This window comes from Catellatospora sp. NPDC049111, from assembly GCF_040648615.1.
Lineage (GTDB): Bacteria > Actinomycetota > Actinomycetes > Mycobacteriales > Micromonosporaceae > Catellatospora > Catellatospora aurea.
Genome location: NZ_JBEZEB010000027.1, coordinates 1 through 104,476 on the forward strand (window position 1 = coordinate 1; position 104,476 = coordinate 104,476).

The 104,476-nt window shown below is 72.4% G+C and carries 89 protein-coding genes, 3 pseudogenes and 1 riboswitch; of the genes and pseudogenes, 42 read left to right on the forward strand and 50 right to left on the reverse strand.

Annotated elements, in window-relative coordinates:
- From AB0B66_RS28880 to AB0B66_RS28895, 4 genes and pseudogenes are all read right to left on the reverse strand, one after another.
- Window positions 1-443, reverse strand: a pseudogene (locus AB0B66_RS28880) (ATP-dependent DNA ligase); the annotation flags it as partial.
- Window positions 444-479: 36 nt separating this feature from the next.
- Entirely contained in the window at window positions 480-1,712 is a 1,233-nt protein-coding gene (locus AB0B66_RS28885) for a GNAT family N-acetyltransferase (RefSeq protein WP_360535857.1), read from the reverse strand.
- 66 nt (window positions 1,713-1,778) lie between these two features.
- On the reverse strand, window positions 1,779-2,099 hold the full coding sequence (locus tag AB0B66_RS28890; protein WP_360535859.1) for a DUF6300 family protein: 321 nt from the start codon (window positions 2,097-2,099) through the stop codon (window positions 1,779-1,781).
- Between the two features lie 243 nt (window positions 2,100-2,342).
- A complete protein-coding gene (locus AB0B66_RS28895) occupies window positions 2,343-3,320 on the reverse strand; it encodes a BadF/BadG/BcrA/BcrD ATPase family protein (RefSeq protein ID WP_360535861.1) in 978 nt (325 codons plus the stop codon).
- A 271-nt stretch (window positions 3,321-3,591) separates the two neighbouring features.
- Here AB0B66_RS28895 and AB0B66_RS28900 point away from each other — a divergent pair, with 271 nt between their 5' ends.
- The 4 genes from AB0B66_RS28900 to AB0B66_RS28915 all read left to right on the forward strand — a co-directional run bounded on the left by AB0B66_RS28900 (window position 3,592) and on the right by AB0B66_RS28915 (window position 7,970).
- Window positions 3,592-4,518 (forward strand): MurR/RpiR family transcriptional regulator, encoded by a 927-nt coding sequence (locus AB0B66_RS28900; protein WP_360536024.1) that lies wholly within the window; start codon window positions 3,592-3,594, stop codon window positions 4,516-4,518.
- A 222-nt stretch (window positions 4,519-4,740) separates the two neighbouring features.
- Complete coding sequence (ngcE, locus tag AB0B66_RS28905) at window positions 4,741-6,159, forward strand: N-acetylglucosamine/diacetylchitobiose ABC transporter substrate-binding protein (RefSeq protein WP_360535863.1); 1,419 nt, start codon at window positions 4,741-4,743, stop codon at window positions 6,157-6,159.
- A gap of 26 nt (window positions 6,160-6,185) precedes the next feature.
- A complete protein-coding gene (locus AB0B66_RS28910; RefSeq protein WP_360535865.1) occupies window positions 6,186-7,091 on the forward strand; it encodes a sugar ABC transporter permease in 906 nt (301 codons plus the stop codon).
- Window positions 7,092-7,103: 12 nt separating this feature from the next.
- Window positions 7,104-7,970: a carbohydrate ABC transporter permease gene (locus AB0B66_RS28915; RefSeq protein WP_360535867.1), complete on the forward strand. Its 867-nt coding sequence runs from the start codon at window positions 7,104-7,106 to the stop codon at window positions 7,968-7,970.
- Window positions 7,971-8,082: 112 nt separating this feature from the next.
- Here AB0B66_RS28915 and AB0B66_RS28920 read toward each other — a convergent pair whose 3' ends face one another.
- Window positions 8,083-8,730, reverse strand: a complete 648-nt coding sequence (locus tag AB0B66_RS28920) for a class I SAM-dependent methyltransferase (protein ID WP_360535869.1) — start codon at window positions 8,728-8,730, stop codon at window positions 8,083-8,085.
- Window positions 8,731-9,185: 455 nt separating this feature from the next.
- Here AB0B66_RS28920 and AB0B66_RS28925 point away from each other — a divergent pair, with 455 nt between their 5' ends.
- Window positions 9,186-10,838, forward strand: coding sequence for a bifunctional 3'-5' exonuclease/DNA polymerase (locus AB0B66_RS28925; RefSeq protein ID WP_360535871.1), 1,653 nt, complete (start codon window positions 9,186-9,188; stop codon window positions 10,836-10,838).
- 3 nt (window positions 10,839-10,841) lie between these two features.
- On the opposite strand, the gene AB0B66_RS28930 is transcribed toward AB0B66_RS28925, so the two are convergent.
- The 4 genes from AB0B66_RS28930 to AB0B66_RS28945 all read right to left on the reverse strand — a co-directional run bounded on the left by AB0B66_RS28930 (window position 10,842) and on the right by AB0B66_RS28945 (window position 15,981).
- The gene (locus AB0B66_RS28930) at window positions 10,842-11,654 is read right to left on the reverse strand and encodes a metal-dependent hydrolase (RefSeq protein WP_360535873.1); all 813 of its coding nucleotides are present in this window, start codon (window positions 11,652-11,654) and stop codon (window positions 10,842-10,844) included.
- A gap of 121 nt (window positions 11,655-11,775) precedes the next feature.
- Window positions 11,776-13,539 carry a M91 family zinc metallopeptidase gene (locus AB0B66_RS28935; RefSeq protein ID WP_360535875.1) on the reverse strand — a complete coding sequence of 588 codons (1,764 nt, stop codon included), beginning with the start codon at window positions 13,537-13,539 and terminating at the stop codon, window positions 11,776-11,778.
- Between the two features lie 151 nt (window positions 13,540-13,690).
- Window positions 13,691-14,002 carry a hypothetical protein gene (locus AB0B66_RS28940; RefSeq protein WP_360535877.1) on the reverse strand — a complete coding sequence of 104 codons (312 nt, stop codon included), beginning with the start codon at window positions 14,000-14,002 and terminating at the stop codon, window positions 13,691-13,693.
- Between the two features lie 68 nt (window positions 14,003-14,070).
- Window positions 14,071-15,981, reverse strand: coding sequence for an anthranilate synthase family protein (locus AB0B66_RS28945; RefSeq protein WP_360535879.1), 1,911 nt, complete (start codon window positions 15,979-15,981; stop codon window positions 14,071-14,073).
- Between the two features lie 307 nt (window positions 15,982-16,288).
- Here AB0B66_RS28945 and AB0B66_RS28950 point away from each other — a divergent pair, with 307 nt between their 5' ends.
- On the forward strand, window positions 16,289-17,644 hold the full coding sequence (locus AB0B66_RS28950) for an ATP-binding protein (RefSeq protein WP_360535881.1): 1,356 nt from the start codon (window positions 16,289-16,291) through the stop codon (window positions 17,642-17,644).
- Window positions 17,641-18,069 (forward strand): roadblock/LC7 domain-containing protein, encoded by a 429-nt coding sequence (locus AB0B66_RS28955; RefSeq protein WP_203694514.1) that lies wholly within the window; start codon window positions 17,641-17,643, stop codon window positions 18,067-18,069. The genes AB0B66_RS28950 and AB0B66_RS28955 overlap by 4 nt, the downstream gene beginning before the upstream one ends.
- A 16-nt stretch (window positions 18,070-18,085) precedes the next feature.
- Here AB0B66_RS28955 and AB0B66_RS28960 read toward each other — a convergent pair whose 3' ends face one another.
- Complete coding sequence (locus AB0B66_RS28960; protein ID WP_360535883.1) at window positions 18,086-19,537, reverse strand: protein kinase; 1,452 nt, start codon at window positions 19,535-19,537, stop codon at window positions 18,086-18,088.
- 88 nt (window positions 19,538-19,625) lie between these two features.
- On the opposite strand from AB0B66_RS28960, the gene AB0B66_RS28965 reads away from it, so the two are divergent.
- From AB0B66_RS28965 to AB0B66_RS28975, 3 genes and pseudogenes are all read left to right on the forward strand, one after another.
- Window positions 19,626-20,990, forward strand: coding sequence for a mannosyltransferase family protein (locus tag AB0B66_RS28965; RefSeq protein WP_360535885.1), 1,365 nt, complete (start codon window positions 19,626-19,628; stop codon window positions 20,988-20,990).
- 64 nt (window positions 20,991-21,054) lie between these two features.
- Window positions 21,055-21,702, forward strand: a complete 648-nt coding sequence (locus AB0B66_RS28970; RefSeq protein ID WP_360535887.1) for an HAD family hydrolase — start codon at window positions 21,055-21,057, stop codon at window positions 21,700-21,702.
- Between the two features lie 59 nt (window positions 21,703-21,761).
- Window positions 21,762-21,980: pseudogene (locus AB0B66_RS28975) on the forward strand (alkaline phosphatase family protein); the annotation flags it as partial.
- 11 nt (window positions 21,981-21,991) lie between these two features.
- Here AB0B66_RS28975 and AB0B66_RS28980 read toward each other — a convergent pair.
- A complete protein-coding gene (locus AB0B66_RS28980; protein ID WP_360536029.1) occupies window positions 21,992-23,383 on the reverse strand; it encodes a hypothetical protein in 1,392 nt (463 codons plus the stop codon).
- Window positions 23,384-24,195: 812 nt separating this feature from the next.
- On the opposite strand from AB0B66_RS28980, the gene AB0B66_RS28985 reads away from it, so the two are divergent.
- Window positions 24,196-26,103 (forward strand): multicopper oxidase, encoded by a 1,908-nt coding sequence (locus tag AB0B66_RS28985; protein WP_360535889.1) that lies wholly within the window; start codon window positions 24,196-24,198, stop codon window positions 26,101-26,103.
- A 45-nt stretch (window positions 26,104-26,148) separates the two neighbouring features.
- Here the strand turns inward: AB0B66_RS28985 and corA are convergent, their stop codons facing one another.
- The 4 genes from corA to hrpB all read right to left on the reverse strand — a co-directional run bounded on the left by corA (window position 26,149) and on the right by hrpB (window position 31,500).
- Window positions 26,149-27,261: a magnesium/cobalt transporter CorA gene (gene corA / locus AB0B66_RS28990; RefSeq protein WP_360535891.1), complete on the reverse strand. Its 1,113-nt coding sequence runs from the start codon at window positions 27,259-27,261 to the stop codon at window positions 26,149-26,151.
- Between the two features lie 39 nt (window positions 27,262-27,300).
- Window positions 27,301-27,816: an N-acetyltransferase gene (locus tag AB0B66_RS28995; protein ID WP_360535893.1), complete on the reverse strand. Its 516-nt coding sequence runs from the start codon at window positions 27,814-27,816 to the stop codon at window positions 27,301-27,303.
- Window positions 27,817-27,821: 5 nt separating this feature from the next.
- Window positions 27,822-28,721, reverse strand: a complete 900-nt coding sequence (locus AB0B66_RS29000; RefSeq protein ID WP_360535895.1) for an NAD(+)/NADH kinase — start codon at window positions 28,719-28,721, stop codon at window positions 27,822-27,824.
- Window positions 28,722-28,878: 157 nt separating this feature from the next.
- Window positions 28,879-31,500 carry an ATP-dependent helicase HrpB gene (gene hrpB / locus AB0B66_RS29005; protein ID WP_360535897.1) on the reverse strand — a complete coding sequence of 874 codons (2,622 nt, stop codon included), beginning with the start codon at window positions 31,498-31,500 and terminating at the stop codon, window positions 28,879-28,881.
- A gap of 80 nt (window positions 31,501-31,580) precedes the next feature.
- Here hrpB and AB0B66_RS29010 point away from each other — a divergent pair, with 80 nt between their 5' ends.
- Together AB0B66_RS29010 and AB0B66_RS29015 are read left to right on the forward strand one after the other, a co-directional pair.
- Window positions 31,581-32,060, forward strand: a complete 480-nt coding sequence (locus AB0B66_RS29010) for a SigE family RNA polymerase sigma factor (protein WP_360535899.1) — start codon at window positions 31,581-31,583, stop codon at window positions 32,058-32,060.
- Complete coding sequence (locus AB0B66_RS29015) at window positions 32,050-33,483, forward strand: PQQ-binding-like beta-propeller repeat protein (protein WP_360535901.1); 1,434 nt, start codon at window positions 32,050-32,052, stop codon at window positions 33,481-33,483. Before AB0B66_RS29010 ends, AB0B66_RS29015 begins: the two co-directional genes overlap by 11 nt.
- Before the next feature lie 52 nt (window positions 33,484-33,535).
- Here AB0B66_RS29015 and AB0B66_RS29020 read toward each other — a convergent pair whose 3' ends face one another.
- On the reverse strand, window positions 33,536-34,951 hold the full coding sequence (locus AB0B66_RS29020) for a hypothetical protein (RefSeq protein ID WP_360535903.1): 1,416 nt from the start codon (window positions 34,949-34,951) through the stop codon (window positions 33,536-33,538).
- A 216-nt stretch (window positions 34,952-35,167) separates the two neighbouring features.
- On the opposite strand from AB0B66_RS29020, the gene AB0B66_RS29025 reads away from it, so the two are divergent.
- The 6 genes from AB0B66_RS29025 (at window position 35,168) to AB0B66_RS29050 (ending at window position 40,678) form a co-directional block, all read left to right on the forward strand.
- Complete coding sequence (locus tag AB0B66_RS29025; protein WP_360535905.1) at window positions 35,168-35,806, forward strand: maleylpyruvate isomerase N-terminal domain-containing protein; 639 nt, start codon at window positions 35,168-35,170, stop codon at window positions 35,804-35,806.
- A 23-nt stretch (window positions 35,807-35,829) separates the two neighbouring features.
- Window positions 35,830-36,228, forward strand: coding sequence for a GntR family transcriptional regulator (locus tag AB0B66_RS29030; protein WP_360535907.1), 399 nt, complete (start codon window positions 35,830-35,832; stop codon window positions 36,226-36,228).
- A 69-nt stretch (window positions 36,229-36,297) separates the two neighbouring features.
- The gene (locus AB0B66_RS29035) at window positions 36,298-36,639 is read left to right on the forward strand and encodes a YciI family protein (RefSeq protein WP_360535909.1); all 342 of its coding nucleotides are present in this window, start codon (window positions 36,298-36,300) and stop codon (window positions 36,637-36,639) included.
- A 134-nt stretch (window positions 36,640-36,773) separates the two neighbouring features.
- Entirely contained in the window at window positions 36,774-38,591 is a 1,818-nt protein-coding gene (locus AB0B66_RS29040; protein WP_360535911.1) for a glycoside hydrolase family 15 protein, read from the forward strand.
- Window positions 38,592-38,656: 65 nt separating this feature from the next.
- Window positions 38,657-38,747, forward strand: a riboswitch (ZMP/ZTP riboswitch).
- A 20-nt stretch (window positions 38,748-38,767) separates the two neighbouring features.
- Window positions 38,768-40,210: a glycine hydroxymethyltransferase gene (locus AB0B66_RS29045; protein ID WP_360535913.1), complete on the forward strand. Its 1,443-nt coding sequence runs from the start codon at window positions 38,768-38,770 to the stop codon at window positions 40,208-40,210.
- A gap of 102 nt (window positions 40,211-40,312) precedes the next feature.
- Entirely contained in the window at window positions 40,313-40,678 is a 366-nt protein-coding gene (locus tag AB0B66_RS29050; RefSeq protein ID WP_360535915.1) for a hypothetical protein, read from the forward strand.
- A 66-nt stretch (window positions 40,679-40,744) separates the two neighbouring features.
- Here the strand turns inward: AB0B66_RS29050 and AB0B66_RS29055 are convergent, their stop codons facing one another.
- From AB0B66_RS29055 to AB0B66_RS29065, 3 genes are all read right to left on the reverse strand, one after another.
- Complete coding sequence (locus AB0B66_RS29055; protein ID WP_360535917.1) at window positions 40,745-43,519, reverse strand: PQQ-dependent sugar dehydrogenase; 2,775 nt, start codon at window positions 43,517-43,519, stop codon at window positions 40,745-40,747.
- A 187-nt stretch (window positions 43,520-43,706) separates the two neighbouring features.
- Complete coding sequence (locus AB0B66_RS29060) at window positions 43,707-44,396, reverse strand: hypothetical protein (RefSeq protein ID WP_360535919.1); 690 nt, start codon at window positions 44,394-44,396, stop codon at window positions 43,707-43,709.
- Complete coding sequence (locus AB0B66_RS29065; protein WP_360535921.1) at window positions 44,393-45,007, reverse strand: sigma-70 family RNA polymerase sigma factor; 615 nt, start codon at window positions 45,005-45,007, stop codon at window positions 44,393-44,395. Before AB0B66_RS29065 ends, AB0B66_RS29060 begins: the two co-directional genes overlap by 4 nt.
- Window positions 45,008-45,211: 204 nt before the next feature.
- Between AB0B66_RS29065 and AB0B66_RS29070 the strand changes: the two genes are divergently transcribed.
- Entirely contained in the window at window positions 45,212-45,595 is a 384-nt protein-coding gene (locus tag AB0B66_RS29070) for a hypothetical protein (protein WP_360535923.1), read from the forward strand.
- A 2-nt stretch (window positions 45,596-45,597) separates the two neighbouring features.
- Window positions 45,598-47,730, forward strand: coding sequence for a bifunctional polysaccharide deacetylase/glycosyltransferase family 2 protein (locus AB0B66_RS29075; RefSeq protein WP_360535925.1), 2,133 nt, complete (start codon window positions 45,598-45,600; stop codon window positions 47,728-47,730).
- Between the two features lie 62 nt (window positions 47,731-47,792).
- Here AB0B66_RS29075 and AB0B66_RS29080 read toward each other — a convergent pair whose 3' ends face one another.
- Window positions 47,793-48,110 carry a helix-turn-helix transcriptional regulator gene (locus AB0B66_RS29080; RefSeq protein ID WP_360535927.1) on the reverse strand — a complete coding sequence of 106 codons (318 nt, stop codon included), beginning with the start codon at window positions 48,108-48,110 and terminating at the stop codon, window positions 47,793-47,795.
- A complete protein-coding gene (locus tag AB0B66_RS29085; RefSeq protein WP_360536026.1) occupies window positions 48,107-48,409 on the reverse strand; it encodes a type II toxin-antitoxin system RelE/ParE family toxin in 303 nt (100 codons plus the stop codon). Before AB0B66_RS29085 ends, AB0B66_RS29080 begins: the two co-directional genes overlap by 4 nt.
- Window positions 48,410-48,595: 186 nt before the next feature.
- Here AB0B66_RS29085 and AB0B66_RS29090 point away from each other — a divergent pair, with 186 nt between their 5' ends.
- Window positions 48,596-49,693: a hypothetical protein gene (locus AB0B66_RS29090; protein ID WP_360535929.1), complete on the forward strand. Its 1,098-nt coding sequence runs from the start codon at window positions 48,596-48,598 to the stop codon at window positions 49,691-49,693.
- Window positions 49,694-49,777: 84 nt separating this feature from the next.
- Here the strand turns inward: AB0B66_RS29090 and AB0B66_RS29095 are convergent, their stop codons facing one another.
- Window positions 49,778-50,725 carry a zinc metalloprotease gene (locus tag AB0B66_RS29095; protein WP_360535931.1) on the reverse strand — a complete coding sequence of 316 codons (948 nt, stop codon included), beginning with the start codon at window positions 50,723-50,725 and terminating at the stop codon, window positions 49,778-49,780.
- Window positions 50,726-50,915: 190 nt separating this feature from the next.
- The gene (locus AB0B66_RS29100) at window positions 50,916-51,968 is read right to left on the reverse strand and encodes a DUF6348 family protein (protein ID WP_360535933.1); all 1,053 of its coding nucleotides are present in this window, start codon (window positions 51,966-51,968) and stop codon (window positions 50,916-50,918) included.
- 324 nt (window positions 51,969-52,292) lie between these two features.
- Here AB0B66_RS29100 and ligD point away from each other — a divergent pair, with 324 nt between their 5' ends.
- On the forward strand, window positions 52,293-53,732 hold the full coding sequence (gene ligD / locus AB0B66_RS29105; RefSeq protein WP_360535935.1) for a non-homologous end-joining DNA ligase: 1,440 nt from the start codon (window positions 52,293-52,295) through the stop codon (window positions 53,730-53,732).
- Between the two features lie 90 nt (window positions 53,733-53,822).
- On the opposite strand, the gene AB0B66_RS29110 is transcribed toward ligD, so the two are convergent.
- Window positions 53,823-54,356: an EF-hand domain-containing protein gene (locus tag AB0B66_RS29110; protein WP_191841069.1), complete on the reverse strand. Its 534-nt coding sequence runs from the start codon at window positions 54,354-54,356 to the stop codon at window positions 53,823-53,825.
- Window positions 54,357-54,565: 209 nt separating this feature from the next.
- Here AB0B66_RS29110 and AB0B66_RS29115 point away from each other — a divergent pair, with 209 nt between their 5' ends.
- Entirely contained in the window at window positions 54,566-55,945 is a 1,380-nt protein-coding gene (locus tag AB0B66_RS29115; protein WP_360535938.1) for an NAD(P)/FAD-dependent oxidoreductase, read from the forward strand.
- A 75-nt stretch (window positions 55,946-56,020) separates the two neighbouring features.
- Here AB0B66_RS29115 and AB0B66_RS29120 read toward each other — a convergent pair whose 3' ends face one another.
- From AB0B66_RS29120 to AB0B66_RS29130, 3 genes are all read right to left on the reverse strand, one after another.
- Window positions 56,021-57,469 carry an MFS transporter gene (locus AB0B66_RS29120; RefSeq protein WP_360535940.1) on the reverse strand — a complete coding sequence of 483 codons (1,449 nt, stop codon included), beginning with the start codon at window positions 57,467-57,469 and terminating at the stop codon, window positions 56,021-56,023.
- A gap of 83 nt (window positions 57,470-57,552) precedes the next feature.
- A complete protein-coding gene (locus AB0B66_RS29125) occupies window positions 57,553-58,032 on the reverse strand; it encodes a MarR family winged helix-turn-helix transcriptional regulator (protein WP_360535942.1) in 480 nt (159 codons plus the stop codon).
- A gap of 34 nt (window positions 58,033-58,066) precedes the next feature.
- On the reverse strand, window positions 58,067-58,738 hold the full coding sequence (locus AB0B66_RS29130) for a nucleoside monophosphate kinase (RefSeq protein ID WP_360535944.1): 672 nt from the start codon (window positions 58,736-58,738) through the stop codon (window positions 58,067-58,069).
- Between the two features lie 80 nt (window positions 58,739-58,818).
- Between AB0B66_RS29130 and AB0B66_RS29135 the strand changes: the two genes are divergently transcribed.
- Together AB0B66_RS29135 and AB0B66_RS29140 are read left to right on the forward strand one after the other, a co-directional pair.
- Complete coding sequence (locus AB0B66_RS29135) at window positions 58,819-60,180, forward strand: FAD-binding oxidoreductase (RefSeq protein ID WP_360535946.1); 1,362 nt, start codon at window positions 58,819-58,821, stop codon at window positions 60,178-60,180.
- Between the two features lie 7 nt (window positions 60,181-60,187).
- The gene (locus tag AB0B66_RS29140) at window positions 60,188-61,423 is read left to right on the forward strand and encodes a cyclopropane-fatty-acyl-phospholipid synthase family protein (protein WP_360535948.1); all 1,236 of its coding nucleotides are present in this window, start codon (window positions 60,188-60,190) and stop codon (window positions 61,421-61,423) included.
- Window position 61,424: 1 nt separating this feature from the next.
- On the opposite strand, the gene AB0B66_RS29145 is transcribed toward AB0B66_RS29140, so the two are convergent.
- The 4 genes from AB0B66_RS29145 to AB0B66_RS29160 all read right to left on the reverse strand — a co-directional run bounded on the left by AB0B66_RS29145 (window position 61,425) and on the right by AB0B66_RS29160 (window position 66,625).
- Window positions 61,425-61,889, reverse strand: coding sequence for an ATP-binding protein (locus tag AB0B66_RS29145; RefSeq protein ID WP_360535950.1), 465 nt, complete (start codon window positions 61,887-61,889; stop codon window positions 61,425-61,427).
- 192 nt (window positions 61,890-62,081) lie between these two features.
- Window positions 62,082-63,188, reverse strand: coding sequence for an amidohydrolase family protein (locus tag AB0B66_RS29150; protein WP_360535952.1), 1,107 nt, complete (start codon window positions 63,186-63,188; stop codon window positions 62,082-62,084).
- Window positions 63,176-64,537, reverse strand: a complete 1,362-nt coding sequence (locus tag AB0B66_RS29155; protein WP_360535954.1) for a glutamine synthetase family protein — start codon at window positions 64,535-64,537, stop codon at window positions 63,176-63,178. Before AB0B66_RS29155 ends, AB0B66_RS29150 begins: the two co-directional genes overlap by 13 nt.
- A gap of 153 nt (window positions 64,538-64,690) precedes the next feature.
- Window positions 64,691-66,625 (reverse strand): hypothetical protein, encoded by a 1,935-nt coding sequence (locus tag AB0B66_RS29160; RefSeq protein WP_360535956.1) that lies wholly within the window; start codon window positions 66,623-66,625, stop codon window positions 64,691-64,693.
- Between the two features lie 211 nt (window positions 66,626-66,836).
- Here AB0B66_RS29160 and AB0B66_RS29165 point away from each other — a divergent pair, with 211 nt between their 5' ends.
- The 3 genes from AB0B66_RS29165 to AB0B66_RS29175 all read left to right on the forward strand — a co-directional run bounded on the left by AB0B66_RS29165 (window position 66,837) and on the right by AB0B66_RS29175 (window position 70,655).
- Entirely contained in the window at window positions 66,837-68,915 is a 2,079-nt protein-coding gene (locus AB0B66_RS29165; protein WP_360535958.1) for a PQQ-dependent sugar dehydrogenase, read from the forward strand.
- Between the two features lie 206 nt (window positions 68,916-69,121).
- Entirely contained in the window at window positions 69,122-70,183 is a 1,062-nt protein-coding gene (locus AB0B66_RS29170) for an N-acetylmuramoyl-L-alanine amidase (RefSeq protein WP_360535960.1), read from the forward strand.
- Window positions 70,184-70,253: 70 nt separating this feature from the next.
- Window positions 70,254-70,655: a PPOX class F420-dependent oxidoreductase gene (locus AB0B66_RS29175; protein WP_360535962.1), complete on the forward strand. Its 402-nt coding sequence runs from the start codon at window positions 70,254-70,256 to the stop codon at window positions 70,653-70,655.
- A 4-nt stretch (window positions 70,656-70,659) separates the two neighbouring features.
- Here the strand turns inward: AB0B66_RS29175 and AB0B66_RS29180 are convergent, their stop codons facing one another.
- Window positions 70,660-71,061, reverse strand: a complete 402-nt coding sequence (locus tag AB0B66_RS29180) for an ATP-binding protein (RefSeq protein ID WP_360535964.1) — start codon at window positions 71,059-71,061, stop codon at window positions 70,660-70,662.
- Window positions 71,062-71,165: 104 nt separating this feature from the next.
- Between AB0B66_RS29180 and AB0B66_RS29185 the strand changes: the two genes are divergently transcribed.
- Both AB0B66_RS29185 and AB0B66_RS29190 read left to right on the forward strand, forming a co-directional pair.
- On the forward strand, window positions 71,166-72,164 hold the full coding sequence (locus AB0B66_RS29185; protein ID WP_360535966.1) for a dienelactone hydrolase family protein: 999 nt from the start codon (window positions 71,166-71,168) through the stop codon (window positions 72,162-72,164).
- Complete coding sequence (locus tag AB0B66_RS29190; protein ID WP_360535968.1) at window positions 72,161-72,871, forward strand: 4'-phosphopantetheinyl transferase superfamily protein; 711 nt, start codon at window positions 72,161-72,163, stop codon at window positions 72,869-72,871. The genes AB0B66_RS29185 and AB0B66_RS29190 overlap by 4 nt, the downstream gene beginning before the upstream one ends.
- Here AB0B66_RS29190 and AB0B66_RS29195 read toward each other — a convergent pair.
- The 6 genes from AB0B66_RS29195 to AB0B66_RS29220 all read right to left on the reverse strand — a co-directional run bounded on the left by AB0B66_RS29195 (window position 72,850) and on the right by AB0B66_RS29220 (window position 78,009).
- Window positions 72,850-74,301, reverse strand: coding sequence for an SDR family NAD(P)-dependent oxidoreductase (locus tag AB0B66_RS29195; RefSeq protein WP_360535970.1), 1,452 nt, complete (start codon window positions 74,299-74,301; stop codon window positions 72,850-72,852). The two genes, AB0B66_RS29190 and AB0B66_RS29195, sit on opposite strands and share 22 nt — an antisense overlap.
- A 245-nt stretch (window positions 74,302-74,546) precedes the next feature.
- A complete protein-coding gene (locus AB0B66_RS29200; RefSeq protein ID WP_360535972.1) occupies window positions 74,547-74,771 on the reverse strand; it encodes a ferredoxin in 225 nt (74 codons plus the stop codon).
- Entirely contained in the window at window positions 74,768-75,976 is a 1,209-nt protein-coding gene (locus tag AB0B66_RS29205) for a cytochrome P450 (protein ID WP_360535974.1), read from the reverse strand. Before AB0B66_RS29205 ends, AB0B66_RS29200 begins: the two co-directional genes overlap by 4 nt.
- A 115-nt stretch (window positions 75,977-76,091) precedes the next feature.
- Window positions 76,092-77,225, reverse strand: a complete 1,134-nt coding sequence (locus AB0B66_RS29210; RefSeq protein ID WP_360535976.1) for a serine hydrolase domain-containing protein — start codon at window positions 77,223-77,225, stop codon at window positions 76,092-76,094.
- Window positions 77,222-77,833: a TetR-like C-terminal domain-containing protein gene (locus tag AB0B66_RS29215; protein ID WP_360535978.1), complete on the reverse strand. Its 612-nt coding sequence runs from the start codon at window positions 77,831-77,833 to the stop codon at window positions 77,222-77,224. Before AB0B66_RS29215 ends, AB0B66_RS29210 begins: the two co-directional genes overlap by 4 nt.
- A gap of 41 nt (window positions 77,834-77,874) precedes the next feature.
- Complete coding sequence (locus AB0B66_RS29220; protein ID WP_360535980.1) at window positions 77,875-78,009, reverse strand: hypothetical protein; 135 nt, start codon at window positions 78,007-78,009, stop codon at window positions 77,875-77,877.
- 249 nt (window positions 78,010-78,258) lie between these two features.
- On the opposite strand from AB0B66_RS29220, the gene AB0B66_RS29225 reads away from it, so the two are divergent.
- Window positions 78,259-79,020: a class I SAM-dependent methyltransferase gene (locus AB0B66_RS29225; protein WP_360535982.1), complete on the forward strand. Its 762-nt coding sequence runs from the start codon at window positions 78,259-78,261 to the stop codon at window positions 79,018-79,020.
- A 117-nt stretch (window positions 79,021-79,137) separates the two neighbouring features.
- Here the strand turns inward: AB0B66_RS29225 and AB0B66_RS29230 are convergent, their stop codons facing one another.
- Entirely contained in the window at window positions 79,138-79,707 is a 570-nt protein-coding gene (locus tag AB0B66_RS29230; protein ID WP_360535984.1) for an XRE family transcriptional regulator, read from the reverse strand.
- Window positions 79,708-79,890: 183 nt separating this feature from the next.
- On the opposite strand from AB0B66_RS29230, the gene AB0B66_RS29235 reads away from it, so the two are divergent.
- Window positions 79,891-81,126 (forward strand): benzoate/H(+) symporter BenE family transporter, encoded by a 1,236-nt coding sequence (locus AB0B66_RS29235; RefSeq protein ID WP_360535986.1) that lies wholly within the window; start codon window positions 79,891-79,893, stop codon window positions 81,124-81,126.
- Here AB0B66_RS29235 and AB0B66_RS29240 read toward each other — a convergent pair.
- From AB0B66_RS29240 to AB0B66_RS29250, 3 genes are all read right to left on the reverse strand, one after another.
- Window positions 81,014-81,763, reverse strand: coding sequence for an alpha/beta hydrolase (locus AB0B66_RS29240; protein WP_360536027.1), 750 nt, complete (start codon window positions 81,761-81,763; stop codon window positions 81,014-81,016). The genes AB0B66_RS29235 and AB0B66_RS29240 overlap by 113 nt on opposite strands.
- Window positions 81,764-81,935: 172 nt before the next feature.
- Window positions 81,936-82,619, reverse strand: coding sequence for a hypothetical protein (locus tag AB0B66_RS29245; RefSeq protein WP_360535988.1), 684 nt, complete (start codon window positions 82,617-82,619; stop codon window positions 81,936-81,938).
- Window positions 82,616-83,353, reverse strand: a complete 738-nt coding sequence (locus AB0B66_RS29250; RefSeq protein WP_360535990.1) for an ABC transporter ATP-binding protein — start codon at window positions 83,351-83,353, stop codon at window positions 82,616-82,618. Before AB0B66_RS29250 ends, AB0B66_RS29245 begins: the two co-directional genes overlap by 4 nt.
- A gap of 148 nt (window positions 83,354-83,501) precedes the next feature.
- On the opposite strand from AB0B66_RS29250, the gene AB0B66_RS29255 reads away from it, so the two are divergent.
- Window positions 83,502-84,395, forward strand: a complete 894-nt coding sequence (locus AB0B66_RS29255; RefSeq protein ID WP_360535992.1) for an LLM class F420-dependent oxidoreductase — start codon at window positions 83,502-83,504, stop codon at window positions 84,393-84,395.
- Between the two features lie 4 nt (window positions 84,396-84,399).
- On the opposite strand, the gene AB0B66_RS29260 is transcribed toward AB0B66_RS29255, so the two are convergent.
- Window positions 84,400-85,050: an HAD family phosphatase gene (locus AB0B66_RS29260; protein ID WP_360535994.1), complete on the reverse strand. Its 651-nt coding sequence runs from the start codon at window positions 85,048-85,050 to the stop codon at window positions 84,400-84,402.
- A gap of 138 nt (window positions 85,051-85,188) precedes the next feature.
- On the opposite strand from AB0B66_RS29260, the gene AB0B66_RS29265 reads away from it, so the two are divergent.
- The 3 genes from AB0B66_RS29265 (at window position 85,189) to AB0B66_RS29275 (ending at window position 88,181) form a co-directional block, all read left to right on the forward strand.
- Window positions 85,189-86,343 carry an ABC transporter substrate-binding protein gene (locus AB0B66_RS29265; RefSeq protein ID WP_360535996.1) on the forward strand — a complete coding sequence of 385 codons (1,155 nt, stop codon included), beginning with the start codon at window positions 85,189-85,191 and terminating at the stop codon, window positions 86,341-86,343.
- Between the two features lie 41 nt (window positions 86,344-86,384).
- Window positions 86,385-86,840: a hypothetical protein gene (locus AB0B66_RS29270; protein ID WP_360535998.1), complete on the forward strand. Its 456-nt coding sequence runs from the start codon at window positions 86,385-86,387 to the stop codon at window positions 86,838-86,840.
- A gap of 249 nt (window positions 86,841-87,089) precedes the next feature.
- Window positions 87,090-88,181: a hypothetical protein gene (locus AB0B66_RS29275; protein ID WP_360536000.1), complete on the forward strand. Its 1,092-nt coding sequence runs from the start codon at window positions 87,090-87,092 to the stop codon at window positions 88,179-88,181.
- 47 nt (window positions 88,182-88,228) lie between these two features.
- Here the strand turns inward: AB0B66_RS29275 and AB0B66_RS29280 are convergent, their stop codons facing one another.
- The 6 genes from AB0B66_RS29280 to AB0B66_RS29305 all read right to left on the reverse strand — a co-directional run bounded on the left by AB0B66_RS29280 (window position 88,229) and on the right by AB0B66_RS29305 (window position 96,673).
- The gene (locus AB0B66_RS29280) at window positions 88,229-88,567 is read right to left on the reverse strand and encodes a nuclear transport factor 2 family protein (protein WP_360536002.1); all 339 of its coding nucleotides are present in this window, start codon (window positions 88,565-88,567) and stop codon (window positions 88,229-88,231) included.
- Between the two features lie 126 nt (window positions 88,568-88,693).
- Window positions 88,694-89,818 carry a putative sulfate exporter family transporter gene (locus tag AB0B66_RS29285; protein WP_360536004.1) on the reverse strand — a complete coding sequence of 375 codons (1,125 nt, stop codon included), beginning with the start codon at window positions 89,816-89,818 and terminating at the stop codon, window positions 88,694-88,696.
- Entirely contained in the window at window positions 89,818-89,976 is a 159-nt protein-coding gene (locus tag AB0B66_RS29290; protein ID WP_360536006.1) for a hypothetical protein, read from the reverse strand. The genes AB0B66_RS29285 and AB0B66_RS29290 overlap by 1 nt, the downstream gene beginning before the upstream one ends.
- A gap of 154 nt (window positions 89,977-90,130) precedes the next feature.
- Complete coding sequence (locus AB0B66_RS29295) at window positions 90,131-93,505, reverse strand: family 16 glycoside hydrolase (RefSeq protein WP_360536008.1); 3,375 nt, start codon at window positions 93,503-93,505, stop codon at window positions 90,131-90,133.
- A gap of 158 nt (window positions 93,506-93,663) precedes the next feature.
- Window positions 93,664-94,407 carry an adenosylcobinamide amidohydrolase gene (locus AB0B66_RS29300; RefSeq protein WP_360536010.1) on the reverse strand — a complete coding sequence of 248 codons (744 nt, stop codon included), beginning with the start codon at window positions 94,405-94,407 and terminating at the stop codon, window positions 93,664-93,666.
- 61 nt (window positions 94,408-94,468) lie between these two features.
- Window positions 94,469-96,673, reverse strand: coding sequence for an MMPL family transporter (locus AB0B66_RS29305; protein ID WP_360536012.1), 2,205 nt, complete (start codon window positions 96,671-96,673; stop codon window positions 94,469-94,471).
- A 132-nt stretch (window positions 96,674-96,805) separates the two neighbouring features.
- Here AB0B66_RS29305 and AB0B66_RS29310 point away from each other — a divergent pair, with 132 nt between their 5' ends.
- A complete protein-coding gene (locus AB0B66_RS29310; RefSeq protein WP_360536014.1) occupies window positions 96,806-97,417 on the forward strand; it encodes a Pr6Pr family membrane protein in 612 nt (203 codons plus the stop codon).
- Window positions 97,418-97,519: 102 nt separating this feature from the next.
- Here the strand turns inward: AB0B66_RS29310 and AB0B66_RS29315 are convergent, their stop codons facing one another.
- On the reverse strand, window positions 97,520-99,001 hold the full coding sequence (locus AB0B66_RS29315; protein ID WP_360536016.1) for a LuxR C-terminal-related transcriptional regulator: 1,482 nt from the start codon (window positions 98,999-99,001) through the stop codon (window positions 97,520-97,522).
- 113 nt (window positions 99,002-99,114) lie between these two features.
- Between AB0B66_RS29315 and AB0B66_RS29320 the strand changes: the two genes are divergently transcribed.
- The 4 genes and pseudogenes from AB0B66_RS29320 to AB0B66_RS29335 form a co-directional block, all read left to right on the forward strand.
- A complete protein-coding gene (locus AB0B66_RS29320) occupies window positions 99,115-100,335 on the forward strand; it encodes a thrombospondin type 3 repeat-containing protein (RefSeq protein ID WP_360536018.1) in 1,221 nt (406 codons plus the stop codon).
- A 582-nt stretch (window positions 100,336-100,917) separates the two neighbouring features.
- Window positions 100,918-102,321: a cytochrome ubiquinol oxidase subunit I gene (locus AB0B66_RS29325; protein WP_360536020.1), complete on the forward strand. Its 1,404-nt coding sequence runs from the start codon at window positions 100,918-100,920 to the stop codon at window positions 102,319-102,321.
- 12 nt (window positions 102,322-102,333) lie between these two features.
- Window positions 102,334-103,353: a cytochrome d ubiquinol oxidase subunit II gene (cydB, locus tag AB0B66_RS29330; protein WP_360536022.1), complete on the forward strand. Its 1,020-nt coding sequence runs from the start codon at window positions 102,334-102,336 to the stop codon at window positions 103,351-103,353.
- Between the two features lie 161 nt (window positions 103,354-103,514).
- Window positions 103,515-104,476 (forward strand): annotated as a pseudogene (locus tag AB0B66_RS29335) (M4 family peptidase); the annotation flags it as partial.

Genomic DNA, 104,476 nt, shown 5'->3' on the forward strand with positions numbered 1-104,476 from the left:
GGCACCCCCGCGGCCAGCGCGACGGCGTCGGCCAGCAGGCCCGCCTGCGCGCCCTGGCGCAGCTCGCCGCCGATGAGCGCGGTCAGCAGGCGCTGCTCGTCGGCGGTGGCCGCGCCGAACAGCGCCCCGACCGCCGCGCGCCGCCGGGCCTGCGAACCCTGGCCGCTGATCAGGCCCATCGACTCCAGCGCCGCGTCGACGGCGCGCACGTCGAGGGTCGCCGACTCGGCGGGCGGGGGCAGGTCGCGCAGCCCGGCCCAGCCCACGCCGATCTGCCGCTGCCGCAGCTCACCGCTCAGGTAGGCGGCCCCGGCCGCGATCTCGACCGGGTCGCCGCCCGCGGCCAGCTCCCGCAACGCGGCGGCCAGTAGTTCGACCTTCGCCTTGCGGCCCGAGGTGGCGGTCACGGCGGCCGACGTCGCGGCGATCCCGGCGAACAGCATGCCCCCATCCTTGCAGCCCACCCCGACACGGAGGGGTCAGAAGATCTCCAAGGCGTGGGGGGCGCGGGTCCAGGTGAAGGCCGGGGCGGTGGCGGCGACGCCGCCGGGGCGCAGCTCCTCGACGCGGCCGGCGGCGGCCAGCGAGCCGAGGCTGTTGCCGCCGAGGTAGACGGCGGCCAGGGTGGACGTGTCCAGGCGCAGGTCGGCGGCGTCGGTGGTCGGCTCGCAGGTGGCGTGGTCAGGGCCGCCGCGCAGCCGGAACACGCCGCCGCAGCCGGGCAGCAGCTCGTCGACGACCTCCAGCACCACGTCGACCTCGGCGGCGTACCGGCGGCCGGCCAGTGCGGCGGGCACGTCGAGCAGGCGGGCCCACAGGCCGTCGCCCATGCCCATGCCGAGCCGGCGCACGTCGTTGACGAGGTACTGCAGGGGCTCGTCGATCGCGCCGAGCCACATTCCCACGGTGCGGGTCAGGTCGACGTTGAGCAGGAAGTCCCAGAGCATGGTGTACGCCGCCGGGGTCGCCGCGACCGTCTCCATGACGCCGACCTCGCCGTTCGGCCCGCTGTCGTTCCAGTTGGACCGGAAGCGGTAGAGGGCGTACCCGACCGGGGTGTCGCCGTCGAAGCAGACGACGGCCTGCAGCGGGCCGGCCCCGCCCCGGTGCCAGGCCTGGTCGGCGAGGCGGTAGTCCCACCAGCGGTCGTCGCGGCTCGCGAAGCCGGGACGTGACGGGCGCACCCGCTCGTAGACCTCGGCGACCTGGGCGCGGTGCACGGCGGCGGGTGCGGCCCGCAGGCGCAGCCCGTCCAGGCGGGACTTGTCGAACCGGGAGCCGTCGATGCGCACCTCGCGGCGGTCGATCTCGAACCTGAGGCGGCGGCTGGCCAGGCCGTAGCCGTACCGGCCGTAGATGCCCGCCTCGCTGGCCCAGAGCAGCGCCAGGGCCTCGCCGCGGTCGCGGATCTCGCGGAGCTGGCGGGTGAGCATCGCCGAGGCCAGGCCGCGGCGGCGGTGCGTGCCGGCCACGGCGACGACGGTGACGAACCCGGCCGCCAGCACGCCGCCGGGCACGGTCAGGTCCCGGGTGAACGTGCCGACGTGGCCGACGACCTGGTCGCCGTCCATGGCCAGGACGGACCGGTCGGGCTCGAACAGGGCCCGTTCCTCGGCCCACTCCCGCCCTTGCGTGTCGTTGAGGAAGGCGCGCTGGACCAGTTGGTTGACCTCGTCGTAGTCGCCCTCGACGCCGGTTCGGAATGTCACCATGGGAGGTTCATAACCCGCGGCCGCGTCCGCGGCAACCGTATTCACCGGCGTGGCGTCGCGGGGCGGTCAGCCCGCTCGGCCGGCCCACCAGGCCTCGACGTCGGCGGCCAGTGAGCCGTCCCGGTCGGCCCGCTCGGTGAGCGCCTCCAGCCAGCGTCCGACCAGCTCGGAGACCTGGTGCAGGTCCTCGGGGCGCACCTGCGGGTGCTCGGCGAAGTACGCCAGCAGGCCCTGGGTCTCGGGGCGGCCGGCGTCGCATCGCGGACAGAGCCCGACGGTGCGGGTGCGGCTGGAGCGGGGCAGCGGCACCTGGGCGGTCAGGTACAGCGCCTCGGCGCAGCTGCCGCAGCGGGTGCCGCCGGCGGCCCGGACCTTCACGTCCGTCATCGCGACGCCTCGGGAGCTAACTGGCAGACCTGCACCGGAGCAGGTTACCGGGCGCGGCCGCCCGCGCCCCGCCAGCCCCACGCCGTCCCGCGTCCGCGCCGCCCGCGTACACCCGTCCGGGCTCCGCGCCGCGCCCATGATCGCTCGACTTGCCCGGCACCTGTGCGTATCTTGACGCGCCTTTCGCCCACCTGCCTGGCAAGTCGGACGATCATGCGGCGCGCGGTCCGCCGGGCGGGCCGGTCAGGCGGGGGTGAGCAGGCGGGTGTGCAGGGCGACCGGGTCGGGGGCGGTGGGCAGGGCGGCGAGCCAGGCGGCTGCCGCGGCGGCGTCGCCGGCCGGGCGCAGTGCCGTGTCCGGCCAGCTCACGGCGATCGCGGCGGCCAGTTCGGCGGCGAGCGGGGTGTCGTTGGTGAGCAGGCCGCCGCCGCGGACCAGGACGGTGGTCTCGCCGGGCGCGCGCACCATGGCCACCGTGTCGGCCAGGTGGGCCGCGCCGCGCTGGACGACGTCCACGGCGGCCGGGTCGTCGGCGTCGTAGTATCCCAGCACCATGGGGGCGAGCCGGGCCAGCGCGATCGGGGACTCGGCCACGACGGCCTGGACCAGGTCGGCGGCGGTGTCGCGGCGGCGGGGCGCGATGGTGTCGGTGCCGAGCAGCTCGGTCAGCACACCCGCGGCCAGCGCGCCCAGCGGGCGTTCCTTGTCCAGGTCGCGCAGGGCGCCGCGGACGGCCTCGCGGCCCAGCCAGTAGCCCGAGCCCAGGTCGCCGAGCAGCCAGCCGTGGCCGTCGGCGACATGGTCGAGCCGATGGCCACGGACCCGGGCGGCGATCGCGCCGGTGCCGGCGACGATGACGGTGCCGTCGGGGTCGGGGGTGCCCGCGGCGTACGCCGCCAGCACGTCGCTGACCAGCTGGGGTTCGCAGCGCAGGCCGAGGCCGGTCCACGCCTGGTCGAACGCGGCCCGCAGCGCGGGGGAGGCGCCGAGCTTGGTGTATCCGGCCATGCCGAGCACCGCCCCGGCGACGGACTCGGGCGCGGTGTCGCCGAGCGCGGCGCGGATGGCGCCGGTCAGCTCGGCCAGCGCGGCGGCCCCGTGGGTGGTGGGGTTGCCGCCGCCGGCCCGGCCGAAGCCGAGCCGCTGCCCGTCGGGTGTGGCCAGCACGGCCCTGGTGCTCGTCCCGCCGACGTCGAGCCCTAATACCAGCTTGTCCGACATGTCACCTCTTACCTCGTCCAAACGGTCAACGCTGGTGTGGCCTATGCGGCATTCATGCTCCCCAAAGTGGCCGCCCGGAGCAAGGCCAAGGCAGCATCGCCAGGTAACAGCTTTAAAAAGTTTGCCCGTGGACTTGACAAGAGGGGGTCGTCAGTAAGAACTTTTACCACTAACAGTTAACTTCCTTTCGGTTAACTGTTCGGGACCCGGTCAGTAGGAGAAGTCAGTGGTGGAGCGCGTGGAACCGGTCGCGGCGGCACAGTCCGCCCCGCTGGAGATCCCGCACGCCCGGCTCGGCCTGGACCGGCCGGACAGCGTGCTGGTCCGCGTACGAGCGCAGCTGCCCGAGTTCACCGGGGCCCTGCAGCGCGTCGCCGAGCAGGTGCTGACCGACCCCGCGGGCGCCGCCCGCGCCACCATCGTCGAGCTGGCCGAGCGCTCCGGCACCTCGCCCGCCTCGATCACCCGCTTCTGCCGCGCGCTGGGCTTCGAGGGCTACGCCGATCTGCGCCTTGCCATCGCCGGGGAGACCGGCCGCGCGGCCCGCTCCGCGGGCTGGGCCGAGGACATCGGCCGGGCCATCGAGCCGGGCGACCCGCTGGAGCGCGTACTCGCGCAGATCATGGCGGCCGACACCCAGGCCATGCGCGACACCGCCGCGATGCTCGACCTCGCCGAGGTCGAGCGGGCCGCGGCCGCGATCTCCTCGGCCAACCGCGTCGACATCTACGGCGCGTCCGGCTCGGCCCTGGTCGGCGCCGAGATGCAGTTCTCGCTACACCGCATCGGCATCGCCGCGTGGACCTGGCCGGACGTGCACAACGGCCTGGCCAGCGCCGCGCTGCTGCGCGAGGGCGACGTCGCGCTGGGCATCTCGCACACCGGGCAGACGCGCGAGACCGTGGAGATGCTGGCCGAGGCCGGTTCGCACGGCGCGGTCACCATCGCGCTCACCGGCTTCCCGCGCTCGCCGCTGGCCGAGCTGGCCGACATCGTGCTGCTCACCGCGAGCCAGGCCACCTCGTTCCGCCCGGACGCGCTGTCGGCGCGCCACCCGCAGCTCGTGGTGCTCGACCTGCTCTACATCGCGGTCGCCCAGCGCACCCACGACCGCTCCCACGCCGCGTTCCAGCGCACCGCCCGCGCGGTGGACGCGCACCGTTTCAGCAACGGCCAGAACAAGGAGGGCGAGCTGTGACCGCCCCCGCCTGCGCCGTGCTGCCGCTGACCGTGCTCGACCCGATCGAGCACTGGGCCGACACCACATCGAGCAATGACGCTCGGTGTGGTGCCGCACTGATCCCCGGTGCGGCCGGGTCCGCAGCGGTTGCGGGTTCGCCCGTGACCGCGACTGCTACAGGCACCGCCTCACCACACCCTCGAGTCACTATCTCAGCGACCCGAAACTGAGGAGACAATGATGTCCAACCACACCGACAGCCCGTCGGAGCTGAGCCGTCGCAGCGTGCTGCGCCGGACTGCGGCCGTCGGCCTGCTGGCCACCCCCGCCGCCGGTCTGCTCTCCGCCTGCGTCGGCGGCGGCACCGACGAGCCCAACGCCTCGGCGACCGGCGACAAGAGCGCCGAGAACCCCCTGGGTGTCGCGACCGAGACCCCGGTCGAGGTTGTGATCTTCGATGGCGGTCTGGGCACCAAGTACGCCACGGACGTGCACATCCCGTCGTACAAGGCGAAGTTCCCGAAGTCGGAGGTGAAGTACTCCTCGACGCAGGAGGTCTCCACCACCCTGCAGCCGCGCTTCGCGAGCAACACCCCGCCGGACATGGTCAACAACGCCGGCTCGAAGCTGATGGACCAGGGCAAGCTCGTCGAGGCCGGCCAGGTCGCCGACCTGAGCGACCTGTTCGCCGCCCCGTCGCTGGACATCACCGGCAAGACCGTCGGTGAGACCCTGATCCCGGGCACCATCGAGCAGGGCACCTTCAACGGCAAGCCGTACGTGCTGAACTACGCCTACACCGTGTTCGGCCTGTGGTACTCCGGCAAGCTGTTCAAGGACAACGGCTGGACCGCGCCGACCACCTGGGCCGACTTCACCGCGCTGCTGGAGAAGATGAAGGCCAAGGGCATCACCCCGTACTCGTACGCGGGCGCCAACGCGGCCTACTACCAGTACCTGGTCATCCTCACCACCGCCGCCAAGATCGGTGGCGCGGACGTGCTCAAGGCGATCGACAACCTCGAGCCGAACGCGTGGAAGAACGACGCCGTCAAGCAGGCCGCCACCCTGTGGGGCGAGATCGGCGCCAAGTACGGCAACAAGGCTCACCTGGGCCTGAAGCACACCGAGGTTCAGCTGCAGCAGAACCAGTACAAGGTGGGCTTCTACCCGTCGGGTTCCTGGCTGGAGAACGAGCAGTCCAAGGACACCCCGGCCGGCTTCGACTACCAGGTCGCCGCCATCCCGGCCGCGACCGCGTCGGACAAGCTCCCGGCCACGGGCCTCTACGCCGCCGCGGGCGAGATGTACTTCGTCGCCAGCAAGGGCAAGAACGTCCAGGGTGGCAAGGAGTACCTGCGCCACATGCTGTCCAAGGCCGGCGCGAAGGGCTTCACCGAGCTCACCAAGTCGCTGACCGTCGTCACCGGCGCGGCCGAGGGTCTGACCCTCTCGCCCGGTCTGACCTCGGCCAACGCGGCGCTGACCGCGGCCGGTGCGGCCAACTTCAGCTTCCGCTGGGACGCCTGGTACAAGAACCTGGACGACGAGTGCCGCGCCGCCACCAACGAGCTGATGTTCCAGGGTGGCACCGCCGACAAGTTCTGCGACCGTATGCAGGCTGCGGCTGACAAGACCGAGAAGAAGTTCTCCCGCTAATCCCCCCGAAGCCGGAGTAGTTGATCATGCGGCAAGGTAAATACCCGTTCGTCATCGGGTTCCTGATCGCTCCACTCGCCCTGTACGGCATGTTCGTCCTGCGCCCGATCGCCGCGGCGGTCCAGGTGTCCATGACGAACTGGAGCGGCCTGTCCCCGAATTTCGATTTCGTCGGCCTGGAGAACTTCCAGAAGCTCCTCGACGACGACAAGGTATGGCTGGCGGCGAAGCACCACGTCTTCCTGCTGGTCACCTTGCCGGTGATCACGATCGCCCTCGCCCTGTTCTTCGCGTTCCTGTTGAACATGGGCGGGGGCACCCGCGGCGGCGTCATGACCGGGGTCTGGGGGTCGAGGTTCTACCGGGTGGTGTTCTTCCTCCCCCAGGTCCTGGCCGTGGTCATCGTCGGCGTCATCTTCGGCCGGGTGTACGCCCCGGACGGCAGCGGCATCCTGAACCGATTCCTTGAGCTGTTCGGCGTCGACGCGGTGCAGTTCATGGCCGAGTACGGCCTCTGGTCGATCCTCGGTGTGCTGGTCTGGCAGGCCGTCGGCTTCTACGTGGTGCTGTTCGCCGCGGGCATGTCGAGCATCCCCGCCGAGATCTACGAGGCGGCCGTGATGGACGGCGCCAGCCGGGTCACCATCTTCTTCCGGGTCACCATCCCGCTGCTGATGGAGACCGTGAAGGTCGCCTGGGTGTACCTGGGCATCCTGGCCATGGACGCGTTCGCGCTGGTGATGGTTCTCTCCATCGACGAGGGCGGCCCGGACGGGGCCACCACCGTGCTGCCGGTGCAGATCTACAAGTCGGGCATCCGGGAGTCGGACTACGGCTACGCGTCGGCGCTCGGCGTGGCGCTGGCCGTCTTCACCATCATCTTCGCGGTGCTGTCCCTGCGGGGCGGCAAGCGCAACGCGGTCGAGCACTGAGCGGGGTCTGTCGTGGCAAACAAGTCTGAGAAGCGCTCCAGCGCCGGCGTCCTGAACAAGCTGTCCCACGTCGCGCTGGCCGTCTGGGCGATCCTGATCATCTATCCGCTGATCTTCACGTTCCTGGCCGCGTTCAAGACCAACACCGAGATCTTCATCGGCAACCCGTTCGCGCTGCCGAGCCACTGGGACTTCAACTCGTTCGCCCGCGCCTGGACCGAGGCGAAGGTCGGCACGTACTTCCTGAACAGCCTGATCGTGGTGACCTGCTCGACGTTCGGCACCATGCTGCTGGGTGCGATGGCCGCCTACGTGCTGGCCCGCTACGAGTTCGTCGGCAACCGGATCATCTACTTCCTGTTCGTCGCCGGCCTGGCCTTCCCGGTCTACCTGGCTCTCACTCCGCTCTACATCGTGGTGCAGGAGCTGGGCCTGCTCGGCACGCACACCGGCCTGATCCTGGTGTACATCGCCTACTCGCTGCCGTTCACCGTCTTCTTCCTGGCGGCGTTCTTCAAGACGCTCCCGAACGCGGTCGCCGAAGCGGCGATGATCGACGGCGCCTCGCACACCAAGCTGTTCTTCCGGGTCATGATGCCCATGGCCAAGCCAGGCCTGATCAGCATCACGATCTTCAACATCATCGGCCAGTGGAACCAGTACGTCCTGCCGGTCTCGCTGCTCCCCGGTGGCGCCGAGGGCCAGGAGAAATGGCTGCTCACCCAGGGCATCGCCAACATCTCCACTGCCGCCGGCTACCAGGCCGACTGGCCCGCCCTCTTCGCCGCCCTCTCCATCGCGATCATCCCCATGATCATCGTCTACACCATCTTCCAGCGCCAGATCCAGTCCGGCCTCACCGCCGGCGCTGTGAAGTAACCCCGCCCCACCCCGTTCTCGGCTCCAAGATCGCGACGATCTTGCGCGAGTGGCCCCTGATGCGTCCGTTGTGGGCGTGTCGTGGGGGTCACCGGCGCAAGATCGTCGCTTTTCAGTAGGGGCGGGCGACGGTGCAGTAGGCGTAGAGGTGGGTTTGGGGTTGGGCGTCGACGGTGGGGAGGGCGGGCTCCCAGAGGTCGGTGACGATGTCCTCGACGGTGAAACCGTGGCGGTTGAGGAGATGTTTCAGGTCCTCGCGGGGGTACGCGGTGAGGGGGACTCGGGTGCCTAGGAAGTCCCTCATCAGGTGGTCGGAGTCGCCTTCGACCATGCCGATGGCGAAGTAGCCGGTGTGGTCGAGGACGTGGTGGATGTCCTCCAGGGCCTTGTCTATGTCGGCGCGGGAGAGCATGAGCAGGGAGAAGAAGGCGACGACGGCGTCGAAGCGCTGCTGGGTGGGGTGCAGGCCGTCGAGGTCGAAGAGGTCGCGTTCGACGAAGATCGCCTCGGGGACGGTGTGGCGGGCGAGTTCGAGCATGACCGGGGAGGTGTCGATGCCGACGACGTGGCAGCCGCCGTCGATGAGTTGGCGGGCGGTGGGGGTGCCCGAGCCGCAGCCGACGTCCAGGACGAGCGGGTGTTCGCGGTCGGCGAGGCGGTCGAGCAGCCAGCGGCCCGCGGCTAGCTGGCCGGGGCGGTCCGCGAAGGCTTCGCTGTAGGTCGCGCCGATCCGGTCGAACACGGGCTCCGATGCGGTCATATGTCCTATATATCTGCGCTGAGCCGTGGCCGGGGCCGAATCCCCGGTCCCGGGGGGCTGAGGGCCTTGCCCCGCTACCGCGCTCGCCGAGCCTCCCCGCCTGCCGCGCGTGCACCGCTGCCCCGCCTGCCGCGGTGCCCCGCCTGCCGCGGTGCCCCGCCTGCCGCGGTGCCCCGCCGGCCGCGCTGCCGTGCGTGCCGTGCTGCCGTGCGTGCCGCGCTGCCCGCGCGGCGGATCCACCGGGTTGGGCGTGGGCGGCGACCGGACCAAGATCGCTGTTTGCGGTCATGATCTGCGGTCGAACGCCAGATCATGACCGGAAACAGCGATCTTCACTGTGCGGGCGGGGTCGCGTCGGCGAGGCGGGTTGGGAAGGGCACCTTCCACAACCCATGGCGATGTGAAGGTGCCCTTCCTTCGCTCGGGATGTCGGGTGGGGGCAGCAGAATGGCGGCGTGGCGGTGATCGGGGTGGTGGCGGACGGCAGCGGCGGAGGGCTGCTGCGGTCGCTGGACGCCGCGGGGGAGCCGGTCGGGGCCGTGGAGGTAGTGGGTGATCTGGCCGCGGCTGTCGCGGAGCGGGAGCGGGTGAGCGGGCCGCGGTGGCTGTGGGGGTCCACCGAGCAGGTGTACGGGCCGCTGCTGGCGGCGGGGGTGCGGGTCCGGCGGTGTCATGACGTCGAGCTGGCCGAGACGCTGCTGCTGGGGTACGCGGGGCGGTACGGCGAGCCGCGGTCGGCGGCGGCGGCGTACGCGCGGCTGGTCGGGGCGCCGGTGCCCGCCGATCAGGCGGCCCGTCCGGCCCAGCCGCCGGGGGATCTGCAGGGCACCCTGTTCGGGGACGCGCCCGCCCCGGTGGCCGTGCCGGACGGCGTGGACCCGCTGGACGCGCTGGCGGCGGTGTACCGCGACCAGCTCGCCCGGACCGCGGCCGTCGAGCACCCGGCGCGGATGCGGCTGCTGGTGGCGGCCGAGTCGGCGAGCGCGCTGATCGCGGCCGAGATGGGGCACGTCGGTCTGCCCTGGCAAGCCCGTGCCCATGACGAGATCCTGGTCGGGCTGCTCGGGGAGCCGTCGCCGGTGGGCGGGCCGCCGCGGCGGCTGGCCGAGCTGTCGGGCCGGATCGCCGAGTTGTTGAACGCCCCCGGGCTGCACCCGGACTCGCCGGCCGAGCTGCGCAAGGCGCTGCGCCGGGCCGGGATCGAGGTGCCGAACACCCGGTCCTGGGTGCTGAAGGCGGTCGACCACCCGGTCATCGAGGTGCTGCTGGAATACAAGGAGCTCTACCGGATCTGGACCGCGCACGGCTGGAGCTGGCGGGAGCAGTGGGTGCGGCAGGGGCGTTTCCGGCCCGCGTACGTGCCGGGCGGGGTGGTCACCGGGCGCTGGGCGACCCGGGGCGGGGGAGCGCTGCAGATCCCCAAGGCGGTACGCGGCGCGGCCCGCGCCGAACCCGGCCGGCGGCTGGTCGTCGCCGACGCGGGGCAGCTGGAGCCGCGCATCCTCGCCGCGGTGTCCGGTGACGCCGGACTGGCCCGTGCCGCGGCCGCCGGGGACCTCTACGCCGTGCTGGCCGCCGAGGCGTTCAAGGGCGACCGCGCCGCCGCGAAGCTGGCCCTGCTGGGCGCGATGTACGGGCAGACCGGCGGCGCTGCCGCGCCCGCGATCGCGGCGCTGCGCAGCAGCTACCCGAAGGCCTGGGCGTACGTCGAGGCGGCCGCGCGCACCGGGGAGACCGGCGGCCTGGTGCGCTCCTGGCTGGGCCGCACCTGCCCGCCGTCGTCGCTGGAGTCGTCGTGGGCCGACGAGGGCGCGTCGGGCCGCTCGCGGGGCCGCTTCACCCGCAACTTCGTCATCCAGGCCACCGCCGCGGAGTGGGCCGCGTCGCTGCTGGCCACGCTGCGCGCCCGGCTCTGGGACACCAGCGCCGAGCTGGTCTTCTTCCAGCACGACGAGGTCATCGTGCACTGCCTGGAGGAGGAGGCCGACCTGGTCGTGGCCGCGCTGGAGGCCGGTGCCACAGCGACGGGCGAGCTGCTGTTCGGCAGCTCGCCCGTGCGGTTCCCGCTCACCGTCGCCGTGGTCGATTCCTACGGCGACGCGAAGTGAGGTTCAGATCTCGATGTCGAAGCGCTTGAGCAGCGCGGGGGCGAGCAGGCCGGCACCGGCGACCAGCGAGATGATGGTGAAGACGGTGCGCAGCACGGTGGTCTCCACCTTGCTGCCGGCCTCGATCGCGAAGGTGTCCGGCAGGCCGATCATCCGCCACATGCGCCGCCCGGTCGGGATCGGCCACAGGATCGGCACCCCGGCCCGGGTCACGATGTCGCCCATCAGGTGCACGATGCAGCCGACCCCCACCGCCAGGCCGATCATCGGATACCCGCGGTTCTCGCTGGGCAGGAAGTTGAATGCGAAGTAGGCCGCGGCTCCCGAGGTGATCGTCACGATGACCCAGCCGGCCCGGTCGGCCCACTTGTCGAACAGGCCGCGCAGCGCGAAGCCGAACATGAAGAACAGGATGCCGATCACGGCCCACCGGCCGTACCGGGTGCACAGCCAGATCGAGCCGAAGCCCATCAGCGCCGCGAACGGCAGCGTGTGGGTCAGCGTGCGGTGGCCGTTGTGGCGGTCGGGATCCTTGCTCAACTTGGTGGCCGTGTACACGCCTACCGAGATCTTCTCGATGACCTCGGCGACGAACAGCGAGGCCACGCCGAAGCTGCGGGAGACGGTCGAGCCGCCCTGGCCCTTGGTCACCTTGCCGGACATGTCCAGATCGGGCAGCAGCGCCCCACCCGCGCACACCGCGGCGCCGACGGCGATCGTGGTGGCCGACTGGGGGTAGTCGAAGAACTGCGCGGCCACCCAGGACCCGGCCAGCCACGTGGCCGCGCCGGACAGCGCGTGCTGTGGACCCATCATGATTACTGTTCCTCCCCTGACCACCACAACGTCGCGTTGCGATCAACGCGCGCACACTGTGTCAAACTATGGCGTCCGGATGCAATCGGCTGGACCTCCATAGCAGACGGTGGCGGCGGGGTCACGCAGGGCGGCGCGGCGTGCCGTATGTTTGCCTGCCGGATACGCCCAGCTCATCGCGCAGCGCGTTCTCGGTCAGCGGGTACGGGTGAAACGGGTCCAGCCGTTCGGGTGTTGTCGGATCCCCGTCATCGTCGATCGGCAGGCCGACGGCCGCCCGTTCCCGGTCGGGCACCGGCACCCAGCCCGAGCCGTTCCACATCACGTCGTCGCGCGAACCCGCCCCGGTGCGCTGGTGGCCGGCCAGGTCGTCCCAGACGTGCGCCAGCTCGTGATACAGCACCACGACCGGCGGCGCGTCGCCGGGCAGCCCCTGGAAACCCGGCTCGTATCCGATGACGTGCCGGTCGGTGTCGCCGGGCACGACGCCCGCGAAGCCGTTGGCCGTGCCGAACGGCAGCTCCCTGACCTCCAGGGAGTCCGGCCCGTCGCCGGGCAGCCAGCCGTCGCCGTCGGCCAGGGCCGTGTCCAGCTCGGCCAGCATGCGGCGGCCGGTCGGCGAGGCGCGCAGCAGGTCCAGATCGGATTCGATCCGCTCGGCGAACTCCGGCGAGCCGGTGACCGTGATACCGCCGCCGGGCGTCACTTGCGGCGCGACATGCGAGAACTCGGCGTCGCCCGCCGGGTCGGCCAGGTCACGGTAGGCGCGGTCGACCCCGGCCGCGCCGTCGAGCCGGTCCGCGCCCGCGCCGCCGACCAGCACGTCATCGCCGTCGCCGCCGGTGACCAGGTCGTCGCCGCGCCCGCCGGACAGGTGGTCGCGGCCCGTGCCGCCGCGCAGCGTGTCGTCGCCGCTCAGGCCGTACACGGTGTCGTCGCCGCGCCCGCCGTCGGCGGTGTCGGCTCCCGCCCCGGCGTCGAGGTAGTCCCGGCCGTCGCCGCCCAGCAGCAGGTCGTCGCCGTCCCGGCCGAGCAGGGTGTCCGCGCCGCCCGCGCCGTGCAGCAGGTCCCCGCCGTCGACGAGGTCGTCGCCCGCCCCGGCGAGCACCGTCACCGCCGCCGCGACCGCGGGCTCGACCCGCACCCGGTCGTCTCCGGCACCGGTGCGCAGCACCAGCCGCCCGTCCGGCACCGCGGCCACCGTCACGCCGCCGACCAGCACCAACGGCTGTCCGAAGGCGTCGACGGTGACCAGCACGTCGTCGCCGTTCGCGCCGGTGTTCACCAGTGTCACGCCGTCGGCGCGCACCACGACCGTCTCCGACGGCTCCGGCGTCGGCGGCTCGGCGGCGGGCGGGAACATGGCTGCCAGCCGCTGCCAGCCCGCCGTGGCGGCGGCCAGCGCGGCTTCGGCCTGCCGGGTCGCCGAAGCGAGGTCGCCACGCAGGTCGGCCGCTTCGTCCGCGGCCGCGTGGACCCGTGCCGCGTGCGCCGGTCCCTGCGCGAAGAACAGCATTCGCTCCGCGTCGCCCTGGCAGGGCACCACCGCGGCGACCCGGGCCAGCGACTCGTCCAGGTGCCGCTGCACCGAAGACAGCCGCCCGGCCAGCGCCTCCAGCGCGGCAGCCGACCGCAGGGCCAGGTCGGCCGCGAGCGCGGCGCCCTGAGCCAGGTTCCTGCGGCGATCCTCGAAGGCGGTGGCGTCCGCGCCGCTCCACCCGGCGCTCGCGGCGGTGGTCTCGGCCAGCCCGTCGGCGGTCTGCCCGGCCGTCGCGGCGCAGGACCGCCAGCGCGTCGCGGCGGCCAGCAGCGGCGTCTGGTGCACGGTCAGCGACCACAGCGGCGGCAACGCCATCACCAGGACCGGCGGCGCGTCGGGCTTCACCGGCCACCCCGTCGGACATCCGGACCGGCGGCCGGTTCCGGCGAACCGGGGTGCCGTGCCGACACCGCGAGGCGTGCCTCGAGCCGGTCGCCCGCGCTCGGGTTCCGCGCGTCGGCTCGGCGGGCGCACCGTCCCGGGTGCGGGTGGCGCGTCACCAGATGCCCCTCGGGTGGGCGGGTTCGCGCAGGCGGTCGAGGTTCGCGGCGGACTGCTCCTCGGCGCGCCGGTGGGTGGCCGCGACGAGCAGCAGCCGGTCGGCGTCGGTGAGCAGGCCGTCGGCGAGCGCCGTGAGCGCGTCGGTCGCCGCGCGCACCGCGGCCAGGTGGGCCGTGGCGACGCCGGCATCCATTCCGGATGGACGTTCCGGCGGCGGCGTTTGCGTCCGGTGCAGGGCCGTGGCCAGGGATTCCAGGTCCGCCGCGAGCCGCAGGGTCCGCGCGGGATCACTCGTCAGCTGTGTCACGCCATCGAGAGTGGCAGCGCGTGAGGGGCGGCACAACGCCCCTCACGCGATCTGTGGATAACTCTGCCTCAGGCGACCCCGGCCGGGGTGAAGATGCCGGTCACCAGCTCGGTGAGCAGCTCCGGACCGTGCTCGGTGAGCACCGACTCGGGGTGGAACTGCACCCCGGCGAAGCCCGGCCCGCGCAGCGCGTGCACGAATCCGGTGCCGTCCTCGATGGACAGCTGCAGGTCGCCGTACGCCGTCGGCATGATGGGGGCGGGGGCGACCGCGGTGAAGGTGGAGTAGAAGCCCACCCGGCGGGTCACCCCGAACAGGTCGATGTCGCACGGCAGGCCCTGGTAGGGCACGTCGCGGCGGTGCATCGGCAGGCCGAGGCGGCGGCTGAGCACCTGGTGGCCCAGGCACACGCCGAGCAGCGGCGCGCGGCGGGACAGCCGCTCCTCGACGACCCGGCCCAGCGTCGCCACGCGCGGGTCGCTGTCGTCGGCCGGGTCGCCGGGGCCCGGCCCGGCCACCACGAGGTCGTACGAGCTGAGCCCGCCCAGGGCCGTGGTGGGCTGGACGGTGACCCGCATTCCCAGCGAGCGCAGCACGTGCCCGAGCATGCCGGTGAAGGTGTCCTCCGCGTCGACGATCAGCGCGGTGCGGCCCACCAGCGGCCCGGTCACCGGCTCGGGGGCGCGCTCGGCCAGCCAGAACCGGGACAGCCGCTCGTTGCGGGCCAGCAGCGTGGCGCGTACCGCCGGGTCGGCGGCCAGGTCCTTGATGTCGGCGTCGGAGTGCGCGGCCGGCGCGGTGCGCAGGCCGAGCGCGGTGAGCACGCCGCCCGCCTTGGCGTGGGTCTCGGCGACCTCGCCGTCCGGGGTGGAGTCGCGCACCAGCGTCGCGCCCGCCTTGACGGCGATGGTCCCGTCGGCGGCGATGTCGGCGCAGCGGAACAGGATCGGCGCGTCCAGGGTCTGCCTGCCGTCGGCGTCGCGGCCGAGCAGCGCCAGCACCCCGGCGTAGTAGGCGCGGCCGGTGGTCTCGTAGCGGGCGATGACGCGGGCGGCGTTCTCGATCGGGCTGCCGGTCAGCGTCGGGGCGAACATCGTCTCCCGCAGCACGTCGCGCACGTCCAGGTCGGTGCGGCCGGCCAGCAGGTACTCGGTGTGGGTGAGGTGCGTCATGTGCTTGAGGTAGGGCCCGAGCACCTGGCCGCCTCGCTGGGCGACCACGGCCATCATCTTGAGCTCCTCGTCGAGCACCATGGACAGCTCGTTGATCTCCTTGCGGTCGCTGAGGAAGCCCAGCAGCGTCTCCCGCCCGTCCAGGCCGGGCGCGAGGTCGCGGTGGCGCAGCGTGCCGGAGATCGGGTTCATCATCACCAGGCCGTCGTCGACGCTGACGTGCCGTTCCGGTGACGCGCCGACCAGCGTGCGGCCCTGCTCACCGGGGATGTGCACCAGGAACGACCAGTACACGCCGCGCTCGCCGGAGATCAGGCGGCGCAGCGCGCCCCCGGCGAGCAAGCGCGGGTCGGCGTCGGTGCGGGCGCGGGCGGTGCGGTGGATGACGAAGTTGGACCCGGCGCCGTGGCCGATCTCGTCGCGCAGCACCGCGGCGACCAGTTCCCGGTAGGCGGCGTCGTCGATGTCGAAGCCGAGGTCGGTGACGTCCGGCACGGTGTCCGGCAGCGCGGCGAGGGCCTCGTCGAGCGGGATGCGGTCGTACGACTCGACGGTCAGGCAGGCCAGCGGGGTGCCGTCGTCGATGCGGTCGAAGCCGCGCTCGGCGAGCTGCCGGTAGGGCACCAGGGCGAGGGTGCGGGGTCCGGCCTCGTCGCCGTCCGCGTGCTCGGGCAGGGGGATGTCGGCCAGCCGTGCCACGGTGGACAGCGGACCTCGCAGCACCTCGAGGTGCTCGGAACCTTCGCGTCGGAGCAGCGCGAACGGGCCCGGGTCGGGCGCGCCGAGCAGATCGTGGAGCAGGTTCATCGATGGTCTCCCGGTTCGGGTGGCCGTGCGCCGGGCGACCGATAAAACAAAGGCCGCCTCGTCGAGGCGGCCGCGGTGTGGGTTTGCCTACCCGCGTGTGTCGATGGCCGCCGGTCGGGCGCGCCACCACAGGTTGCGGTTGGAAGTCATGGCGGTAACCGTACCGGCGTCGCGCGCGACTGTCCAGAAGCCTCACCGGGTGGGGTGTCACATTCGCGCTCACCTATCCACTTTTCATTGTGTGACGGGTAACATACCGCGAGTCACCAATGGTGGCAGTGGTTCAGCCGAGGCAGGGGAGGGGCCGGTGGCGGACGACACGCGCGGGCGGCGGGTGGGATCCCGTCTCGCGACCGCCGTCACCCTTCCGCCGATCGCCTTCGCGATGCTGGCCTGCGTGCTGCTGGGCTGGGCCGTCGCCGACGCCCTGGTGCTGCGGGAGTCGGCGGCGCTCGGGATCGACGGGGCCGCGCACGCCGCGCACGTCGCCTGGGTGTGGGTGGCCGTGATCGCGATCAGCTCGGCACTGACGCTGCTGGTGCTGGTCCGCGTCGTCCTCGCCGCGCGCCGGGACCTGCTGGCCGCCGCCGAGGCGCTGCGCCACGACGCGCAGGCCCTGGCCGACGACGTTCCGGCCACCTTCGAGCGGTTGCGGACCGGCGACGGCGAACCCGCCGCCGAGGAGTCGGCCGCGCCTTCGGCCGGCACCGCCTCCGGGATCGAGGAGTTCGCCGCGATCGGCGCAGCGCTGGCGGCGGTCCGCGGCAGCGTCGTCGCGCTCGCGCTGCGGCAGGCCCGCTCCCGGCGTACCGTCAACGGGATCTTCACGAATCTGGCCCGGCGCTCGCAGATCCTGGTGGAGCGGCAGCTGCGCCTGCTCGACGACATGGAGCGCGACGAGCGCGACCCCGACCGGCTGGCGGCCCTGTTCAAGCTGGACCACCTGGCCGCCCGGCTGCGCCGCAACGACGAGAACCTGCTGGTGCTCGCCGGGGCCGAGCCGCGCCGGCGGTGGCGCGAGGGCGTGCCGCTCGCGGCGCTGGTGCTGGCCGCGCTCTCCGAGATCGAGCAGTACGAGCGGGTTCGCGCCGACGTCGACGACTCGCTGCACATCGCCGGGCACGCCGCCGCGGACATCGGCCACCTGCTCGCCGAGCTGCTGGACAACGCCGCGGCCTTCTCCGCCCCGCACACGGCGGTGCGGGTGAGCGCGCACGCCCGGTCGGACGGGGCCCTGGTCGAGATCGTCGACGAGGGCATCGGCCTCAGCGAGCGGGCGCTGGCCGAGGCGAATGCGCTGCTGGCCGTGCCCGCCGAGGTCGACGTGGCGGTCAGCGAGCGGATGGGCCTGGTGGTGGTGAGCCATCTCGCGGCCCGGCACGGGGTGCGGGTGGGCCTGTCGCTGTGCCCGGGTGGCGGCGTGCGTGCGGCCGTCGAGTTGCCGACCGCACTGCTCGCCGAGCCCGCGGCCCCGCCGGAGCCGCCCGCCGCGGCACCGGTGCGCCCGGCCGCCGTGGAGACCCCGCGTGTTCCACAAGGTCGGCGCGAGCCCGACCCGGCGGCCACGGCCGCCACGCTGACCCGGCTGTACGAGGGAGTACGGCGCGGCCAGGCCGGAGACGGCGCGGGGACGCCGTCGGACGACATCAAGGGGGAGCCATGACCACTGCGACGCTCAGCAAACCGGCCCAGGATCTCAACTGGCTGGTGGCCGGATTCGCCGACCGGGTGCCGGGGGCCCGCCACGCCGTCGTGGCGTCCTCGGACGGGCTGGTGGTCGCGGTCTCCGCGGACCTCGACCGGGCCACCGCCGACCAGCTGGCCGCGGTCACCTCCGGGCTGATCGGCATCGCCGGGTGCGTGGCGCAGCTGTCCGACGGCGACGAGGTGCGCCAGACGGTGATCGAGATGGGGCGGGGCTACTACCTCACCATGGCGATCCGGGACGGCTCGGTGCTGGCGGTGGTCGCCGACGGCGACGCGGACCTGGGCGTGGTCGGCTTCGAGATGGCGCGGCTGGCCAAGCAGACCGGGGAGATCCTCACCCCGGCGCTGCGGGCCGAACTGCAGCGCGCGCTGCCCCGCTGAGCCGGGACGGGCCGCCTCAGCTGTTGCGCTTGGCGAGCTCTTCCAGCTCGTCGAGCAGCTTCTGCACCGGCTCGTACGCCTCCTTGGCGTCGTCCTCGGCGTCGGCGGCCCAGCCCTCGACCTTCTTCTGCAGGTTCTCGGCCCGCTTGCGCGCCTCTGCCCAGTCGCCCTGGAGCATCTTCGTGGAGATGTTCTTGAGCCCGTTCGTCAGCTCCGTCCGCTGCTTCGGAGTGATCACCTCGGTGTCGCGCAGCTTCTGCACGGCGTCGTTGAGGTCCGACAGCAGCTGCACCGCCTGGAACGGGCCACCCCGCTCAGGGGTGGGGCTGGGCTTGGGGGCCGCCGTGGTCCGGGCGGGCCGGTTCGGCGACTTGGTCGGGGTGGCGTTGGCGTCGAGCGGTTCGCGCAGTGCCGACATGATCATGAGTACGCCGCTGATCAGGATGATCGCCATCACCAGCATCACGGCGAGCAGAGGTTTGCGGCTGCGCTTGACCCGGACCGGGGGCGTCGGCCGGGCCTTCGGTGCGGCCTGCACCCGGGTCGCCGGGGCGGGCACCCGGGCCGCGCCGGCGATCGCGCCGCCGGTGGGCGCGAGCAGCGTCGGGCTGGGCCCGGCGACGGCGGTCGTCGGGGCGGACGCGGTCGGCACGGACAGGCCGCCCAGGGCGTGGGCCAGGTCGGCGGCCCGCGGGCGGCGCGCGGGGGAGGGGTCCACGGCGGCCGCGATCAGGGCGGTGATCGCCGGCGGCACCCCCGGCAGGGCGGGCAGCGGCCGCGGGCGGGCGTGCTCGGCCTCGAACTGCTCCCAGGACTCGATGCCGTTGCGGCGGCGGCCGGTCACCATCTCGATGAGCAGGACCCCGAGGGCGTACACGTCGGCGGCCGGATCGGCGGCCTTCTGGCGCAGCCGCTCCGGGGCCGCGTACGCGGGGGTGCCGATGACCAGCACGCCGGTCGCGTCGGGCAGGCCGGTCATCGCCGCGATGCCGAAGTCGAGCACCTTCGCGCCGGTCGCGGTGATCATGATGTTGCCCGGCTTGACGTCGCGGTGCACCACGTCCCGGGCGTGCGCGGCGGCCAGCGCCCCGGCGACCTGAGCGCCGATCGTGGCGGCCCGCGCCCAGCCCAGCGGCCCGCGGGCCATCAGCTCGGCCAGCGACTCGCCGGTGAGCAGCTCCATGACCAGGTACGGCTCGACGTGGCCGTCGGGGAAGGTGACCTCGCCGAAGTCGTGCACGGCGGTGATGTGCGGGTGGGTGAGCTGCGCCGCCGAGCGGGCCTCACGCAGCGCTCCGGCGCGCAGGGCCGGGTCGGCGGCGGTCGGGCCGGCGAGCACCTTCACCGCCACCGGGCGGCCCAGCACGAGGTCGTGGGCCTGCCAGACCTCCGCCATGCCGCCGCTGCCGATGCGGCGGTCGAGCAGGTAGCGGTCGTGCAGCTTCAGACCGGGGGTGAAGGCGGACATGGTGGACAACCGTACCGTGTCTCAGCCACCGGTGACACCGAACGCAGGGCACCGTGAGTTCCGTCGCCCGCGACTACTATTCCTGCCTATGTCTGACTCCCCCGGACCTGGGCTCGTCCCGGTGCGCCGCCGCCCCGCGGACGCGCCTGGCGACACGGCTCTCCCCGCCGATGAAGTGACCGATTCGCCCGCTTCGTCGACCGAGGACGGGTCGGACGCGGCTGAGCCGACCCGAGGTCGGGCGGCCTGGCAACGGTGGCGACCCTCGGTGGTCACCGGGTTCACGACCTGGGCCGCCGGGCTGCTGGCGTACTTCCTGGTCACCGCCGTGGCCTGGCTGCCGACCGAGGGGCTGGAGAGCAAGGCCGGGCCGGTCCCGTCGACGTTCGGCCAGCTGCTCCAGTCGTGGAACCACTGGGACACCGTCTGGTACGTGATCATCGCGGACTCCGGGTACGAGGCGGACTCGCGCAGCACCGCGTTCTTCCCGCTGTTTCCGATGGCGATGCGGGCGGCGAACCCGCTGCTGCCAGGCGGCGCGTTCGAGGCGGGCATCATCGTCAGCGCGCTGGCCTGCCTGATCGCGCTGATCCTGGTGCACCGGCTGGCCACCGAGATGATCGGTGCCGAGGACGCCCGGCGCACCACGGTCTACCTGCTCGCGTTTCCGACAGCGTTCTACCTGGTGGCGGCGTACAACGAGTCGCTGTTCGTGGCGCTGGCGCTGGCGTCGCTGTACAACATGCGCCGCGGTCGCTGGTGGTGGGCGGCGATGTTCGCCGGGTATGCCAGCGCCACCCGGATGGCGGGCGTCATGCTCGGCGCGGCGTTCGTCTACGAGTACCTGCGCCAGCGCGGCTTCTCGCTCCGGTCGCAGCGGCGTTACGGGCGGATCCTGCCGTGGCCGGTCGGGTTCCGGCTCGACCGCGACGCCCTGGCCGTGCTGCTGATCCCCGCGGGGCTGGGCGCGTACATGCTCTACTGCCAGTCGACCTTCGGCAACGCGCTGCAGTTCCTGGACGCGCAGAAGGCCTGGTTCCGGGAGGGGTTCACCCCGCCGTGGACCGTCATCGGCGACGTCGTCGCGCTGATCAGCAGCAGCGACTCGATCTACCATCCCGACGCGATCCGCAACATCGTCAACCTGACCACGGCCCTGGCCGTGCTCGTGCTGCTGGTGCTGGCCCTGGTCGGCCCGTGGAAGCTCGGCGCGGACCACGCGTACCTGGTGGTCTTCGCGGCGATCATCATCCTGATGCCGTTGTCGAACCCCATCCACATGCACTACCCGCTCAGCTCGACCTGGCGCTACGCGCTGGAGTGCACGGTGGCGTTCATGGTGCTGGCAAGGATGGGCCGCAACGTGCACTTCGACCGGGTGTACACCACCGTCATGCTCGCCCTGCAGGGCGCAATGGTCATCGTCTTCGTCCAGAACAACTTCGTAGCTTGAGTTGCCCGTGGGACGGGGTTGTGGGGGTGCGGGACGCGGCTGAACCGGGCTGTAAGGTCCAGCCGTGATCGATTCGGTGGATCTTGTCATTTTCGACTGCGACGGCGTGCTGGTGGACTCGGAGACCATCGCCATCCGGGTGGCCTCGCAGATGCTGGGCGAGCTGGGCTGGCCGCTGACCGACGACGAGATCGTGGAGAACTTCGTGGGCCGCTCGGCGGCCTCGATGGTGCCGGTGATCGAGCAGAAGCTGGGCCGGCCGCTGCCGCAGTGGCCGGAGATGTTCGTCGCACGGCAACTCGCCGCGCACGAGGCCGGCCTGGTGCCGGTGCCCGGCATCGTCGAGGCGCTCAACGCCATCACGCTGCCGACCTGCGTGGCCTCCAGCGGGCGGCACGACAAGATGCGCAACACGCTCGGCATCACCGGCCTCTACGAGCGCTTCGAGGGCCGCATCTTCTCGGCCACCGAGGTGGCCAACGGCAAACCCGCACCGGACCTGTTCCTGCATGCCGCCGCGCGCATGGGCGCGGACCCGGCGCGCTGCGTCGTGGTCGAGGACAGCCGCCCCGGCGTACAGGCCGCGCGGGCGGCGGGCATGCGGGTGCTGGCGTACGCCGGGGGAGTGACCCCGGCCGATTGGCTCACCGGTCCGGACACCGTGGTGTTCCACGACATGCGCAAGCTTCCCGACCTGCTCAGGGTCCGGTAGTCGCGCTCACCGTCACCGCACCGCCCGCCCAGGCCGCCGCGCTCAGCCCGAAGGTGCTCGTGGTCGGCATGGACGGGCTGAACTGGGCCAAGGTCGTCGACGCCAACGCGCCGACGCTCGACGCGCTGGCCGCCGGCGGCACGCTCGGCGAGAGCCTGCTCTACTGCAATCCGGTGGCGAACTCGTCCAGCGGGCCCGGCTGGTCCACCATCGCCACCGGCGTCATGCCCGACAAGCACGGCGTCAAGGACAACACCTTCAGTGGCAAGCAGTACGGCACGTACCGTTCCTATGGACTGTGCATGTGTTGTTCATGCGCAGTCGCGTGCTCCGGACGGTGTTGGGCACGCTGGTCGCCCGCTTTCGCGGCGGTGTGCGGCGGCGCGCATCGTGTGCGCGATCCGGGTACACCGGGGCGGGGTCCCTCACACCCTGAGGTACCGGGTCGGGCCTGGGCGTTCCGATGCCCGCGACGATCGCTCTGGTCGTCGCGGGGCGGTGGCGTCCGTCGCCTGATCCGGTGTCCGAGGGCGCGTCTGGCTATCGCGATGGCGGCGCCATCGTGACGGGTCGGTTTGCGGCGGGGCGATGTCATCGGCTTCTGCCAGTGCTGCGCCCCCCATTTCGAGGTGTAGGCCGGGTCGACGGGCACGACCGCCAGCCCCAGGGCTGCGGCCATCGACAGTAGGCGGGCTTTGAGCCGGCCGGTGGGGATTCCGGAGGTCAGTTGCCGGAACCGTTTGCGGCGGCCGTGCTTCTCCCTCGTTTTCTGCTCGGTGAAGTCGAGGTTCTCCACCGCGATCGCGGTCACCCCGGCGCGTTTGGCGTAGTGCAGCAGCCGAGTGATGGCGTGGCGGAGTTGGGCGTCGCGGTGGGCGGCGTCGCCGGACAGGTCGTAGCCGAAGCGGCGCGGGTCACCGACGGGGTTGCCGTGGACGTCCAGGAGCCACGCGGCCAGGTGGTCGTCGTTCATGTCGACCCCGACCATCCCCGCCGCTTGCGCCGCCTCCAGCGGGATCGCCTGGACCGTGGGTTGCTGCCAGGCCGCGGTCAGGTACCAGCGGCCACGGTCGGGGTCGTGGTGGATGCGGTATGCCACGGCGAGATCGGCTACGACGCGGTCGCGCCAGGCCTGCCCGCGGTGGGCGAACCCGACTCGGCTGGTCAGGGTGTAGCGGCCGTGGGCGGTGTTGGCCAAGTGCGCCAGCGGCACCGGCAGCTTGATGCTGACCTGGCCGTCGGGCGTGCCCCGGACCGTCTCGTTGCCGTACCGTTTGCCGGTCTCCCCGTCGGCGGACAGGAACCACCGCGCCGCCTGCCACCGCTGCTGCCACTGGGCCTCGGTGATCCCAGCCTGGTCGAGGTGGTGGCGGGTGTTGGCCAACCGCCGCCCACCGCGCACCACCCGCACCCGACCGTCCTGCCAGTCCCGCATCGCCGCGGCGTGCCGATCCCGAAGCACGCCCAGACGGCGGCGCTTGCCGAACCATTCCGAGCGCGAGCGGTACCCGCCCGGAGCACGCCGGGTGCCGGGCTGGCCGATCGGCTGGGCCAGGCGGTGGGTCAGCATCGCGATCCCGGCCTCCAGGCCACGGATGTGCGCGTCCAGGCTGCGCCGGGACAGTGCCCACTGATCGTGGCTGGCCCGGGTGATCGAACCAGCCCACCGCGACGACGACACAACGGTCAGCGAACGCTTCGCTCAGCCCACCGGCCGGCGTCGTGACCGAGACCGTCACGGCAACGGGCCTTCAGATCCCCCGACGCCAGCCCGCCCAGATGCTGCCCGACCAGCACCAGCACCCGCTCATCGGCCGGAGTCAGGTGTTTGAGCCGGTCACGGACCGACACACCCGAAGGCCCCGCCGCCACGAACGGTGCGGCAACCGCACGCAACACCCGACCCCGCCCACTCAACCCCGACCACCGCCAGCAGCCGACACGGGACCGCCCTGCGCGAACAGCGCCCACAGCTTGCTCGGGCCACAACGACCCGACCGCATCGCTCCAGAGCAGCTATCCACATCAGACATGGTGATGATCCTAGGCTCCGTGTACGACACTTCCGCACGAGGTGAACCCGTGCGGCGATGCCGCCCGGTGGGGTCAACGAGTGGCGCGGCTGGTCATTTGCCGACGAGGAGTTTGGGGCCGCACCCAGTCGAGCCGGAACCGCGCGTAAGCCAGTCAAGCGCTGCCACACCGACGCTCGGGCCAGGGCTGAGACGCCGACCGTCACCGTGCCCGCCTCCGCTACTACAACGCGAGCAACAACTGGTACTGGGTGATCGACGACCTGCGGGTCGGCTGACCGTCGCGGCGTCCCGGTCCGGCGGTGCGGTCGCCGGTCCGGGACGCCGCCGTGCACGTGTCCCCAGGTCGATTGAGTCGTTCCTCCTGGCAGGCGCCGCACGGGGGCGGCGTCTCGCGGGGTGCCCGACGCTCCGCCGCAGTTTCGTGAACGCCGCGCGGGGGCGGCGGAGGGTGTACGACATGGTCGACCGCAGGCGGATTCTTCAGGCGACGGCGGCCGCGGGTGCCGCCACGGTGCTCTCCCAGCGTGCCGGCTGGGCCTGGGCGGTGGGACAGGGCCGGGCGGGCACGCTCGACCCGGCGAAGATCCGCAAGTACGTGACGCCGCTGGCGGTGCCGTCGGTGATGCCGCCGGCACACCGCGAGGAGGGCGGGGTGGCCCGCTACCTGATCGGGGTGCGCCAGTTCCGGCAGCAGATCCTGCCGTCGAACCTGCCGCAGACCACGGTCTGGGGCTACGGCGACGTGTCGAAGCCGCGCAGCTTCCGCAGCCCGTCGGACACCATCGAGGCCCGGGTGGACCGGCCGGTGCGGGTGACCTGGGTCAACGACCTGGTCGACTCCTACGGCGACTTCCGCCCGCACCTGCTGCCGGTGGACCCGACGCTGCACTGGGCGAACCCGCCGGGCGGCGACGCCGGACGCGACACCCGGCCCACGTTCACCTCGACGCCGGGGCCGTACCGGGGGCCGGTGCCGATCGTCACGCACCTGCACGGCGGCCACTCCCACGAGGAGAGCGACGGCTACCCGGAGGCGTGGTACCTGCCGAAGGCGCGCAACATCCCGGCCGGGTACGCGACCGTCGGCACGTTCTACGACGAGTTCGGGGAGGAGTTCGAGCGGCGCTACGGGGCGGCGGCCTGGCAGCCGGGCACGGCGACCTTCCAGTACACCAACGACCAGCGCGCCTCGACCCTGTGGTACCACGACCACACGCTCGGCGTGACCCGCGTCAACGTGTACGCCGGACTCGCGGGCTTCTACCTGCTGCGCGGCGGCAAGGGCGACCTGCCCAAGGGAGTACTGCCCGGCCCGGCGCCGCAGCTCGGCGACAAGCCCGGCACGCGCTACTACGAGATCCCGGTGGTGGTGCAGGACCGCTCGTTCAACGCCGACGGCTCGCTGTTCTACCCGGCCAGCCGCGCGTTCGCCGACGACGCGGGCCCGTACATCCCGCAGGGGCCGTTCCCGCCGATCTGGAACCCGGAGTTCTTCGCCAACACCATCATGGTCAACGGCAACACCTGGCCGGAGCTGGAGGTCGAGCCGCGCCGCTACCGGCTGCGCTTCCTCAACGGCTGCAACGGCCGCGTGCTGATCATGAAGGTGACCACGGACCCGCTCGCGCCGCGCCCGGCCCCGGTCGCCCTGCCGATCTGGCAGATCGGCAACGACGGCGGTTTCCTGCCCAAGCCGGCCAAGCTCCAGCAGCTGCTGATGGGCCCGGCCGAGCGCGCCGACGTCATCCTCGACTTCACCGGCCAGCGTGAGGGCACCGAGTTCTACCTGATCAACGAGGGCCCGGACGAGCCCTACAACGGCACCTTCAACCCGTCCGACCCGGCCACCACCGGCCAGGTCATGCGCTTCACCGTCGGGCGGCTCACCGGCAAGGACCGCAGCACCCCGCCCGAGGACCTCGACCTGCCCTGGATCAAGCCGATCGGCCGGGCCGACAACACCCGGCAGCTGTCGCTGGACGAGGAACTGGGCCACGACCAGTCCATCGAGCTGATGCTCGGCACGGTCGGCCCCGACGGCCACGCGATGCCGATGCACTGGGACCACCCGATCACCGAGGACCCGAAGCTCAACGCCACCGAGATCTGGGAGTTGCACAACTTCAGCCAGGACGCCCACCCGATCCACCTGCACCTGGTGCAGTTCGAGATCCTCGGCCGGGGCGTGGACGGCAAGCAGCCGCCGGAGCCGGGCGAACGCGGCACCAAGGACACCGTGATCGCGCTGCCGGGCGAGATCACCCGGATCAAGGCCACGTTCGACCTGGCCGGCCAGTACGTGTGGCACTGCCACCTGCTGGAGCACGAGGACAACGAGATGATGCGGCCCTACCGGGTCGGCTGAGCGGGTTCCCCGGGGCGGTGCGTGTGCGCGCCGCCCCGGGGCGCGTCACAGCCAGCCGGAGCGGCGGAAGGCGCGGTACATCGCGGACGCGACGACGAACATCAGCGCGAGCACGATCACGTAGCCGTACTTCCAGTGCAGCTCGGGCATGTAGTCGAAGTTCATGCCGTAGATGCCGGCGATCGCGGTCTGCGCGGCGGCGATGGCCGCCCAGGCGGCGATCTTGCGCATGTCGTTGTTCTGGTCGACGGACAGCTGCGCCAGGCGCGCCTGCAGGATCGAGTTGAGCAGGTCGTCATACGCGACGATGCGCTCCACCGTCCGCAGCAGATGGTCGTTGACGTCGCGGAAGTAGCGCCGGATCTCCTTGGGCAGCCCTTCCTTGTCGTCGATCAGCGCCGCCAGCGGGTGCTGCAGCGGGGCGACCGCCCGCTTGAACTCCATCAGCTCCCGTTTGAGCTGGTAGATCTGCGCGGCCCGGTTCTGCGACTGGGGCGCGAAGACGTGGTCCTCCAGTTCGTCGATGTCGTTCTCGAACGCCACCGCGACTTCGAGGTACGAGTCGACCATGCGGTCGGCCACGGCGTGCGCCACCGCCCACGGGCCCTGCGCCATCCGGTCCGGCCGCCGTTCCAGGTCGGCGCGCACCGGTCCGAGCGGCCCCGCGGGACCGTGCCGCACCGTGATCACGTAGCCGTCGCCGATGAACAGCACCACGGAGCCGGTCTCCACCACCTCGCAGGTCTCGGTCAGCGCCGAGTGCTCCACGTACCGGGTGGTGCGCAGCACGAACAGGGTCACGTCGGCGAAGTGCTCGATCTTGGGGCGCTGGCGGCGCGTGGTCGCCGCCTCCACCGCCAGCTCGTCCAGGCCGAACCGTTTGGCGATGGGGGCGAAGTCGGCCTCGCTCGGCTCGTGCAGGCCGAGCCAGAGGAAGGAGCCGGGGGTCTGCCGCACGGTCGCCAGGCCGTCGTCGTAGTCGCACGCACCCGGCCAGCGGCGGCCGTCCACGTACACCGCGCAGTCGATGACGGAGCCGTGCGTCGCGTCGTCATCGTCGGCGGAACCCGCCGGGCCGGTCGGCCGGATCCGGGAGGCGGCCTTGCGCAGCGGCGCGGTCCACGCCCAGGCGACGCCTGCCTGCTGCTCGTCGCTCACGGTCACCTCCGGTCCGGTCCTCGTGGCGATCTTAGTCGGCTACAGCCGGAGGAACGGTTCCGCGTAGGTGAACACTCCCCGCACCGCCGGGTCGTGCCCGGTCAGCGGCCGGGCCTGGAAGTGCGCGCCCCACTCGGCCTCGGGGGCGAGCACGCCGAACTGCTCGGCCTGCCGGAAGCCGAACCGGCCGTAGTAGCCGGGATCGCCGAGCAGCACCACCAGCGGCTCGCCGAGCGCGTCGGCGGCGCCCAGCACCGCGTGCATCAGCGCGCCGCCTACCCCGGATCGCTGGTGGTCGGGCCGCACGCTGAGCGGCCCGAGGCCCAGTGCCGGGGTGTCGCCGACACGGCCCCGGGTGCACACCACGTGCCCGACGACCTCGCCGTCGACTTCGGCGACCAGCGACAGTTGCGCAAGCCAGCCCGCGTCGGCGCGCAACTGGTCGACCAGCCCCGGTTCGGGGGCGGGGTCGGGCGCGTACATCGGCCCGAACGCGGCCTCGGTGACCGAGCGGATGGCGTCGACGTCGGCGGGTGTCTCGCGGCGGATCAGCACGCCGCTCATGGTGCCGTATGCACCGGCGGCGCGCTCGCGGGCCCGTCGACCTCGGCGCTGCCGCGCACCTGGAGTTTGCGCCGGGCCCGCTCGTAGAACGTGGTCAGCCCGAGCCGCACCACCCGGGCGGCGTCGGCGATCGCGGTGATCGCCAGCCGGTCGCCCGGCGTCACGTGTCCGTCGACGCGGCCGTCGACCTCCACCGCGAGCCGGCCGCTGTTCTCCAGCACCTGCAGCGCGAGCGCCTCGTCGGCGGACAGCACCAGCGCGCGGTTGAAGCTGGAGTGCGCGGCGGCGGCTGTCACCAGCACGGCGCGCACGGTGGGGGAGACGATCGGGCCGCCGCTGGAGAAGGCGTACGCCGTCGAGCCGGTGGGCGTGGCCACGATGACGGCGTCGGCGGCATAGCGTACGAACGCGTGCCCCTCCACGGTGATGGCGACCCCGGCCAGGCCGTCGCCGGGGATGCGGCACAGCGCGATGTCGTTGAACGCGGTGACCTCGTGGCCGCCGGGCAGCGTGGTGCGCACCGCGAGCCGCGACTCCACCGAGTAGTGCTGGTTGTCGATCGCGGACAGCGCCGCGGGCAGCCCGTCCACGTCGATCTCGGGCAGGAAGCCGAGCCGGCCGAGGTTGACCCCGAGCACCGGCGTGGTCCGGCCCGCGCTCAGCCGCATGGTGCGCAGCATCGTGCCGTCGCCGCCCAGGCTCACCAGCAGGCTGGAGCGCTCCGCCAGCTCCTGCGGGTCGACGGCGACCGCGCCGCAGAAGATCCGGTCCACCTCGTCGGGCAGCCCGAGCACGGTGACGTCGCGCCGTCGCGCCCAGTCCATGATGGTGTCGATCGCGGGCACGGAGTCACGCTGCGGATGCAGCACCAGACCCACCGTGTGTACGAGGCCCACGCAGCCACTCTACGGTCCAACCCGCTCTCCCCAAGCCACATCGCCGGGCGCCGCCCGCCCCTTGATCACGACGATCTTGCGTGGACTGTTGCCAGCTCGCCCGAGATCTGCGTGTCGTACCCACCGCTCACGCAAGATCCTTGTGATCAAGGAGCGGTCAGCGGTTGCGGGGTTGCAGACGGCGGGTCGGCTCAGCGGTGGTCGGGTCCTCCGGCCACGGGTGGCGTGGGTAGCGGCCGCGCAGCTCCGCGCGGACCTGCGGGTAGCCGTTGCGCCAGAACGAGACCAGGTCGCCGGTCACGGCGGCGGGGCGGCCGGCGGGGGACAGCAGGTGCAGCACGACGGGCACCCGGCCGCCGGCCAGCCGGGGGGTCTGCGTCCAGCCGAACGCCTCCTGCACCTTCACCGCCAGCACCGGAGCGGCCGGGTCGGTGTAGTCGATCCGGATCCGGGATCCGCTGGGCACCTCCAACCGTTCCGGGGCGAGCTGGTCGAGTTGGGCCGCCTGGGCCCAGGGCAGCAGGGTGCGCAGCGCGGCGGCGACGTCGACGCGCTGCAGGTCGTCGCGGCGGCGGGCGGTGTGCAGCGCTCCGCCCAGCCACTGCCCGGCACTGGCCAGCAGGGACTCGTCGTCGACCGCGGGCCAGGGCTCGCCGAGCGCGTGCGCCAGGAACGCCAGCCGCTCGCGTAGCGCGGTCGCCTCGGGGGTCCAGCGCAGCAGCCGCAGACCCTCCCGGCGTAGGCCCTCGGCCAGCGCCTGTGCGACGCGCTCCCGGTCCGGCCGGTCGAGCGGGCGCTCCGCCAGCACGATCGCGCCCAGCCGGGTGACCCGCCGGGCCACCACGTCCCCGTCGGACCAGGCGATCTCCTCACCCGTGACCAGCAGCGGGGCCGCGGCCTGTCGTGCGGTCGCCTCGTCGGTCGCGGCGGCCAGCCGGATCCGGGCCGAGCTGCTGCCCGGTTGCCGGTCCGCGGCGGCCACCGCCAGCCAGGGCACCCCGGTCAGCGGCGAGCCCGGCGGCAGTTCGGCGGCGGTGCCCCCGGCCATCAGGTAGGTCCGGCTGCCCGCGCCCCGGACCCGGGCCACCCGCTCGGGGTAGGCCAATCCGACCACCAGTGCACCGGCCAGGTCATCGGTCAGCCGCCCGGTGCCCGTCCGCTGAGACTCGCCCACCCGGCCCGACTCGGCGGCGCGGCTCGGGGCTCCGGGCCGGCTGGAAACCGCTGCCCGGCTCCGGGCCCCGCTGGACCCGGCGACAGGGTCGGCGAAGCCGCTTTCGCTGCTGTGCAGGCTGCCGGTCAGGCGGCGGACCTCGGTGCGCCAGGCGGCGCTGGCGGCCCCGTCGGCACCGTCGCGCAGTCGCCGCCAGGCCGCGGCCAGGTCGTCGGTGCCGATCGGGGTGTCCGCGCCGAGCAGGGCGACGACCTCGGCGGCGCGGTGCGGGCCGAGTTCGGTGGCGGCGTCGAGCAGCGCGCGGGCCAGGCGCGGGTGCGCGCCGACGCCCGCGATGGCCCGGCCGCGCGCGGTGACGCGGCCGTCACCGTCGAGCGCGCCGAGCGCGGTCAGCGTCTCGCGGGCGACCGTCGCGGCGGCCGCGGGCGGCTGGTCGAGCAGGGCCAGGCCCGCGCCGTCCGCACTGGACCAGCAGGCCAGCTGCAGCACGAACGAGGTCAGGTCGGCCGAGGCGATCTCGGGGTCGGGGTGCTCGGGCAGCCGCTCGTGCTCGGCCTGCGACCAGCACCGGTAGACGACACCGGGGGCTTCACGCCCGGCCCGCCCGGCCCGCTGGTGCGCCGAGGCCCGCGAGGCCCGGACCGTGACCAGCGAACCCAGCCCGCGGCCCAGGTCGGTACGCGGCACCCGGGCCAGGCCCGCGTCGACGACCACGCGTACCCCCGGCACGGTCAGGCTGCTCTCGGCGACCGCGGTCGCCAGCACCACGCGGCGGCGGGGTCCCGGCCGCAGCGCGGCGTCCTGGGTGCCCGCGGCCTGGCGGCCGTGCAGGGTGAGCAGGTCCACCTCGGCGCGCAGGCCGGCCAGCCGCCCGGCGACGCCGTCGATCTCGCCCGCGCCGGGCAGGAACACCAGCAGGTCGCCGTCGGCCCCGCGCAGGGCTTCCCGGATCACGGCCGCGACGTGGTCGAGCAGGCGCGGGTCGACGCGCAGCCCGTAGGGCGCGTCCACCGGGCCGGTCGGCGGACGCCAGCGGACCTCGATCGGGTGTGGCGTGCCCGAGGCGGTCACCACGGGTGTGTCCGAGCCCAGCGCGGTGGCCAGCCGCTCGGCCTGCGCGGTCGCCGAAGCGGCCACCAACCGCAGGTCGGGGCGCAGCGCGGCGCGCACGTCGGCGGTGAAGGCCAGCGCCAGATCGGAGTCGAGTTGGCGCTCGTGCACCTCGTCGAGCAGGATCGCGCCGACCCCGGACAGCTCCGGGTCGTGCTGCAGCCGCTGCACCAGCAGGCCGGTGGTGACGACCTCGACCCTGGTCGCGGCGCTGGTGCGGCTGTCGCCGCGCACGCTGTACCCGACGGGCCCGCCCAGCGGCGTGCCGGTCAGTTCGGCCATCCGGCGGGCGGCGGCGCGGGCGGCGACCCGGCGCGGCTCGGCGACGACCACCCGGCCGGTGACCGCGCCCGCCATCGCCAGCGGCGCGAGTGTCGTCTTGCCCGATCCCGGCGGCGCGACCAGCACCGCCGCGCCGTTCCCGGACAGGGCCGCCAGTAGCGTGGGCAGCGCCTCCCGTACGGGCAGGTCGGTTTCGGCCGCGTCAGACAACACCCGCCCAGTCTGCCGGACGGCCGGGCCGGGAAAGCCCGGCGGTGCCGCAACCTGGCGCGGGCCCGGCCCGTGTTCCAGAGGTGACAGTGTCAGATTTCGAGGCGTTCTACCGCGGCACCGCCCCGCGGCTGATGCGCTTCGCGTACGGCCTCACGGGTGGCCTGGCCGAGGCGCAGGACTTCACCCAGGAGGCGTACGCCCGTGCCTGGCAGCGCTGGGCGTCCCTGCAGCGCTACGACAACCCCGAGGCGTGGCTGCGGCTGGTGGTGACCCGGCTGGCCACCGACTGGTGGCGGCGGCTGACCGTGCGGCGCTCCACCGGCCTGCCCGACCCCCCGAACGTGCCGCCCCCCGACGAGGAGCTGATGACCGTCGTCGCGGCCCTCAAGACGCTGCCCATCGACCAGCGCCGGGTGCTGGCGATGCACTACCTGCTCGACCAGCCCGTGGCGGAGATCGCCGTGGAGCTGTCGGTGCCGGTCAACACCGTCAAGTCCTGGCTCGCCCGCGGGCGGGCCGGGCTCGCCACCGCCCTGGGGGAGCGCAGCCATGTCAACTGAGCTGGAACGCTTCTACGCGAGGCTGGCCGACCGGGTGGACGCGGTGCCGCCACCGGAGCTGTCCGCGGTGCGCGCCCGAGCGGCCCAGCGCCGCCGCCGCTCCTTCGGCGGCCTGCTCGCCGCCGGGGCCGCCGTGGTCGCCGCGCTGTTCGGCGCGCAGGCCGTGCTGGCTCCGGCCGCCACGCCGGTGCGCCCGGTGCTGCCCGCGCTGCCCGCCGCGACGGACTTTCTCCCGTTCGACGGCTCCGCCGCGCCGGTCATCCGCTTCACAGGGCCGGTGCGCTTCGGCATGACCTCGACCGCGGGCGAGCGCTCGTACGCGATGTGGATGGCCGAGGACGGCACCGAGTGGGTCGGCGCGGTCGACCTGACCACGGGCAAGGCGCTGTGGCCCGCGCTGTCGCTGGGCAAGTTCGGCGACACCAACGGCTTCGAGGTGTCCGCCGGGGCGATCCTGCTGCTCACCGAGCAGGGCTTCGACAACCCGCTGATCAAGGACGGCAGTGACACGATCATCGCGGTCGACCCGGCCACCGGGAAGATCATGTGGACGCTGCCGTACTCCTTCAACGACACCGACCGGGTCCTCTACGACGACACGCTCGTGATCACCTGGGTCCAGCGCGGCGTGACCGAGGCGCTCGACCTGCGTACCGGCAAGGCGCGGTGGACGGTCACCGACCGGGTGGCCCAGTCGGGCACCAACGCCATGCGCACCCTGGCCGAGTCTTACGTCGTCGGCGGCCTCACCGCACGGGTGCCCGCGGACCGGCGCGTGGTCCTGCACCTGGCCGACGGGCGGGTGCAGGTGCGTGACGTGGTCAGCGGCAAGGTCGAGCGGGAACTCGCCGCGCCGGTGCTGTCGGCCGGACCGGACCTGCTGCGCCAGGAGACGGTGGTCGACGGGACGCTGTACCAGTTCGCCGGGGCCAAGGTCGGCACGCTGCGACTCGACGGGTCCGCCGCCGCGAGCGAGGCCACCCTCCAGGCGACACTGGCCGGGTCCTGGCCGTCGCCGTGCGCCGCCGGCGGCGTGTTCTGCGCCGTCACCGACGACACCGGTGACAGCGCCAAGCTGACGGCCGTCGACGCGCACTCGGGCGCGACGGTCTGGCAGCGCGACCTCAAAGGCATGGTGCGCGGGGTGCTCCCGTCGGGGGTGGGGCTGCTCGCCATGGGGGAGCCGTCGGCGGTGCTCGCGGTCGACGGAACTCCACTGGCCGAGCTGGGCGGCTCGGCGATGTGGATCGAGTCGGGCAACCTGCTGGTCATCGGCCAGTCGGGAGTCTTCGGCCATCAGCTGGCCACCGGCGACGACGTCGCCCTCGGGCAGCTGAGCGTCACCGGCTACTGCTCGGCGAACGCGACCACGCTGACCTGCCCGACCAAGGACGGGATCGGCGTCTACCGGTACGCCCGCTGATACGGCGCGGCGCCCCCGTCCGGACCGGACGGGGGCGCCGCATCAGGCGTGATCAGGGACGGATGAACGCGATCATCGGCGTGGTGGTCGCGACCTGCAGCATCAGCGCCGCGGCGACCACGGCGAACGGCCACACCCGGGGCGAGCGGGCGCACACCCAGGCCACCGGGATCATCAGGAACACCGCCAGGAAGATCCAGAGCCGGGTGGTCTCGCCGCGGTTGATGCCGACCAGGTCGAGGAAGGCCAGCACGGCCAGCCCGGACAGGGTCAGCGCGGCGATCGGGCGGGCCACGCCGCGGCGCACCGCGTCCCAGGCGGCGTACCCGGTCAGCACGGCCGCCGCGATCCCGGCGCAGAGCGCGAAGTCGCCGAGGTTGCGCACCACCCAGACGTCGTACGGCCGATGCGCGCGCTCGTTGAAGTCGGTGGCGTCGGCCAGCACCTCGGCCAGGTTGACGAACAGGTCGTAGCCGAACAGCAGTTTCGTGCCGAGGTACGCCCCGGCGAAGGCGGCCAGCGTCAGCGATACCAGCTTGAGCAGGGCCACCCAGTCCAGCCGCCGCCGGTGGAGCGCCAGGGCGGCCAGCGCGGCGAAGGTCAGCCCCATCACCAGCGGCAGCGGTTCGAAGAAGAACACCAGGTAGAGCGAGCTGCCCAGCGCCACCGCCCAGGCCCAGTGCGTGTGGCGCAGGTAGCGCGTGAACAGCCACAGCGACAACAGGATCGGCACCGGGGAGACGGCGTTGAGGATGGGCAGGAAGTACAGCCGGCCCGGCACCAGCAGGCACAGGATCAGCGCGAACAGCGCGACGCGGCGGTCGTCGAGCACTTCGCGCACCAGCAGGTACACCAGCAGCGCGGCCAGGCTGGACACCGCGGTGATGGCGATGCCGAGCGCGGCCGGGTTGGTGGTGAGCGTGCCGAGCAGATGGTAGAGCAGCGTCTTGCCGGGCATGTTCGAGCGGGCGTGCTGCGGCAGCGCGTGCACGATCTCCTCGAAGCGCGTCAGGTACTCGTACGCGGTGAAGCGCAGCGACGGCGTGTAGAACGAGTTCGCCCGGTCGCTGGCGACGACCGCGCCCAGCGACACCTCGTCGGCGGCGCGCACGACCAGTTGCAGCGGCACGGCGGCGGCCAGCCACATGCCCACGACCAGCCGCTCCCGGCGCTGTCCGAGCCGGTGGGTCAGCCACAGCAGCGCCAGCACCGCGGCCAGGCCGCCCGCGAACGGCAGCAGCATCTCCCAGGAGAACCAGCCGACGTACCGGTAACGCCAGGCTCCCGCCCGCGAGCCCGCGGGCAGCATTCGCATCGCGGCCAGCACCGCGGCGGCGACGGTCAGCCCCGCCCCGGCGAGCACGGCGATCGCGACCGGGCGCGGCGTCCGGCCCGCGACGGGAACCGGCCCGGGTGCCGGCGCGGCCGGGCGGGTCCGTTCGGCGGTGAGCAGCGAGCCGTCGTGCACGATCGATCCCTTCGGCGGCGGTCAGGTGTCCCGGCCCGGAGCACGCGGGGGTCGGCGGTCCGGGTCAATCATCAAGAACGGTCCTTCCGCGAGCGGGATACGGCGGCGTACGCCCCACGGTCAGTGCGTGCGGCCCGGCGGTCCCGCCGTCCGGTGCGCGGATCGATCGCGGGTTAGGGTGTTCGGCGGAGATGGTCGGCGACCCCGGAGGCATGGATGAGCGCGGTACGCGAGGCATACCTGCGGGCTGCCGCGTCGGCCGCCGCCCTGGTCGGCGACCCCGCCGTCGCGGCGGCCTGGGCGAAGCCGAGCGCGCTGGCGGCCTTCACCGTCGCGGGGCTGGCCGGACACCTCGCCTCGCAGGTGGTGAACGTGCCGCGGGTGCTGGCCGCGCCCGCCCCGGACGGGCCGCCGGTCGCCCTCGCCGACCACTACAGCCGGGTGACCTGGATCGACGCCCCCATCGACGCCGAGACCAACGTGCGGGTCCGCAAGGGCGGCGAGGCGCTCGCCGAGGCCGGTCCGCGCGAGCTGGCGGAGCAGACTGATCGCGCCGTGTCCGAGCTGCGTACGCTGCTCGCCGAGGAGCACGTCGACCGCCTGGTCAGCCCGCCTGCCGGGCCGTGGGCGATGCGGCTGGACGACTTCCTGGTCACCCGGCTGATGGAGATCACCGTGCACTCCGACGACCTGGCGTACAGCGTCGTTGTGCCCACCCCCGACCAGCCGCGCGAGGTGCTCGACCCGGTGCTCGCGCTGCTGAGCGAGCTCGCCGTGCGCCGCCACGGGCAGGCCGCGGTGATCCGCGCGCTGAGCCGCGCCGAGCGCGCCCCGGCGAGCATCACCGCATTCTGACCGCGCGACCGGGAGAGCGTCCGATGCGACTGGAGATCGACACCGACAGTGCCGTGCCGCCGTACGAGCAGGTGCGGGCGGGCATCGCCACGCAGATCGCCGAGGGGACACTGGCCCCGGGTGCGCACCTGCCGACGATCCGGCAGCTCGCCGCGGACATCGGCCTGGCCGTGAACACGGTGGCCCGCGCCTACCGGGAGCTGGAGGCCGCGGGCCTGGTGGTGAGCCGGGTCCGGCACGGCACCACGGTCGCCGAGCGCCGCCCCGACCTGCCGCCCGCCGAGGCGATGGCCCGGCTCGACGAGGCGGCCCGTGCCTACCGCGCCGCGGCCCGGGCGCTAGGGGTCAGCCTGGACGGCGCGATCCAGGCACTGCGCCGGGTCGAGGCGGAACAGCCGGGGCCCGAGCGCACCCGCGCCTGAGCCCGTCTGAGCCCGTCCGCCGCTCAGGCCGCTGCCGGACGGGTCCGGCGGCCGGGCACACTGTGCCGCATGGAACTTGAGTCCTTCGAGCTGGTCATGCTGCGCCGTCCGGCGAACCCGCCCGAGTACGACGACGCGGAGTCCGCGCGCATCCAGGCGGAGCACCTGGCGTACCTGTCCGGGCTGCGCGCGTCGGGCCACGTGGTCACCAACGGCCCGGTGATCGAGCCCGCCGACGAGTCGCTGCGCGGCCTGGTCTTCTTCCGCACCGGCTCCCTGGACGAGGCCCGCCGCCTGGCCGAGCAGGACCCCGCGGTCCGCGCCGGCCGCCTCGTGGCCGACGTGATGACCTGGTGGTGCCCGCCCGGCACGATGGCCGCCCCCGGCAAGACGATCACCCTGCCGTCCTGACTCGTGCAGTTTCCGGGAAACTGCGCGAATCCCGCCGCCCGAACCTGCACTTCCCCGAAACCGCAGCCGGCCCTCCCGGGGCCCGGTGCGGTTGACGGGGGGCGAGTGGGGCATTCCGGTCATATGCTGGCGGTGTGGGGGACGGGGGAACCGACGGCCGCTACCTGGCGATCGCCGATCACGGGTTGATCGGCGACATGCGCAGCGTGGCGCTGGTCGGCATGAACGGGACCATCGACTGGTACTGCTGCCCGCGGTTCGACTCGCCCAGCGTCTTCGGCGCGCTGCTGGACGCCGACCGCGGCGGGCGGTTCGAGCTGGCCGCCGCCGTCCCGGCGCAGACCAAGCAGTTCTACTTCCCGGACACCAACGTCCTGATCACCCGCTTCTACGCCTACGACGGGGTGGGGGAGATCCAGGACTTCATGCCGATCGTCGGCGACCCCACCGAGGCGGACCGGCACCGGCTGATCCGGCGCGTCATCTGCGTACGCGGCAAACTGCCCTTCACGGCGCTGGTCGCGCCCCGTTTCGACTACGGCCGCCGGGTGCACACGCTGCGGCGCGAGGGCGACCGGGTGCTGTTCAGCTGCGACGTGCTGTCGCTGGCCCTGACCAGCAGCGTCGACGTCGCCATCGAGGACGGCGACGCGCGGGCGGAGTTCACCCTCGGCGAGGGCGAGACCGCCGTGTTCGCGCTGGACCGGGTCTCCGACCGGGTGCGGCCCCGGTCGTGCCCGCTGGCGGAGGCGGAGGAGCAGTTCACCGAGACCGTGCGCTACTGGCGGCGGTGGCTGTCGACCTCGCACTACCGGGGCCGGTGGCGGGAGATGGTGAACCGCTCGGTGCTCACCCTGAAGCTGCTGACCTACGCGCCGACGGGGGCGATCGTCGCGGCCGCCACGACGAGCCTGCCGGAGCAGATCGGCGGGGAGCGCAACTGGGACTACCGCTACGTGTGGATCCGCGACGCCGCGTTCTGCCTGTACGGGATGCTGCGGCTCGGCTTCACCGAGGAGGCCGCGGCGTTCATGGACTTCCTGGACCGCCACGTGGCGCTGCGCGGCGACGGACCCGACGGCCCGCTGCAGATCATGTACGGCATCGACGGCCGCACCGAGCTGCCCGAGGAGGAGCTGCCGCACCTGGAGGGATACCGCTGCTCAGGTCCGGTGCGCATCGGCAACAACGCGGTCGGCCAGCTGCAGCTGGACATCTACGGTGCCCTGATCGACTCGATCTACCTGTACGACAAGTGGGCGCACCCGATCTCCAGTGACCGCTGGGAGGAGGTGACCGGGCTGGTCGACTGGGTGTGCGGCAACTGGGACCGGCCCGACGAGGGCATCTGGGAGACCCGCGGCGGCCGCCGGAACTTCCTCTACTCGCGGCTGATGTGCTGGGTGGCCATCGAGCGGGCGATCCGCATGGCCACGCGCCGCGGCCTGCCGGCGGACCTGCCCCACTGGCGGCAGACCCGCGACGACATCTACCACCAGATCATGCGCAAGGGCTTCTCGTCGGACCGGCAGGCGTTCGTGCAGCACGAGGACGCCGAGGTGCTGGACGCGGCGCTGCTGATGATGCCGATGGCGAAGTTCGTCTCGCCGACCGACCCCAAGTGGCTGTCCACCCTGGACGCCCTCGCCGAGGACCTGGTGTCGGACTCCCTGGTCTACCGCTACGACCCCGCGGTCAGCCCCGACGGCCTGCGCGGCGTGGAAGGCACCTTCTCCATGTGCTCCTTCTGGTACGTGGAGGCCCTGTCCCGCGCCGGCCGCCTCGACGAGGCCCGCCTGGCCTTCGAGAAGATGCTCACCTACGCCAACCACGTCGGCCTGTTCGCCGAGCAGATCGGCAAAACGGGAGAGCAACTGGGCAACTTCCCCCAGGCCTTCACCCACCTCTCCCTCATCTCCGCCGCCTACAACCTCGACCGCGCCCTTGGCTGACCGCCCGCCATGTGGGCGGGGACGGTGCGGCGGCAGGCGCGGACCGGGCCGGGTTGTTAGGCTGGGGTCTGGGCCGTGACTGGCGCGCTGGGATGGGTCACCATCGGGGAGCGGCTCCGTCATCGTGACGCTGTGCCGTGCGCCTGGGCCTCTTCCGTAACGTCCAGGAGGTCCGCATGTCTGACGCGTCCCTGTCCAGCGAGTCTCTGGCCTACCGCCACGCGCTGGATGCCATCCGTGCCGTCGAGCCGGCCGTCGCCGCGGCGATCGGCGCGGAGCTGCACGACCAGCGCGAGTCGCTCAAGTTGATCGCCAGTGAGAACTACGCCTCGCCCGCGACGCTGCTGGCCATGGGCAACTGGTTCAGCGACAAGTACGCCGAGGGCACCGTCGGCCGCCGTTTCTACGCCGGCTGCAAGAACGTCGACACGGTCGAGGCGCTGGCCGCCGAGCATGCCCGGGAGCTGTTCGGGGCGCAGCACGCGTACGTGCAGCCGCACTCGGGCATCGACGCCAACCTGGTCGCCTTCTGGGCCGTGCTCGCCCAGCGGGTGGAGAGCCCGGCGCTGGCCAAGGCGCAGGCCCGCCACGTCAACGACCTCAACGAGGCCGACTGGGCGGCGCTGCGCCGCGAGCTGGGCGACCAGCGCATGCTGGGCATGGCCCTGGACGCGGGCGGCCACCTCACGCACGGCTTCCGCCCGAACATCTCCGGCAAGATGTTCGAGCAGCGCAGTTACGGCACCGACCCGGCGACGGGCCTGGTCGACTACGACGCGCTGGCCAAGTCGGCGCGCGAGTTCCGGCCGCTGATCATCGTCGCGGGCTACTCGGCGTACCCGCGACTGGTGAACTTCCGGATCATGCGGGAGATCGCCGACGAGGTCGGCGCGACCCTGATGGTCGACATGGCGCACTTCGCGGGCCTGGTCGCGGGCAAGGTGCTGACCGGCGACTTCGACCCGATCCCGCACGCGCAGATCGTCACCACCACCACGCACAAGTCGCTGCGCGGCCCGCGCGGCGGCATGGTGCTGTGCCAGTCCGAGCTGGCCGAGCAGGTCGACCGCGGCTGCCCGATGGTGCTCGGCGGCCCGCTGCCGCACGTCATGGCGGCCAAGGCGGTCGCGCTGGCCGAGGCCCGCCGCCCGGAGTTCCGCGACTACGCCCAGCGCATCGTCGACAACGCCAACGCGCTGGCCGAGGGTCTGCTGCGGCGCGGCGCGAAGCTGGTCACCGGCGGCACCGACAACCACCTGGTGCTGCTGGACGTGTCGTCGTACGGCATCACCGGCCGCCAGGCCGAGTCGGCGCTGCTCGACTCGAACATCGTCACCAACCGCAACGCGGTGCCGCAGGACCCGAACGGCGCCTGGTACACCTCCGGCATCCGGCTGGGCACCCCCGCGCTGACCACGCGCGGCCTGGGCACGGCCGAGATGGACCAGATCGCCGAGCTGATCCACACCGTGCTGGCGGGCACCACCCAGGGCACCACGAACGGCAAGCCGTCCAAGGCGGCGTACGTGCTGGCCGACGGCGTCGCCGACCGGGTCGCCGGGCAGACCACCGACCTGCTCAAGGGCTTCCCGCTCTACCCGACAATCGACCTGGGCTGATCATCGCGAAAGGCGCGGGGGCGACCCCGCGCCTTTTCCAGGCCCGCCGGGGCGGTTCCTGACGGTCGGGCGGCGCTGGCGCGAGACGTCTACATTGACCCGATGGAGTCAATGATCCTTCTCTTCGTCGTGCTGGCGTGCATCGTCCTGGTCGTGGTCGGCATCGCCGCCGCGGTCATCGCGGCGACGCGCGGCGCGAACCGGGGGCAGGCGACCAAGCGCCGTCCCGGTGGGTACCACGGCCCCGTGCACAGCTCGTCCGGCGACCCGGTGTGGACGGACGAGCACACCTGGCAGCACAACGTCGGCAGCGGCAGCTCGTCGAGCGACTCCGGCAGCGGCTGGTCGGGTGGCGGCTCGGACTCCGGTGGTGGCGGCGGCTGGTCCGGCGGCGGCTCCGATTCGAGCGGCAGCTCGTTCGGCGGTGGCGGCGGCGGCAGCGATTCGTCCAGCAGCAGCAGTTCCTGAGCCGGTACGCGGAAAGGCCCCGTCCCCGCCTCGCGGCGGGAACGGGGCCTTCGTCCTTCGGGAGCGTCAGCGCTTGGCGGGCGCCCCGCCGACCTTGTCGACCGCGATCAGCGAGAACTTGTCGTTGACGTCCGCGCCGACGAAGGTGACGTCACCTGCCTTGTAGTAGCGGCAGATGCCCACGTCGAGCACGACCGGCTTGGTGCCGTGCTCGCAGGCGACCGCCCGGTGCCCCGGGGCGACCTGCAGCGAGCTGATGTTGTCGTTGCCGGCCCCGTCGAGGTCGTCGCGCGACGCCTCGAAGATGCCCAGGCCCAGCGCGGACTTGCCGCCCTTGAAGGCCTGGTCGGCGTACGCGGTGGCGTTCGCGCCCTTGACCGGCTCACCCGAGACGAGCAGCAGCGAGATGTTCTCGTCCAGGTCGGTGCCGGTCAGCGTGTGCTCGCCCGGCGGGAACGACCGGCAGCGGCCCAGGGTGGCCACGCCGGTCCCGGTGCTGCCGTCACCGGCGCAGGCCACGGCCCGGTAGCCGGGCTCCAGGCGCAGCGAGGTGATCGCGTTGTCGCCGACCTCGGCCAGCTCGCCCCGGGTGCCCTCGTACACCCCCGTCTCGAAGCTCTGGCTCTTGCCCTTGGCCTTGGCCTCGGAGAACACGGTCAGCGGCGGCCCGACGACGCCGATCAGCGAGATCTTGTCGTTGAGCGCGCCGACGCTGGCGTGCTCGCCGCTGCCCAGGATGCGGCAGACGCCGAGAGCGCCGCCGGCGGCGGACCGGTCCTTGTCGCAGGCGATCAGCCGGTATCCGGCGCCGACCTTCAGCGAGCTGATCGACGTGTTCTCACCGCCGGTGAGTTCGCCCGCGACCGACTCGTGCATGCCCGCGCCGAGCGGCTGGGCCGTGCCCTTGAGGCCGGTCTCGCCGTAGCCGAGCACGCCCTTGCCCTCGACCGGCCCGCCGAAGACCGCCAGCGACGAGAGCTTGTCGTTGAAGTCGCCGAGCGAGCCGTGCTCGCCAGGCCCGAAGTAGCGGCAGCTGCCCAGATCGGGCGCGGTTGCGGGGCTGTCGCAGGCGACGACCCGGTAGCCGCCGGCCACCCGCAGGGAGCTGGCGGTGTTGTCCTTGACCTTGCCGAACGCGGTGGCGTCGAAGATCCCGGTGCCCAGGCCCTTCGAGTCGCCCTTGAAGCCGCTGTCGGAGTACAGCGTCACCGGCGAGCCGGTGTCCTTGCGCACGTAGCGCACGCGCAGGATCTTCGCGCCGGAGTCGGTGGCGTCGCCGATCTTCGTGTACAGCGTGGTGAAGTAGAGGCCGTCCGGCCCCGGGGCCATGCCGCCGACGCTGGTCTTGCCGCTGCCGGTGTACTCGATCAGGGTCTTCGGGTCGTCGACGGAACCGTCCTCGTTGAACGAGAACTCGACGATCTTCTTGCCGCGCCGCTGCGGGCCGCTGGCGTACGTCGGGCCGCTCAGCGACACGAACGCGTTGTTGTACTTCTCCTGCGGGAACCCAGCCGCGTGGTAGATGCTCGGCTCGGTGAACGTGATGCCGACCGGACCCTGGGTCTCCTTCCAGTTGTAGAGGGCGTTCTTGGTCAGGCCGCTCGCGCCGCCGGTCCAGTGGTAGCGCCCGCCCTTGGTGATCCGGGCGAACCGGTCGTTGACCGAGGGCCCGTTCTCCACGGAGTAGTGCTGGCCGTCGGCCTGCCGCCACGCGCCGCCGAACGGGTTGCGCAGCCCGTACGCCCAGATGTAGTCCTTGGCCTGGAACTTGCCCGTGCCCTTGTAGAACGGGTTGTCGCTGGGCGCGGTGCCGTCCAGGTTCATCCGCAGCACCTTGCCGCGGAACGAGTCCATGTCCTCGGCGGTGTCGGCGATGAAGCCGTCGCCCATGTGCACGTAGAGCTTGCCGTCCGGGCCGATGGTCAGGTTCGAGATCTGGTGCGAGGTCGACTGGGGCTCGTCCGGAGCCTTGAAGATCGTGGTCTTGGTGGCGGCGGTCAGGCCGCCGTCCTCGCTGTGGAAGCGAACGATCTTGGGCAGCAGGTCGCCGTCGTCCTTGTACAGCATCGACACGAACAGGTCGCCGGTCTTCGGCTCGATCACGATGCCGGTCACGCCCATCTCACCGGTGCCCGGGAACTGGGCGCTCGGGTCGAAGTCGAGCAGGTCGTCGGCGTACGTGTGCTTCTTGAAGTCGCCGGTGACGACGCGCACGCGACCGTACAGCTCGGTGACGTAGAACAGCGGCTTGCTCAGATCGCCCGAGTGGTTCGGGACCATGGCGATGTTCACCGGCAGCGCCAGGTCGCCGGTGACCTCCTCGACCACGAAACCGGGCTGGTGGATCTTCCAGTCGCCCGCGCCGGGCAGCGGCTTGCGCTCGACGTCGGTCTTGAACGGCCGGGTGGAGTACGGGCTCCACGCGCCGCTCGCGTCGCGGTGCCGCACCCGAAGCGTGTAGTTCTTGTCCGGGATCAGGTCCTTGCGACCGGTGAACGAGTTCTCGAACACCCCGTCGCCCAGGTGCACGTGCACCCGGCCGGTGCCGCTGGCGCAGGAGTCGAACCAGACCCGCTCGCCGGAGCCGGCGTTGCCGGCCCAGATCTCCCAGTCGGTGCACAGGTGGGCGTCGCCGGCGTCGTTGTTCTGCATCGCCCGCGTCTCCATGTGCACGTCGGCGGCGCTGAGCAGTCGGTTGTCCTTCTCCGGTTCGGTGATGAGCGGTGCCGCGGGACCCGCGGCGCGGGCGGCGACCGGGGCCGGGGCGGCCGCGGTGCCGAACATCAGGACGGCCGACAGCAGCGAAGTGCCGAGCGCGCCTGCTCTCCATCCGTTATTCATGCTGGATATGCCTCCTGAAATGTCAACAAATGCGACAAACCAGGTCAGGCTACCTATAGTGCAGAGTGGTATAAAGCGCACGCGCCGTGCGGGACGTCGATGGACATGCGATGGGACCAGCAGGGGTGCGTCCTGCTGGTCCCACTCAGATAGCGCCGGGCGTCGCCCGGGTGTCACGCGCCCGCCGTCAGCCGGCCTTCGTCTTCTTCGCCGAGGGTGCGGGATGAGCCTTGCTCGGCTTCGGCGAGGGCCCGTTGCCGGGATTGGCGCTGGGGCGGCCCGCGTTCGCCGCGGTCAGCGCGGTGCAGTAGTCCGCCAGATCCTGCCCGGCCGCGGCGGCGACCAGCGGGGCATACGCGGGACTGTCCGTCGCCTTCGGCTTGTCCTTGTCGGCCGTGGCCAGGAACGAGCGGCACAGTCCGTGCACGTTCGCCGGGGCCGACACCGAGGCTGAGGGCAGTGCCGACGGCGAGCCGCTCGGCGTCGGCGAGGCGCCCTGGCCCGGGGTGCCGCCCGGCCAGGAGCCCGATGGCGACGCCGGTGACTGCGGGCCGATCGGGAACGGGTTGGGCAGCACACCCGAGTGGGCCGCGAACGCGACCCCGCCGACCGTCAGCGCGGCGACGATCGCCCCGACCTTGAGCGCGACGGCCCGCCGCAGCGTGCGGCCCTTGCGCGCCACCGGCTGCGGATACGCGGCGCGGAACGCGGCCATGACGGCGGATGCCCCGGCGAGTTCCTCGGGACGGCCGGGCGCGGCGGCACGGGCCAGCAGATCACCGACCGGTCCCTGGTCGGCGACCTGATTGCGGGCACCGTCGAGCAGCCGCTCGCTCGCGCCGGGGTCGAGGCCGCCGGCCGTGGAAAACTCGCTCATGTCACCTCGTTGAGCGTCGGATCCGGGCCGGGCGTCACTGTTCCGCGGCTGTGACGCTCGACACCCAGCACCTCGGCGAGCCGGCGCAGACCGCGGTGCGCGGCCATGCGCACCGCGCCCGCCCGCTTGCCGAGCACGTCGGCGGCGGACTGGGCGTCCAGGCCCATCACCGCCCGCAGCAGCACCGCCTCGGCCTGGTCGGCGGGCAGCGAGGCGATGAGCGACAGCGCGCCGTCGGTCGTCATCAGCTGCTCGGCCGACGCCGCGGTGTCGTCGGCGGCGGGCAGGTCCGCCATCGCCTCGACCGGGAACGGCACCGACGGGCGGCGCTGATGGTGGCGCAGGTGGTCCATGGCCCGGTGCCGGCCCACGGTCGCCGCCCAGCGCCGGAAACCGGCCTCGTCGCCACGGAACGTATGCAGGTCACGCACGATCTGCAGCCAGGTCTCGGAGGCGACGTCCTCGGCGTCCGAGCCGACGAGCATCCGCAGGTAGCGCAGCAGTCCCGGCTGAACCGCCAGGTAGAGCGCGTTGAACGCCGCCTCGTCGCCGTGCCGGGCCGCGTCCACGGCCGCCGTCAGATCGGCGGCATGGGGTCGCAGCTCGGTCACCGGCAGCTCCCCTCCCCACGCGTCCCTGAGCGCTTGATTGTGCACACATCTCCTCCGCCTGTGCGAACCGGCTGCCCCCCGTCCGGAGATACGCGTCACTCGGTGTGACGTTCGGTGGGTGTGCGGCGCTCTACCCGGTGGCGCATGTCGTGCGCGGTGGCAGGCCTCCTCGGGAGGCGACGGGCTAGGTCAGGGCTGTAGGGGATGAGCAGAAGAAAAGGCGCGAACCGGCCGGTTTTCGTGGACCGTACGGGTCGCCGACGGCGCTTGTTCACCGTGCTGGCCGCCGGCGGCGGCGTGGCGCTCACCCTGATGCTGGCCATCGTGGTGGCGGGCTTCTTCGGGGTGGACGGGGCGGGGCTGCCCGGCCTGCCCCAGTTGCTGCCCGACCGGCCCGCGGCCGAGGAGTCGGCCGAACCGGCTCCGGCCGCCTCCACGCCGGAGCCGCTACCGCAGCCCCCCGCGGCATCGTCCCCGTCGCCGACGAAGACCACCGGCAAGCCGAGCACCGCGCCCACCGCCGCGCCGTCCACCCGCGGCAACCGGCCCACCGACCGGCCGCACCCGACCGCGTCGAAGAAGAAGTAGCGATGTCGCGACACGCGAGACGCGGCGTGCCCCGGCGCCGCGAGCCGAAAGCGCACTGGCTGCTGCTGGCGCTGTCCCTGGCGCTCGCCCTGGCCGGGCTGTGCCTCAACGGATACGTCGAGCACGTCGGTGCCGAGGGCAGCGGCCCGCACCAGGTCGCCGACGAGCGCCCCGCCCCCGACGAGGTGGTCGCCGGCGGCCCGGTGCAGCGCCTGGCCGCCGACGGCACGGTGACCACCCGCGCGATGCCGGCCAAGACGATCGCGCTGACCTTCGACGACGGCCCCGACCCGCGCTGGACCCCGGCGATCCTCGACGTGCTGCGCCGCCACGACGCGGCCGGCACCTTCTTCGCCGTCGGCGCGCAGGTCAACCGGCACCCCGACATCGCGCGGCAGATCGTGGACAGCGGCAGCGAGGTCGCCGCGCACACCTTCACCCACATCGATCTGACCGCCGCACCGGCCTGGCAGCGCACCGCCGAGACCACGCTGACCGGCAACGCCATCGCGGCCGCGACCGGCCTGCGCCCGACGCTGATGCGCCCGCCCTACTCGGCGACCCCGGACGCGGTGACCGTGCCCGCGTACGAGGCGATGCGGCAGGCCGCCGACGAGGGATACCTCACCGTGCTGGCCGACCTCGACACGTTGGACTGGAGCCGGCCCGGCGTCGACGCGATCGTCGCCGCGGCCACGCCCGCGGGCGGTGCGGGGGCGATCGTGATGATGCACGACGCCGGCGGCGACCGCTCGCAGACCGTCGCCGCCCTGGAGATCCTCATCCCGAGGCTGCAGGAGCAGGGCTACCGCTTCACCACCGTGTCACAGGCCATGGAGCTGCCGGCCGCCCCCGTCGCGGCCGGCGGGCAGCGGGTGCGCGGGCACGCCCTGCGCTTCGCGCAGTTCGGCGCGGGCTGGCTGGCCGGCGCGATGACCTGGCTCATGCTCGCCGCGGTGGTGCTCGCCGTGCTGCGGCTGATCGTGCAGGTGTGGTGCGCCCGCGTGCACGTGCGCCGGGTGCGCAAGCAGGCCCGCAAGCGCAAGCGGTACGTCGGCGCGGTGTCGGTGATCGTGCCCGCCTACAACGAGTCGGCCAACATCGAGGCGACCGTGCGCTCCCTGATCGGCGGTGACTATCCGAACGTCGAGGTCATCGTCGTCGACGACGGCTCCAGCGACGGCACCGGCGAGCTGGTGCGCCGGCTGCGGCTGCCCAATGTGTACGTCGTGGAGCAGGAGAACGCGGGCAAGCCGACCGCGCTGAACACCGGCGTCATGTTCGCCCGCGGCGACATCCTGGTGATGGTCGACGGCGACACGGTCTTCGAACCCGACGCGATCGGCGAGCTGGTGCAGCCGCTGGCCGATCCGTTCGTCGGCGCGGTCTCCGGCAACACGAAGGTGGCCAACCGCGGCGGGCTGCTGGGCCGCTGGCAGCACCTGGAGTACGTGATCGGCTTCAACCTCGACCGCCGCATGTTCGACGTCCTGCAGTGCATGCCGACCGTGCCCGGGGCGATCGGCGCGTTCCGCCGCGAGGCGGTCGTCGACGTCGGCGGCGTGTCCACGCAGACGCTGGCCGAGGACACCGACTTCACCATGGCGATCATCCGGGCCGGCTGGCGTGTGGTGTACGCGCCCGACGCGATCGCCTGGACCGAGGCCCCCGCCTCGCTGCGCCAGCTGTGGCGGCAGCGCTACCGCTGGTGCTACGGCACCATGCAGGCCATGTGGAAGCACCGCCGGGCGCTGACCGAGCGCGGGGCGTCGGGCCGGCTGGGCCGCCGCGGCCTGTCCTACCTGACGCTGTTCCAGGTGCTGCTGCCGCTGTCCGCGCCGATGGTCGACGTCTACGGCGTGTACGGCGCGATCTTCCTGCCACCGGCGCAGGTGGCGACGGTGTGGCTGGGCTTCACGCTGGTCCAGGTGCTGACCGCGGCTTACGCGCTCAAACTCGACGGGGAACGCTACGGCCCGCTGTGGAGCCTGCCCCTGCAGCAGATCGTGTACCGGCAGCTGATGTACCTCGTGGTCATCCAGTCCACGGTCATGGCGCTGGTCGGCGACCGGCTGCGCTGGCACCGCATGACCCGCACCGGCGCCGCCACCGCCCACGCCCGCACCAACGCCTGACCCGCCCCGGCTGCGGTCCGGCCCCGGCCACCGTGGGCAGGGGCCGGACCGCAAGCCGTCGGTCAGGCGGGCGAGGGGCGGGTCGGGCGGCCGGGGTTGGGCACGAACCGAACGCTCAGTTCGGTGTCGAGCGCCCGCGCGATCCGCTCCAGGACGTTCAGCGTGGGCACGGTTCCGCCCGCCTCGAACCTGGCCACGGCGGACTGTGTCATGCCGGCGGCCTTGGCCAGTTCGGACTGGCTCCAGCCGCGCTGCTCGCGGCGTTCGCGGACCGCCTTGCCCAGTTCGTAGGCCAGCTTCGTCGCCGCGTACTCGTCGGCCGCGCCCGGTTCGGCCATACGCCGGTCACGCAGGGACCGCCAGTCGCTGCTCTCGGTCATCTCGTCACCTCCTCGTCCTCGACGGTGTGGGCTTCGGTGACACAGGCGGCCAGCGCGCGACGCGCCCGTGAGATCTCGCGGTTCTCCCGCCATCGGGTCTTGCGGAACACCGTCAACAGGATGATGCGGCGGCCCGCGGCGATCCAGTAGGTCACACGGACCTGCTGGCCGTCCAGGTGGAACCGCAGTTCCCGCAGCTTGCCGTCCAGTTGTCTCGTGTAGGGCTCGTCGAGCAGGGGTCCCTGATCTCCGAGCAGATCGATGTAGAACGCTGCTCTCGCGAACAGTGCCGTTGGCAGATCTTCGAGCCAGCCGGACTTCCGGTTCCAGCTCCACCGTACCCCAGGTCATAGCATCGATGCTATGTCCATCGCGGATTGATCGCCATTTGTGCGAGCAAGGGAGTGACGCATCGGCATTCCTTGACGCCTTAACGGTGAACCTTGTTTCCGGTTTCTGTTCGGGCACCAACGACGGAGGTCCTCATGAGACGCCTAGCGCTGCTCCTCGCCGTGCTGATCGGGCTGGCGGGCCCGCTGCCGGCGGCGGCCGCGCCCCCACCCGCGCAGTTGGCCGCGGCGGCCACCCCGATCCAGATCTACGGGGCCTGGCACTGCAGCAACGACGCCTGCCTGTGGGCGACGCCGCGGTCCGTGGCCGAGTTCGACAGCCAGAACCATTGGCTGGTCGACCGGGGCGACGGCCGGCCGTCGGTCAACCTGGTCGTGCTCAGCTTCGTGAACCCGCTGAAGCTGCTGAACCAGACCACCGACGCGGCCACGCTCAACGGTGTGCCGCGCGGCATGACACAGGAGATCGTCAACCACTTCACCTCGCGCGGCATCCGGGTGATGTTCTCCATCGGGGGCATCACGTACACCGACGACTGGGACGCCGCGCTCGCCGCGAACGGCGCCCTGCTCGGCCAGCGCGCCGCCGCGGTGGCGACACAGTTCGGGGTCGGCATCGAGATCGACTACGAGCAGAACAGCAGCCCGAACGTCGCCGCGCTGCAGAACTTCATCACGGCGTACCGGGCGGTCCACCCGTACGACGCGAGCGGCGCGAATCCGCGGGCGCGGCTGACCATCGACGTGGCCGCGGGCGACCGCTGGCTGATCGCGCTGAACCAGAAGGCGACGGCCGACTGGCTGCGCACCGACAACCCGGTGCTGGACTGGGCCAACGCGATGGTGCCGGCCCGCCAGCCGTCGGCCTCGACGGCGCAGGCCAACTGGCAGGAGCACATCGACGGCAAGCCGCAGTACAACCCGCCGGTGCCGCCGCTGGCCCCGGCGAAGTTCACCGGCGGTCTCTACATCGCCGAGGGCAGCAAGGTCCGCCCGGAGTGCACCAACTACGCGAACTCGGTGCAGAAGGCCACGGCTCCCTACGTGCAGTCGGTCGCGCCCAACGGCGCGGGCACCACGGCAGGCATGCTGGGCTTCATGTTCTGGGCCGCGGAGAAGCCGTCGACCCGGGGGATCGGCACCGCCCCGCCGAACACCTGCGAGGGCGGCATGGGTGTCGGCGCGACCAGCCTGAACATCCCCGTGCCGATGCTGGCGCTGCGGCAGAGCTGACAGACACCGGGTCCCGGCACCCACCTGTCGCCGGGACCCGGAGATCAGCGGCGGGGCCCGGCGCGCGCCGGGCCCCGCCTGTCGTCACGCGCGGTACGCGTTCCAGGCGTCGAGCATGCGGGTCGCCTGGCCCGCGGTGAACTCGTACATGCAGGAGTCGTCGGTGTAGTCCATGAAGTTGTGGATCGGGTCCAGGCCCGGCTTGCTCTTGCAGGTGTCCAGGTTGGTCGGGCACCCGAAGGCGGCGGTCTTCTCCGCCGGGGTGTCGGCGACCTGGTCGCCCTGGCCGTTACAGCCGCCCTGGAAGGTGTGGTAGAGGTTCAGCCAGTGGCCGATCTCGTGGGTGGCCGTGTCGCCCAGGTTGTACGGGCTGGCGTTGCCGCCGGGCAGCGACTCGGCGAGGATCACCGCGCCGTCGTACGAGGTGATGTTCGACTGGGGGAAGGTGGCCCAGCCGAGCAGGTCCTGGCTGAGCAGGCCGGTGTAGATGTTCAGGGTGCCGTCGCCACCGACGCGCAGCGCCGCCTTCATGGCCTTCTCCGCGTTGGAGTTGTAGACGATCGGGTACCAGGCCGCGTTGGTGACCCGGTTGATCGACTGCAGCTGGAACGCGAAGGCGGTCGCCGCGCCTCCGGTGCCACCGGAGTACGCCTGGTTGAGCACGTTGATCTGGTTGTTGATCATCGAGTCCGGGATGTTGCCGTTGGCCCGGGTGCCGTCCTCGGAGATCACGTGTACGACCACCGGGATGGTGACGGTCGCCGCCGCCGCGGCGGCCGTGCCCGCGCGGGCCTTGCCCTTGGCCGTGAGGGCGGCTTCGAGCGCCTTCTCGTTGGCGATCACCTGCTCGGCGGTGAGTTCGTTGGGGTCTTGCTTGGCGGAACCGCCCGGCTTGGCCTTGGCCGCCGCGGCCGGCTCCACGCACACCGGCGCGGGAGCCGCGGCCACACCGACCGCCGCCCCTCCGGTGAGCGTGGACGCCGCGACGAGCGCGGTCAGTCCGAGTGTGCTGAGGGAGCGCCTCAGGTCCATCGATTCACCTCTCCTGCCCCTGGCGCGGTGGGTTGTCCGCGCCGTTCCCATGCATGTGGGAGGGACGCTAGAGATGATCGATGGAGATCGAAATCATGTGTACGGATGGTGGCCCTGTCACGGGTCGTGTCACGGAGACGCCATGACACTCCGATGGGGACTGACGACCCAGCGTCACGTGCCGCGCGTGTTAGGCGGGCACGAGCATCGCGAAGATGCGGAACGCGGCCATCTGCTGCGGCAGATCGTCGCGCTGCTCGGGGACCGTCGCCATGCCGGCCGGGCAGGGCTCGTTGTCGAGCAGCACCTCGTTGGTGATCAACCGGCCGTTCTGATAGCACAGGAACACCCGAAGCCCGTGTGCCTGCCGGCTGAGCGGCACGGCGTGCAGTGCGGTCAGCACGGCACCGAAGGCGTCACCGGCCGGCGGGATGTCCTGCGCGAAGAAGCTGACCTGCGGGCCGACGCAGACGTCGAACGGGCCGGAAGGGTGTTCGTACCGCTCCCACTCGACCTGGTCGGTATGGGCGGCGCGGTCCACCAGGGCGGCGAGCAGGACGTGCAGGCTGCACTCGGCGAACATCGCCGTGCCGCGATCGATGGACGCCTGCCAGGTGTCCCCGTGCGCGGCGACGCTCTCCACCAGCCGGTCGACGGCGAGCGCGGGGTGCTGCACCGCGAAATCGAGCTGGCCCAGCACCCGGGGTGCGGGGTGGGTGATCAGGCTCGCGCCGAAGCGCAGCTCGCCCGCGTACCAGCCGTGTTCGTCCTGGCCGGTGGCCAGGCCGTGGCCGGCGAGCAGCTCGGCGAATCGCTCGACCGGCGAGGGCACGCCGCCGTCGCCCGGTTCTGCGGGCGGGAGCGGGGCCGCCAGGTGCGTCGCGCTGAAGACGAGGTCTTCGAGCTTCGAATCGTGCATCTGGTTCACGGCGTTGACCTCGGCGCTGCGCAGGCCGATCTGTTCCAGTTCCAGGCGGGTCGGACGCTGGGCGCGGGCGTGGGCCGCCCGGTAGACGGGGTCGCCGTCGAGCGGCCGGCGCGCGTCGCCTTCGACGATGTCCGGGTCGAAGGTGCAGCCCCGCAGCAGGAACCGCCCGTACACGATCGGCAGGTACGTCACCAGGCGCTCGGCCAGCCAGTCGGCCACACCCTGTTCGCGCAGCACGGCGACGATCTGGTCCTCGTCATGGTCGGGGTGGTTGAGGAAGGCGGCGATCCCGGCGGCCACGGCGGCGTCGAACATCACGCGAGGATACAAGCCCGTTTCGGGTACGCGGCCATCCGCGTCGATCATGAACTTATGGCACGGCTCGACGGTGTGTCCCTGCCCCAAGTTCATGATCGACCGTGGCGCATGCGCTGGACGACATGGCGCGGTGACGGGTCACATCTCTTTTGATGTGGTCACCTCAAAAAAGATGTAGCTGCGCACGTGAGCGGTGTCAGCCCGCCCGTGGCGGCGAGTTCACATGCCAACCGGGCCGGCTGGAGTCTTCGGGCCGGAGAATTACCGGCCGCATGGGCAAACCTGGCCCACGCGGCGACGGGGCCGGGGTAGAACTGCACTGTGGCCGACAAGCTCGCGCCGTACCGGGGGAAGCGGTCCGCGGCGCGTACGCCCGAGCCGGTGCCCGCGGCCGGGCCGCTGCCGCGCGGGCACGACGACACCTTCGTCATCCAGGAGCACCACGCCCGCGCGCTGCACTGGGACTTCCGCCTGGAGCACGGCGGCGTGCTCGTCTCCTGGGCCGTCCCCAAGGGCCTGCCCCTGGATCCGAAGGACAACCGCCTGGCCGTCCACACCGAAGATCATCCACTCGAGTACGCGGACTTCGCCGGGCACATCCCCGAGGGCGAGTACGGCGGCGGCGAGGTCGCCATCTGGGACCGGGGCACCTACGACCTGGAGAAGTGGAGTGATCGCGAGGTCAAGGTGGTGCTGCACGGGCACCGCGTGCAGGGGCGCTACGTGCTCATCCGTACCAGGGGCACCCAGTGGTTGATGCACCGCATGGACCCGCCGCCGGCCGACCGGACCGCGCCGCCCGACCTGGTCCGGCCCATGACGGCGACGCTGGGGGAGCTGCCGTCGACGGCGCAGGACGGCCGTTACGGCTACGAGCTGAAGTGGGACGGGGTGCGGGCGGTCGTCTACGTGGAGGGCGGCCGGGTGCGCGCCATGAGCCGCAACGACCTCGACGTCACGGCGGCGTACCCGGAGCTGCGGGCGTTCGGGGAGGCGCTCGGGTCGACGACCGCGGTGTTCGACGGGGAACTGGTGGCTTTCGACAGCTCCGGCCGCATCTCGTTCGGCGCGCTGCAGCCCCGGATGCACGTGCAGGACGCGGCGCGGGTGCGGCGGCTGGCGGCGCGGACGCCGGTCACGTACGTCCTGTTCGACCTGCTGCACCTGGACGGGCGGGACACCACGAAGCTGCCCTACCGGCAGCGGCGCGAGCTGCTGGAGGGCCTGGGCCTGTCGGGGGCGCACTGGGACACGCCGCCGTACACCGAGGGCGGCGGGCCGCGGCTGCTGGAGACCTCGCGCGAGCAGGGTCTGGAGGGCGTCGTCGCGAAACTGCTGGACTCCGCGTACGAGCCGGGGCGGCGGTCACGGGCGTGGATCAAGGTGAAGAACCTGCGTACGCAGGAGGTGGTCGTCGCGGGGTGGCGGCCGGGGCAGGGCAACCGCGCGGACACGATCGGGGCGCTGCTGCTCGGGATTCCGGGGCCGGACGGGTTGCGCTACGTCGGCTCGGTCGGCACCGGTTTCACCCGGCAGATGCTCGACGATCTGCGGCAGCGGCTGTCCAAGCTGGAGCGCAGGACGTCGCCGTTCGCAGCCGGGCCGCCGATCCGTGAGGCGCGCGACGCGCATTGGGCGACGCCGAAGCTGGTCGGCGAGGTCCGCTTCACCGAGTGGACCCGCGACGGCCGGCTGCGCCACCCGGCCTGGCGCGGCCTGCGCCCGGACAAGTCCGCGTCCGATGTGGCGGCCGAGTCCTGACCGGTGGCGGCGTTATCGCCGCAGGTCAGCGACCTGCGACGTTAAGAAGGTGCCCTTCCTCTACGCATAGCGATAAGAAGGTGCCCTTCCTTAGCGGCCGAGGAGGGGGATGTCGAGGAGGCCGGCGTGGTAGTCGCGGACGGCTTGGGCGAGTTCGTCGATGCTGAGTTGGCCGTCGTGGTTCTCGTCGATCTGGTCGAAGGCTTCCTCGGCGTGGGGCTTGGTGACGCCGATGGCCTCGATCCAGCGGCGGAACTCGGCCGGGTTGACCTGGCCGTCGCCGTCGGTGTCGCACAGGTCGAGGGTGGCGCTGATGGTGGGGCGCAGCACGGTGCTGAAACCGGTGTTGCCCATCAGGATGATCTCGGTCTGCGCGATGCGGTCGAACTGCTTGGCCGACAGCGTGTCCTCGGGGGCCAGGCTCGCCTTGGCGGCCAGGTACTCCCACATCGCCAGGTACGAGTCGAGCACGGCCCGGCCGCGCGGGGACTGCTCGTCCTCGCCGAACGCCGCCACGATGCGGCGGCCCTCGGCCTCGAAGTCCGACCGGTCGACGTGGCCGTTGCCGTCGGTGTCCCACAGCCGGAACCGCCGCGCGAGCCGTTCGCTCCGAACGTCCAACATGTGTCGCACCCCCTGCTCTGCCGGCGCGAGCGCCGATCCGGAACCGAAGGCCGTATGGGAACCGGGTGAGCCACGCGGAACCCGAGGCCTGACAGGACACTACCAAGCGCGAGGAACCGGCGGCGCAGCGTTGCGATTTCGTGACAGAGTGTGTTCGGAGCTGGTCGCGGCGGGTTTGCCGAACGCCGTCCCGGGGAATGGAGTCGGCCATGGCCCGGCCTCGCATCGTCATCGTCGGAGCGGGATTTGCGGGCTTCCACGCTGCCCGCAGTCTGTCGCGCAGCTCCCGCGGCCACGCCGACATCACCCTGATCAACCCGGCGGACTACCTGCTCTACGTGCCGCTGCTGCCCGAGGTGATGGCCGGCCTGCTGGAGCCGAGGCGGATCACGGTCTCGCTCGCCGCGACGCTGCGCCACGTGCGGCAGGTGCCCGGCATGGTCACCACCGTCGACCTGGCGAACCGCCGGCTCGCCTACACAGGTCCCGAGGGCGCGCGCAACGCGCTCGACTACGACCGGCTGCTGCTCACCCCGGGCAGCGTCAACCGCCTGCTGCCCATCCCGGGCGTCGGCATGTACGCCCACGGGCTGCGCGGCATGGCCGAGGCGATGTTCCTGCGCGACCACATCACGCTGCAGGTGGAACTCGCCGCGCAGGCCACCGACCCCGAGGAGCGCCGCGCCCGCTGCACCTTCGTCGTGGTCGGCGCGGGCTACACCGGCACCGAGGTCGCCGCGCACGGGCAGCTGTTCACCGACGCGCTGGCCAGGTCGCTGCCCCGGCTGCGGGAACGGCCTCGCTGGCTGCTGCTGGACACCGCCGAGCGGGTGCTGCCCGAGCTGGATCCGCGGCTGTCGCGCACTGCGGCGCGGGTGCTGGCCCGGCGCGGCGTCGACGTGCGCACACGCACCTCGGTGCGCCAGGCCGAGGCCGAGGGTGTGCAGCTCACCGACGACTCGTACGTGCCGACGCGCTCGCTGATCTGGTGCGTCGGCGTACGCCCCGACCCGCTCGTCGACGGCCTCGGGCTGCCGGCGGTGGACGGCCGCCTGATCGTCGACGAGTACCTCGCCGTGCCGGGCCACCCCGAGGTGTTCTCCTGCGGCGACGCCGCCGCCGTGCCCGACCTGACCCGCCCCGGCCGCCACACCCCGATGACCGCCCAGCACGCCGTACGGCAGGGCCGGGTCGCCGCGCACAACATCGCCGCCTCCTGCGGGGTCGGCACCCGCAAGCCGTACCGCCACCACGACCTGGGTTTCCTGGTGGACCTCGGCGGCTGGGACGCGGCCGCGAACCCGTTCGGCGTGCCGCTGTCCGGCCTGCCCGCGATGGCCGTCACCCGCGGCTACCACCTGCTCTCGCTGCCCGGCAACCGCGCCCGGGTGGTCGCCGACTGGCTGCTCGACGCGATCCTGCCCACCCCGTCCGTCCGCCTCGGCCTGGTCCCGCCCCAGACCGCCGAACTGGACATGGCCTGCGAACCGGTCCCCGACCCCGGCCGCCACGCCGCCCAGCCGTCCCCCCAGATCCCCGCCGGCTTCATCCCCGCACACGACGACCGGCACCCACCCCGCCTGTCATAGACGTTGGCCTATCTCATCGAATCCCGTTGCCGGATTTTCGATGAGATAGGCCAACGTTTATGAGATCCGCGCGCGTCAGGCGGTGGCGGGCACCGCGGAGTGGCGCCGGGCTGCTCGGCGAGGCTCACGGAGCATCGTGTACGCGACCAGGAAGGCGGCGGTCATCAGCCCCGCGCCGACGGTGTACGCGAGCCGGTAGCCGCCCGTCAGTGCCTCGGCCTGGCTCGCGCCCCCGGCCAGCGCGTGCCCGGTGTGGCCCGCGGCCAGCGTGGACAGCACCGCCACGCCGACCGCCATGCCGATCTGCTGGGTCGTGTTGAACAGCCCGGAGGCGAGCCCCGCGTCGTCCGGACCCGCCCCGGACATGCCGAGCGTGGTCAGCGCGGGCAGCGCGAGCCCGAACCCGGCGGCCAGCAGCATCGCCGGGAGCAGGTCGGTGACGTACGACGCGTGCACGGGGATGCGGGCCAGCAGCCCGAGCAGCACGATCAGCAGTGCGAGGCCGGTCAGCAGTACGCGGCGCTCGCCGAAGCGGGTGTTGAGCCGGGCCGAGACGCCCAAGGAGACCGCGCCGATGACCAGCGCGGCGGGCAGCATCGCCAGCCCGGTCTCGCCCGCACCGTAGCCGAGCACCTTCTGCAGGTACAGCGCGGTGATGATCTGGAAGGAGAACAGCGCGGCGACCATCAGCATCTGCACCAGGTTCGCCCCGGCGACGCTGCGCGAGCGCAGGACCCGCGGCGGCATCAGCGGCCGCCGCGCGGTGGCCTGCCGGACCGCGAACCCGGCCAGCAGCAGCACCGCGACCGCGCCGGTGGTCAGGGTCGGCGCCGCCATCCAGCCGTGCTCCTCGACCTTGACCACGGTGTAGATGCCGACCATCAGGCCCGAGGTGACCAGCAGCGCTCCGATCACGTCGGCTCCGGCGGCCAGGCCGAGTCCGCGGTCGGCGGGCAGCACCGCGACGGCGACCGCGAGGGCGGCCACGCCGATGGGCAGGTTGATGAAGAAGATCCAGTGCCAGTCGAGGGCGTCGGTGAGCACGCCGCCGAGCACCTGGCCGAGCGAGGCCCCGGCCGCGCCGGTGAAGCTGAACACCGCGATCGCCTTGGCTCGCTCCGCCGGGGCGGGGAACAGGTTGACCAGGATGCCCAGGCCGACGGCCGCGGCCATGGCGCTGCCGCCGCCCTGCAGGAAGCGAGCGGTGATGAGCAGGGCCGGGGTGTCGGCGATGCCCGCGAGCAGCGATGCCGCCGTGAACACGGCGGTGCCGGCCAGGAAGAGGCGTCGGCGGCCGATGAGGTCGCCGAGCCGCCCGGCCAGCAGCAGCAGGCTGCCGAAGGCGATCAGGTACGCGTTGACGACCCAGCTCAGGCCGGCGGGAGTGAACCCCAGGTCCTGCTGGATGGCGGGCATCGCGACGGTGACGATGCTGCCGTCGAGGACGGTCATCAGCAGCCCGGTCGCGATCACCCCCAGGGCGATCCAGCGCGAGCGGGACGGGGCGGACATGGACGTGGACATGCGGTCCTCCTGTGGACGGTGCCGTTAGGAGAGACCGTAGCGGATAGTTTTGTTGCAGACAATCTTTTACGGAACTGGACCGGCTACTGGCGGGCCCGCCGCACCGGTGCGGAGGACTCGGCGGGGGCGGACAGATGCCCCGTGACCAGGCTTTCCAGGGCGCGCAGCAGGGTCTCGCGCTGGGTCGCGGGCAGCGCGGAGAGGGCCTGCTCGTGTACCCGGTCCACGATCTCCTGGCTGCGGGCGGCCACCTTCGCGCCCTCCGGGGTCACCGCGATGATCCGGGCCCGGCGGTCGGTGCTCGACGGGCGGCGCTCGGCCAGGCCCGCCTTCTCCAGCGCGTCGACGGTGACCACCATCGTGGTCTTGTCCATGTCCCCGATCGCGGCGAGCTGGATCTGGGTGCGCTCCTCCTCCAGGGCGTGCACCAGCACGCAGTGCATCCGCGCGGTCAGCCCGATCTCGGCCAGCTCGGCGGCCATCCGGGTGCGCAGCACGTGGCTCGTGTGGTCGAGCAGGAAGGACAGGTCGGGGCTGGTGCGGGTGGGCGCCATCGCGGTCATGCCGCCAGTGTACGCCGAATAGATCCGTAGCAGATTATCTGCGCCGGTCAGCCTGCGGCTTGCGCGCCGGCTGGGGCAGGCCGAGCTGCTCGCGGATGGCCCGCTGCACCGCGCTCTTGGCCGCCGTGGCGTCCACGCTGATCACCAGCTCCTTGCCGCGGAACAGCTCCAGTGCCGGATCGGTCTTGGCGTGGTAGTCGGCCAGCCGGGCGGCCAGCGCCTCCTCGGTGTCGTCGGCGCGGGTGACCAGCTCGCCGCCGCACGCGTCGCAGCGGCCCTCGCGGGCCGGGCGGTGCTCGATGAGGTTGTAGTCCATGCCGCAGTTCGAGCACAGCCGCCGGGCCAGCACGCGGCGGCGCACCTCGCTGTCGGGCAGATCCAGGTGGATCACCGCGTCGACGTCGTAGCTCTCCAGGAAGAACTGGGCCTGGCGGCGGTTGCGGGGGAAGCCGTCGAGAATGAAGCCGTAGTTCCAGTCGTGCAGCGCCAGCCGGTCGCGGACCACGGTCTCGGTGGTGCTGTCGTCGACCAGCTCACCGGCGTTCATCGCCCGGCGGACCTGCGCGCCGAGCTTGGTGTGGTACTGCACGTGCCAGCGGTAGACGTCGCCGACGCTGATGTGCACGAGGTCGAAGTCGGCGGCCAGCTGCTTGGCCTGGGTGCCCTTGCCGCTGCCTTGAACGCCCATGATCACGTACTTGCGCACACCTGAAGTCAATCACGGGCGGGTATCGGAGTTGAGTGATTTATGACGCCCGGCACACCGGGCGGCGGTACGTTGCGAGCGTGGGGCCATCCGTTGAGGACCATGCCGGTGCGGTACGCGCGCTGAAGGCGCAGTACCAGGCCCTGCCCCGCACGGAACCGGTGCGGCTGGCCAAGCGCACGTCCAACCTGTTCCGTTTCGGCCGCCCCGCGGCCGGGCCGGGGCTGGACGTCAGCGCGTTCGACTCGGTGATCTACGTGGACGAGACCGAGCGCACCGCCCAGGTGCAGGGCATGGTCACCTACGAGCGGCTGGTCGACGCCACGCTGCGCTTCGGGCTGATGCCGCTGGTCGTGCCGCAGCTCAAGACCATCACCATTGGCGGGGCGGTGGCGGGGCTGGGCATCGAGTCGTCGTCGTTCCGCAACGGCCTGCCGCACGAGTCGGTGCTGGAGATGGAGATCCTCACCGGCGACGGGCGGGTGGTCACCGCCCGGCCCGACAACGAGCACGCCGAGCTGTTCCGAGCCTTCCCCAACTCGTACGGCACGCTCGGTTACACGCTGCGGCTGACCATCGAACTGGAACCGGTGCAGCCGTACGTGCGGCTGCGGCACCGGCGCTTCGACAACGCCGCGGCCTGCTTCGCCGCCCTCGACGAGCTGTGCACGTCCGGCCGCGACGGCGACGCGCGGGTCGACTTCCTCGACGGCACCGTCTTCCACGGCCGCCAGATGTACCTGACCATCGGCACCTTCACCGACACCGCTCCGTGGACCAGCGACTACACCGGCCAGGAGATCTACTACCGGTCGCCGTCCCGGCGACCCATCGACTACCTGAGCGTCCGCGACTACCTGTGGCGCTGGGACACCGACTGGTTCTGGTGCTCGCGGGCGTTCGGCGCGCAGCATCCGCTGGTACGCCGCGTGTGGCCGCGCCGCTACCGGCGCTCCGATGTCTACCACCGCATGGTCGCGTTCGACCGCCGCCACGGGCTCAGCGCGCGGCTGGACAAGGTGCGCGGCCGCCCGCCGCAGGAGGCGGTGGTGCAGGACGTCGAGGTGCCGGTGCGCCAGGGCCCGGAGTTCCTGGACTTCTTCCTCGACGAGGTCGGCATCACCCCGGTGTGGCTGTGCCCGCTGCGGTTGCGCGATCCCGTGCCGTGGCCGCTGTACCCGCTCAAGCCCGATGACCTGTACGTCAACTTCGGCTTCTGGTCCAGCGTTGCGCGGCGGCCGGGCCAGGCCGCGGACTTCCACAACCGGCTCATCGAGGCGCGCGTCGACGCGCTCGGCGGGCACAAGTCCCTCTACTCCACGGTGCACTACCCCCGCGAGGAGTTCTGGGAGCTCTACAACGGCCCCGCGTACGCGGCGGTGAAGGGCGAGTACGACCCCGACGGTCGGCTGCCAGACCTGTACGACAAGTGCGTTCGGTGAGGTCGAGATGAGCATTGCGAAGGTGGTCCAGGGGCTCGTCACGGGCCCGGTTCCGGTGCGGTTCTCCGCGTTCGACGGCAGCGAGGCGGGCCCGTCCGACGCCGCCGTCGGTTTCGAGGTGCGCAGCGAGCGCGCGCTGTCCTACCTGGTCACCGGCCGCCACGAGCTGGGCCTGGCCCGCGCGTACGTCTCCGGCGACCTGGAGGTGCACGGCGACATGTACGAGGCGCTGGTCGCCGTCAACGGGCTCAAGCTGGACCAGTCCTGGTCCGGGCGGTATCAGGCGCTGCGCGACCTGGGCGGGCTGCGGCTGCTGAACCCGCCGCCCCGGCCGCCGATGGAGGCGCGGCTGCACGGCCGGCGGCACTCCAAGGAGCGCGATCAGGCCGCGATCTCGCACCACTACGACGTGTCGAACCGGTTCTACGAGTGGCTGCTCGGCCCGTCCATGGCGTACACCTGCGCGGTCTTCCCCGACGCGGCCGCGACCCTGGAGCAGGCCCAGTTCGCCAAGCACGACCTGGTCGCGAAGAAGCTCGATCTCCAGCCCGGTATGCGCCTGCTCGATGTGGGCTGCGGCTGGGGCGGCATGGTCATGCACGCCGCCCGCGAGTACGGCGTGAAGGCGCTCGGGGTGACCCTGTCCCGGCGGCAGGCCGAGTGGGCGGCCAAGGCGATCGCCGAGGCGGGCCTGTCCGACCTCGCCGAGGTGCGCCACCTGGACTACCGCGACGTGCCGGTCAACCACTACGACGCGATCAGCTCGATCGGGCTCACCGAGCACATCGGCCGGGCCCAGTTGCCCGGCTACTTCCGGTTCCTGCAGCAGCGGCTGCGCTACGGCGGGCGGCTGCTCAACCACTGCATCACCCGGCCCGACAACCGCGACCCGGGACGCTACCGGCGCACGTTCATCAACCAGTACGTGTTCCCCGACGGCGAGTTGGAAGGCGTCGGGCACCTGATCGGCGTGATGAACGAGAACGGGTTCGAGATCCGCCACGAGGAGAACTTCCGCGAGCACTATGCGCTGACGCTGGCGCAGTGGTCGGCGAACCTCGAGCGGCACTGGGCCGAGGCGGTCGAGGAGATCGGGCAGAGCCGGGCCCGGGTGTGGCGGCTCTACCTGGCGGGCTGCCGGCTCGGCTTCGAGCGCGACCAGGTGCAGCTGCACCAGGTGCTGGGCGTACGCCTCGACCCGAAGGGCGCCGCCGGCATGCCGCTGCGGCCGAGCTGGCCCTGAGTCAGCGCGGCCCGGACGGGGCCCATATCTTCGCGGTGACCGTGGTGCCCAGCGTGCTGGAGTCGATGGTCAGCCGCTCCGAGAAGCACCGGGCGATCCACAGCCCCCGGCCGGAGGTCTGCGTGCCGGTCGGCGGCTGCCAGCCCGCCGTGTAGGGCCGGCTGACCCCCGGGCCGACGTCGCTGACCTGGCAGAACACCCAGCCGGCATAGCGGGACAGCCGCAGTCGGCCGCGCCCGTCGGCGTGCATCACGACGTTGACGACCAGTTCGGTGGCGACCAACTCCAGCGCCCAGCCGACCGGTTCCGGCAGTCGCCACGCCTCGCCCAGCTCGTGGATGCGCTGCCGGATGCCACGCAGGTCGACGCGGCTGAACGGCCCCTCCACGAGCACCTGGTCGTGCGGCGTCATCGGGGTCGGGCCGGTGGCCGTCTCGTGCCCGGCCGCCTCCTCGTGCTCCGGCACGGGCGGGGCGGGAGGGGGCAGCAGGTTCCGCCGGGGCCTACGGTACGGAGCGGTACCAGCGGGGGTGCCGTAGCGCGTTCTGGCGGCGCGGTTCATGTGTCACCTCGATCCGGTGGGTGCGGCTGACCTCTGGCCCATACCCATTCCCTCACGTTTTGATCGTCTACCCGGTGGCCGGTGTGCCGGGCCCGATCAGCCCAGCCGGTAGAGGCGGGCGGCGTTGCCCGCGCCGATCTGCTCGGCGATGCGCCGCGCGTCGGCCGCGCTCGCCGCGCCGTCGTCGACCGCCTCCGCCAGCACCAGCCCGAGGCTGTGCCGCAGCTGCGCGGCGGCGATCAGGTACAGCTCCGGCAGGCCGTACGCGTCGGAAGAGTAGAGCAGCTTGCCGAACGGGGCCAGCTCTAGGAACTCGCCCAGCACCGCCGTGGCCCGCGCGCCCAGGTGCGGCACGGCCAGGCCCAGGTCGGCGTGCACGTGCGGGTACACCTGGGCCAGCCAGCCGGCCTGGCGGTGGTACGGGTAGCAGTGCAGCAGCACCAGCGGCACCCCGTACGGCAGCGTGGCCTCGCAGAACGGCTGCAGCAGCGCGGGGTCGGCGCGGGCCAGCGCCGCGTCCCGGTCGCCGAAGCCGGTGTGCAGCTGGATCGGCAGCCCGGCGTCCACCGCGCTCCACAGCAGGTGCCGCAGTAGCACCGGGTCGGTGAGCCGCCCGCCGTCGCGCAGCCAGCGGGCCGCGGCCGCGGTCACCTCGTGCGGCTCCGGCCGCGCCGGGTCCAGGTCCAGGCCGTGCCGGTACGCCGCGATCGACTTCGTCGCCACCGCCTCCGGCACGGCCTCGTCGAGCGCCACGGCGAACGCGGCCGCGAACCCCGCGGCGTCCGTGCCCAGCGCGACCTGCTCGGCCAGCAGTTCCAGGCGTACCACCGCATGGGTCGGCGCTTCGGCCAGCGTGCCCAGCACGTGGCGGTCCACCAGCCCGCCCGCGACCGGACCGGTGTCCACCAGCAGCGCGGACAGGTTCGCGGCCCGCAGCAGCCGCGTCGCGACCTCGTCCGGCCCGAGCCTGCGCCGCCGCCGCAGGTACTCCTCGACCGGGGCGTGCGTGGGCAGGTCCAGCACCGGCGCGCACCAGCGCCGCAGCGCCAGACCCACCCGGCTGTCCAGGTAGGACGTGCCCGGCGCGGGCGGCTCGTCGGCCTCCGTGCACCACAGCTCGAACGCCGCGTCGGCCAGCGGAGCCACGGTGATCGCGTGGCAGTGCCCGTCGATCAGCGGCAGGTCCGCGGTCAGTAGCGCCATCGCACCGCCGCCACCAGGTCGGACGGGCTGAGCCTGCCGAGCGTGTCGGCCTCGGCGCGGTGCACCGCGCCGAACGCGTCCAGCAGCGGCTCGCCCAGCATCGCGACCAGGCCCGCGTCGGCGCGCAGCCGCTCGGCCGCCAACGCGGGGGAGTCCGGCAGCCGCGGCGGGCGGCGCGCCTCGGCCAGCGTGAACGGGTCCACCCGCACCTCGTCCGGCAGCCGCATCCCGGCCCCGGCCGCGTCGGTGGCCAGCGCGCACACCGCCCCCGCCACCAGGTACGGGTTCGCCGAGGCGTCCACGCACTTGATCTCGGCGTTGGCGGCGGTGTCCCGGCCACCGCTCGCGCCGGTGACGAAACGCAGCGCCGCCTCCCGGTTCTCGTGCCCCCAGCACTGGTAGGCCCCGGCCCAGCGCTGCGGAGCCTGGCGCAGGGCGCTGGCCGGGCTCGGCGCGCCCAGCCCGGCCAGCGCGGGCAGCCGCTGCAGCACCCCGGCCAGCACCGACTCGCCGCGCCGCGTCATCCCGTACGGGCCGTCGCCGCCCGCGAACAGGTTCAGCCCGCCGGCCCAGACCGAGAAGTGCAGGTGCATGCCGTTGCCGACCTGCTCCACCACGGCCACCGGGGCGAACGAGGCACGGAACCCGTGGCGGAACGCCAGCGCCCGGATCGTCTCGCGCACCAGCACCACACGGTCGGCGGCGGTGACCGGGTCCGCGTGCGCGACCGACACCTCCAGCTGCCCAGGGCCGTACTCGGGATGGAACTGCTCCACCGCCACCCCCTGCGCGGCCAGCGCCGCCAGCAGGTCCCGGCCGAAGTCCGCCAGCTCCGCCAGCCGCGCCATGCCGTACGCCGGACCGTCGCCCGCGGGCGTGCCGTCGGGCCGCGCGAGCAGCCACTCGATCTCGAAGGCCATCCGCAGGTGCAGCCCCGCCGCGTGGGCGCGCTCGACCATGCGCTTGGCGAACAGCCGCTGGTCCACCGGGTACGGCTCGCCGTCCTGGGTCCACCGGTCCACCGGGGCCCAGGCCCAGCCGGGCATCGCGCCGAGCACGGTCAGCGCGTCCAGGTCGGGGTGCAGCCGCAGGTCGCCGACCGGGCCGCCGATCAGGTCACCGGCGGTGATCGTGTCGTCGACGCAGAACACGTCGTGCACCGGCGACATGCCCACGCCCCACGCGGCGGCGTGGTCGAGGCGCTCGGTCGGCACCGACTTGACCCGGGTCACCCCGGCGTTGTCGACCCAGGTCAGGGCGACGGCGTGGATGCCCGAGGAGGCCAGCCGGGCGGCGGCGGCCCGTGCGGCGGCGGCGCGCGCGTCGCGGTCCAGCACCGGCTCCCACATGCCTGAATTCTCGCTGCCCGGCCCGGACCCCGCGCCGTGGACGGCCGAAATCGACCGTCCCGTTCGGGCACCGGCAGCCGGTCGGCATGATCGCCGTTTCGGGTCACGAAGTGCGGCTGGACCGCACTTGTCGTCCCGAAACGGCGATCGTCCTCAGCGTCGGCGTGCGGGCGGCCAGTCGAAGCCGAGTGCCTCGGCGGCCTCGGCGCTGCCGCCGGAGAGCCACTCGGGGCGGCGCGGGTCGGTCTCGGCGAGCTGCCGGACCAGCACGTCGGCGACCGCGTCCGGCTCGCCCGGCGGCACGTCGAGGACCGCGACGAACTGCAGCCACGGCTCGTCGTCCAGGGCCGGGCGGCGCGGGTGGAGGTACGACACCTGCACCTGGCCACAGTCGCGCGGCCCGGTCGATATCCAGCCCAGATCGCAGTCCCACCGGCCGAGTAGATCCGGCTCCGCCCGCAGCCGGGCCCGCAGCAGCCGGGCGACGGTCCGGTCGGGCCACTCCCACGAGTGGTCGTTCTCGGCCCGGTGCACCTCGGCGTCGTAGTCGGCGGCCGCGAATCGGAAGACCGGCAGGTCGACGCCGGTCCGGTCGGGGTCGCGCCAGTCGCGCCAGACGACCTCGCCGCCCCGGCGTTCGACGGTGACGTAGAGCGCCCCGCAGCAGCCCTCGGTGCAGTCCGCCTCGGCCAGCCGCACCTCGTGCGGCTCGTCGGCCGCCCGCAGCCGGTGCTCCGGTCCGAGCAGGTATTCCGGCTGCTCCGACGGTCCCTTGTCGAACGCCTCCAGGATGATCGGGCGACCGTCGATGAAGACCCTGGTCTCGACGCCGCCGGTCAGCCCCGGGTCGCCCACGTGCACCCGGATCGCGAAGGTGCTCCGTCCGCTGTCGGGTCGTGTCATCTCGGTCTCCTCAGCAGTGGCCGATCCGGCCGGTAACGGAGTCTGTCGGCAGGCGATACGGGTGGCCAGCGCCCATCGCGCCCGGCGGCTGACCATCGGGTCCGCCGACTGCCCGGCATCCGCCCGTACGGCGGCCCAGGCGGGCTCGTCGAGCAGCCCCTCGAGCGCCGCCCGCATCGCCGTCAGCTCCCCCACGGGCAGGCCGAGCGTGGCAGCCTGGCCCGCGTAAAGGTCGGCGAGCACGGACACGACCATCGCATACCGGTCCAGATCCGGCAGCATTCTCCCGGCCGCACTCGTGAACCCGGCCAACACCGCCCCCGCACCCGCATACCGCCGCAGCTCGGCACTGCCGGCCTCACGCCCCATCAGCACCGTCAACACCCGCCCCACCTGCGCGACGATCTCCCCCGAGCAAAGGAAGGGCACCTTCCCATCGCTATCTGTAGAGGAAGGGCACCTTGCCATCAGTGCATCGACGTTGAGCAGGGCAGGGAGGTCGACGGTTTCGGCGACGGCTCGGGCGTGGACGACGGAGGGTCCGTCGGGGCGTACGCCTTCGCGTAGCAGCCAGGCGAAGGTGGCCGGGTCGGCCAGGGCGCACAGCGCTTCCACGGCTCGGGCGTGGTTCATCGGGTCGGATCGTTCGGCCAGCCAGATCAGGTCGTCGGCGGTGCCGGGGATCTGCCGGAGCACGCGGATCGCCGACTCGCCGAAGTGCCTGCCCAGCAGGCCGAGCAGGCGTACCGGCAGCACGTCGTCCGGACCGGCCGCTCCGGCGAGCAGGATCAGCCCGACCAGGACCTGGCCGCGCTCGGTGCCCGTGCAGGCCAGATGCCGCCCGACCCGGTGCCGCCAGCGTGGGTCGAAGGAGGCGACCGCCTCCAGCAGCGGCCCGTGGCCGCGGGACGGGACGACCACCGACCGCAGCGCCTCGGCCAGCGGGAACCGGGCTCGGGCGGGGGACGGTTCGGCCCGGTAAGCGGAGGTGACCAGGTCGACGATCGCCTGGTTGCTCTCCACGGTCGGTCGCTCGGTGCGGGGCAGCGCGCGGTAGCGGTCCTCGTCCGGATACGGCCGGCCGGCTTGGGGTAGCGGGCCGTCGGGATGGGTGAAATGCAGGAGTTCGGCGTGTTCGAGAATCGTCCGGGGTGCGAGCGCCTCGCGCTCGTCCACCTGGGTCATCGGACCGGGGACAGCTCGATTCCGTGTGTCATGGCGAGCACCCTGCCACACCCGGCGGGCCCCGCGCCAGCCGATTGCGTCGTCTAGGATAAACGGACAAATAGGCCGTAATTTGTAACAATGGGCGTGTAATACCCAACAGCCCCCAAAAGTCTCTGTACCCTCGCCCGAGTTGCGTGAGGTGACGACACGACCCCGGGGGACAGCCCGCATGAACGCTCGCAAGATCGCGCTCGCCGGCGAGTCCATCCTGGTCGCGGTCCTGCTCACCATCATGGGTGTGGTCGCCGCGTGTGAGCACGTCGGCGGCCCCGTGCTGCCCGCCACGTCGGCCCCGCTCGGCCCGGTCATCACCGAGCCCGAGACCGACGGCGCGCTGCTCAGTGGCGCGGACGTGCACATGGAGACCAGCCCCATGCAGGACGTCGACGCCGGCAGCGAGCACGTCTGCACCGACTGGGAGATCTGGACGGCGCAGCCGCACGAGCGCGTCTGGTTCGCCGGCTGCATCGGCGGCGTGCAGAAGACGCACACCCACTTCGGCGACGGCGTCTTCGAGAACTCCTTCGCGCAGCGCCGTGACCTGCCCGGCGACCGCGACTACGAGCTGCGGGTGCGGCACAAGGACAGCAGCGGCAACCCGGCGACGGAGTGGAGCCCGTACACCAGCCGGCCGTTCCGGACCGACAAGGAGCGCAAGCCGCTGCCCGGCGCACCGCAGTGGGTGGTGGCCCAGCCCGGGTACAAGGTGGAGGAGGTGGCGTCGGGGTTCGAGCTGCCGGTGAACATCGCCATGGTGCCCTCGCACGCCGTCGCGCCCGACAAGCCGATGTTCTACGTCACCGAGCTGTACGGCACGATCAAGGTGGTGCGCGGGGACCTGAAGGTCGGGGTGTACGCCAAGAACCTGCTGAACTGGAACCCGTACGCGGACTTCCCCGGCACCGGCGAGATCGGCCTGACCGGGGTGGTCGTCGAGCCGACCACCGGGGACCTGTTCGCCAGCATGCTCTACCAGGCCGGGGCGGAGTACTTCCCCAAGGTCGTGCGCATCCACAGCGAGGACGGCGGTCTGACCGGCAAGACCGTCACCACGATCCTGGACCTGAAGGACGACCCGCTGGTCGCCTCGCACCAGATCTCCAACCTGACCATCGGGCCGGACGGCAAGCTGTACATCCACATCGGCGACGGGTTCGTGCCCAAGAGCGCCCGCGATCTCACCGACGCCCGCGGCAAGGTGCTGCGGGTCAACCTGGACGGCTCCGCGCCCGAGGACAACCCGTTCTACGACCCGGCGGACAAGAGCAAGGTCAAGGATCTGGTCTTCGCGTCGGGCTTCCGCAACCCGTTCGGCGGCGCGTGGCGAGCCGCCGACGGCCAGCACTACTCGGTGGAGAACGGCTCGACCAACAACGACCGGCTGGCCCGGATCGTCAAGGGCGGCGACTACGGCTGGAACTCGAACACGTCCAGCCTGAAGAAGAAGGCGCTCTACAACTGGGCGCCGACGCACGCGCCGGTGGGCATCACCTTCATCCAGAAGGAGGGCAACCAGACCGCCGGCTTCCCGGACACGAAGCTCGGCAACGCGTTCGTATCGGAGAGCGGCCCGACCTACGGCACCGGCCCGCAGCTGCGCGGCAAGCGCATCGTCGAGTTCACGTTCAACCAGGACGGCTCCGTCTCCAAGCCGAAGACCCTGGTCGAATACAACGGGTACGGCAAGACGACGGTCGCCGGGATCGCGGCCGGCCCGGACGGGTTGTACTTCTCCGGGCTCTACCCCGACCAGGGCTACAACCCGATCCTGTCGACCGCGAAGATCTACCGGGTGCGGTACGCGCCGCAGGCGGCCGGGGGCAAGCCGAAGCCGGTCGCCGCGAAGGAGTCCTGCACCGACGGCGACCTGCAGGTGATCGCGCGGGCGTCGAAGACCGACGTCAAGGGCGGCACTCCGATCGGCTTCACCTTGGTGATCAAGAACCTGTCCAAGCACACCTGCAACCGCGACATCGGAGCCGACGCGCAGGAGCTGTTCCTGATGCACGGCACCGACAAGGTCTGGTCCTCGGACCACTGCGGCGCGCCGAAGGGCAAGCAGGTCACCGCGCTGGCCGCGGGCCGCGAGATGGTGTTCACCGTGCAGTGGAACGGCAAGTCGAGCAGCGCCTGCGCGAAGAACCAGGTGCGGGTGGCCACCGGGCCGGTGCCCGCGGCGGGGTCCTACCAGCTGTTCGCCAGGGTCGGCACGGATCGCAGCGTGCCGGTCTCGATCAAGATCAAGTGATCCGCTCGACCCGCTGACCCCTCCCGCGTCCGGCCCGCCGCCGGTGACGACACCCTGCGCCGCTTCGCGGCCGTGTCGTCACCGGCGGTGTCGTGTCCGGTAGGAAAACTACGGAGATCCAAAGAGTTTGGTAGACATCTTTCTTTGATCTATCGAACGTCGTTATAGTCGCGCCGAGCCGACCCCCACCACCCTGAGAGGTGCTCATGCTCGGTAACCCCTCCGTGCGCCGCCGCACCCTGCTGGCCGCCGCGGCCGGTCTCGCGGCCGCCCCGTTCGCGGCGAGCCCCGCCTTCGCCGCCAACCCGAAGGTCTACCTCGATCCCGGACACGGCGGCACCGACCCCGGTGCGGTCGCCAACGGGCTGCAGGAGAAGACGCTCACCCTGAACATCGCCCTGCAGATCCGCAACATCCTGCAGGCCAACTACGCCGTCGACGTGCGGATGTCGCGCACCACCGACGCCACCGTCAGCCTCGCCCAGCGCACCGACGACGCCAACGCCTGGGGCGCGGGCATCTTCGTCAGCGTCCACATCAACTCCGGCGGCGGCACCGGCTTCGAGAGCTACCGCTACCTGACCTCCGACACGGCCACCGTCAACCTGCACAACGCCCTGCACTCGCGGGTGCTCTCGGGCATGCGCACCGCCGGCTCGGTCACCGACCGCGGCCTGAAGACGGCCAACTTCCACGTGCTGCGCGAGTCGAACATGCCCGCGGTGCTCACCGAGAACCTGTTCATCGACACCGTCGCCGACGCCAACCTGCTCAAGAGCGCCGCGTTCCTCACCGCGACCGCGCAGGGCCACGCCAACGGCATCGCGTCGTACCTGGGCCTGACCGCGCCGCCGCCGGCCTTCAGCACCATCGTGGACAACGCCACCGCGGGCCGGTTCACGGCCAGCGCCAACTGGGGCACCTCGACGTTCTCCGGCCAGCGGTACGGCGCCGACTACCGCTTCGCCAACCCGGTGCTGGCCAGCGACTCCGCCTGGTTCAAGGTGAACATCCCGGCCACCGCCAACTACCGGGTCGACGTCTGGCACGCCGCCGACCCCGGCTACAGCAGCTCCGCGCCGCACGTCGTGGTGACCACGGGCGGCAACCAGACCGTCCACCTCGACCAGCGCACCGGCGGCGGCGGGTGGCGCTCGCTGGGCACGTTCAACCTCGCCGCAGGCGACTACAACGCCGTCGGCGTCAGCCGGTGGACGAGCGCGACCGGCTACGTCATCGCCGACGCGGTGCGGGTCACCCGCGTGTAGTCGTGCTCGAAGCTCCGTCCATGCTGTTGGATCGGTGTGGACGGAGCTTCGACGACGGCAGGGGAGTGCGATGGACGGCGGCAGACGGGACCTTTCCAGCGCGGGCCTGCTCTTCCTCGCGGAGCGGCGGCTGGCGACGCTGACCACCCTGCGGCCCGACGGCAGCCCGCACGTCACTCCGGTCGGCTTCACCTACGACCCGGCGACCGGCCTGGCCCGGGTCATCTGCGACGGGGCCAGCCGCAAGGCCGCCAACGCGCGCCGCAACCCGGCCGTGGCGCTGTGCCAGTTCGAGGGCCGGTTCTGGCTGACCCTGCAGGGCGAGGCGACGGTCACCGGCGACCCGGAGCGGGTCGCCGACGCCGTCGACCGGTACACCGCCCGCTACCGCGAACCCCGGGTCAACCCGAACCGCGTCGCGGTCGAGATCGCGGTGACCCGCCTGCTCGGCGACGCCTCGCTGCTGGCCTAGCGGCTCAGCGCAGGCGGCACTCCAGCCAGACCACCTTGCCGGTGCGGCCGGTCACCACTCCCCAGCGGGCCGACAGGCCGTCGACGAGGCCGAGGCCGAAGCCGCCGTCCACCCCCGGCGAGCGCTGCTCCGGTGGTCGCGGGCTGCGGTCGGTCACCTCGATGCGCAGCCCCGCGCCGGTGCGGGCCAGCCGGATCGCGACCGCCCCGCCGCCGTGCAGCACGGCGTTGCTCACCAGCTCGGAGGCGAGGATGAGCGCGTCCCCGTCCGGGTCGCGCAGGTTCCACGCGCCGAGCTGCGTGCTGACGAACTGCCGGGCGAGGATGTTACTGGCCCGGCCGCCCGGCAGCCGGATCGATGCGGCCGTCACGGGCGTCCCGCCCCGGCCGTGCTTCGCTGATTTCACGGTCCACCACCTGGGTCTCGGCTTGGTCTCGGCAGGGATTCGGGGCCGGACGGCATCCGGATGGGCGGCCCTGGGGTCCGGCCCGCGCCGGTAGAGTCGGCGGCGTGCCGGACCGTCGCGCCCCCCTCCGCCTGCTCGCGCTGTGCCTGGTGCTGAGCGTCGCCGCGTGCTCCTCGCCCGCTCCCGCAACGCCCGTGTTCACCCCGCCCAGCGGCACCGCCGCCGCGTCGGGCGCGCCGTCCGCCGCGCCGTCGGCGAGCGCGAGCGTGCGCCCGTCCGCGTCGCCGGGGGTCCGGGCCGCGCCGAAGAGCGCGCTGGCGGTGGGGGTACGCACGCTGAAGTTCACCCGCGGCGACCGCGCCCTGCCCACCACGGTCTGGTATCCGGCGACCGGCAAGGCGGGCGGCTCGCCGCGCAAGGACGCCCCCGTCGCCGCCGGGCGCTTCCCGGTGGTGCTGTTCAGCCACGGCCTGCGCGGGCTGCCGACCTACTACCAGCAGCTCACCACCCGGTTCGCGGCGGCGGGTTTCGTGGTGGCCGCCCCGGCGTACCCGTTCACGAACCACAACGCGGACCCGTTCAAGCAGCTCGACATGGCCAACCAGCCCGCCGACGGGTCCGCTGTGCTCACCGCGCTGCTCAAGCTCGACGCGAAGTCGGGCGACCTGTTCGCCGGGCACCTCGACGGCGGCCACATCGGCGTCGCGGGGCATTCCGCGGGCGGGTACACGTCGGCGGGCATGCTTGCCAACAACCGCGACACGCGGGTGGACGCGGCGATCGTGATCTCGGGCGGGTCGATGGGCGCGTTCAAGGGCGCCCGCACCCCGGTGCTGTGGGTGCACGGTGACGCCGACGCGGTGGTGCGCTACCAGGCCGGGCGGGACGCGTACAACGCGACGTCCTGGCCGCGGGCCTTCCTGACGCTGCTCGGCGGCGACCATGGCACGTTCCTCGGGCCCGGCGCCAAAGGCTTCGATCAGACCATCAAGACCATGACCGACTTCCTGCGCTGGGCGCTGTGGGGCGACGCCGCGGCCAAGGGCCGGTTGTCCGCCGACGGCACCCGCGCCGGCGTGGCCAAGTTCGAGGCGAGACTGTGAACCTTCCGGGTGAGTGTCGGGTCTACTGGGCGGACCCGGCCGACGAGCAGCCCTGGCACCAGGGTCTGCTGAGCGAGGGGGAGCGCGCCCGGCGCGAGTCGCTGCGCCGGCCCGAGGACCGCGCCCGGCAGACGGTGGCCGCGGCGCTGCTGCGCCTGCTGGTCGGCCGGCACCTGGGCGAGAGACCCGCTGCGGTACGCGTCGAGCGCGCGTGCACCACCTGCGCGGTCCCGCACGGCCGGCCCACCGTGCCGGGCGGGCCGGACGTGTCGGTGTCGCACTCGGGCGACCGCATCGCCGTCACGCTGAGCCTGGCCGGGCCGGTCGGCGTCGACGTGGAGCAGGCCCAGCCGCAGCGCGACATCCTCGGCGTGGCCCGGCTGGCGCTGTCCGAGGCCGAGCTGGCCGCCTGCTCGCCGCTCGATCAGGACGGCTTCTACACGTACTGGACGCGCAAGGAGTCGGTGCTCAAGGCCACCGGCGACGGCCTGCGCGTGGCGATGACGAAGATCGAGGTGTCGGCTCCGGCGCAGGCCCCGCGCCTGCACCGCTTCGACGGGCGGCCCGAGGTCGTCGAGGCCGCCCGCATGTTCACCCTCGCGCCGGGCGCGGGCTACCAGGGGGCGCTGACCGTGCTCGGCACGCCGTCGGCGGTCACCGAGCACGACGCCGCCGAGCTGCTGCGTCACCAGGGCGAGGGCTTGTAGTCCTTCAGGAAGCAGCCGAACAGGTCCTCGCCGAGCTCGCCGCGCACGATCGGGTCGTACACCCGGGCGGCGCCGTCGACCAGGTCGAGCGGGGCGTGGAAACCCGCGTCCGCCAGGCGGATCTTGGTCGGGTGCGGGCGCTCGTCGGTGATCCAGCCGGTGTCGACCGCGGTCATCAGGATGCCGTCGTCGAGCATCTCCCCAGCGCTGGTGCGGGTCAGCATGTTCAGCGCGGCCTTGGCCATGTTGGTGTGCGGGTGGCCCGGCCCCTTGTACTTGCGGCTGAACTGCCCCTCCATCGCCGACACGTTCACCACGTACTTGCGGCGCGCCGGGGACGCGGCCATCGCCGCCCGCAGTCGGCTGACCAGCACGAACGGAGCGGTGACGTTGCACAGCTGCACTTCGAGCAGCTCGATCGGGTCGACCTCCTGCACCACCTGCACCCAGCTGTTGCTCGGGTCGAGGTCGGGGACCAGCCCGCCCGCGTCGATGGCGGAGCCGTCGGCGATGCGCTCCAGGCTCGCCCCGCCCGTGGTCAGCGCCAGCGACGTGATCATTTCCGGGCTCAGCTGCTGGTGCGGCATGGCCTGGATCGCCGCGGCGGCCGGGCTGGATCCGGTGTAGTGGCCGAAACTGATCAGCTCGGGCAGCGGTCCGTCCGGCAGCGGGGCCGACTCGGCCGCCAGCAGCTGCGCGTACGCCTGGGGCGACCGGCGCACGGTCTGCGCCGCGTTGTTGATCAGGATGTCCAGCGGGCCCTGCGCGGCGACGGAGTCGGCCAACGCGACCACCTGGGCGGGGTCGCGCAGGTCGATGCCGACCACCCGCAGCCGGTGCAGCCACTCGGCGCTGTCCGGCATCGCCGTGAAGCGGCGCACCGCGTCCGACGGGAACCGGGTGGTGATCGTCGTGTGCGCGCCGTCGCGCAGCAGCCGCAGCGCGATGTACATGCCGATCTTGGCGCGGCCGCCGGTGAGCAGCGCGCGGCGGCCGGTCAGGTCGGTGCGGGCGTCGCGGCGGGCGTGGTTCAGCTCCGCACACGGCGGGCACAGCTGGTGGTAGAACGCGTCCACCTGCGTGTAGCGGTCCTTGCAGATGTAGCAGGCCCGCGGCTGGCGCAGGTGGCCGGCGACGTCGCCCTTGGTGGGGGAGGTCAGCCCGAACACGCCCGCAGTCTCGTCGTCGATGCGCCCCGGCGCGCCGGTCGCCGTCGCCGCGGTCACCGCCTCGTCGGCGGCGAGGACCTCCTCGCGCTTGTCCCGACGGCGCTGCTGCTTGACGGTCTTGAACAGCCGGCCCACGGCGCGGCGCACCGCCACGGCGTCGGGGTGCTCGGTCGGCAGGTTCTCGACCTCCGCCAGCACGCTCAGGCACGCCTCCAGGCGCGCGGCATCGATCCCGGTGCGCTCCTGCTCAGTGATCGTCATCCCGCTGCCCGTTCCGTGCTCGCCTGCAACCTCGCCCGGAAACTGTACGCAAACGCCCGCACGATGACCGAATCAGCCGCCGAACGCACCCCCGGACTGTCGTCCATCTCACCCGCCGACCGCCACTCGCTCCCCGCCCGGGGTTGCCATAGACGCTGGCCTATCACATCGACTATTTCGTGTCCGGAGTCGATGTAATAGGCCAGCGTCTATGAGAGTCGGGTGGGCCCGCGCTCGGCGACGGGTCAGGCGGGGGCGACGGTGTCGCCGGTGGCGGGGTCGGTGACGAGGATGGCCTCGACGGGGCAGCAGTCGGCGGCGTCGCTGACCGCCTCGTCGGGGTCCACGAGGTCATGCAGCGGCCGGGACTTCTTGTCGGCCAGCTCGAAGTACTCGGGCGCGGTGCCCGCGCACAGGCCCGACCCGATGCACCGGTCGCGGTCGACGGTGACCTTCCACTGCCCGCTCACCAGCGCACCGGCAGTTCCTTGAGTCCCCGGACCAGCATGCCCTTCTTCCACGGGAGCTGCTCCTCGGCGACGGCCAGTTCGAGCTTCGGGAAACGGGTGATCAGGGTGTGCAGCGCGACCTGCAGCTCCATCCGGGCCAGTTGGGCCCCGACGCAGTGGTGCGGGCCGTGCCCGAAACCGATGTGCGGGTTGCTCTCGCGGTGGAAGTCGAGCTCGTTGGGGTGGTCGAAGACCTTCTCGTCGCGGTTGGCGGAGGCGAGCGCGCCGAGCACCGGCTCCCCGGCGCGGACCAGCACGTCGCCGAGCATGACGTCCTCGGTGGCGTAGCGGGCGAACGCGGCGGCGGTGCCCAGCGGGATGTACCGCATCAGCTCGTCGACGGCCGCCGGGATCAGCGACGGGTCGGCGCGCAACTCGGCGAGCCGGTCGGGGTTGGTGAGCAGCACGTACACGAAGTTGGGCAGCTGGGTGACCGTGGTCTCGTGCCCGGCGGCCAGCAGGCCGGCCGACAGCTGCACGAGTTCGGCCTCGGTGAGCCGGTCCTCGTCCTCGTCACGGGCCTTGACCATGGCGCCGAGCAGGTCGTCGGTCTCCTGGACCCGGCGCTGGGCGATCAATCCGGCGATGTACCCGTGCAGGTTGCCCAGGTACTCCATGATCTGCTGCGGGGTGAGCGAGGTGGTCGAGATGATCGCTTCGGACCACAGCTGGAATCGGTCGCGGTCGGCGAAGGGCACGCCGAGCAGCTCGCAGATGACGGTGACGGGCAGTGGGGTGGCGAAGTGCTCGACCAGGTCGGCGGGGGACCCGAGCCGCTCCATGTCGTCGAGCAGCTGGTTGGCGATCTCCTGGGTGCGCGGGCGCAGCGTCTCGACCCGGCGGGCGGTGAACGCCTTGGCGATGAGCTTGCGCAGCCGGGTGTGCTCGGGCGGGTCCATCGCGAGCATCCCGGACTCGCCCTGGTGCGGGTGGGTGCGCGGCTCGTCGCGCCCGACGCTGGCGGCCCGGCTGAACCGGGCGTCGCCGAGGACCATGCGCACGTCGTCGTAGCGGGTGGCGAGCCAGGCCTCCTCGCCGTACGGCAGGCGCACCCTGGTCAGCGGCTCGCTGCGGCGCAGCTGCTCGTAGAGCGGGTTGAGGTTGAGCCGGTCAGGGTCTCCGAACGGGTAGGTCCGGGCCGCCATGACTTCACTGCCGGTCGACATCGTCGCCCCCTCGTGTGCGTACGAATTCAACTCTATGGATGGTAGTGTGGGTCAGTCCCGAAGTCGATGCCCATTCTATGAAAAAGCCGGATATTCAAGGCGGTTCTGGGCACGTTCAGTCGCGGCTGATCCGGGACGGCAGACTCGCCGGCGCCTCCTCCCGGACCGCCGAGATGATCATTTCGCGGAGCTGCTCCATCGGGTCGCCGTCGCCGACGGCCAGGGAGTTCTTCGTCGCCGCGATGGTCAGCCCCAGCTCGGGCAGGGCCCCGGCGAGGCTGCCGCCGATCCCGCCCACCTCGATCATCGGACCGTCGACCGCGTAACCGAGCGTCCACCGCACCGGCATGCCGAACGTCCACTCCGGACCCCGGGTGACCGGTCTGGTCGCCTCGCGCAGCCGCGCCGGGGAGATCAGGCGGACCCCGTCCACCTCGCCGAGCAGCGCCGCGAACATGCGGGCCGCCGCGCGGGCGGTGATGGTGCCGACGGCGGGCACCTCCGCGCGCAGGAAGGCGCGGTCGTTGCCCAGGTCGGCGTCGGGCCGCGCGCCGTGCGGCACCGCCCGGTCGAAGTTCGGCAGCTGGGCGCTGAGCTGCTTGAGCGCGTCCGACCAGCTCCGGTCGTCGAGCACGGCGAGCCGGTCAAGATCTTCATCGGGTACGCGGAGCAGCAGCTCACCGGGCACGCCCAGCGGTGCGGCCACGTCGCCGGCGAGCACCTGCGACAGGGTGCGGCCGGTGGCCCGCCGGACCGTCTCGCCGACCAGCCAACCGTACGTCCACACGTGGTAGCCGTGCGCCGTGCCCGGCTCCCACTCCGGCACCGTGTCGGCGAGGATCGCGCACATGCGGCCCCAGTCGGCCAGGTCGGCGGCGGTCATGTCGGGCGGCAGCGCGGGCAGGCCCGCGGTGTGCGTGAGCACGTGCCGCAGCGTCACGCCCGACTTGCCGTGGCGCGCGAACTCCGGCCACACCTCGGCCAGGCGCAGGTCGTAGTCGAGCCGCCCCTGCTCGGCCAGCACGTGCACCGCGGTCGAGGTGAGCGCCTTGCCGGTGGAGAAGCTGAAGAACGGCGTGCCGGGCGTGACCGGCCGTCCCGTCGCGGGGTCGGCCAGCCCGGCGACGGCGTCGACGATCGGCTCGCCGTGCAGGTACGCGGCGACCTGCACGCCGGTCTCCTGCCCGGAGTCGACGAGTTCGTCGACCCGCTGCTGCACACGCTGCTGGAGGAGGTGGTGCCGGTTCATGGTGCGGGGGTTTCCTCTCGGGGGGTGTCGCCGGGCGTCGCGGCCGGCCAGTGTTCGAGCAGCACGTGCAGCGCCTCGACGGACCGCCGCCACGACAGCTCCACGTCGCGCGGGTGGCCGAAGCCGCCGGTCGCCTCCAGGCTCACGAACCCGTGGAACGTGCTGCGCAGCAGGCGCACCGCGTCGGTGAGATCGGGTTCGGACAGACCGTACCCGCGCAGCATGCCGTAGGTCAGCTCGTAGGTGCGCCGGAACGCCACCGGGTCGGCGGCCACGAGTTCCGGTGGCACGGGGAGTTGGGTGGCGGCGTACCGGCCGGGGTGGGCCAGGGCGTAGGCCCGGTAGGCGTCGGCGAAGGCGAGCAGCGCGTCGCGGCCCGAGCGGCCCGCCACGGCCGCGCCGATGCGGTCGACGAGCTCGCCGCCGGCCAGCAGGGCGATGCGGTGCCGCAGGTCCTGCAGGTTGCGGACGTGGGAGTAGAGGCTCGCGTCCTTCACGCCGAAGCCGCGCGCCACCGCGGAGATGGTGACGCCGTCGAGCCCGGCGGTGTCCGCCAGGTCGGCGGCCGCCAGCGTCACCCGCTGCGCCGAAAGCCCTGCCCGTGCCATGAACCTAATACTACTAGGTTTTAGCCTAGGATGGCTAGGGTTCAGTCCACGTACGGCCGGACCAGGCCCGGGGCCGGCAGGTACGGCTCCCAGTAGACGATCTGCCAGGCCGCCTGCAGCGCGTCCTCGCACGGGTAGGTGTGCCCGCACCGGTCGCAGATGCCCTGCACCTGCATATGGTGCTCGTTCCAGCGCTGGCGCCCCTCGGTGACCATGGTCAGGGCGCGGCTCTGAATCGCCGTCCTGCCGACGTAAGTCGTGCTGTGGGACGTGCGCCGGGCGTCGCTAGAGGATCTGGGTCGTGGCTGCGGCCTTGACATGAATCTTCTCCTGCCGTCATCCCGCATAACGCGCTACGGCGTCTTAAGGTGCCGAGCTGTCGTAAACCCGTTGCCCGGGCAGGCTCCCTGCGATGGACTGGCCCGGTGAGATCGTTCGAAGAGTTGCTGGTGGAGGGCGCGAACGCGCCTGTCGACGGGTGGGACTTCGGCTGGTTCGCGGGGCGGGCCACCGAGCAGCGCCCGTCCTGGGGCTACGCGCGGCTGCTGGCCGAACGCGCCGGGACCGCGACCGCCGTGCTCGACGTGCAGACCGGCGGCGGCGAGGTGTACGCCGAAGTGCTGACACGCGCCCCGCGCCGCCCGGCCACCGCCGCCGCGACCGAGTCCTGGCCGCCGAACCTCGCGCTGGCCCGCCGGAACCTCGCCCCGCTCGGCGTGACCGTGGCCGAGGCCGCCGACGGGGCGGCACTGCCGTTCCCGGACGCGTCCTTCGACCTGGTGGCCAGCCGGCATCCGACGGTCACCAACTGGGCCGAGACGGCGCGGGTGCTCGCCCCCGGCGGGCAGTACCTGTCCCAGCAGATCGGCGCGGGCTCGATGCGGGAGCTGAGCGAGTTCTTCCTCGGCCCCGTCGACCCGGGCACCGGCCGCCTGCCGCAGACGTTGGCCGCTGAGGCAGAGTCTGTCGGGCTCATCGTGACGGAGCTGCGGCCGCAGGCGCTGCGCACCGAGTTCTACGACGTCGCGGCGGTGATCGTGTTCCTGCGCAAGGTGATCTGGACGGTGCCGGGCTTCTCCGTGGACAAGCACCACGACCGGCTGGTGGACATGGACGCGCGGATCCGCGCCGACGGCCCGTTCGTCGCCCACTCCCAGCGGTTCCTGCTCGCCGCCCACCGGCCCTGACTCGGTCCGGCGCGGAGCAAGATCGCCGTTTCTGGTCGAGAAGTGAAGCCTGACCCCAGGTTCTGAACCGAAACGGCGATCTCCATCGCCGCGCCGCGTCGGGTGGGCGGGCGCGGGTCAGGGGCGCGGGTAGCGGATGAGGAGGCTGGCGTGGACGGGGCGGTCGCCGACGGCCTCGTAGAGGTGGGGGACGTCGGACCGCCAGGAGATGTGCTCGCCGGGGTGGGCGGTGAGGGGGGCGTCGGCGGGGCCGGCGCGCAGGATGCCGTCGAAGACGGTGACGTGTTCGGACACCCCGGCGTGGTGCGCGGGTGAGCGCTGGACGGCGCCCGGCGGGACGACCATGCGGTACAGCTCGTAGGTGACCGCGTCGTCGTCGAAGACCTGCAGCAGGGTGGCTTCGACGGCGGTGCCGCGGACCACGCCCGCCTGCTGCCCGGACAGCAGCGCGGTGATCGGCACGCCGAGCGCTGCGGTCACCGACCACAGGGTGTCCAGGGTCGGGTTGCGGGTGCCGTTCTCCAGCCCCGACAGCGTCGCCTTGCCCACGTTCGCCCGCCGGGCCAGCTCCGACAGCGAGATGCCGGCGGCTTCCCGCAGCTGTCGCAGCCGCGGGCCGACGCCCTCGGCGCCGGGCTCCAGGGCCGATGGCGGGCTGCTGCGGACGGTTGCCGGACGCACGTTCATGGGGCTATCGTGCACCACAGACAACCGTTCCGTTTGCGGAACGCTCGCGGGAGCGCCAACGGTCGCCGATCCCGCCTGGCGTAGACGTTGGCCTATCTCGTCGAATCTGATCGCGATTTTTTCGATGTGATAGGCCAACGTCGACAAAAAACGGGCGGGACGGAGTGCGTGAAGGGGGCAGATGTGGGCAGGGGAGTGCTGCAGCCGGTGCTGGCCGGGGTGGTCACGGCGGTGGTCGGGTTCGCGAGCACGTTCGCCGTGGTGCTGGCCGGGTTGCGGGCGGTCGGCGCGGACTCGGCCCAGGCCGCGTCGGGCCTGCTGGCGGTATGCGTTGCCGCCGGCGCGACGGCGATCGTGCTGGGCCTGCGGCACCGCATCCCGATCAGCATCGCCTGGTCCACCCCGGGCGCGGCGCTGCTGGCCGCCACCGGCGCGGTCGACGGCGGGTTCGCCGCCGCCGTGGGCGCGTTCGGAGTCACCGGCGCGCTGATCATCGCCGCGGGGCTGTTCCCGGCACTGGGCCGGGCGATCGCGGCGATTCCGCGGCCGATCGCGGCGGCGATGCTGGCGGGCGTGCTGCTCGACCTGTGCATCGCCCCGGTGCGCGCGCTGGTCGACGTGCCGCTGCTCGCCGCGCCGATCGTGGGAGTGTGGCTGGTGCTGAACCGCTTCGCGCGGGCCTGGGCGGTGCCCGCCGCGCTGGCCACGGCCGCGGTCGTGATCGTGCTGGACTCCCCGGGCGCGCTGCGCGGAGCCGCCGCCGCGCCGCAGGTCGTGCTCACCGCGCCGGTGTTCACCTGGCAGGCGCTGGTGAGCCTGGCCGTGCCGCTGTTCCTGGTCACCATGGCCTCGCAGAACGTGCCGGGCATGGCCGTGCTGCAGGGGTACGGCTACACCCCGCCGCTGCGCGGCGTCCTGCTCGGCACCGGGGCCGCCACGGCGGTGGCCGCGCCGTTCGGCTCGCACGCGGTGAACCTGGCCGCCATCACCGCCGCGCTGGCCGCGGGTCCCGACGCGCACCCGGATCCGCGGCGGCGCTGGATCGCCTCGGTGACCGCGGGCACCGGCATGGTCGTGCTCGGGCTGGGCGCGAGCGCCGCGACGGCGTTCGTGCTCAGTTCGCCGCCGCTGCTGATCGAGGCGGTGGCGGGCCTGGCCCTGCTCGGCGCGCTCGGCGCGGCGCTCGCGTCGGCGACGGAGCAGGCGCAGGGGCGGGAGGCCGCGGTGGTCACCTTCGTGGTGACGGCGTCGGGCGTGGCGCTGCTCGGGATCGGGGCGGCCTTCTGGGGCCTGCTGGCCGGCGGTCTCATGCTGCTGCTGCGCCCAGGAACGACTCCACCGTCGCCGCGAACACCGCCGGAGCGTCCACCCACGGAAAGTGACCCGACGCCGGCTGCACCGTCAGCCGTGCCGAGCTGAGCCGCTCGGCCAGCGCGCGTACGGCGTGCCGGGTGGGCCAGATGTCGTGCTCGCCGACCACCAGCAGCATCGGCGCGGCCAGCCCGGCCAGCCGGTCCGCCAGCGCCGGATCGGGCTCGTAGCCGGCGTAGAAGCCGTCGGTGGCGGGCTTGGCGAACTCGGCCGGCTCGGCGGCGGCCTGCGCTTTCGCGGCGTCGTTCCACTGCCCGTACAGCAGCGGGGCGGACAGCCACCGCAGCCGTTCGAGGTCCTCGTTGTCGGCGGCCTCGGCGGTCAGCGCGGCGGCGGCGTCGTCGATCCACGGCTCGTGCGAGCGCTCGGCCAGCACGTGCGCCACGTCCAGATCGGACGGCATGCCGAGCACCCGCAGCGACGGGTCGACGACGACCAGGCGGCACAGCCGGTCCGGATGCTTGTCGGCGTACAGGAAGCACACGCCGCCGCTGGCGGAGTGCCCGAACAGGTCCATGGTCGGAAGGCCCAGGTGGGCGCGCAGCGCCTCGACGTCGTCGGCGATACGGTCCACCCGGTAGCTTGCCGGATCGGCGGGCACGGCGGAGTCCCCGGTGCCCCGGTTGTCGAGCAGGATCAGCGTACGCGTGGCCGACAGCCCACCCAGCTCCCCGAGATACCGCACCGCCTGCCCCGGCCCGCCCGGCACGCACACCAGCGGCGGCCCGTCCCCGCATACCCGGTAGGCGAGCTCGGTCCCATCCCATGATCGAAAGCGCTCCACCCACCCCATCCTGCCAGTCGACCGCTGCCGCAACTCTCAAGGAGTCGCGCCCTGGGCGGCGGGCAGGTGGGGGTCAGGGGCGGGTGTGGCGGAGGTGGGTGTAGGCGTAGGTGGTGGCGGTGGTCCAGAGGAGGGCGTGGGTGATGAGGGTGAGGGCGGTGAGGGTGGGGCCGCCGGAGGCGGTGTAGCGGGCGGCGGCCATCAGCGGCGGCACCAGCCAGGGGACGGGGGAGCCGTGCAGGCCCAGCACGACGGCCAGGACGGAGCCGGTGACCAGGACCGCCGCGCCCATTCCGGCGGTACGGGTGACCGCCCGGCTCGCCAGCGCGCCCAGGGCCACGGCCGGTCCCAGTGCCAGCAGGTGCACGCCGAGTCCGATGAGGACGGCGCGGCCGACGGCGTCGCCTGGGTCGACCTCGACGGCCTGGAACACCCAGGGCGCGGCGAGCGCGACGGCGATGGTGCCGAGCCCGGCCACGGCGGCGGCCAGCAGCCCGGCGACGGTCTCGCGTGCCGCGGAGCCGAGGGCGACCCGGGCCAGTCGGCGCTGCACGTCCGGCTCGACGTCGAGCAGGATCTTCGTCTGCCAGGCCAGCACGGGGAAGGCGACCAGGGCGGAGACACCGTACGCCTCACCGGGCTCGGCCCGCCCGCCGCCGTAGAGGATCGACAGCGCGGCGAGGGCGGCGATCAGGGGCGCGACGGCCCGGCCGGTGCGGACGAAGCCGTGCAGCCGCATCCGGGTCAGTGCGATCACGAGCCGACCTCCTCGCGTACCCGCAGCACGTGGTGGCCCTGTTCGCGCAGGCGCGCGACGGCGCCCGCCAGGTCGGCGGCGCTGACCGCCACCTCCACGACGCAGCGCGGGCCGGTGTCGGCGGCGGCGGTGCTCAGCGTGCCGTCGGCGACGGTCCACGTAGCCGCGCCGGGCAGCCGCACGGTCTCCCCGCGGTGGTCGCTGACCAGCACCGACCCGCCGCGCGCGGCGACCTCCAGCGCGATCCCGGGGACCAGGTCGCGGGTCGCGGCGTCCAGGCCCTCCCACGGCTCGTCGAGGATCAGCAGGTCCGGCGGGGCGAGCAGGGCCTGCGCCAGGCCGACCTTCTGCGCGGTGCCCTTGGACAGCTCGGGCAGCTTGACGTCGCGGAACTCGCCGAGCCCGAGCCGCTGGACCCACTCGTCGACGGCCCGCCCGGCCGCTGCCGGGCCGAGCCCGCGCACCGCGGCCATGGCGCGCAGGTAACCGTCGACGGTGCTCGGCTGGTCGGCGGGGAAGCGCTCCGGGACCCAGCCCACCACGGCGGGACGGTCGCGCACCCGGCCCTTGGCCGGGCGTAGCACCCCGGCGACGAGCTGGAGCAATGTGGACTTGCCGGCGCCGTTGCGGCCCAGCACCACCACGATGCCGCCGGGCTCCACCCGAGCCGTGACGTTGCGCAGGACCCACGGGCCGCCGCGGCGGTAGCGCAGCCACACGTCGTCGAGATGCACCGGGCGATTGTGCCACCGGCCGCGCCGTACCGGCCATGAGTGATCTTCGCGCGATGCCGCCGGAGCGGACATAGGATGGTGCTTTCGTGCATGTTCGCGTGGTGCCGCGGGGTGGCGGCGCCGGGCGGCCGTCGGCAGGAGGATCGCCATGGATCTCGGAGTGCACCTCATCAGCTTCACGTTCCCGGGCGGGGCGGCGGCGATCGGCCCGACGCTGGCCGCGGCGGGCCGGGCGGCCGAGGACGCCGGGGTGGCCAACCTGTCGGTGATGGACCACTACCTGCAGATGGAGGGCATGGACCTGGGCGGTCCGCTGATGCCCATGCTGGAGGGGTACACCACGCTGGGCTTCCTGGCCGCCAGCACCCGCACCACCACGCTGCAACTGCTGGTCACCGGCGTGACGTACCGCCACCCGGGGCTGCTCGCGAAGATCGTGACCACGCTGGACGTGCTGTCCGGCGGGCGGGCCGTGCTCGGCATCGGCGCGGCCTGGTACGACCGCGAGCACGCCGCCTACGGGGTGCCGTTCCCGCCGGTCGCGGAGCGGTTCGAGCGGCTGGAGGAGACGCTGCGCATCGTGCGCCAGATGTGGAGCGACGACGACGGCCCGTTCGAGGGGCGGCACTACCGGCTCGCGGAGACGGTCAACTCGCCGCAGGCGCTGTCCGTTCCGCACCCGCCCATCATGATCGGCGGCGGGGGCGAGAAGAAGACGCTGCGCCTGGTCGCGAAGTACGCCGACGCCTGCAACCTGTTCGCCGGGCCGGGCAGCGCCCCGGAGGAGATCGCGGCGAAGCTCGACGTGCTCAAGCGGCACTGCGAGCGCGAAGGCACCGACTACGACCGCATCCGCAAGACGATCGCCTGGTCTGCGCCGATCACCCCGGACGCGGCCGGCGGAGCCGAGTTCGTCGCGTCGCTGGAGCCGTACGCGAAGCTGGGCGTCACGCAGGTGCACGTCATGCCGTACACGGCCGAGCCGGTGGCCTTCCTGGACGGGCTCGGCGAGCACGTGGTGGGCCGGCTGAAGCAGCTGTGAGCCCTCAGCCGAGGCCGAGCAGCGGCGGGACCTGCGCCATCGCGGTGACCACGTGCTCGGCCCCGGCGGCGTGCAGCGTGTCCGCGGAGGCCAGCGCGGCATGCCCGATCACGGTCATGCCCGCCGCCCGGCCGCCGCGCACCCCGAACGGGCTGTCCTCGATCAGCACGCAGTCCGCCGGGTCGACCCCGATCCGGTCGGCGGCCAGCAGGAACAGGTCGGGCTCGGGCTTGCCCCGGGCGACCATCGACGCGCTGTAGAGGTGCTCGCCGAAGTAACCGGCCAGCCCGGTGACCCGCAGCCGGAAGGCGATCTCCGGCGGCGTGCCGCTGGACGCCACGCACACCGGCACCGCCGCCGCGCGCAGCAGGTCCAGCAGCTCGCGTACGCCGTCGACGGCGGTCAGCTCGGTGTGCTGGCGGGCCAGCACTTCGCGCTCGTATTCGGCGGGCAGGTCGAAGCCGAGCGGGCGGCCGAGTTCGCGCTCGACGTCGGCGACGCATTCGAGGGTGGCCCGGCCCATGTAGCGCTCGATGCTCTGCTCCAGCGTCGTGGGCAGGCCCGCCCGGGTGACCAGCTCCGCGAAGACCGCGTTGTTGATGATCTCCGAGTCCACCAGCACGCCGTCGCAGTCGAACACCACCGCTTTGATCACCCGTACAGGCTGCCACGGTCGGGTGTGCTGTTGCTCCCCGGGTGTGATCGCGGTGTCGCCAAATGGACAAATCGGATGTTACGCCTGCGCGGTCCGGTGGATCATCCACGGCAACGACCCAGTGCGCGGAGGTACGCCATGTCCCGTCAGCTGACCCGCAGATCCGTGCTCGCCGCCGGGCTGGGCCTGGCCGCCGCGCCGCTGCTGCCCGCACACCGGTCGGCCGCCGCCGAACCCCCGCTGCGCGTCGGCGTGCTGGCCGCGCGCACCGGCGGCCTCGTCGAGTACGGCCGCCAGCACCTGCTCGGCGCGCAACGGCGGGCCGACGGGCTGAACGGCGCGGCCGGGCACGGCGGCACGCACCCCGCCGCGCAGCTCGAACTGCTGCTCCAGGACGTCGGCGACACCCCCGCGACCGCACGCGAAGCCGTGTCCCGGCTGCTCGATCGGGGCGTGCACGCCATCGTCGGGCCGCCCGCCGGCTGGCTCGACGACGCCGTCACCGGCACCGCGCAGGCCGCCTGCACCCCGCTCGTGCTCCCGGCCATTGGCCCGGCCCCGTCGTCGCCGTACGCCTTCCGCAGCGCGCCCACCGACGCGCAGGTGCACCGGGCGCTGCTCGCCGCGATGACGGCAGGCGGCCAGCGCACCGCCGGGGTGCTCCGGCTCGACGCGCGTGACACCCCGGCACTGCGGGACGCGCTCGCCGCCGAGGCGGCCGGGCAGGGTGCGCGCATCGTTTCCACCGAGACGGTGCCGCTCGACGGCACGGGCCTCGCGGACAAGGTGAAGGCCCTGCTGGCGGCGACCCCCGAGGCGCTGCTGCTGGACCTGCCCGCGCCCCTGGCCGCCGCGGCCGCCGCAGCCGCGAAGACCGCCGGCTGGACCGGACCCGTGCTGTCCACACCGGACGCCGCGTCTGCGACGTTCCACCAGCTCGCGGGCGAGGCCGCGGCGGGCGTTCGGGCGGTCAGCCCGTGGCTGCCGGTGGCCGCCGAGGCTCCGGAGGCGCTGGCGAACTGGTCGAGCGTGCGCCGGTTCGCCGCCGAGCTGGGCACCGCGCCCGCCCCGTCCGCCGGGTACGCCGCCGACGCGGTGACCCTGCTGCACCAGGCGTTCCTCGGCCACCGCGACAAGATGGCCGCCCGCGACCAGCTCGAACGCGCCTGCTGCGTCGGTGTCACCGGCGTGTTCAACCTGACCACCGACGACCACGCGGGCCTGGCCCCCGACGCCCTCACCGTGCTCACCTCCCGCGCGGGATCCTGGACGACCCTGCCGCCGGCACCGTGACCACGCCCGTGGGCGGCCCGCGCCTGGCGCACAATGGCGGCATGCCGGATGACTCCGCTGCGCCCGCAGCCGTCGAGGAGGAGTGCCTGCTGTGCCGGCCCGCCGACGCGGACAGGTTCTTCGAACGCCGGCGAGTGTGGGAGGACGAGCACTGGCGGCTGTCGGTGGTGCTCCGGGGCGCGGTCGCGGGGTTCGCGCACCTGGAGCCGCGCAGGCACATCCCGTACATCGCCGACCTGGCCGGTCCTGAGGCGGCGACGCTCGGGCCGGTGCTGGCCCGGGCCACCGCGGCGGTGCGCGAGGCGACCGGAGCGGACAAGGTCTACGTGTCCGTCTTCGGTGACCGGGTGCCGCACCTGCACTTCAACCTTGCCCCGTTCCACCCGGGCGGCCCGCTGGTCGGCGGTGCGGGTCAGGTGCGGGCCGATGCGCCCAGGCTCGACCGGGGCGCGCACGAGGCCGCTGCGGCGTCGGTGCGCCGAGTGCTCGGCGGCTGAGGGGCGGTCGTCGCGACTGCGCCCCGCATGACGCCGGCACCGGCCGGTCGCGGATGAAGATCTGTTTTTGTGGACGCTAGCTGCCCCTATAACGGCACCTAGCGTCCACAAAAACAGATCTTGCGGTGGTTGGCGGCGACGCCCGGCGACCAATGGGGCATTTTGGTAATTTTGCGAATTCTTGTCCGGTTTACGCTTTTTGTCGGTAGCGTCAGGGCAGCCCGACCTTCCCCTAGCAGTGGAGAACCCATGCGCCGCACCGTGCGACGTGGTCTCTTGTTGCTGACCACGGCCACCGTCCTCGTCCTCGGCTGGCCCGGCGCCAGTGCGCAGGCCGCCGCCTACCTGAGCCACCGCACCACCGTCGACATCTTCCGCGACGCCGGGATCTCGATCTGGTCCAGCGGCAGGTGCTCCGATCGCGACAACCCGAACTGCACCTCGTTCGAGCGCATCCGGCGGAGCACCGTCGACGGCCTGCTCACCCTGCGCAAGGCCAGCAAGTGCGACCTGCGGGTCACCGGCGGCACCGAGACCGGCCACGGCTCCGGCACGTACACCCACTGGAACGGCTGGAAGATCGACATCAGCAAGTACGACTGCGTCGGCCGCTACATCAAGCGCTACTTCCGCTACGTCGGCTATATCAAGGGCTGGGGTTACCAGTACAAGGCCCCGTCCGGGAACGTCTACACCGACGAGGGCAACCACTGGGACATCCTGTACTACAGCTGCGGCGGCTGCTCCGACGACGACGCCGACCTGGCCCCGAGCCCGTCGCCGAAACCGAGCCCGTCGCCGTCGCCGTCGCCGTCGGCGAAGCCCAGCCCGTCGGCATCGGCATCGGCATCGGCGAAGCCGAGTCCGTCGGCGTTCCCGAGCCCGTCCACGCCAACGCCCTCGGCTGCCCCCGCCCTGCCACCCTCGGCCGCTGCGTCCGCGTCCGCCCCGCCGAGTCCGTCGGCGGCAGCCCGGCCCAGCTCGTCGGCATCGGCCCTGCCGAGCGCGTCCGCTTCGGCGCAGCCCAGCGTCGCCGCGCAGCCCAGTGCGACCGCTGCCCAGCCGGGCCTGGCACCGCCGATCCTGGCCCCGTCGGCAAGTCCTTCGGCCACGCCGTCCGCGACGCCGTCGGCGGCACCGTCGGCATCGGATGGAGGCGTCCCGGTCGCACCGTCCGCCGTCGCGGGTCAGGCGGCGCTGGAGTCACCGCTGGCACTGCCCCCGCCTCCGCTGCGCGAGCCGGTGCCGCAGCCGACGAAGCTGCTGCGGGCCGTGGACCCGGAGCCGCGTACGCCGCCCGCGACCATGAACCCGGCGGAGGTCGACGCCCCGCTCGGCTGAGCGGCGGCCGGGCCGTCCGCGGGGGAGAGCCGCCGCGGACGGCCCGGTCAGCCCTTGACGTAGGAGAACTTCTCCGCGATCCGGCCGTCGCGGATCCGGATGACGTCAACGCCGCGCACGTGCCCGGTGCCCCAGCCGTAGCGCCACCGCTGCACCACCAGGTCACCGGCGATGGTCAGCTCCTCGATGTCGAACCGGCCTTCGAGCTGCTCGAACACCGGCCGCCAGGCCTCACGCACCTCGTCGCGCCCCTCGTGCCGGCGGCCGTCCGGGGCGGGGTTCGTGCTCTCGAACACCACGTCGGCCGTGCACAGGTCGAGTGCGGCTTCGAGGTCGTGGTCGTTCCAGGCGTCGTTGAACGCGCCGACCAGCGCGGGTGTGTCCATGGCGTCGACGATAGGGCCGCGTGCGGCACGGGATGTCGAGGCCGGGCCGCGCGCCGGTGCCGGGTTCCGGACATGAGCCGCGCGCCGGTCCTGTGGCCCAGCGACCGGCGCGCGGAGTTCGGGTCGTCAGGCGGTGAAGCCCGCGAACAGGATCGACGCCAGGCCGAGGCCGATGGCGAGGTTGGCCAGGGTCGCACCGCCGAACACGGCGACCGGCCGCCAGCCCGCCTCGCGCAGGGCGCTGACGCGCAGCTGCAGGCCGATGCTGACGAAGGCGAGGATCAGGAACCAGGTGCGCAGGTCGTTGATGACCCCGATGTGGGCCTTGGCTTCGGCCGCGCTGACGGTGCCGGCGTACCAGGTGCCGATGGCGGAGGCGGCGATGAAGCCGAGCACGAACTTGGGGAAGCGGTCCCACAGCTGGCGCAGGCCGGGGCGCTGCGCGTCGGCGTCCTTCTCGACCTTGAACGCGAAATACGCGGTCAGCGCGACCGCGACGATGCCGATCAGCGCGTTCTGGGTGGCCTTGACGATGGTGGCGATCTGCAGGGTCTGCTCGCCCGCGATCGCTCCGGCGGCGGTGACCGCGGCGGTGGTGTCGATGTTGCCGCCGATCCAGGCTCCGGCGACGGCGGGGCTGAGCCCGAACACGTCGGCGAGCCAGGGCAGCAGGAAGATCGAGGGCAGCGCGAAGATGATGACCAGGCTGGCCGCGTACGCGAGCTGCTCGCGCCTGGCCCGCACGGCTCCGGCGGCGGCGATGGCGGCGCTGACGCCGCAGATCGACACGGCGGCCGACAGCAGGGCGCGCAGTTTCTCGTCGAGGCCGAGCAGGCCGCCGAGATACCAGGTGATCAGGAAGACGCTGCTGATCAGGAGAATGGCCTGGCCGATCGCCGGCCCGGCGGCCTTGACGATCAGGCTGAGGTTGATGGACGCGCCGAGCAGCACCAGGCCGGTCTTGATGAAGAACTCGGTGCGCACCGCGTCGGCGATGCGCTCGCGCAGCCCCGCGTAGTAGACGATCACGTTGCCGATCAGGCCGAGCGCGATCGCGTAGATCGGGTATTCGACGGCGGCGGCGAACTTCTCCAGGCTGGTGCCCTTGGCCGCGGCCGGGACGGTGTCCTCCAGGTAGCGGGCCACCGAACCGAGGACGAGCACGATGAGCACGCCGAGGACGAGCCACGGCCAGGTGCGGGCGGGTCGCTCGGCAGGCGGCGCGGCGAGCTCGGAGTCGGTGGCGACCATCAGGGCACCAGGCCCGTCGGGATGACGCCGGTCAGCACGAGCGCGACCAGGAGCAGGCCGACGGCGGTGGCCAGCCAGTCCTCGTTGAGCGCGGCGCGCAGGGCGCGGGCGACGGCGTTGGAGTCGGTGGCGGTCTGCTGCGGGGTCAGGTCACTCATGGCGTACGCCTTTCGGGCTGGAGGTGGCGACGGAGTTCATTCTATACAAGGCCGGTAGGATTAGTCGAGATTAGATTTCTCGCCTGGTCACGGGGCTGCGCCCCTGCTGTTGTAGCAGCAGGGGCGCAGCTTTGATCCGATTTGCAGTGATTGGCTACAGCGGTTCGAGCCAGATGTTGCGGAACCTGGGGTTCGCCCCCGCGTCCCCGTGGTCCTGCAGCCGCAGCGGGCCACCGGACGCGCCCTCCGGCGCACCGGCACCGGTCGGCCCGTTGATCGTGATGTCGTTGTGCACCACGAACCCGTTCCACACCACGGTCACCCGGGCGTCGGCGATCTTGTTGCCGGAGCCGTCGAAACGGGCCGCCCGGAACACGATGTCGTACGACTGCCAGGTCTCCGGCGCGCCCGCCGCGTTCACGGTGGCGGCCGCCTTGGTGTAGATCGCGCCCGCCTCGGTGTTGTCCAGCGCGGTGTCGCCATACGAGTCCAGCACCTGCAGCTCGTACCGGTCCTGCAGGTAGATGCCGCTGTTGCCGCGCTGCTGGCCGGTGACGTTGGCCGGGTAGAGCGGCTCGTACCACTCCACATGCAGCTTGAAGTCGCCGAACGCCTGCCGGGACCGGATGTCGCCGCCCAGCGACTCCAGCGAGCCGCCGGAGAACGGCCACGTCGCCGCGCCGCCGCTGGAGTTCTGCCACGACGCCACGTCGTCGCCGTCGAACAGCTGGATGCGCTGGCCGCTGCCGGCCGCCGCCCAGCGCTGGCTGAGCACCCCGGCGGGCTGCCAGATGTGCAGCTGGGTGCCGTCGGCGGAGCTGCCCGACAGCGCGTCGAGCACCTTGCCCGACTGGGGGTTGAGGATCGTGCCGTCCGGCTGCGGCTGCCAGACCTGCGAGCCGGTGCCGTTGCAGTTCCACAGCTGCACCTTGGTGCCGTTGGCGGTGCCCGCGTTGTCGACGTCCAGGCACTTGCCCAGCGCCTGGTAGGTGCTGCCGACCCGGCTCCAGCGCTGCGCGGCCGAGCCGTTGCAGGTGTACAGCTGGATCTTCGTGCCGTTGGCGGTGCCCGCGTTGTCGACGTCGACGCACTTGCCGCCGATGCCGACGATCGGCCCGGCCCCGCCGGTCAGCGTGAGCGCGTCGAGGTTGACGTGCCCGGTGTCGCCGCTGTCGTACTTGATCGCGATCGTGTTCGCGCCCGCGTTGAGCACGACGCTCTCGGTGATCGTCGACCAGGTGTCCCAGTTGCCGGTGTTGCCCATGGTCACCTGGCGCTGCTTGACGCCGTTGACGTACAGGCTGACGGTCTTCGGCCCGACGAACGGGTTCGGCCCGTTGCTGTAGCGCACCGCCGCCTGGTAGGTCCCGGCCGTGCCCGCCGTCACCGTGAACGTGGTGGTCGCGCCCAGCGTGCCGTACCCGGCGACGAAGCCGGTGCCGGTGTAGCCGGTGTGGTCGGTGGCGACCGTCGCGCCACCGGTGCGGGCCGCCGACTCGGCCTGGTAGATCCCGTCCGAGGGGGGCGGGGTCTGGCCAGGGATGGCGTTGAGGGTGTACCAGGCCTCGGTGCTCCACAGCGAAGCGCCGGTGCTGGAGGTGAACGGGCGCGGCGAGCGGATGTGCACCACCCGCCCGGCCAGCCGGCCGTCGACTGCCAGCGTCACCTTCTTGCCGTCGGCGGACAGCGTCGCCGAGGTCACGGTCAGCGTCTGCTCGTCGAGCTTCGGGCCGCCGTAGTCGGCCGTGGCCTGGTAGCGCCACTGCTTGAGCTTGTACGCCGAGGCCAGGCTCGCCGCCGTCGCCGCCGACAGGGGCTGGGTGTACTCGATCTCGAACCCGGCCCCGGTGGCCCGCACGGCCAGGATGTCGAAGACCGACGTGCTGTTCGGGGTCAGCTTCTGCAGGCCGTAGGTCAGCTTGCCGGACTGGCCCCAGTTGCCGCCCGCGCCCAGGCCGCCGAGGTAGATCGCCCCGTCGGGGCCGATGTTGACCTCGGAGACACCGGCCTCCAGGCCCTGCGTCATCCGGAACAGCGCGCCCTGGTACTCCCCGTTGACCTTCTCCACGAACGCCCGCTGCAGGCCGCCGTAGGTCACGTCGCCGATCACGAACTGCCCGGCGTACACGCCGCTGGGCAGCAGGATCGGGGTGCTCGGCGAGTTGGCGATCTCGTTCTGCGGCATCCACAGCACCGGCGGGGTCACCGGCGCGGTGTCGAACGGGCCGGCCGGGGTGGTGTAGTGGTTGAAGAAGCGGCCCTGCTTGATGTGCAGCAGCTTCGACGAGGGCAGCCAGCCGCCCTGGTTGTCGGTGACGAAGACGCCGTTCTCCGGACCCCACCCGATGCCGTGCGGGGTGCGCAGGCCGCCCGCGACGTAGGAGATCGCGCCGGTGGCCTTGTTCACCTTGATCGTGGTGCCGCGGTTGGTCGCGGGCTGCGGCACGGTGGTCGCGCCGCCGTAGTTGATCGACACCGACAGGTTCAGGTAGAAGAACCCGTCGGCGTACAGCAGGCCGAACGCGAACTCGTGGAAGTTGCCGCCGAACGGCCAGGTCGCGATGGTGTTGTACTGGTCGGCCACGTCGTCGCCGTTGGTGTCGAGCAGTTGCGTCAGCCGCTGCTTCTCGGTGACGTAGACGACGCCGTCGACCACCTTGAGGCCCATCGGCTCCTTGAGGTTGCCGGCGATCTTCTTCGTGGTCACGTTGCCGGGGCTGGTCGCCCCGCCGGTGTTGGCCAGCACGAAGACCTCACCGGCCTGCGACGTGCCCGACTGGTCGGTGCCGCCCCAGGTGCAGATGACCAGCCGCCCGTCGGGCAGCCAGTCCATGCCGGTCACCTTCGGCTGGAACGTGCCCGGCCGCAGGTTGGTCAGCGTGTACCCGGGGTGCACGCCGGTCAGCGGGAGGCCGTCGCCGGGGGAGTCGGCCACGCCTTCGCACTCCTTGCGGCCCGGCGCGGTCACCCGCACCACGCCCGCGTCGGTGCTCAGCGCCGAGTTCGGCACCAGCGTGAACGTCGACGAGCCCGGCGTACGCCACTCCAGCGTGAGCTGCTGGCCGCCGGTGCGCTCGAAGTAGTCGATGCGCAGCGCGTGGTAGCCGGTGGTCAGATTGACCGTGCCCTCCATGGCGGTCGCGCCGTGCAGGCCGTCGTGGTTGACCACCATCGCGCCGTCGATCATCAGTTCGGAGCCGTCGTCGCTGGTGAGCCGGAAGGTGTACGCGCCGGCCGTGGTGATGTTGACGTTGCCGAGCACCTGGGCGAGGAACAGGTCCTCGAACCCGAAGTCGGCCGCGGTGGTCCAGTTGACCGTCGGCATCAGCTTGTCGACGTTCGGGGTCTGGCCCGGCTTGAGGACGCAGATCTCGTTGAGCGGCACCTGGAGGTCGAACACGCGCAGGGTGACGCCGGGTTCCTGGGTCGGGATCGCCGCGGCGGGCGCTGCCCATACCCCGCCCGCGAGGGCGAGTGCCAGGGATACCAGCACGGGACCGCGAATTCGGCGTAGCAGTCGTCTGCCCATCGTTGCTCCTGGGGGAGGAGAGAGGTGGCCGTGCCCGGGTGGTCATCGACGCCGACGATTAACACACCAGAAACATCGGAGGGTGGATCGAGACATTAGACGCTTTCGATAGCGCTGTCCATATCTTTCGATCAGTACTGCAAAAGTTCTTGCCGTATCTACGAAAGTCGCCGGGCGCGGTATCGCAGAGCGGCCTCCCGGGTGGCCGTATGCACTGCTCGCGCCAGTCGCGATCCCCACTCCGAACGCGGCCCGCAGAACGGGACCTCTTCGCCCGCCTCCCGCGCGGCCACGCATACCGCGTCGGTGGGCGTGCCCGAGGCGTCGAACCCGGCGTCGAGCAGTGCCTGCACCTTCGCCTCGGTCGCGGTGGCCACCGCGTTGACCATCGCGCCGGGCGACAGCGCCACCGGCAGCGCGACGACGATGTTGACGGTGCCCGGGACGGGCGCGGCCCTGCCCGGCGCGGGCTTGGTCGCCGCGGGTGGTGCGATCGTCCTGCGTGTGGTGGACGCTGTGGCTGGTGCGGTTGCCGTGGGGTCCGCGGCCCAGCCGCACACGCCGATCCCGGCCGTGACCAGTGCCTCGACGCCGCCGTCGGTGGCGAAGGCGCCCTCGGTCACTCGGGCGGCCGTCATCAGGCCCACGCCGCGCCCGGTCATGCCGTGCCGCTGGGCGATCTCGGCCAGGTGCCGGTCCGGGTCCAGGCGGCTGTACCCGTGGCCGACCTGGGCGTTGAGTACCCATGCTCGGGGGCCCGTGCCGCCGCCGAGCACCGCGCTGGAGATCATCTGCCAGCCGTCGCCGGCCCGCCACAACAGCGCCGGCCAGGCGCCCGACGCGTCCTCGTGCTGGACCAGCAGGGCGCGTAGTAGCGCGGCGTCGGGATGGGGGATCGGCACACGGCACCCTAACGCGGTCGCCGACCCCGCCGCGCCGGAGGCGACTTGCGTCGACGTTGGCCTATCTCATCGAATTCGATCTGCGCCCAGTCGATGTAATAGGCCAACGTCGATCGCTGGCGGGGCGGGCGGCCGTCGCGGGAGTGGTCGGCGGCGCGGTGCCGGCAGGCAGCGCGGTGCCGCGGGCGGGCCACCAGTTGGCGCGGCCGAGCAGGGACATCACGGCGGGCAGCAGCAGCCCGCGGACCACCGTCACGTCCAGCAGCACCGCGACGGCCATGCCGACGCCGATCTCCTTGACCGCGATCAGCTCGCCCAGCGCGAAGCCGAGGAACACGATGCCGATCGACACCGCGGCAGCGGTGACCACGGGACCGGTGGCGGTGATCCCGGCGAGCACGGCCCGGTCGCCGGCGGCGCGGGAGTCGCCGCTACGGCGCGCCCACTCCTCCCTGATCCGGGCCAGCAGGAACACCTCGTAGTCCATGGACAGGCCGAAGATGAACACGAACAGCAGCAGGGGCGTCGTCAGGTCCAGCGCACCCCAGGGCATGAAGCCGAGCAGGCCCGACCCCCAGCCCCACTGGAACACCGCGACCAGCACACCGAGCGTGGCCACCATCGTCAGCAGGTTCATCAGCAGCGCCTTCACTGGCACCACCAGCGAGCCGGTGAGCAGGAACAGCAGCAGGAACGTGGCGGCCACGACGACGGCGAGCGCGACGGGCAGCCGGTCGCCCGTGGCGTCCTTCACGTCGACGAGTTGCGCGGCGGGACCGGCCACCAGCACCGGCACCGTGGTGTCGAGCGCGCGCAGGTCGCGTACCAGCTGCTGGGTGCGCTCGCCCGCGGCCGGGCCCGGCAGCTCCACCTCGGCGACGACGGCCTGCGGCGGCACGTTCTCGCGCAGGTCCACATCGGTCACGCCGGGCAGGGCGCGGATCCGGGCCAGCAGCGACTGCACCGCCGGATCGGCGGCCCCGGCCTCGATCACCACGGGCACCGGCTGGGGATACTTCGTGGCGAAGTGGCGCTCGTACGCCTCGTACGCCTGCCGGGACTCGCTGCTCGCGGGCAGTGAGCGGGCGTCGGAGTCGGCCAGGTTCACGTGCAGCAGCGGCACGCCCAGCGCGAGCAGGGCGGCGCTCACCGCCAGCGCGACCGCGGCAGGCCGGCGCTGCGCGAACGCCGCGGAGCGGGCCAGCGGCCCCGGGCCGCGCCGGGCGGGCCGCCGCCCCACCCCGGTCCGGGTGCCCGGCGCGGGGATGCGCCGGTGCGCGACCGCGATCAGCGCGGGCACCAGCGTCAGGCCGGTCGCGGTCGCCAGCAGCACGACCAGCGCGCCGCCCAATGCCATCGCGGCCAGCAGCGGATCGGCGAACACGAACAGGCCCGCCAGCGCGACCCCGACCGCCAGCCCCGACACCAGCACGGCCCGCCCGGCGGTGGCCACCGTCCGGGCCAGCAGGTCCGGGATCGGCGCGCGCGGGTCGGCGGCCCGCTCCTCGCGGAACCGGGCCACGATCAGCAGGCTGTAGTCGACGGCCAGGCCCAGGCCGAGCAGGGTCACCACATTGACCGTGTAGTCGCTGACGCCGATCGCACCGGCCAGGCCGGTCAGTGCGAGCAGCGTCCCGGCGACCGTGGCCAGCGCGGCGCCCATCGGCAGGCTGCCCGCGGCCAGGCCGCCGAGCATCACGATCAGCGCGCCGCACAGCACGACCAGCGCTACCGACTCGCCGAGCGCGGCGTCTGCGATGGCCTGGTCGCCGAAGTCGCGTTCAGCGAGCAGCTTGCCGCCGACCAGCACCTCGGGCACGGCGACCCGGTGCAGCGCCGCGCTGACCTGGTCAGCCACGGCGAGCGCCGCGTCGTCGTCCAGCGCCGGAGCCAGCTCGACCACGACCAGGGAGCTCTGGCTGTCGGCCGTGATCTGCGCCGAACCGGCGGTCCACGGGTCGGTGACCTTGACGACGCCCGGGATCGCCCGGATCTCGAACATGATCTGGGTGGCCTGGTTGACCAGGTCCGTGGCGAAGAAGTTGCGCCCCGACAGCACCGCCACCACCTGCTCACCGGTCGGCGTCAACGCGTCGAGGCGGGCCTGCGCGACGGTCGAGGGCGCGCCGGGGCGCAGGTCGTCCAGTGGCTCCGTCCGGTCGTAGACCGTGCCGCCGAAGGCCGCCCCGCACAGGGCGATCCCGGCCCAGACCGCGATCACGGCGTACCGCCCCCGGGCCGTGAGCCGACCGAGCCGTGCGAGCATCGCGTCCTCCAAGGCGTGACCATGCCGATCTTTCGATCGCCGGAGGTCATGAAATACCGCCGACCGTCCGAACGCAACAGGCTCGTGGCGGGGGACTGTTCACCACGACCGCCCGTTGGTACGTTCTCGCGCATGCCGATCGCCCGTGCGCTGCGCGCCCTCACCGCCGGCTGCGCCCTGGCGGGCGTGGTGCTGCTGCTGGTGGACACCGGCGGCGACGCGGGCATCGCGGTGTACTTCACAGTGCAGAGCAACCTGATCGTCGCGGCCGTGTTCGGGCTCGCCGCGTTCGGCCGGGGCGACGTGCGGCTGCGCGGGGCGGCGACGCTCTACATCGCGATCACCGGCACCGTGTACCACCTGGTGCTGACGAATCCGGCCAGCCCGTTCTTCACCGCCGACCCGGGTGCGGAGACCGTGCACAACCTGCTGCTGCACACGGCCACGCCGCTGCTCGCGGCCGCCGACTGGCTGCTGGTCAACCGCGACCGGGTGCGCTGGTGGCACGCCGGGGCCTGGCTGGCCTACCCCCTGGCCTACCTGGCGTTCGCACTGGCACGCGGCGCGATCACGGGCCGGTACCCGTACCCCTTCATCGACGTGGCGGCGCTGGGTTACGGCGCGGTCGCGGTCAACGCCCTGGTCTTCTCGGTCCTGTTCTTCCTGCTCGGCCTGCTGCTGATCGGGCTCGGCGAACTTGCCCGCCGCGCCCGGCGCGCTCCGGCGGTCGAGCAGATCAGCTGACGGTCGCCGTCACCATGCCCGTCGTGCCGAGGGAGACCTGCGCGACGACCTGAGCACGTCGCGATCTTGACGGCCTGTAGTCACCGGGACGACCGGAAACCGTCAAGATCGGAGGGTCAGGGTGGCTGAGGCGAGTTCGGTGCGGTTGCGTACGCCGAGTTTGCGGAAGATGTTGCCGAGGTGGAACTCGACCGTCTTGGCCGAGACCCCCAGTTGCGCCGCGACCTCCCGGTTGCTGAGGCCGCTCGCGACGGCATGGGCGACCCTGGCCTCGGCCTCGGTCAGCTGCGGTCCGTCGAACGGGTCCGGTCGCGGTTCGGCCGCGGCGGGCCGTGGATCGTCCGGCGCAACCCGCGCTTCGGACCGGGTCGGTTGCGGCTCGGCGGATCGGGGTGCGGGGATGCGGGGCACACCGACCGGGCCGCCCGGCACGCCGAGGCGCTGCAGGTCGGCCATGACTCGGGCGAGCAGGCCGGCCGCGCCGATCGTGGCGTACCCGGTGCAGGCGGCCTCCAGCAGCCGTACCGCGTCGGCGCGGCGGCCGAGCCGGGCATGCTGTGCGCCCAGCAGCCAGGCCATCCGGGGCCGGGAGAGCCGCTCCACGGGCCGGTTCAGCCCGACCAGGGACGTCTCGAAGCGGGCCATCGCCTCCGGGTCGGCTGGCTGGGCGATCCAGGTGCGCCAGGCGGGCAGCGCGGGTGCGCCGGGCCAGCCGAGCGGCGGATCGGGCATCCGGGCCAGCAGCGCGGCGGCGGCCTCGGGGCGGCCGTGCAGGGCGTAGTGGGTGGCCAGTTCCCAGCGGTGCTCGAAGATCAGGCCCGAGTTGGCCCCGACCACGGTGCCGACCAGATACTCCAGTACGCCCAGCCAGGCGTCGGTGTCGCCCGCGGCCAGGTGCAGCGCGGCCGCGCACTCGGCGATGTGCGCCGCGACCCAGGCCGACCCGGACCGCGCCGCGAGGTCGCGGGACTGCGCCAGGCAGGCGGCCGAGGCGGTCAGGTCCCCGCACATCGCTTCGATCTTGATCAGCCAGGAGGCGGCCTCGGCCTCGACATCGATCCGTCCTGCCGCGCCGGCCAGCCGCCGCGCCTCGTGCAGCCCGGCCCGGCCGCGCAGCAGGTCGCCGCTCCAGGCGTCGCCCAGCGCGAGCATGGACGCCAGCCGCGCCCGGCGGGCGGGGTCGGCGTCGGCCTGGGCAACGAAGGGGGCGAAGCGCGGCCGGACCTCCTGCGGACGCATCAGTTGCAGCGTGCAGATGAGCGCGCATTCCAGGTAGAGCGAATCGGTGTGCAGGCGGTGCGTCTCGGTGAGCCGCAGCGCCGTCTCCAGGTGCCGGGTGGCGTGCGGCTTCCTGGTGCGTACGCCGACGACCCCGGCGACGGTGTGGAACAGCACCTCGGTCTGCGGCCGGGCCGGGTCGGAGCGCAGCGCGGCGAGCCGGTCGGCCAGCGGCCTCAGGACGGTCGCGTCCGCGGTGCGGGACATGCTGAAGAACGCCTCGGCGATCAGCCGGGCGGCGGCCACCGGCTCGCCGGCTCGCCGGGCGTCGGCCAGCAGCCGATCGGCATCGACATCGAAGAACACGCGCACAGAGTAGTGGGGTCGTACCAGGGAAATCCCCAGGTGGAGAGGGGGTGCGAGTGGCGGGATGCCGACAGCGGGCAGTCTGCCGGAGCGTTCGGTGCGACCGTCGCCGCATGCCTCGAAGAATCCTCAGTATCGGTACGGCGACCGTCCTGTCCGGAGTGCTCGCGATCGGCGGCGGCGTGCCCGGCGCGGCGGCCGAGGAGCGCAACCGCGAGCGGCGGGTGCTGCGCCTGTGCGACCCGACCGGCTGTTACGTCTCCTGGCGGGCCTACGACTCCGATCGCGACGGTGTGTGCGACGTGGACGAGGTCGCCGCGGGCACCGACCCGCACGACCCGGCGAGCAGGCCGCCGCTGCGGCACGTGGCGGAGCTGGCCGCGAGCCGGGCACTGCCGACGTTCGAGTACGGCGTGGGCGGTTTCGTGCTGTTCCCGGCTGAGATCATCGCCGCCCGCCAGCAGCTCGGCGTCGACCCGCTGGGCGCGTTCCCGCTGCCCGAACGCGCCGACACCCTCACCCGCCTGGGCGTCTCCGCGAAGCAGCTCGACGAGTACGGGATCTCGCTGGAGCGGGACGGCTTCTCCCTCGGCCTCGACGGGCTGACCGCCAAGCCCGGCCGGCCGGCCGGGGTCAAGCTCGGCCGCTTCGACGCGAGCCTGGTCAGCGCGGGCACGGCCAACCCGCACCTCGCGCACGGCGGCTGGCTCGGGGCCGAGCAGGCCGGCGACGGCGGCACGGTCAACCGGTACCGGGACGGCTCGACCGAGCAGGTGACCCGGGACGGCCACCACGTGCAGATCGTCTACAGCGACGAGAAGGGCCAGACCAACAGCAACTGGAACGGATTCGACGACACCCGGGTGGACGGCGCGGCGGCGGTGCGCGACATGCGCGGCGAGCGCTATCAACCCGACGGTGACAAGGAGTCGACGCACGAGGGCACCTCCCGCGACGACCTCGACGGCCCCGAGGACAGCTACTCGGGGGTGAGCGACTACCCGCAGGACGACGGCGGTTACGTCAACCCCGACGAGGCGTACGGCGGCATCGTCACCGAGGAGATGGTCGACGGGGTGCTGCGGCTGCGCGGCGCGGCGGTCGACGTGGTCCAGGGCTGGCACGCGCCCGGAACGGACGGGACGCCGGACGACGTGCGCGACCCCAGCACGATCATGCTGGTCGACGACACCGCCGGGGACCTGTACGTGCTGGTCGAGCCGACCCGGCTGGCCGCGATGCCGCTGCCGGAGGGCCGGCCCGACCTGCCGGACCCGATGGACCGGGTGCCGCCGACGCTGCCCGGCACGGGCGGCTGTGGCGGGCTCTGCTGACACCGGGGCCGGGTGGCGGTGATCGGCCGCCACCCGGCCCGGACCGCCGGGCCAGGGCGGGTGAACCGTGCCGGGGCCCTGCCCGCCCCGGCGCGGCGGCAGGCGGCGGCCCGCCCGTCCGGGGTGGACGCGACACCGAACAGGGTGCCGAGTCCGGCCTTCTTCAGCGGGCCGCCGGGACGGTCGGCGTACACGGTGATGACGGACTCGACGGTGGCTGCGTGCGCGGGGCGCTCCGGCTGGCCGGGCAGCAGGCCGGAGGCGAGGACGACGGAGGTGGCCAGCGCCGTGGCGGCCGCCACCGTGAGATGTGCGGCACGCCGTCCGGGCGGCGGGCGCCTGCGGGAGAGATACACGGGAATCCCTTTCCTGAGCGGGAGCGTGGGAGCGCTTCCAGGTCCTCGGGATTCAGCCGGGACTTGCATTTACATAGACGTTTCGAAATGTCTTCCGGAACGGCCGCGAAGGGGGACAGTGACGCACGAGCGTGACTCAGCTCGCATCCCGGGGATACCCCGTCATTCAGCTCATATTCAGGGAGCACTCTGCTGCCAGTAGCCTCGCACAGGCAGGAGTCCCGGCATGGACGTGACGGATCTGGCCCGCTGGCAGTTCGGTGTCACCACCGTCTACCACTTCCTTTTCGTGCCCCTCACCATCGGCTTGGTGTTCATGGTGGCCGCCTTCGAGACGGCCTGGGTGCGCACCGGCGACGAGAAGTGGCTGAAGCTCACCAAGTTCTACGGCAAGCTCTTTCTGATCAATTTCGCGATGGGCCTCGTCACGGGCATCGTGCAGGAATTCCAGTTCGGCATGAACTGGAGCGAGTACTCGCGCTTCGTCGGCGACGTGTTCGGCGCGCCGCTGGCCATGGAGGCGCTGGTCGCCTTCTTCCTGGAGTCGACGTTCCTCGGCCTGTGGATCTTCGGCTGGGACCGGTTGCCGAAGAAGATCCACGCGGCCTGCATCTGGGTCGTCGCGGTCGGCACGGTGCTCAGCGCGTACTTCATCCTGGCCGCGAACTCGTGGATGCAGAACCCGGTCGGCTACCGCATCAACCCGGACACCGGTCGCGCCGAGCTGACCGACATCGTCGCCGTGCTGACCAACAAGGTCGCGCTGATCACCGTGCCGCACACCGTGGCCGGGTGCTTCCTGGTCGCGGGCGGCCTGGTCACCGCGGTCGCGGTCTGGCACCTGGTGCGCCGCCCCGGCCAGGACACCGTCACGTACCGCAGCGCCGTGAAGATCGGCGCGTGGACCACCCTGGTCGCGATGGGCGCGATGCTGCTCACCGGCGACATCCAGGGCAAGATCATGACCGAGGTGCAGCCGATGAAGATGGCCGCCGCCGAGGCGCTCTACGAGTCCGAGCAGCCCGCGCCGTTCTCGGTGCTCACCGTCGGCACGCTCGACGGCAGCCGCCCGGTCTGGTCGGCGGAGATCCCGGGCCTGTTGTCGTTCCTCGGCACCGGCAGCTTCGACGGTCGCGTCGAGGGCATCAACGACCTGCAGGCCGAGTACGAGCAGAAGTACGGCCCCGGCGACTACTCGCCCAACATCCCGCTGACCTACTGGACGTTCCGCTTCATGATCGGCCTGGGCTCGGCCGCGGCGCTGCTGGCGCTGTGGGCGCTGTGGTCGATCCGGCGCGGGCGCACGCCGACGAACCGGTGGCTGGTGCGCACGCTGCCGCTGCTGCCGCTGCTCCCGCTGGCGGCCAACTCCACCGGCTGGATCTTCACCGAGATGGGCCGCCAGCCGTGGGTGGTGTTCGGCGAGCTGAAGACGGCCGCCGCCAACTCGCCCAACGTCGGCGCGGGCGAGCTCATCACGTCGCTGGCCGTCTTCACCCTGGTGTACGGAGTACTGGCGTTCATCGAGGTGCGGCTGCTGCTCAAGTACGCCCGTGCCGGGCTGCCCGACGTCACCCCGCCGCCGGTGGCCGAGTCCGACGAGGACCGCCCGCTGGCCTTCGCGTACTAGGAGAGGTGCGCCATGGAACTGACCACCCTGTGGTTCCTGCTGATCGCGGGACTGTTCGTCGGCTACTTCGTGCTGGAGGGCTTCGACTTCGGCGTGGGCATGCTGGTGCCCGTGCTGGGGCGCGACGACCGGGAGCGCCGGGTCGTCATCAACACCATCGGGCCGCTGTGGGACGGCAACGAGGTCTGGCTGATCACCGCGGGCGGGGCGATGTTCGCGGCGTTCCCCGAGTGGTACGCGAGCCTGTTCTCCGGGTTCTACCTGCCGCTGCTGCTGATCCTGCTGGCGCTGATCCTGCGCGGGGTCGCCTTCGACTTCCGCGGCAAGCGCCCGGAGGCGGCCTGGCGGCGGCGCTGGGACTGGTGCATCGTCTTCGGCTCGGCGGTGCCCGCGTTCGTGTGGGGGCTCGTGTTCGCCAACGTGGTGCGGGGAGTGCCGCTGGATGCGGGCCACAACTACGTCGGCGGCGTGCTCGACCTGCTGAACCCGTACGCGCTGCTGGGCGGGGCGACCATGGTCGCGCTGTTCCTCACCCACGGGGCGATCTTCATCGCGCTGAAGACCAGCGGCGACATCCGGCGGCGGGCGAATGTGCTGGCCGGGCGGGCCGGCCTCGGGGCGGCCGCGCTGGCGGTGCTGTTCCTCGGGCTAACGGTGGCGCACCGGGGCGGTACGGCGGCCGTGGTGCTGTCGGTGCTCGCGGCGCTGTGCCTGGTCGGCGGGCTGATCGCGAACCGGCTGCCGGCCCGCGGTGGCGAGGGCCGCCGCGAGGGCTGGGCGTTCGCGGGCACCGCGGCGGCGGTCGCGCTGGCCGTGGCGTCGCTGTTCGCCGGACTGCACCCGTACGTGCTGCCGTCGACCGTCGAGCCGGCCGTCAACAGCCTCACCGTGCTCAACGCGGCGTCGTCGGCGTACACCTTGAAGATCATGTCTTGGGTGGCCCTGGTGTTCGCGCCGATCGTGGTGCTCTACCAGGGTTGGACCTACTGGGTCTTCCGCAAGCGCATCGGTACACAGAACATCCCTGAGTGACCGGATGGTCAGAAAGTGTGACGGCCGTCGCTGAATCGCGCGCGAGTATGTCACACATGAATCTGCATACTCAAGTCTTTCTATGTAAGGGGGTAACAGGGTATCCATAGGGAACTCGTGGCTACCGCCACGAGAACTTTGTGGAGAGTCGGGGAGGACTCGTGAGGAAGATCCTCGCCACTGCCGGCGTGGCCGTCACCGCGGTCGCGTTCGTGGCAGTGTCAGCAACCTCGGGCGCGGCAGCGCCCGACCAGGTCGCGGCGACGCGCGCCGCGTCCGTCGGAGCCAACGCCGCGGACATCCGCTCGTCGGCGTCGGACGGTTACACCGTCGACCGCGTCCGCAAGGACGCCAACGGCGCCACCCACACCAAGTACACCCGCACCTACCAGGGTCTGCGGGTCTACGGCGGTGACTTTGTGGTGCACACCAAGGCCGGCGGCGCTTACGCCGGCGTGTCCAACGGCCTGATCGCGCCCATCTCCGTGGCGACCACCCCGAAGGTCACCGCGGCGAAGGCGCTGGAGACGGCCAAGGCCAACTTCGCCGGCACCATCACCGCCGAGCGCGGGTCGGAGCTGTTCATCGACGCCAGCACCGGTCAGGGCCGCCTGGCCTGGGAGACCACGCTGCACGGCTGGCTGGCCGACGGCCAGACCCCGTCCAAGCTGCACGTCATCACCGACGCGCAGACCGGCGCGCTCATCGGCTCGTTCGACGAGATCGAGACGGTCACCGGCACCGGCAACGGCATCTACTCCGGCAACGTCAGCATCGACACGACGCTGTCGGGCTCGACGTACCAGATGATCGACCCGGTGCGCGGCAACGGCCGCACCTGCGACATGAACAACGGCACGTCGACCTGTACGACGTTCACCGACGCGGACAACGCGTGGGGCACCGGGGCCAACTCCAACCGGCAGTCCGCCGGTGTGGACGCGCACTTCGGCGCGGCCAAGACGTTCGACTACTTCAAGAACGTGCACGGCCGCAACGGCATCTTCGGCAACGGCTCGGGCGTGCCCAGCCGGGTCCACTACGGCAACGCGTACGTCAACGCGTTCTGGGACGGCGCGCAGATGACCTACGGCGACGGCTCGGGCAACAGCCGCCCGCTCGT

Bases quoted from the DNA above. Each gene is read 5' to 3' on its own strand.
- AB0B66_RS28985 (WP_360535889.1), top strand. From the start codon at position 24,196: ATGGTCGACCGCAGGCGGATTCTTCAGGCGACGGCGGCCGCGGGTGCC.
- AB0B66_RS29160 (WP_360535956.1), bottom strand. From the start codon at position 66,625: ATGACCCAGGTGGACGAGCGCGAGGCGCTCGCACCCCGGACGATTCTC.
- AB0B66_RS29060 (WP_360535919.1), bottom strand. From the start codon at position 44,396: ATGAGCGAGTTTTCCACGGCCGGCGGCCTCGACCCCGGCGCGAGCGAG.
- AB0B66_RS29100 (WP_360535933.1), bottom strand. From the start codon at position 51,968: ATGTTCGACGCCGCCGTGGCCGCCGGGATCGCCGCCTTCCTCAACCAC.
- AB0B66_RS29270 (WP_360535998.1), top strand. From the start codon at position 86,385: ATGCCGGATGACTCCGCTGCGCCCGCAGCCGTCGAGGAGGAGTGCCTG.
- AB0B66_RS29155 (WP_360535954.1), bottom strand. From the start codon at position 64,537: ATGTGGGAGCCGGTGCTGGACCGCGACGCGCGCGCCGCCGCCGCACGG.
- AB0B66_RS29055 (WP_360535917.1), bottom strand. From the start codon at position 43,519: ATGAATAACGGATGGAGAGCAGGCGCGCTCGGCACTTCGCTGCTGTCG.
- AB0B66_RS28965 (WP_360535885.1), top strand. From the start codon at position 19,626: ATGTCTGACTCCCCCGGACCTGGGCTCGTCCCGGTGCGCCGCCGCCCC.
- AB0B66_RS29220 (WP_360535980.1), bottom strand. From the start codon at position 78,009: ATGCAGGTGCAGGGCATCTGCGACCGGTGCGGGCACACCTACCCGTGC.
- AB0B66_RS29165 (WP_360535958.1), top strand. From the start codon at position 66,837: ATGAACGCTCGCAAGATCGCGCTCGCCGGCGAGTCCATCCTGGTCGCG.
- AB0B66_RS29045 (WP_360535913.1), top strand. From the start codon at position 38,768: ATGTCTGACGCGTCCCTGTCCAGCGAGTCTCTGGCCTACCGCCACGCG.
- AB0B66_RS29175 (WP_360535962.1), top strand. From the start codon at position 70,254: ATGGACGGCGGCAGACGGGACCTTTCCAGCGCGGGCCTGCTCTTCCTC.
- AB0B66_RS29030 (WP_360535907.1), top strand. From the start codon at position 35,830: ATGCGACTGGAGATCGACACCGACAGTGCCGTGCCGCCGTACGAGCAG.
- ngcE (WP_360535863.1), top strand. From the start codon at position 4,741: ATGTCCAACCACACCGACAGCCCGTCGGAGCTGAGCCGTCGCAGCGTG.
- AB0B66_RS28895 (WP_360535861.1), bottom strand. From the start codon at position 3,320: ATGTCGGACAAGCTGGTATTAGGGCTCGACGTCGGCGGGACGAGCACC.
- AB0B66_RS29095 (WP_360535931.1), bottom strand. From the start codon at position 50,725: ATGGACCTGAGGCGCTCCCTCAGCACACTCGGACTGACCGCGCTCGTC.
- AB0B66_RS29230 (WP_360535984.1), bottom strand. From the start codon at position 79,707: ATGAACGTGCGTCCGGCAACCGTCCGCAGCAGCCCGCCATCGGCCCTG.
- AB0B66_RS29325 (WP_360536020.1), top strand. From the start codon at position 100,918: ATGGACGTGACGGATCTGGCCCGCTGGCAGTTCGGTGTCACCACCGTC.
- AB0B66_RS29195 (WP_360535970.1), bottom strand. From the start codon at position 74,301: ATGACGATCACTGAGCAGGAGCGCACCGGGATCGATGCCGCGCGCCTG.
- AB0B66_RS29210 (WP_360535976.1), bottom strand. From the start codon at position 77,225: ATGAACCGGCACCACCTCCTCCAGCAGCGTGTGCAGCAGCGGGTCGAC.
- AB0B66_RS29275 (WP_360536000.1), top strand. From the start codon at position 87,090: ATGCGCCGCACCGTGCGACGTGGTCTCTTGTTGCTGACCACGGCCACC.
- AB0B66_RS29310 (WP_360536014.1), top strand. From the start codon at position 96,806: ATGCCGATCGCCCGTGCGCTGCGCGCCCTCACCGCCGGCTGCGCCCTG.
- AB0B66_RS29290 (WP_360536006.1), bottom strand. From the start codon at position 89,976: ATGAGTGACCTGACCCCGCAGCAGACCGCCACCGACTCCAACGCCGTC.
- AB0B66_RS29120 (WP_360535940.1), bottom strand. From the start codon at position 57,469: ATGTCCACGTCCATGTCCGCCCCGTCCCGCTCGCGCTGGATCGCCCTG.
- AB0B66_RS28930 (WP_360535873.1), bottom strand. From the start codon at position 11,654: ATGATGGGTCCACAGCACGCGCTGTCCGGCGCGGCCACGTGGCTGGCC.
- AB0B66_RS28960 (WP_360535883.1), bottom strand. From the start codon at position 19,537: ATGTCCGCCTTCACCCCCGGTCTGAAGCTGCACGACCGCTACCTGCTC.
- AB0B66_RS29280 (WP_360536002.1), bottom strand. From the start codon at position 88,567: ATGGACACACCCGCGCTGGTCGGCGCGTTCAACGACGCCTGGAACGAC.
- AB0B66_RS28945 (WP_360535879.1), bottom strand. From the start codon at position 15,981: ATGAACCTGCTCCACGATCTGCTCGGCGCGCCCGACCCGGGCCCGTTC.
- AB0B66_RS29075 (WP_360535925.1), top strand. From the start codon at position 45,598: ATGTCGCGACACGCGAGACGCGGCGTGCCCCGGCGCCGCGAGCCGAAA.
- AB0B66_RS28885 (WP_360535857.1), bottom strand. From the start codon at position 1,712: ATGGTGACATTCCGAACCGGCGTCGAGGGCGACTACGACGAGGTCAAC.
- AB0B66_RS29265 (WP_360535996.1), top strand. From the start codon at position 85,189: ATGTCCCGTCAGCTGACCCGCAGATCCGTGCTCGCCGCCGGGCTGGGC.
- AB0B66_RS29255 (WP_360535992.1), top strand. From the start codon at position 83,502: ATGGATCTCGGAGTGCACCTCATCAGCTTCACGTTCCCGGGCGGGGCG.
- AB0B66_RS29215 (WP_360535978.1), bottom strand. From the start codon at position 77,833: ATGGCACGGGCAGGGCTTTCGGCGCAGCGGGTGACGCTGGCGGCCGCC.
- AB0B66_RS29080 (WP_360535927.1), bottom strand. From the start codon at position 48,110: ATGACCGAGAGCAGCGACTGGCGGTCCCTGCGTGACCGGCGTATGGCC.
- AB0B66_RS29295 (WP_360536008.1), bottom strand. From the start codon at position 93,505: ATGGGCAGACGACTGCTACGCCGAATTCGCGGTCCCGTGCTGGTATCC.
- AB0B66_RS28910 (WP_360535865.1), top strand. From the start codon at position 6,186: ATGCGGCAAGGTAAATACCCGTTCGTCATCGGGTTCCTGATCGCTCCA.
- AB0B66_RS29025 (WP_360535905.1), top strand. From the start codon at position 35,168: ATGAGCGCGGTACGCGAGGCATACCTGCGGGCTGCCGCGTCGGCCGCC.
- cydB (WP_360536022.1), top strand. From the start codon at position 102,334: ATGGAACTGACCACCCTGTGGTTCCTGCTGATCGCGGGACTGTTCGTC.
- AB0B66_RS29285 (WP_360536004.1), bottom strand. From the start codon at position 89,818: ATGGTCGCCACCGACTCCGAGCTCGCCGCGCCGCCTGCCGAGCGACCC.
- AB0B66_RS29305 (WP_360536012.1), bottom strand. From the start codon at position 96,673: ATGCTCGCACGGCTCGGTCGGCTCACGGCCCGGGGGCGGTACGCCGTG.
- AB0B66_RS29035 (WP_360535909.1), top strand. From the start codon at position 36,298: ATGGAACTTGAGTCCTTCGAGCTGGTCATGCTGCGCCGTCCGGCGAAC.
- AB0B66_RS29115 (WP_360535938.1), top strand. From the start codon at position 54,566: ATGGCCCGGCCTCGCATCGTCATCGTCGGAGCGGGATTTGCGGGCTTC.
- AB0B66_RS29050 (WP_360535915.1), top strand. From the start codon at position 40,313: ATGGAGTCAATGATCCTTCTCTTCGTCGTGCTGGCGTGCATCGTCCTG.
- AB0B66_RS29090 (WP_360535929.1), top strand. From the start codon at position 48,596: ATGAGACGCCTAGCGCTGCTCCTCGCCGTGCTGATCGGGCTGGCGGGC.
- AB0B66_RS29320 (WP_360536018.1), top strand. From the start codon at position 99,115: ATGCCTCGAAGAATCCTCAGTATCGGTACGGCGACCGTCCTGTCCGGA.
- AB0B66_RS29140 (WP_360535948.1), top strand. From the start codon at position 60,188: ATGAGCATTGCGAAGGTGGTCCAGGGGCTCGTCACGGGCCCGGTTCCG.
- AB0B66_RS29170 (WP_360535960.1), top strand. From the start codon at position 69,122: ATGCTCGGTAACCCCTCCGTGCGCCGCCGCACCCTGCTGGCCGCCGCG.
- AB0B66_RS29015 (WP_360535901.1), top strand. From the start codon at position 32,050: ATGTCAACTGAGCTGGAACGCTTCTACGCGAGGCTGGCCGACCGGGTG.
- AB0B66_RS29070 (WP_360535923.1), top strand. From the start codon at position 45,212: ATGAGCAGAAGAAAAGGCGCGAACCGGCCGGTTTTCGTGGACCGTACG.
- AB0B66_RS29150 (WP_360535952.1), bottom strand. From the start codon at position 63,188: ATGGCGCTACTGACCGCGGACCTGCCGCTGATCGACGGGCACTGCCAC.
- AB0B66_RS28920 (WP_360535869.1), bottom strand. From the start codon at position 8,730: ATGACCGCATCGGAGCCCGTGTTCGACCGGATCGGCGCGACCTACAGC.
- AB0B66_RS29125 (WP_360535942.1), bottom strand. From the start codon at position 58,032: ATGACCGCGATGGCGCCCACCCGCACCAGCCCCGACCTGTCCTTCCTG.
- AB0B66_RS29205 (WP_360535974.1), bottom strand. From the start codon at position 75,976: ATGTCGACCGGCAGTGAAGTCATGGCGGCCCGGACCTACCCGTTCGGA.
- AB0B66_RS29110 (WP_191841069.1), bottom strand. From the start codon at position 54,356: ATGTTGGACGTTCGGAGCGAACGGCTCGCGCGGCGGTTCCGGCTGTGG.
- AB0B66_RS28890 (WP_360535859.1), bottom strand. From the start codon at position 2,099: ATGACGGACGTGAAGGTCCGGGCCGCCGGCGGCACCCGCTGCGGCAGC.
- AB0B66_RS28955 (WP_203694514.1), top strand. From the start codon at position 17,641: ATGACCACTGCGACGCTCAGCAAACCGGCCCAGGATCTCAACTGGCTG.